Genomic DNA, 115,343 nt, shown 5'->3' with positions numbered 1-115,343 from the left:
TTGCGCGCTTTATACCGTATATTGCAGGTATATCTAACAAAAATGTTAGATGAGGTATTATTCCATTGAGTGCAATAGATTCTAAAACGGAAAGAGTAGAGGAATTTACTTGATCATTGAGGCCTTGATAAACACGTGTAGAATCAATGAAGCGATCACATAAAACAACTTTGCCTTTTTGTAACGCAGGTATAATAACTTCATTAACATGATCGATACGTGCTGCTGTAAACAAAATTGCTTCCATTAAAGGTCCATACTGTTGAGCCTGGCCAGACAGTAGAACATGGCGGATTGCTTCCGCACCTGCCGTTCCTCCTGGCTCTCGCGTTGTAACGATATCATAGCCTTTGCTAGAGAGATACTGAGCAAGTAAAGAAATTTGTGTTGTCTTTCCTGCTCCATCCCCTCCTTCAAATGTAATAAAATAACCTGACACGTATAAACCTTAACTTTATTTAGCGCATATATAAATATTTTCGTAACCATCCAATTGTTATTTCATAAAGTGCATTTTTTACTTTTGCAAAAAAATTTCCTTCTTGAACATCATTTCCAGCAAAAACCATTTTTTCGAGAAGAACTTTTTTATCCTCTAAAATTTGAAGAACACCAACTGGTTGACCTGAAACGATGGGTGCTTTTAAAGGACCGTGATATTTAATTTTTACTTTAACATTCATTTTTTTTTCATTCGAAAGCATAAAGCTCACCGGTTCTTTAGCAATAAGAGAAACAGAATTTTGTGTCCCGCCATAAACAGAAGCGCGGCCAATCGTTTCTCCTTTTGTGAAGATTGTTTTAAGCTCAAAAGCTGTCATTCCCCATTGAAGAATACGTTCCACTTCTTTTGTATGTCCTTTACTATTTTGCAAACCATTTATTGCTAAAAAAAGACGTCGGCTATTTCTGTTTACAGAAATAATCATTGAAAAACCTTCTTTTTCACTATAACCAAAACCGAAACCTTCTACACCAATTTCCTTGGAAATAAGAGGATTTTTGTTACGTTGAAAAATATTATTCCAAGTAAAACCAGGTTCACGGTAAAGCGTATAGTAGTCGGGATATTCATGAACAATGTGACGTGCCAATGTAATCATATCACGCAGGGATACAAATTGTCCCTCTTCAGGAAGTCCTGTTGCGTTAACAAAGTGACTATGCGACAATCCAAGTATTTTTGCCCTCTGATTCATGAGTTTTGCAAAATTAGCTTCATTTCCCGCTATTCCTTCAGCAAGAATAATGGCAGCATCATTACCATTAACAATAATTAAACCGCGCAAAAGATCAGAAATACCAATTTCTGTTTTTACTTTTGCAAACATGGTCGTTGTACCAGAAGGTGCTCCACCTTTACGCCAAGCATTTTCACTTACTTTGAATTTTTGTGTATTGCTCAACAAGCCTTCTTTTAATTGATGAAATATAACTTCAGCTGTCATCAATTTTGTTAATGAAGCCGGAAAAAAAGTAATATCACTTTGTTTTTCAAGAAGTACTGTACCTGTATTATTATCTATTAACAGCAATTGTGATGCAGAATTTTGAAAATTTTGTGTTCTCCCCCACCCGTTTAATATTAATATCCAAAATAAGGTGAATAAAAACCTTAATGCTATATGCATAGCAGCTTCTCCCCCATTAAAGATCTCAGCATAAAGAATCCCTTTATATAAGAAAGATTTGTTTTTTTGCAGATTAGAATCATCAAAAAATGAGAAAAGTTTTTTATTTCTTCTCATTAGAATCAAAATAAACCAGTATGCACACGTTCTTTTTTGTTTTTCGCATAGGATTTATTTTTATTAATGTCTTAAATGCATGTAAAGTATACTGACTCTCTTAGGAAAAATTATCTTATTCCATAATAATAATATGCAACTTCACATTTTGTTTAAAAAAAATCCCACTATAATTAACCATCTATAATTCGAAAATTATAGATAGTAAAAAACAAATATTATTTTCTTAAAATATGTATAATTAATTAATGTGTATCTTTTTGCTTAGCTTATTTATGAAAGCCACTTGATCAAACAATGTTGGTTTATCAATCAAAACAGGACCAACTTCTGGCAATTTTATGGAAAGAGTTTTATTGAGTTGGTTTTGTTCAATTACAGCTTCAGCTAATCGTTTTTGCTTATCTGTTCTGATTTTTTCTAGCACGATATTTTTTCTCTCTTTCGAAATATCCGCCAATGCGCCTGAAGATAGAACCTTATCCCCTGATATATAAGAAGCCATTAAATAAGCCCCATCATAATAGCCAATAGGTGCTTCAGAAATATATTCCACTTTAACATTTGTTACACCCGCACTTGCATATCCAAGTATTTCTGCAGCTTGCTTCGATAAATCAATGATTCTATCTTTCATAAAAGGACCGCGATCATTCACTCTAACAATAAGTGAAGATCCATTTTTCAGATTAGTAACACGAGCATAACTTGGCAAAGACATTGTGGGATGAGCAGCAGTTAAGAGGTACATGTTATAAGTCTCACCGTTTGCAGTTAAACGCCCGTGAAAATCCTCACCATACCATGATGCTTGTCCAACACGTTGATAAGTTGGATCCTTTTGGGGATAATACCACTTTCCGTTTACTTGATAAGGTTTACCGACAACAGCCCGCCCACTTCTCTTTTCTTTTGATTGATTTTGTACACTTGAATTTTTTTTAGGAAGAATGGCGGTCTTTATCTTCACATCGGTTTCTTTACCATTGTAAAAATTCTTTATTGGAAAATATGCTGTTTTGCTTGCACAGCAAGATGCCAATAACTGGGACACAACCACTACAGAAACAAATTGAAATATTGAATAAAGAATAGGGGTAAATTTTTCTTTGCTAATTAAAAGCATTTGTCAGTCCGCTTATTTTAAATTGAGTATTTACTACAAAAAACCACATTGCATCTTCTATATGCGATAAAGAAATTCATATTTTTGGATAGATCCCCTCGTGCATCTATGATAGCCCAAAAAACTACCTTTTATCAAGAAGTTAATATATTATTAATCTTTTTATGATTTTTCGCAAGGAATAAATGTCTTTATAAAAAATATGATTTCATAATACAGAGCGTAAATAAGTGTGTGAGATGATTCTGTGTAATGAGCGGTAAAATCATTCTAATTGATGCAAAAGAAACGTAAATTAATGGAATAATTCGATAATTACGTATTACTTTTCTATAGTTTTGAAATACCAATTTTAATAATATCTGAACATCATCCACTTTATGTATTGCTATCCATATTGCTGTCGCATTTGACTTGGCTACCCTTTCAATGTCTCAAAAAAGCACATATCCGATTAAATGGTTATATACAATAGCCCTATTCGTCTCTTCTGTTTAGCTGTCAAGATCTCTTTTTGATAATAAGCGCTCTGAACAGCGGTAAGATAATCTATTTCCCGGGTGTGCTTGTAGGTGTAGGTTTCAGGGTGGTTTTTCAGATCACACAACCGTGTTTCATTCAAGATCTTGGGAAACTTTGGAATGTCTGTTCAAAATATTGATTTATAATGATAATTTACCGTTTTGTATGTTGAGTGAGAAACTCGAATAACGTAGGATTCTCTCATTTCAAAGCTGTTTATCTTGAATCAATCAAAACCACTCATTTACACATAACAAGTGGGATGAGTGTGTGGATCAAATTTGTATAAGAAAGGATTAAAAAATGGCTCTTATGAACCGTCTTAATGCAAGATCTGTCGCAACATTGGAGGCTGGCAAATATAATGATGGCGCCGGCTTGCTTCTTCACAAGCGTAAAGATGGTGGTGCTCAATGGATTTTACGGTATACCCTTCACGGGCGCCGCCGTGAAATGGGTTTGGGAGCGTTGCGAGATGTCTCTTTAAAACAAGCCCGTGAATTGGCAACTGGGTGGCGTTCGGTTTTACGTGAGGGTCGTGACCCCATTAAAGAACGCAATAAACAAAAGCGTGAAGCAATAAGCAATCTCCATTATTTAAAAGATATTGCCGTGGATGCTTTTGAAAGTCGTAAAGCTGAACTCAAGAATGATGGTAAAGATGGAGATTGGTTTTTACCATTACGCCTTCATATTCTCCCTAAATTAGGCTGTTTACCCGTTTCAGAAATTACACAAACAGAGATACGCAACACTATTGCCCCTATCTGGCATACAAAAGCTGTTACAGCGCGTAGAGCTCTCATTCGTCTCAATCTTTGTCTCAAACATGCGGCTGCTTTGGGTTTGGATGTTGATTTACAAGCAGTAACAAAAGCACAAGCTCTCTTAGGTAAACAACGCCATAAAATCAAAAACTTACCTGCAATGGATTGGAAAGATGTTCCCGCTTTTTATAAAACGCTTTGCCAAACAACAAACCCCACACAACTGGCTTTGCGTTTGCTTATCCTTACAGGGGTTCGTACCAATCCCTTGCGTCATATTCGTGAAGATCAGATTGATGGAGATATATGGACAATCCCTGCTGAAAATATGAAAGGAAAGCGTGATGCTACAAAAGAGTTTCGTGTCCCCTTATCAACAGAAGCATTAAAAGTGATAGAACAAGCACGCCCTCTATCTCGCAATAGATTCCTTTTTTATACGCGCAGTCGTGGTCCTCTTGGAGACACTTGCATGACAAAATACATGAAAACAACCGGACTTGAAGCCTGCCCCCATGGCTTTCGCTCTAGTTTACGCAATTGGCTTGCTGAAACAACCGATGCCCCCTATGAGGTCACTGAAACTATTCTAAGTCATACGGTAGGAGGACAAGTAGAGCGTGCCTATCGTCGGACTGAGTATCTAGAGCAGCGCCGGGTCTATATGGATAAATGGGCGGCTTATGTCACTGGTCAATCTTAAGATATGGGGTGCATAACCCCATGATCTGTGGATAACTTTAGCTCTCTTCTCTCTCATTCGCTCTCAATGAGACTCATAATTTATCACATCAGAATTTATATGATAAAATATTGTTTTCTATAAATAAAATACCTTCAAAAATAAACTAAAATGTGTTTAATAAATAGGCATGATTTGGTTCTATTTTTTGAGAATGAAAGGATTTTAGAATGACAGAAAATGATATTCTTTTAACAGACCGTGAAAGTGCAAAATTGCTTCATATGAGTGTCTCAACTTTCCGCCGTCATGTCACCAATGGCTCTCTCCCAAAACCTTTAAAATTTGGTTTTTTATCCCGTTGGTTACAATCGGATCTTTTGAATGTAATCGAGCAAGCGAAACAGCAACGTCAAAATGACGCGGCATAAAAAAAACCTTGTCACGTAAGGACGGACAAGGCTTTCTCAAACTCATCAATCTAGAGATAGCATAATCCATCCTATGACGCAATGTTATAGGATTTAAAATGATGTGTTCTTTTAAGTTAGAGAATAATACTCCTTTAAATGATAATGATAACGGCTCTTTAAATGATAAGACTTGTTTAGAAGCCATTCCTTATGAAATCGCATTGTAACAAAATGGTTGGGGCGAAATAAAGCCTATCACGGCGGCTCTTTTACCCATCGAGCCTTTTTGATCCATTACAACTCCCAATGCCATTCATGGACTATGTTTATGACGTTTCACAGCGTCAACAAGCCCCTATGAATTTTATTGCTGTCTCTGCTCTCTGTGCTTTGGCTGCCGTCATTGGCAACGGTGTGCGTATCGCTCTAAAACAGCATGATGATTGGATTGTGGGGCCTAATCTCTGGGGTGCTCTTATTGGGCAATCGTCAACATTCAAAACACCAGCCATGAAAGCCGCTTTAGCGCCTATCTATCACTTGCCTTCAAAAGGAATGGTATAAAGACTGGTTAAAGCAGAAAGAAAAGCAAGAAATTGAAGAGAGACTTGAGACTTTAGACAAAAGAGAAAAGGAAAGACAAGCCAATAAAGCAATAAGAAAAGGAGAGTGTGAAAAAGCACGTGCTCTTTTGTATGAAACCCTCTCTAAAGACAAGGCGCATGATAATGATGTTTCTCGATTTATTGTCAATGATATGACCGTTGAAAAGCTTGGGGAACTCTTAAAAGAAAATCCCCGTGGTCTCTTAATGGTGCGTGATGAATTAGCTGGCTTTTTAGCCAATCTAGAAAGAAAGGAATACCAAACAGACCGTGCCTTTTATCTCACAGCTTTTAATGGAGATGATCAATTTACCTATGATCGTATCGAGCGTGGAACCATTTTTATCCCTCATGTCACTTTATCCATGATTGGAGGCATTCAACCTTCACGCATTATTCCCATTCTTCAAGCCATACACCTTGAAGGTATTTTGAGGGTGTGAGAAACCTTCAAAACCTCTCTATAAAGTGCCTCGTAAAACACTTCAAAATACTCATTCTGATAATTTAAAGCACACATCGAATTTGTCTTTTTTATCCATAAAACGAATAGAAGATTTTACTACTTTGCTAATCTTATCCCATATCATGGGCTGTGGATAAACAACCTTTAAAAAACCCCTTTTTAAAAAAATATCCGCTTTTTTAGCAGTTTTCTGCATTTTTTTCTCAATTCGTTCAAAATGGATTTAATAAGCTTCGTTTTTATTATTTTGATAAGAATTAAACCCCTCATACCAAAACGGAGCCCTGTTGTAATATGTCTCACCCTCTTTATTCTGATCATAAACACGTTTCTTTACGCTCTCTCTTACAATCTTATCGTCAACAAGCGATATCAGAGCAAGAAAAGCAAGCCGCTTTTGAAAAGTTTGACATTGCCTATCTGAGTGAAGATCCTCTTCAAAAGCAAGAATACGAAAAGGTTCAAACTTATAGAGAGGTTGCGGACGAAAAGGGTTGGAAAGGAAGCGATACAGACACTGATATTGATTTGGTGGCTAAAATTCGTGATCAAGACGATTACGTTGCTATTCGTTGTCAATTTTATGAGACCCAACATCAGATTACCCAAGATGATATTGAAAGCTTTATCGCCATTTCTGGTAAAAAGAGATTTAAATACCGTCTTCTCATTGATAGCACCGAAAAAGACTTAAGCGAAAATGCCAATACCATGATTGAAGGGCAAGCGGTTCCGGTTTATCGAATTAATCTGTTTGATATGGACAATAGTCAAATCGATTGGAGTCTCTTTGATAAGACTGGCAACATTGTTCTTTACGAGCAAACCAAGAAAAAGCTTTTAGATCATCAGAAAGAAGCGCTCAAAGCAGTTTGTGAAGGGTTAAAAGAAGCAGATCGTGGCAAGCTGATCATGGCATGTGGAACGGGGAAAACTTTCACCAGTTTGAAGATAGCAGAAACCATAGCAGGAACTGGCAAGCATGTATTGTTTTTGGTGCCCTCTCTTGCCCTGATGTCACAAAGCATTCGTGAATGGACAGCTGATGCACAAGTGCCCTTACGTTGCTTTGCGGTGTGTTCGGATAGGCAAATCGGCAAGCGTCGTAAAAACCAAGAGGATGATGGGGAAATATCGGCATCGGATTTAGCCCTCCCTGCGACAACCGATGTCTCTAGACTTGTCGAGAAAGTAGGCAACTCTTCTCCCCATGCTGATGGTGATGAGTGAAGAACAGAATTAATTAAAGGATAACCGAAAGATATTTGATGGCTATATTCTTAAATTTACATTAGCATATCACAATTTACAGGTGCTTTTAAGCTGGATAGAAGCCAACATGATGTCACTCTATACTAAAAGAATTGATAGAAAATACTTTAAAATAGAATCAACAAAAAATTTTAGAAAGATTCGAGATAAACAAAAAGATAAGTTAAAATAATCAGAGGATTCAAAATCTGCAAATTTTTTATAACTCACTGAAACGTGGTGAGCGCGCAGGGATTCGAACCCTGGACCTACTGATTAAAAGTCAGTTGCTCTACCAACTGAGCTACGCGCTCCCATACAAACTATTTTGCTCGTAGAAAGTGAGTGGAACATACGGTTGACTTTTCATTTGGTCAACACCTTTTAAAAAAAAATATTATTATTCGGTTTAGTTATCAATAATTTTCTGTCTTTTCTCCTTTTCTCATCACTATGTATACAATTTTTACCCATTTTGATTTTCAATAAAAGGAATAATTTCGATATAAAAATTCATCACAAATTTTGAAATATAGAAGAAAAACAGAGAATCCCTACAAATAATAAAATGTGTTGATAAATAGCCAAAGAGAACAAAACAATTGTATGCTTCGTTATTGAGTTTGACGGGTAGAACAAGTAAAAACATGTTTATCGAGAGTCATAGGCATTATATTATTTTCTTAAAAGTATAACTGTCTATTTTTATATCTGTAAATGTTTTTTCAAACTTTCAAATATTGAGTGCGACTTTGGTAATGCACGAAGGAAATATATCGAAGAAATGTGTTGTTATGTAAAAATAAGAATACATAAATAAAAATTCTAATTAAATTAAAATAATATTGAAAAATATCACTAATGACTATAGAAAATTACGTTCGATATTTTATATGCAGATAATTTACTGAAAATAAAAATCAGGAATATAATACGTGAAATGATCCAAGTGCGTATAATTAAGCTGCCATCTTTGCTGAATGGGTATAGAGTACTGTTTTTAATCGAGCTTTTTATGATAGATATTACAAGATAAACAGATCTATTCTTAAAAGAGATGGATGGCTCTTCCCCAAAATGTTTGTAGAATTTCGTTTAAGATAATTTGTCTCATTTAAAATAAGTAAATTATATTTAGAAAAGTATTATTTAATATATACATATAATATAGTAAATATATTTTACTATATATATGAAACTAAAATTTCATATTATAATATGTATTATTTATTAATATAAATATAAAAACATTAATTTATTAAAATTAATAAAGAAGTTTTTTAATTTATATTAAAAAAATATATAAATTTATATATACACATATTTTATTTTATATTTACTTTATTTTTGATTGGAATATTGAATGCTGACGTGTAAACAATATGAGCTACTCTTATTTATTCATAATCACATAAAGGAAACTGGCATTTCTCCTTCCTTTGATGAAATGAAAATTGCATTGGAGCTTTCTTCAAAGTCTGGTATTCATAAGCTCATGGTAGCCCTAGAACAACGAGGTTTTATACGCCGTTTACCAAATCGTGCCCGCGCAGTAGAGGTGATTCGACTTCCCGAGAAAATAACATTTAATCTTTCTCTAGCGCGTAAAATTTCTCCCAGTAAGATAGAAAAAAACAGAAGAGAAATATCAAAAAGTTTTGGTGATCTTGATGACTTTAAGGTAGAAGACAAAAAGAATATTACTATTCCTATTATGGGTCGTATTGCTGCAAGTGTGCCTGTCTCCGCTATACTGCAACAAACAAATACGCTTTCTTTACCACAAGATATGATTAATTCAGGTAAGCACTATGCTTTAGAAGTCAGAGATGATTCTATGATTGAAGCTGGTATTCTTGATAAAGATACTATAATTGTTAAATGTCAAAATACAGCAACATCAGGTGAAATTGTTGTAGCATTCATCGATAAAGAAGAGGCAACTTTAAAACGTTATCGACGCAAAGGGACCTCTATTACATTAGAAGCTGCAAATCCTCACTATGAAACACGTATATACGGTTCTGAGCGTGTCCAGATACAAGGTAAACTTATAGGCCTTATTCGCAAATATTAAAAAATGAAGAAATTTCCTTAGTATGTTCATATATCTAGCAAAAAATTGTTTGGTATTTTTTATATTGTGCCACACTTATTGACAATGACATACGCACCCATAAAACATTTTGGTAAGAAAACGAGTAACTTTGTAACAAGCCGCATTTGTACCAAGAATAAAGAGCATTCTTTTATTCTCAATAAATAAAAACAGCAAATAAAATTTAATCGGCATAAAGTTGCAGGGTATAGTTTATTATGGCAGCCCCTCGTATTAGTTTCATCTCCCTTGGTTGTCCAAAAGCGCTGGTAGATTCTAAGCGAATTATTACAAGATTCCAATCTAAAGTTATGAAATCTCACGTAAGCATCAAGGGGCTACTCTCGTGATTGTGAATATTTGTAGTTTTCTTGATTCTGCTCGAAATGAGTCATTAGACAATATTGATGAAGCCCTCAAAGAAAATGGAAAAGTTATCGTAACTAGGTGTCTTGGTGCGGATCTGATATTATTCATCAAATACATCTTCATGTAATAGCTATTTACAGGACCACAGGCTTATAAAAGTGTTATAGAAGCTGGTTCATACGGCAATTCCTACAGTTTTCATGATCCCTTTATTGATTTAGTTCCTTCACAAGGTGTTTGCTTAACACCGCGTATGTCTATTTAAAAATTTCTGAAGGATGCTATAAGCGCAGTTTTTGTATCATTCCTACTCTTCGTGGTAATCTTATTTCACGTCCTATTAATGATGTTCTTTGCAAAGCTGAAAAACTTGTACAAGCCAGTATAAAAGAGCTTTTGGTTATCTCGCAAGATACAAGCGCTTACGGCATTGATATTAGATATCTTAAGAGCCTTTAGAAAGAGCGCACAGCAAAAACCAAATTTTTCGACCTTTGTCGCGAATTAGGCGATATGGGCATTTGGGTGCGCATGCATTACGTTTATCCTTATCCCCATGCTGATGAGGTTATTGAACTTATGGCTGCAAAAAAATTCTTCCCTATCTGGATATTCCTTTTCAGCATGCCTCGTCAGCTGTTTTACGCAATACGAACCGTCTCCTGCTCTTATGGAAAAAACGAACCGTGGAATTGAAAAGTGGAGCACAGTTTATCCAAATCTCACTTTGCGTTCAACATTTATTGTTGGCTTTCCAGGTGAAACAAATAAGAATTTTAATATACTTCTTGAATGATTAGAAGAAGCAAAAATTGAATGTACAGGATGTTTTAAATACGAAAAAGCAAAAGGTACTTCCCAAATGATTTGGGATTAGAAAACATTGCCGAAGAAATAAAAAAAAGCCGCTTGCATCGCTTTATGGCAAAGTAATAACAAATCTCTACACGTATTTTAAAGGAAAAAATTGAAAAAAGACTTCAAGTTTTAATCGATGAGAGCCAAGGAAAAATTGCTAAAGGTCGTACTCAATATGATGCTTCAGAAGTAGATGGAGTGGTGCATATATCATCACACGACGACCACTACGTATTGGTGAATTTGTCACCGTAAAGATAGAAAAAGCGGATGCTTATGATCTTTATGGTATCGCAGTTTAAAAGTAAGAGGTTTAAACGTATCGTATTTAACCATTAGGATTTATAATAAGTTTTTAAAATCAAAAAATTTTTTGTCGAGCAAATGGCTTGGACGTACATTTGTTAAAGCGCGAATCATAGTCTCTTTACGTCCTGGCATTTTTCTTTCGATATCTTTTAGCATTTCTTTCATTACATTACGCTGTAACCCATCTTGGCTGCCACATAGATTGCAAGGAATGATAGGAAACTGCATTTCTTGAGAAAATTTTTCCATATCTTCTTCTGCAGCGTAAACAAGAGGGCGTAAAACAAAAAGATCTCCTTCATCGTTCATAAGTTTCCCAGGCATAGCTGCTAACCGCCCACCATGAAATAAATTCATAAAAAATGTTTCTAAAACATCATCACGATGATGTCCAAGAACTAATGCAGAGCATCCCTCTTCACGCGCAATACGATATAAATTACCACGTCGCAACCGAGAACAAAGGGAACAATATGTTTGTGTATGTGCCAATTTATCCGTAACAATAGAATAAGTATCTTGATATTCAATACGGTATGGAATTTGATAAGAGTTTAAAAAATCTGGAAGAATATGTTTTGGGAATCCTGGTTGTCCTTGATCAAGATTACAAGCGAGAATTTCAACAGGCAAAAGACCACGCCATTTTAAATCTAAAAGAAGCGCGAGTAAACCATAAGAATCCTTTCCACCCGATAAAGCAATGAGCCATTTTTTTCCTGAAGACAGCATAGAAAAATCATCAAATGCTTGCCGTATATGACGTAAAAGCCGTTTACGTAGTTTATTAAACTCCACAGTTGAAGGAGCAACCCGAAATATTGGGTGACAATTATCAGCTTCTCTTGCTAAAGGATCAAATTTCTCTACATTTTCTTTCATTGCTTGATATTTGACTGAAATATTAATCCATAATACCGTAATCTAACACAATAAAGAGTTTATTCTGCAAGAATAACAGAGATAACAATAGACATAACACAGCTTAAATTGATACTCTGTTGATCTATAGATGAGATATACAAAAAAGAAATAAAATTATACAAGTTTCTTATTATATTTTACAATAAGAAACTTGTATAACTTCGTTTATAAAAACACCTGTTAGCCTTAACGGCTATAAAAAACGGTACAGCATTTTCAATGCATACAAAAAATAAAAGAGGGCAACATCCCTCTATAGAAAATTAACGAGAATAAAACTCAACAACCAAATTGGGTTCCATTTGCACAGCATAAGGAACATCCGCAAAAGCAGGGACCCGTGTAAACGTTGCCTTCATTTGATTATGATCTGCTTCAATGTATTCAGGCACATCACGCTCTGCTAACTGTATAGATTCTAATACCAAAACAAGTTGTCTTGATTTTTCACGAACTTCAATAACATCACCTGGTTTACAACGATATGATTGAATATTCGTGCGCCGACCATTTACATTGATATGACCATGATTGATAAATTGACGAGAAGCGAAGATCGTAGGCACAAATTTTGCACGGTAGACGACAGCATCCAAACGCGATTCTAAAAGTCCGATAAGATTTTCACCAGTATCTCCACGTCGACGAGCAGCTTCTGCGTAAGTTTTACGGAATTGCTTTTCTGAAATATCACCATAAAAGCCTTTTAATTTCTGCTTAGCGCGCAATTGTACACCATAATCAGAAAGTTTTCCTTTGCGGCGTTGTCCATGCTGACCTGGACCATAATCACGGCGATTTACAGGAGATTTGGGACGTCCCCAAATATTTTCTCCCATACGACGGTCAATTTTGTACTTTGTTGTTTCGCGTTTACTCATCGCATTTCCTTCAAAAATAGAATACAAGGCCTCACATTAAGATCTTAAGGAAACGCGCCCTCCTCTGCCTTTAAATCAAAAGACCGACAGGATACTTTAACATATGATATGCAAAGACATCCACGGGACACGTCAATCAATACCCTTCTCCCAGGAGAGAAAGTTATGAGAAATTTTATTGATCTTGTACTCCAAAGTCAACTCCTTTCACGACATTTAAGTGAAATCCTTCTAATAAACACTTTGTTGAGGAAGTTATATTTTGCGATGTAAATAAAGCAAAATCTTTGTATTTTTTTAGTTTTTTTGAATGTACTTTTTCCTCTAATAATGATCTAGTGTGTTTGGCTACAGCTTTTGCTGGATCAATCCATTCAACGGGCCATAAAGCTTGTTCACGAAAAAAGTGAAGCAAAAAAGGATAATGTGTACAAGCTAAAACGATAATGTCAGTGTATTTGCCATTTTTCTCAACAAAACATGGAAGAATCTCGTGACGTAACTCTTTTAAATTTATAGGTTTTCCACGTAAATAATCTTCAGCAAATCTAGCAAGTTTATTACTTCCAACAAGCTTAACATCACACTGCGCAGCAAAAGAATTTATTAATTCATGTGTATAAGCCCGCTGAATTGTTCCAGGAGTGGCTAGGACTGAAATAAAACCAGATTTTGTTTGTTCAGCTGCTGATTTAATTGCGGGAACTGTTCCTACAAAAAGAATATGGGGAAACTTCTGTCGTAAGTCTGCCATCATCAATGTCGAAACGGTATTACAAGCAATCACACATAAGACAGGATTATAGAGTGCCAAAAGATTTGTAAAAATCTTTACAATTCGATTTTTCAGAATATTTTCTTTCCAATCCCCATAAGGAAATCCAGCGTCATCAGCAACATAAATAAATTGCATTTCAGGAAGAAGTACGCGCACTTCCCTCAACACTGTTAAACCGCCAATGCCACTATCAAAAAAAAGAACAGGTCGTTTATCCATCGGTTTTCACACTTGTTTTTAATTTTTTACGTTGACGTTCTGCAGGTGCACCACTTCCCCGTGGAAATTGAGGAGAAAAATGATCCAATGAAGAGATAATCCCCCTTAACAAGCGAACTTCAGATTCACTAAAATGAGCGCGTGTAAAAACAGAACGCAAATTTGCAAGCATTACCTCTTTGCGCTCTCTGGGTCTAAAATATCCACGAACATCCAAAGCTTCTTCTAATTGAGATAAAAAACCATGAAATGTTGCTTTATTTGCTGGTTCCATCTCTACTGCACGAAAAGCTGTATCGCTCCCATCTCCCAAACCTGATTTCATCCACTCGTAAGACATGAGCAAAACTGCTTGTGCAATGTTAAGTGATGCAAAAGCAGGATTAACTGGAAAAGTAATAATTTCATCAACAAGGCTGATTTCATTATTTTCTAGTCCCCACCGTTCTCTTCCAAATAAAATACCCGTTTTATGCCCAATATTTTCACGCTGACGTAACATATTCGCTGCTTCAACGGCACTTTTTACAGTTTTAAAACCACATCTCGCACGTGCTGTTGTAGCAAAAACATAATGCAAATCTGCAATCGCGTCACGCAGTGTATCAAAAACAACTGCATTGTTAATGACATGATCTGCTTTACTTGCAGCGGCCCTGGCTTTTTCACTTGGAAATGTTTCTCGAGGTTTGACTAAGCGGAGCTTAGAAAGTCCAAAATTTGCCATCGCCCTTGCTACCATACCAATATTCTCAGGCAATTGTGGTTCAACTAAAATAATAATTGGACCATCTGTTAAATTTTTACGATTCTTATTAGTTCCAGCCATCAATCCTACCTAATTCTATATATTATGCCCCTCATAGTTGATTTTTTTGAACGCAACCATTTTAAGAAGATATCCTCATAAATAGCCTTTTCACTAATAAATTGCGGTTATAATATTATTTTTTCATGCAGAGTCTATGTTGCAAAGGATTAACAATGAATTGTGAAAATTAAAACAAACTTTGGTTTTAAAGTTTTAGGGCAGTTATGTTGAGGTACCTTAACCTTAACGTTGCACCATTTAACATATTATAATATTTGTAAATCATAATCTGAGTTGAATTATAAAATCATGCATTATAAAAAAGGAAAATGCACTTCATTCCCAAACTTTTTCCTGCAAAACTTGTTCGTCGTTATAAACGTTTTCTTGCTGATGTTAAAGGGGACGATCAACAGATCTTTACCGTATCAGTTCCTAATACAGGATCGATGCTTGGATTGACAACTCCTAACTCTAATATTTGGCTTTCATATAACAACAATTCCAAACGAAAATATGCATACCGATTAGAAATTGTTGAGGTAAATAATACTTTGGTTGGAATCAATACGACTTTACCAAACAAACTTGCCTTAGAAGCGATTCAAAATGGACTATTACCAGAATTAAGCGTGTATAAAACAATCTTAAAGGAGCAATGCTATGGGACACAATCACGGATTGATTTTCTTCTGCGTGATGGTATCCTCCCTGACTGTTATCTAGAAGTCAAAAATGTCCATTTTATTCGCCAAAAAGGATTAGCAGAATTTCCTGATACCGAAACAAAACGCGGTACACGCCATCTTGAAGAGCTTATAAAAGTTGTGCAACAAGGAAAACGTGCCGCTACGCTTTATGTAATTCAACGAGAAGATTGCTCAGCTTTTACAATCTGCCATGATTTAGACCCAATATATGGACGCAAATTTAATTTGGCATTAAAATCAGGGGTAGAATTTTATGCTGTAAAATGTCACGTAAGTGTAGAAGGCATTTTTCCGATTCATCGAGTAAAAATAGAAAACAGAAAAAGCAATGACTGATTATATTGAATATAATAAAGTACCCTTAAAATTTAATGGGAAAATTCGCATTTTTGATGAGCACGCTTTTGCTAAAATGCGTGAAGTTGGTCGTATTGCTGCAGAATGTCTTGATGCACTTACGGAGATTATTAAGCCTGGTATTACTACGCAAGAAATTGATGATTTTGTGTTTATTTTTGGTGCCAAGCGAGATGCTCTTCCTGCTGACCTGAATTATCATGGATACGGTCATTCATGCTGTACATCCATTAATCACGTTGTTTGCCATGGCATCCCCAATAAAAGACTTTTACAAGAAGGCGATATTGTTAATGTTGATGTAACTTTTATTCTTGACGGTTGGCATGGAGATTCAAGCCGTATGTATCCTGTTGGAAGAATAAGGCGTGCTGCAGAACGTCTGCTAAAAATAACACATGAAAGTCTTATGAGAGGAATTTCCATGGTCAAACCCGGTGCTACCACGGGTGATATTGGTGCAGCTATTCAACACTATGCAGAATCCGAACGGTGCTCAGTTGTAAGAGATTTTTGTGGACATGGAATCGGACAGCTTTTTCATGATGCGCCCAATATCCTCCATTATGGAAATCCTGGAGAAGGCATAGAACTCAAACAAGGTATGATGTTTACAATTGAGCCAATGATCAATCTTGGAAAACCACAAGTTAAAATTTTGTCTGATGGCTGGACTGCTGTTACACGTGATAGATCTCTTACTGCACAGTATGAGCACACAATTGGTGTAACAAGTGAAGGATGTGAAATTTTTACGCGATCTCCTAAAAATATTTTTTATATTCCAAGCTCAAGTACCTAAACAAATGTAGAAATGCCATGGCTAAAAAAATAAATAAAAAGGGAGATATTCAAAGCAATCATTTTGCATTAACATCAGGTTTGTCACTTAATCCTACAACAGAAATAAAAAGTAAAAAGCTTCAGAAAAATTCACAGATACATAAACATTATCAAGGACATCGTGAACGTCTTCGTAAACGCTATTTAAAGTCAAAAGGAAATGCCCTTGAAGATTATGAATACCTTGAATTATTACTTTTTCGTACTATCCCCCGTGTGAATACAAAACCAATAGCTAAGAGCTTAATAGCACATTTTGGTTCATTGGCTGACGTGTTGGGTGCTGATATTCATCGGCTTCAAGAAGTTCAAGGATGTGGCCCGGTAACAGCGGTCGATTTAAAAATTATTTCAGATGTGGCTGGACGCCTTGCTCGTGCAGAATTGTATAAACGTGATATTTTTTCATCATGGGATAAAGTATTGGCTTATTGTAAAGCTGTCATGGCGCACGAAACACGTGAACAATTTCGTATTTTGTTTCTTGATAAGAAAAATGGTTTACTTGCTGATGAAGTACAACAAACTGGAACCATTGATCATACTCCTGTCTATCCGCGTGAAGTCATCTCTCGAGCTTTAGAATTATCTGCAGCAGGACTTATTTTAGTGCACAATCACCCTTCCGGTGATTCGACACCTTCTAAAGCAGATGTAACAATGACATACAGATTAAAAGACGCAGCGAACGCGTTAGGTATCACTATTCATGACCACCTTATTATCGCACGAAATGAATACACGAGTTTCAAAGCATTAAAACTCATATAAAACTCTTAAATAAAGAAGAATTCCGTTTAATGGTTCATAATGAATCAATTTTCTAAATCAATATCTAATATGGCCATCGAGAAATTGTATGATAGTTCATCTTCATCGTCATCTCGATAGATAATACCTAAAAATTCATCACCAATATAAACCTCACAAGAATCATCCTTTTTAGGCCGCGCTTTCACTTGCAATGCTGAATTTTGGAATATGTTTTTAAAATAACTATCAAGTTTTTTTATTTCATCAGCATTCACTATGCTCTCCTGTTTTTTGAGACTCCTAAATTAAATCCTGGACGGCGAATAAGGCACTCCTAAGATTCCGTAAAGATAGTGGGAAATTTTAGTTCCAATCTTTGTTTATATTACCTATGTTCAAAATAACACTCTCTTAACACACTATACTAAAGAACTTTGTTAAATGGTCTATCGTTGAAATATAACCGTATAGATCCAAAAGTAAAAAAACAGTTAGAAAACCATAAATTTTTAATAATTTTCATCTTATCCCCAATTTTAGCATCTGCATTTATAAGCGTACTCTGCTGAAACAGTGATCAACAATTTATATATTTTTCCTTTTCTATCACAAGCAGCATTCTATAAAATAAAGGTACATTCGTCTTTTTACAGCTGCTTTGTTTACGGAAAAAGATTATTGTACACATTAAAAAAATCCTCTTTAATTACTTCTAAAGTAAACGCCTTTAACCTATAAAAAATTATACTCTCTATAAATAAGCTAATGAAGACTTATTGTTATTTCTTCTATCCTTTTATAAAAATTCACATTGCCTTTACCTAAGAGAAAAAATATTAGATATTTGGTGAATTCTAAAATCTATGAATATCTCTCATATGATAGGGTAACGAGAAAGAAAATCGATAACGCCTTTTTTATAAACCTTATCTCCCACAGCAAGCATATGATCCCGATCAGGAATGGGTAACACTTCACCACAGGGTAACAAGGCTGCTAACGGTTCTGCTTCACCGCCGATTTCATCTAATGAACCGACAGCAACAAGTGCAGGTTGTTTAATTTTGTAAAGCTCAGTTGCTGTTAACTCCTGTTTTGATGTGATAATACAAGCAGCGAGAGCGCGTCTATCACTTTTAGTATAATCTACAAATTTACGAAACATCAAACCACGCGAATTAGTAATAGTAGAAATATCTTCTGCTAAAAGAGCCTCAGCAACAGGTTGCCAATCTCCTGCCCCTGTTACCATACCGATACCTAAGCCACCAAAAATAACGCTGTGTACGTATGTTGGATATAAAAGAGCCATAAATGCACTAATGCGAGCACCCATAGAATATCCCATGACATGCACTTTAGATAACTCTAAATGCTGCAACAATCTCATTGCATCTTCAGCCATAGCTTGAGGTGTATAAAAAGAAGGGTCGTAACTTTTAGCAGAATCTCCATGACCGCGATTATCAAGAGCAATAACACGATATCCTGCTTCAGTCAGGGTATGAAACCAACCTGTAGCATACCAATTCACACGTGCAGAAGACCCAAAACCATGGATCAACAAAATGGGCTCTCCCTGCCCTTCCTCTCGATAAGCAAATTGCAAACCGCCATATTCAAAAAAACAAATATCTTCCGCTGTCATTTTACATCACTTTCACACTTTCCACAAATAGTAGGATGCAGAACACGTTGCCCCTTCTGTATTTGTTTTTCAGCAACTTCACCAGCATTAACTTCAAGTGCGAAAGTTGCAGGTACTCCTGACGCAATAATATCCGTTGAAAATGGAGTTGTTTTTTCAACAATCGATACGATAACCCCTTCACTGTTTAAAAAAATCATATCTAAGGGCAAAGGTGTATTTGCCATCCACATAAAAAATTCCTGATTATCCTTTAATTGCTTACCTCCTTGCTGTTTAAAGAGCATTGCGTGATCACGTGGAAAATCAGTGCGATACATTAGGCCAGCTGCCGCCTGAGATTGTGTAAAAGCAATCTCTACCCTGTAAGAAACTACACCTTGTTTTGTCTGTATTTTTAAAGGAAACGGATGAACAGGAATCTCCATGGGCTTTTTAGCTGCAACCGTGCGCACCTCTAACATGAAAAATAGTGCCAATACAACGACACAGCCTCTTTTAAAAGACTTTAACATTTTTATCTCCACTACAGACAATTCCTTAAATTTGTTACATAAAAAGTACCAGAATTTAAAAAGTACAAAACAAAAGAATTATTTTCTTATTGTTTTCAATGCAATTATTGGCAATCAGCTTCATTTAATTTGCAGCTTTACGGATATACTTTCTCCTGAACTTGCGGGTTGATAGTCATTCCTAATCATACCTACACAACAATACTTTTCTGTTAAAAACACGAAGAGAGCATGTAACTTCAAGAGGAAATTCAGTGTGTAGAAAACGGAATCCCTATATCCGGATAAATTTCCGCTGTCATTAAGCCTTTTTCCCCTTTACCAAAACGCACAAGAACAACCTGACCAGAGCGAAGTTCTGCTAAACCAAAACGGCGCAATGTTTCCATATGAATAAAAATATCTTCTGTTCCCTGTCCGCGGCTGAGAAAACCGAATCCTTTATCACGATTAAACCATTTAACAATTGCGCGCTCTAAACCACTTTCTGGAGTAACAACAACATGTGTACGGGCTGGAATTTCTGATGGATGAATCGCTGAAGAACAATCTATGGATTTCACTTGAACGCACTTCAATCCTCGTTCAGTTTTTTCCACAACACAGATAACTTTAGCACCTTCTAAAGCCGTCTGAAAACCATCCCTGCGCATCACCGTAACATGCAATAATATATCGGGAAAATTAGGCAAATCAGGTACAATAAATCCGTACCCTTTACTACTATCAAACCACTTAATGATCCCACTAACTTCAATAATCTCACCACAAGCACTTATACTATCCTCAGATAGGGAACAATCTTTTAATGCATCCTTACTCGTCATAATAAAATGGATCCTGTAGCTTTAAATTGTACGATATTGATTCTCTACGATAAGTAAACATTGCTCTTGCATCAACACGCAAGCCCCAAGATAAGATTTCCCCATGTTGTCGTACCTCCTATGTTAATATCAACACAAATATTTATAGCTGAATTGTTCTCTCTTCAAACGGCCTAAAAAAGTGTTTGATCGTACACTTGATATATCTTACAACAAGCGGTTCATAAAAAAAGAGAATAAAATTTTTTACATAATAATATTTATGATATTTTCATGAATGTGAAACTTGCATGATGAAGAAGTTCAAGATAAGGTGCAGGAGCTACAACCAAATTAAGGAAAGTGCGCGATGAAATTGAAAAAAATCCTTACTACGTTCGCTTCTGTCATGGCATTTCTAACAAGTGTCTGTGCGAGCGAACCTATCAAAATTGGCGTTTACCTTCCGTTAAGTGGTCAAAATGCATTTGGAGGCCAGCTTGAAATTAGAGGCATAGAATTGGCGCATAAAAAAGTCCCAAAAATATTAGGACGTGAAGTAAAACTTGTTGTTATTGATAATAAATCTGATAAGGTAGAAGCCGCTAATGCTGTTGTACGTTTAACTGCGAGTGAAAATGTTCATGGAATCATTGGTAGCTACGGTTCTTCACTCTCCTTAGCTGGTGGGGAGATATCTGAAAAAGCAAAGACTCCAAGCATTGCAACTTCCTCAACAAGCCCGCTTGTTACACAGGGAAAAAGATATTATTTTCGCGCTTGCTTCATTGATTCCTACCAAGGCAGAGGAATTGCAACTTATGTAAGTCAAACTTTACATGCCAAAAAAGCAGCTATCCTCAAAGATATATCAAGTGATTACGCAATTGGTCTTACTAGTTATTTTGCGCGTGCTTTTAAGAAATTAGGTGGTGAAGTTGTTGCAGATTTAAACTACAATTCTGGAGATCAAGATTTTTCAGCTGTTCTTACACAGATTATAGCGCAAAAACCTGATATTCTATTTATTCCATCCTATTTTTCTGAAGGTGCCATTATCATGAAACAAGCGCGTGAGCTAGGCGCGACGTTTAAAATAATGGGTGGAGATGCTATGGATAATCCAGAAACTATTGCAATTGCAGGAAAGGCTGCAGAAGGTTTCTTACATACAACATTTCCCTACAGTGAAAATATGCCAAATATGTCAGCAGTTGCGCAAGAATTTACAAATGAATGGAGAGCAGCTTATCCTGATAAAGAACCAAATATCAATTCTGTTTTGGGATACACGAGTTATATGATGTTTATGAAAGCTATTGAAAAGGCTGGCAGTGCAGATCGTGAAAAGATTACTGAAGCACTTAGCCAATTAAAAGATTTTCAAACCCCCTTTGGTGATATGTCTATGGATGAAAATCATAATCCTAAAATTCCTATCGGTATAATTGAAATAAAGGGCGGAAAACGTGTCTATTTAGATGAAGTCAAACCTGCTTTTTAAAAAAATCAGGAATTTTCTAATAAAAATTTAAGAAGGAGCTGAGGATTTTTCCTCAACTGAGATCTGAGGGTTTCTTATTTATTCTATATGAATTAACAAATGTGGAAGGATGAGAGATGGGCACTGAAATGTTCATCCAGTATTTTTTTAATGCACTGGCATTGGGGTCTCTGTATGGACTTATCGCTATTGGTTACACTATGGTCTATGGTATATTGAGGCTTATTAATTTTGCTCATGGTGATATCTTTATGCTGGGAGCATATTTCGTTTTCTTTTCCACAATTAGCTTTATGCCTGCTTGGGCTGCACTTCTTCTTTTTTTGATAGCTGTTCTTATTTATTATTCGGTGTTTATAGGATTCAAAAGGCGCCCTTCAATTTTTTGGATTGCTGTTTTTTTAATCCTTACTTTAGGGTTCGTTTATTATTTTAAAATTGCTCCACAAGATTTTACACCGATTTGGGCATTGGCTCTCTGTTTTTCCATTTTTATTACAAGTGCAGTAGGGATTACTATCGATCAGTTTGCTTATAAGCCTTTACGCCACGCTCCACGTATCTCAGCACTTATCGGTGCAATAGGAGTTTCCTTTTTTATTGAAAATCTTTCTACTGTACTTTTTAGTGGTGTTCCAAAAGGTGTAAAACAGCCAGATTTTCTTGTAATACCGTTCCTATGGCATTTAAAATCAGGGGCAAATGGAATCATTAGAATTGCTCCCATGTCTCTGATCGTTCCCCTTGTTTCGTTTATTCTTATTATTTTATTGTTATGGGTTATCCATAAAACAAAACCTGGTCTTGCTATGCGTGCAATTTCTCATGATATTGAAACGACGCGTTTAATGGGTGTTTCTGTCAATAAAGTTATTGCATTTACATTTGGTATAGGCTCAGCACTTGCCGCTGTTGCGGGGATTATGTGGTCATTACGCTATCCTCAAATCCAACCTTATATGGGCGTTCTTCCTGGACTAAAAGCGTTTATCGCTGCTGTTATTGGAGGTATTGGCTCAATTCCAGGCGCAATGTTGGGGGGATTGTTACTAGGATTTATTGAAATTATGATTATCGCATTCTTTCCTGCTCTTTCTGGATATCGAGATGCTTTCGCTTTTGTTTTATTGATTCTGATTTTATTGGTAATGCCCACAGGGTTAATGGGCAAAAAAAGTCAGGAGAAAATCTAATGGCAAAATTAGCAACGACTTTTCTATCATGTATTAGCATTTTAATTCTTGTTGGTTTTTTATTTTATGCTGATAACCATTTTAATGATTATACACTCCGTATCATTAATCTTATTGCTATCAATGCAATATTAGCTATTTCACTTAATTTGATTTACGGCTTTACGGGGATGTTTTCTCTTGGTCATGCTGGCTTCATGGCTATTGGTGCGTATGTATGCGCAATTTTACTTCTTTCTCCTGAACAAAAAGAAATGATGTGGATTCTTGATCCTATCGCTGAACCGTTAAATCATCTACAGTTGCCTTTTTTTGTAGCTGTTGTTTTAAGTGGTCTGTGTGCTGCAATTGTAGGTTTATTGGTTGCTCTCCCTATTTTACGTCTTGGTGGTGATTATCTTGGAATTGCAACATTAGGGTTTGCAGAAATTATTCGCATTGTTATTACAAACGCTACACCCATAACAAATGGCTCTCTAGGAATCAAAGGAATACCTCAATATGCAACATTATGGTGGAACTATGGTTGGTTGGCATTTACGGTTACCTTTATTATCCTCTTGCTGCGAAGCAATACTGGTAATGTATTACGGGCTATTCGAGATGATGAAATTGCTGCAAAAACAATGGGGATTAACTCTTTTTTCTACCGTAGTTTTTCCTTTACCCTTGGTGCATTTTTTGCAGGTATAGGAGGAGCATTGACGGCTGCTCTTATTTCAACGATCGATCCCAAAATGTTTAATTTTCTTCTTACTTTTAATATTTTGATGATTGTCGTTGCGGGTGGTCTTGGTTCAATTACAGGGAGTATTATCGGAAGTATTATTATTACAGTCATGCTTGAGTGGCTTCGCATTATTGAAAGTCCATTTGACTTAGGTTTTATACATATTCCAGAGACACCAGGGCTCCGTATGGTTATTTTTTCCCTTTTATTGCTTGTAATTATCTTATTTTGGAGAAAAGGTTTGTTAGGACAACATGAGTTTTCATGGAATGGGATTTATAGCTTTTTGACACGCAAAAATCTCTCTAAGACTGAGGGAAAGCTATGAACGATACCATCCTTTCACTCAATGATATCGTGATGTGTTTTGGCGGATTGGTTGCTGTAAATAATATTAATATGGCAATAAAACGAGGAACAATTACTGGATTAATTGGTCCAAATGGCGCTGGAAAAACAACAGTTTTTAATATGATTTCAGGATTTTATGCCCCCACAAGTGGAACCATTCTTTTTGATGGGAAGAAAGTTTCTGGAGCCCCTCCTTACATTATTTGTCGGCGCCATATTGCACGAACATTCCAAAATATTCGCCTTTTTTCAGGATTGACAGTTTTGCAAAATGTTATGGTAGGAGCTCATGTTCGACAAAAACATCCATGGTTTTCTTCAGCTCTATTTTTTCCAAAAGCAATGAAAGAGAAAAGAGAAGTCTATAAGAATGCGATGGAACTTCTTGAGCGGCTACAACTTGATCACCTTGCCAATCAATCCGCAACGACACTGGCCTATGGTGTACAAAGGCGTCTAGAAATTGCACGCGCGTTAGCCACAAAGCCAAAATTACTTCTTCTCGATGAACCTGTTGCTGGTATGAACCCACAGGAGAGTGAGGACCTTAGACAATTTATAGCAAAAGTACAAAAAGACTTTGATCTTACGATTCTGCTTATCGAACATGATATGAAAGTTGTTATGGAACTTTGCCAATATATTTGGGTCATGGAGTATGGTTGTTGCATTGCCAATGGCACACCAGATGAAATTCGTAATAATCCTAAAGTTATTGAAGCTTATCTTGGCGGAGATGTTTATGGACATTCTTAAAATAAAAAATCTTCACGTTCATTATGGTGCCATTAAAGCTATTCAAAACTTGTCTATGTCTATAAAAAAGGGAAGTATAGTAACTTTAATAGGTGCCAATGGAGCAGGAAAAAGCAGCATTGTGCGTTCTATTACAGGACTGAATCGATCTGTCTATGGAGAGATTATCTATAAAGGCGAATCAATTATTAAAAAGTCCCCAGAAAAAATTTTGCGATTAGGGATTGCTCTTAGTCCTGAAGGACGCCGTATTATGCCTCATCTTACCGTTTTAGAAAATCTCCATCTAGGCGCTTATATCCGTCATGATAAATCAGGTATTGCTCGTGATATTGAATGGATATTTGATCTCTTTCCACGTCTGCGTGAAAGAGCAAAACAATTGGGGGGAACAATGTCAGGTGGGGAGCAACAAATGCTTGCTGTCGGTCGTGCACTTATGAGCAATCCTGACATGATAATATTAGATGAACCTTCTCTGGGTTTGGCACCACTTCTTGTAAAGGAACTTTTTTCGATTATCCAAAAAATTAATAATATGGGAAAAACTGTTCTCCTTATTGAACAAAACGCATTTGCAGCGCTTTCCATTGCTGATTATGCTTATATTTTAGAGGTAGGACATGTGCTATTTCATGGTAAAGGTAACGCTATGCTTTCTGATCCACGTGTTAAAGAAGCATATCTTGGTGGATAAAAACTATATTAAAAATAGGGGATTTCATTCTTCTTAAAAGCATTTCTTTGGTGTGAAAGAAATGCTTTTTGAAATACGTTTTTTATGATTACATCCACCATTTTTCAGTTCTGAATGTTCCAGCTGCTTGTTCTATAATGTAAGCTATTTGAAAAATAACTTCCTCAGCAAAAGGTTTACCAATCAATTGCAATCCTAATGGTAAACCATTTGATGAGAGACCAGCAGGAACAGAAATTCCTGGCAAACCTGCCATATTAACTGGTACAGTAAAAATATCATTGAGATACATTGCCACAGTATCATGTTTTATTTTTTCATCGGCGATGCCAAAAGCGGGTGTTGGTGTTGCGGGTGTAAGGATAGCATCGATGCCGGAGGCAAAACACTGATCAAAATCACGTTTCACGAGTGTTCGTACTTTCTGAGCTCTAAGATAATAGGCATCATAATATCCTGAGGAGAGAACATAAGTACCAACCAAAATACGCCGTTTTACTTCATCACCAAAACCAGCTGAGCGGGTATTTTCATACATTTCAATGACATCTTTTCCTGGTATGCGAAGACCAAAACGAACACCATCATAACGTGCTAAATTAGAAGACGCTTCTGCGGGAGCGACTATATAGTAAGCAGGCAAAGCATATTTTGTATGAGGCAATGAAATATCTCTTATTTCAACACCTGCTTCTTTGAGCCAATTCATTCCTTTTTGCCAAAGCTCGACAATTTCTGGAGACATCCCTTCTAGATGATATTCTTTAGGAATACCAATTTTCATTCCTTTTATTGATTGACCAAGATAACTTTCATAATCAGGAATGGGTACATTAACCGAAGTAGCATCTTTTTCGTCAAAGGAAGCCATTGATTGAAGTAAAATAGCGCAATCACGGACATCCCGTCCAATAGGCCCTGCTTGATCAAGTGATGAGGCAAAGGCAATAGTTCCCCACCGTGAACAACGCCCATAAGTTGGTTTAATCCCGACTGTTCCAGTAAATGCTGCTGGTTGACGTATTGAACCACCGGTATCTGTTGCTGTCGCGCCAGCACAAATCTGCGCGGCAACAGCAGCTGCAGAACCACCTGAAGAACCACCAGGTACAAGTTTTTCATGGGAACCTTTTTTTCTCCATGGACTAATAACAGGACCATAATAGGATGTCTCATTGGAAGAACCCATAGCAAACTCATCCATATTAAGCTTACCCAACATAACGGCTCCATCTTGCCATAAATTAGCAGTTACCGTTGATTCATAATGTGGCTGAAAACCATCAAGAATATGTGAACAGGCCTGCGTATGGACACCCTGTGTTGCAAAAAGATCTTTAATTCCCAACGGAATTCCTTCTAAAATTCCTCCCTGCCCTTTAGCCAAACGGTTATCTGATTCAGCAGCCATTTTTTTTGCTTGTTCTGCTGTTATTGCGACATAAGCGTTCAAAGTTGGATTAGCTACTTCAATCGCTTTTAAATAAGATTCTGTTAATTCGGTTGCTGTGAATTCTTTTTTAATAAGAGCATCACGGGCTTCTGCGATTGTGAAGGTTGTTAAATCGGTCATATTGGTTCTCAAGTTTTTAAAATATAAAAAAGCTACTCGACGGCTTTTGGGACAAGAAAAAAATTCTCTTCTATAGCAGGTGCGTTTGCTATGATATCTTCTGCTTTATCACCATCTGTGACATGATCTTCACGCATCCGTAAAGTCATTGGTATCACTGAGGTCAATGGTTCAACATGACTGACGTCGACTTCACGCAATTGTTCTACAAAACTTAAAATGACATTGAGTTCTTTTGTCATACGTTCGGCTTTATCGTCATGGATAGCAATACGTGCTAAATGTGCCACTCGCTTGACTGTTTCTTGATTAACAGACATATTATGCCTTTCTGCTTTTTTATTTTGATATTCATTTATCGGGTATACAAGGCTACGTTTGCAAGCACAAGAACATTGATAACGCGAATAAAAAATATAATATAAACCTGAAACATAAAAAGACCCAAATTATAAACTCCATGGCTATTATTAATATAAATGAAGTTATTACACATCTTTTACCTAAGCAAACAATAGCAGGTTTAGATTTGGGCACAAAAACCATCGGAATTGCAGTTTCTGATATAGGGCTCACTTTTTCAAATCCGCGTTCTGTAATCCAACGAAAAAAGTTTATGGAAGACGTCTACACGTTAATAAATTTTTTTAATCGTGAAAACGTAGGGGTTATTGTCATTGGCCTACCTCTTAACATGAATGGAAGCAGTGGTCCTCGCGCTCAAGCAACTAGAACTTTTGTAAGCAATATGGAAGCATATACAGAAATTCCATTTGTTTTTTGGGATGAACGTTTATCAACAATTGCTGCAGAACGCTCTCTTCTAGAAATGGATGTATCGCGTGCTAAGAGAGCAACCCGCATTGATTCGGCTTCTGCCGCTTTCATATTGCAAGGTGCTCTCAACAGAATTCAAAGCCTTCATCATATAGAGGGATAAAGAACATTTAACAAATGTCCTGCATTATATCGTGCAATAAGCATCCCATAGGAAGATCTCCATTGTCCTCCAAGTCGGCTCTCCATATAGGCATTTGCAACATGCTCTATATCTGTAGAACGTAATGATGCAGCTGCAGCCGCATACGCCACTTGTTCAACAAAAAATCTTCCTGCTCCCTCGTTTGCCGATGCCATTTCTACAGCAGACTTAATGATCTCGATAGTTCGTGGTCCTGCTGGCCCAATATCAAGAGCAATTTTTTCTAACAATTTCTGAAATAATCCTGGTGCTTTTTCAGCGATGAGAATTGCATCTTTTACCAATTGGTTAGCAGAAATATTTCTTACGATTCGTGCAGGACTATTACATAACATTTGTGATAATGGATTGCCTTCTATAAAACTTTTGATGCCAAGTTGTGCAATAATTTCACCAATAATAGGTATAACTAATTGGCTGACATGATAGGTAATAATAGGCGTCATGATGCGCGCAAAAGCTGCTTCAGAGCGATCACTTGCAGCATGGTCGAATGCCCGAGCTAAACGCAAAACTAATGCTTGTGCAGCAGCAACATCCAGTGCGATATCTGCAAAAATACGTTCTGTCAGTGGTGATAAAGGCTGATCTGGCATTTTTTGCCGAAAAAAATCTATGCCCAATTGAAGTGCAGCGCGCAAAATACCCGCTGATACGACAGATTGATCAAAACGCATCATCGTTTCAATATCTTTAATGATTTTAAATCCCTCCCCAATATTTCCCAAAAGCCAACCATAACACCCCTGAAAATCAACAACACCCTCTGGCGTTAAAGATTCTCCGGAACGCTGAAGCAAATGAAGAATTGATATGGCCCCATTTAACGAACCATTTTCTTGGATACGTGGGACTAAAAAGCAGCTTAAATGACCATCTAACTCTGCACTCACAAGATATCCATCCACTATAGGATTAATAACGTTGGTTTTTATAATATTTAAGCGATACAGATCACGTCCCATTTTTTCATCAAAAGAAATCTTCTTAACACTTGGAAAATTGAAGGAGTGTTTTTCGGGTTGTTCAACATCATCAAAAGCACAAGTAAGTGAAGCTGCCTTTTTGCTATTAACAGGCTTGGACGATAAATCATATTGACGTGATAAGAGTACATTTTGCCATTTTCTAAAAAGCTCAACATCACTGATTAAGACAGCAATAGCTGCACTTGCCGTAATAACCTCATTCAAATGCCCTGTTTCTAGATTAGCAGATAAAGCCAAGCGAATAGCACGTGCTTGATAGCGTACCCCGTTTTCTGAGGGGATATTTTCCCAAAGCGAGGTCACCAAACCAGCTTGTCTAGAATATTGTTGAAGCGTTTTATAAGAGGAATGTATCTCTAATTTTTCTGTTGGCTGTCCCCATTCATCGTTATAGCGTAATGCTGGTCGATAACGATTCGCCAAATAAGAAAGCTCCCATGCTTCACGACTCGCTACAAAATCTCCTATTTCTTCAAAACTTGCTAATAAAAACTTAGGCAAAGTAGAAGCAATACGAAACATAAGCGTATCACTAAGAAACGCATTTTTTCGGCGGATATTTTGCGTAGACACAGCATTCATAGGCATATTCCATTATTCAAATCATTCATATCATAGACTATTTGTCTTTTTGCAGTTAAAAAAACATTTATCATATTTAAACAAATGCTTGTTTAATCTGTTTAGAGAGAGATAAAAAAGAATGCTATGATTCAAAATACTTTTTTTCCCCTTTTCCCCTACCAACATCTTTTAGGTATTAAAGGTTTGAGTGTACAAGACCTGACTATATTGCTTGATCGTGCAGATGCAAATGTTACCCTTTCTAAAAAAATTGATAAAACAAAATCGATCTTATATGGGCGTACCCAAATAAATCTCTTCTTTGAAGCTTCCACGCGAACACGATCCTCTTTCGAATTAGCCGGTAAACGATTGGGAGCAGATGTGATGAGTATAGCTATTGACAATTCATCTGTAAAAAAAGGGGAAACATTGATTGATACAGTTACAACCCTTAACGCGATGAAACCAGATATACTCGTCATTCGCCATAGTAGCGCTGGAGCAGCTGCTTTGGTAGCACAAAAAGTTGATTGTTGTGTCATTAATGCAGGTGATGGTGTCCATGAACATCCAACACAAGCTTTATTAGATGCTCTGACCATTAAAAGAGCAAAAGGCCGTATTGAAGGATTAACTGTTGCAATTTGTGGAGATATTTTGCACTCACGTGTTGCGCGTTCCAATATCCTCAGTCTCAATGCTTTGGGAGCCCGGGTTCGTGCCGTTGCTCCTTCCACACTTTTGCCCACGGGAATTACCGAGATGGGGGTCGAGGTTTTTAAGACAATGAAAGAAGGCCTTAAGGATGCTGATGTTATCATGATGCTACGCTTACAATATGAACGTATGGCAGGTTCCTTTATTCCCTCTATTCGTGAATATTTTTATTATTTCGGTTTACATAAAAAAAATTTAGCTTATGCCAAAAAGGATTGCATTATTCTACATCCTGGCCCAATAAACCGTAGTATAGAAATCGCATCTGATATAGCAGATGGACCACAAAGTATGATTCATACACAAGTAGAAATGGGGATCGCTGTACGTATAGCTGTCATGGAGGCTTTATTAAATTCACGCCTTCAGTCAAGGGAAGAAAAAAAATGACAAAGCCAATTGTTTTTCAAAATGCTCGTATTGTTGATCCTTCGCGCAAAATCGACGAAATTGGCACAGTCATTGTTGAAAATAGACGGATTTCAGCTGCTGGAAAAGAGGCCTCAAATCAGGGTATTCCTGAAGGGGCAGAGATTATTAATGCACAAAACAAAACAATTTTACCCGGACTTGTTGATGCACGCGTTTTTGTTGGAGAACCAGGAAATGAGTGGCGTGAAACAATTGCATCAGCAAGCCAATCTGCAGCAGCAGGTGGTATTACTTCTTTCCTTATGATGCCAGACACAAATCCAGTCATAGATAATATAGCGCTTGTTGAATTTATTATGCATACAGCAAGGGAAATGTCATCAGTCAATATTTATCCCGTTGCTGCAATAACTCAAGGTTTTAACGGACAAGAAATAACCGAATTTGGCTTGCTAAAAGATGCAGGAGCAGTTGCTTTTAGTGAAGGCAAAAAAACACTTCAAAGTTCATCTGTTATGCGACGTGCAATGACTTATGCATGTGACTTCGACGTTCCCTTGATGCATGAGGTACAAGATAAGGACCTTATAGGAAAAGGTGTTATGAATGAAGGACTGCTCGCTAGTTGGCTTGGTCTTTCCGGAATACCTCGAGAAGCAGAAGTTATTCCACTTGAGAGAGATTTGCGCTTAGCTGCATTGACACAAACACGCTATCATGCTGCACAAATATCGACAGGATTGTCCGCTGATGCCCTTCGCTTAGGCAAACAACGTAGTGAGAAGATTTCAGCTGGTGTATCTATTAATCACCTGTCTTTTAATGAAAATGACATTGGTGAATATTGTACATCTTTCCGTTTTATGCCTCCATTACGTGGAGAAGAAGATCGTATGGCAATGATTGAAGCAATAAAAGATGGAACAGTGGATATTATTGTCTCTTCTCATGATCCTCAAAATATCGACACAAAACATTTACCATTTAATGATGCAACTGCAGGTGCCATTGGTATGGAAACTTTATTGAGTGCGGCTTTGCGTCTTTACCATGATGACACTATATCTCTTCTACGATTGACGGAACTTTTATCAACGGCACCTGCAAAACTCTTCGGCCTTAATGCAGGTACACTCAAAAAAGGTGTTCATGCAGACCTTATTTTGCTTGATCTTGAGGAACCATGGGTAGTCTCTGCAGAGAGGCTATATTCACGTTCAAAAAATACACCTTTTGAGAATGCGCACTTCCAAGGACGTGTTGTCCAAACTTTTGTTAAAGGACAATCAATTTTTAAACTTGATCAATAACTTAAATGAGATCTCTAATGAATGAAGGTGAAACACTTTTTCAATTTTGTACATGGTTTATCTTTCTGATGTCCTATCTCATGGGATCGATCCCATTTGGTTTGCTTTTTACGCGATTAGCCAAACTTGGCGATGTGAGAACAATTGGTTCTGGAAATATTGGAGCTACAAATGTTCTACGGACAGGAAATAAAAAAATTGCCGCTCTAACACTTCTTTGCGATATGTTGAAGGGCACTGTTGTTATTCTTGTTATAAAATTTTTAAAGGCCCCGATAGAAAATAGTATTCTTATTTCTCTAGCTGGTTTTCTTGCCTTTTTAGGACATCTTTTTCCCATATGGCTGAAATTTAAAGGTGGCAAAGGCGTTGCTACCTATCTTGGTATATGTTTAGGAGTTTATTGGCCAGCAGCAATTGTTTTTATTGTTGTGTGGATGGCAATTTTTCTCCTCACGCATTATTCTTCATTATCCGCACTCATTGCTGTGGTTATTACTCCAGTATTTGTTTATTTTTCCTATCCTTATCTCTATTTGCATTGTATGTTGATCACTATGAGCATATTGGTGATTACAAAACATTACGCAAATATCGGTAGATTATTAGGTGGGAGAGAAAACAAGATTGGCACTTAAAACGGGAAAAAACAAAGGAATTCTGCTCACGGATCGTCAACGTCTAAACTGGTTACGGTTATTGCGAAGCGAAAATATAGGAGCAGTGAGTTTTCGCAATCTCATTGACCATTATAAAACAGCAGAAAATGCTCTAGAAGCACTGCCTGAGCTTAGTAGAAAGGGTGGCCTTCCTACGTCTGTTCGGATAACAACGATAGAAGAAGCGGAAAAAGAAATGCAAAAAGCTGAAAGGTTAGGTATTCGCTTCATTGGTGTAGGAGAACCGGATTATCCAGCCTTTCTTAAAGTAATGGAAGCTTCACCGCCCCTTATTGCTATAAAAGGTAATGTTTCAATTTTTGAGAAACCTTCCGTTGGGATTGTGGGATCTCGAAATGCTTCAGCGGCTGGCAAAAAACTCGCCGCTCAATTTGCTCATTTTCTTGGAGATGCCGGTTTTACAACAATCTCTGGGCTTGCTCGTGGAATTGATAGTATTGTGCATCAAGCAAGTTTGTTAACAGGTACAGTAGCAGTGATGGCTGGTGGGATTGATTACATCTATCCCCCTGAAAACAAAAGACTTCACGAAGATATTATCAATAGCGGTGGAGCAATTATCAGTGAAATGCCCATTTCTTGGAGGCCACGCGCTATCGATTTTCCGAGAAGAAACCGCATTGTTGCAGGATTATCACTTGGTCTCTTGGTTGTAGAGGCTGCACTACGATCAGGATCCTTAATTACCGCACGTCAAGCTGCAGAAATGGGACGGTTAACTTTTGCCATTCCCGGTTCTCCACTTGATCCAAGATCCGTTGGTACAAACAACCTCATTAAGGATGGTGCTCTACTCACCACACATCCTTCTGACATTATAGAAATACTTACACCATTAACTCCAACCGCTACTCCGTCCCAACTCAATTTTTTTGAGGAAGAAAAACCAATCTCTTTACAACTTAAAAAAGACAATTTGAGTATAATTGATAAAAAAAACAACACCTCTTCTTGTGTTGGAGATGAAAGAGAGCGCGCAGCTATTCTTTCCGCTCTTTCCACAACGCCAATTGATTTAGATACACTCAGCACCCATTCAGGTGTTGCACTCTCAAACCTCTATCTCTTATTAATAGAGCTTGAGCTTGCTGGAAAGCTTATTCGACACTCTGGTGGTTATGTGTCATTGTCGAGTCTGGATCTTCCCCAAGAGCCTCAGCACTATTAATAATGCTTTGTCCTTCTTTGGCGACCATATCCAAAAGCAACGCTAGAAGCGGGCTATGCGCTTGACGTGCCATCTGATTCATTTGTTTTGACATATCTGTAATATATTGGATAACTTTTAAATGATTTATAAACATAATCCTCTATCCTTGAGCATTTTCCCTCCTACTTCTCAATAGATGTTATCTTAGTGTTTTGTCGTATCTTTTTGTATTAACAGTGAAAAATAAATCTTATAGTTCCATATAGGGTGTGTTTTAATAATAACAATCACAAGTTGTACAATATTAATGTTTTTTATATGGCTAATATTTTTTTTATGTGCTCTTAACGAATTGCTATTAGCTATTCGTATGAAAGGAGGTTATAAAAAAACTTTCATTTCAATATTCGGGTAAAATTATGAATATCGTTATCGTTGAATCTCCAGCAAAAGCAAAAACAATTAATAAATATCTTGGATCTCAATACAAAGTAGTCGCGTCATTTGGACATGTTCGTGATTTGTCTGCAAAAGATGGTTCTGTTCTGCCCGATCAAGATTTTTCTATGAAATGGGATATAGATTCCGCCGCCGCTAAGCGTTTAAATGAAATAGTAAAAGCGGTTAAAGAAGCCGATAGTCTGATCTTAGCAACGGACCCTGATCGGGAAGGAGAAGCAATTTCATGGCATATTCTTGATGTGCTTCGCCAAAAGAAAGTTTTAAAGGATAAACCTGTTAAACGGGTTGTGTTCAATGCCATTACTAAAAAATCTGTGCTTGATGCCATGAACAATCCGCGTGATATTGATACATCACTTGTAGATGCCTATCTTGCACGTCGCGCTCTTGATTATCTTGTTGGTTTTACACTCTCACCTGTTTTATGGCGTAAAATTCCTGGTGCACGTTCGGCTGGCCGTGTTCAATCCGTTGCCTTACGTATTATTTGTGATCGTGAATCAGAAATAGAACATTTTATTAAAGAAGATTATTGGTCTCTTACAACGAATTTAAAAACCATCCGAAATGATAGTTTCCAAGCAAAATTAACAATTTTTAATCAAAAAAAAATTGGCAAACTTGACATTCAATCTCAAGAAAAAGCAGACCAAATTCGTCTTATGTTAGAAGAAGCAAAATATCGTACACTCAGTGTTGAAGCAAAGCCTACAAAGAGAAATCCTTCTCCTCCGTTTACAACATCCACTTTACAGCAAGCGGCTTCTTCAAAATTAGGATTTTCAGCCTCTCGTACTATGCAAATTGCTCAAAAACTTTATGAAGGTGTTGAAATTAATGGTGAAATGGCTGGACTGATTACTTATATGCGTACCGATGGTGTGCAGATAGCTTCAGAGGCTATTGATTCAGCACGAAAAGTAATTCATGAATCTTTTGGCAGTGATTATATTCCTGAAAAACCACGTTTTTATTCAACAAAAGCAAAGAATGCACAAGAAGCGCACGAAGCTATTCGCCCAACAGATTTTCGACGAATCCCAACTCAAGTGCGCAATTTTCTCGACAGCGATCAAGCAAAGCTCTATGAATTGATATGGAAGCGTGCTATTGCCAGCCAAATGTCTTCTGCTGAAATTGAACGCACAACTGTTGAAATTGAAGCACAACAAGGGGAGAACCGCGCAAATTTGCGTGCAACGGGTTCTGTTGTTCGTTTTGATGGCTTTATTTCTGTCTATACTGATCAACGAGAAGAAGAAAACAATGACGAAAATGAAACAACACGTTTGCCACAAATAAACTCTGGTGAATCGCTTACAAAAGAAAAAGTTGCAGCTGTTCAACACACTACAGAACCACCTCCCCGTTATTCTGAAGCCTCTTTAATTAAAAAGCTTGAAGAGCTAGGAATCGGTCGTCCTTCAACCTATGCATCAACATTATCCACATTATGTGATCGCGGATATATTATAATTGATAAACGAAAGCTTGTTCCTGATGCTAAAGGACGCATCGTTACAGCCTTTCTTGAAAATTTCTTTAATCGCTATGTAGAATACGGTTTCACAGCAGATCTCGAGGAAAAACTGGATCTTATATCGGATGGAAAACTTTCTTGGAAAGATGTCATGCGTGATTTTTGGGATGGATTTAATGCGTCTATTACCAACATTAAAGAACTCCGTATAACAAATGTCCTTGACGTTTTAAATATAACATTAGCACCTCTCGCTTTTCCTGAACGCGAAGACGGAAGTGATGTACGTTCCTGTCCTCTCTGTAAAAATGGTCAATTATCATTAAAACTCGGTCGTTACGGTGCTTTTGTTGGCTGTTCCAATTATCCTGAATGCAAATATACACGCCAACTTGGAACAGACACTGGAGAAGAGAATGAAGCTGTACGCAATGACGAGCCTGTTATGCTTGGGATTGATCCTGAAACAAGAAAAGATATTTCTCTTCGCAATGGACGTTTTGGACCTTATATTCAACTTGGTGAAAGCAAAGAAGCCAAGCGTGCAGGGTTACCAAAAGAATGGCAAGCAGAAAATATGACTCTTGATAAAGCCTTGGCCTTACTATCCCTGCCCCGTGAAATTGGTGCACATCCTGAAACAGGCAAAATAATTACAGCAACAATCGGGCGCTACGGTCCTTATCTTACACACGATGGTAAATCCACCCCTCTTCTTCATGCAGATGAAGTTTTTGATATTGGCATAAATCGCGCTGTAACAGTGCTGGCTGAAAAACGAGAAAATAAAACAATGCGAAGTAGAACAGTATCTGCAGCACTTGCAACATTAGGAGAGCACCCTGATGGAGGAGCTGTTACAGTACGCAATGGGCGTTATGGTCCGTATGTTAATTGGGGCAAAATTAATGCAACAGTGCCAAAGGATAAAGAACCAATTAGTGTAACACTTTCAGAAGCATTAGAACTTATATCAGCTAAAGAATCTGGTAAAAAAACAACCGGTAAAGCTTCCAATAAAAAAGTAACAACAAAAAGAGCTCCTCCCAAAAGAAAAGAGACATAAATTTTGGCTACAAGAAAGAAAAAAACAAAATATTTTCAATCATTTAATATGAAAAATCTGCCCAAAAAGGCAGAAATTCTTTCCTTTATTAATGAGAATCCTGATCACTCAAGTAAAGGTGAAATCGCCAAAGCTTTTAATTTAAAAGATGATTCTCGTGTCTGGTTGAGAAGTATATTACGTGAATTGAAGGATGAAAACCTTATATCAAAACAGCGTAAAAGAGCAATAAAGAAGGAAAAGTTACCACCGGTTACTTTGGTGAAAATTAGTAGATGTGATGAAGACGGCGGTTTGATTGCACAACCTCTTGAATGGGAAAAGGGTCCAAAACCGAATATTGAAATACGTCCTTTTCATCGTATAAAAGGAGAAAGTGTTGGTGTAGGAGATCATCTTCTTGTAAAAATTCTTCGAAATAAAATACCTCAGAGTGCTTCCTATACAGGGCGAGTTATCCGTAAAATTGATGTGTCTCCAAAGAGTGCATTTGGTATTGTACGAAAATTAAAAACTAACCAATGGCGACTTGACCCTATAGAGCGCAAAACGAATGAAATCATCATTAATATCTCTGATATATCTTCAAAAATAAATATACAATCCGGCGATCTTGTTGAAGTTGAAATTAAAAAAAATACTGGTTATGGGCCAAAAAGCGCACAAATAAAGAATGTTTTAGGGCATATTGAGAATGAAAAAACATTGTCGATGATTGCTCTTCTCTCGAAAGGGATTCCTTATATTTTTCCTGAAGATGTTCTCGAGCAAGTAAAACATATAAAATCTGCCAATATAGAAAATCGTGAAGATTGGCGGCAATTGCCACTTATTACAATTGATCCACCAGATGCAAAAGATCATGATGATGCTGTTTATGCAACAAAGGATAAAGATCCTGCAAATCCTGGTGGTTGGGTTATTGTCGTCGCAATTGCAGATGTTTCTTACTATATAAAAACCGGAAGTGCTTTAGATAAAGAAGCATTAAAACGAGGCAATTCTGTTTATTTTCCTAATCATGTTGTGCCAATGCTACCAGAACGCATTTCTAATAACTTATGTTCTCTACGTGAAGGAAAAGAAAGACCCGCTTTAGCCGTTCGTATAATTTTTGATGCGAATGGGAACAAACAAAAACATAGTTTTCATCGTGTTGTAGTGCGTGTGTTAGCTAAGCTTTCTTATCAAGAAGTTCAATCAGCAATTGAAGGAAATATAAATAAAAAAATTACCCCCTTTTTTGAGAGTGTCTTGCAGCCATTATGGGAAGCTTATAAGTGTCTCAAAATTGCGCGGAATCGTCGACAACCGCTGGAACTAGAGATATCAGAAAAAAAGATCATTCTTGATCAGAATGGGTGCATCAAAGATATTGTGAGTGAACCACACTTAGAAGCTCATCGTTTGATTGAAGAATTCATGATACAAGCGAATATTGCAGCCTCTGAAATATTAAAAGAGCATCATCAGCCCCTCATCTATCGTATCCATGATAAACCCTCTCTTGCAAAACAAGAAGTACTGCGAACTTTTCTTCAAAGTTTGGGGATATCACTCTCTCGAGGTGCAGAGCTTACATCAGCACGTCTCAATGGCATTCTAGCAAAAGTTATGAATACTCAACAACAAGAATTGGTGAATCAGGTTATTTTGCGTGCCCAATCTCAAGCTGAATATAATCCTAAAAATATTGGCCATTTTGGTTTAAACTTACATAATTACACGCATTTTACATCACCTATTCGTCGTTATGCTGATCTTATTATTCATCGCGCACTCATTAAAGCCTTAAAATTAGGAAATGATCAGTTAACAGAAACACAAGAACAAAGTCTTGCAGAAATAGCCACGCAGATTTCTTTATATGAACGTCGTGCAATGATGGCTGAAAGAGAAACCATTGATCGGCTTGTCGCACACTATTTAACCAATAAAATAGGTCGTATCTTTACAGGCCGTGTTTCTGGAGTCACAAAAGCAGGCCTTTTTATCTCACTTGATAAACTCAATACAGAGGGTTTTGTGCATATTTCTACCTTGAAAGATGATTATTATTATTTTGATGAAATGCAACATATTCTTGTAGGAAAGCATAGTCATAAAGGTTATCAACTAAGTGATAGAGTGGAGGTAAAACTTGTAACAGTACAGCCCTTCGCTGGTGCTTTATACTTTGAGCTTTTAACAGAACCTCGTTTAATCACCTTTTCATGTACCTCTTACCATAAAAGCAAATTCATAACGAAGAAACGAAAACATACTTTTTATGGAAGAAGAAATATGAACTGAAAATTTTAAAATTTTACGGGGTAAATATAATTTTATTTCTCTCTCCTTCAATGAAATATGAATGATAAAAGTACAAAACAGCGATAATTTTAAAATAAAAAATGGTCTGTGGTATACTATCATTGTACTATTTTATATGTGTATAATTAATTTTTTAGCGTATAAGGTTATATTTTTTAATCGATAGTAAACATATAAAAAATCCGATGGTACTCTTTATACTATATGAATTAGAGAATTTACAAACGATAGATTCTAATTTTTTTGATTTCAAATCAACTATTTATTGATTAAATAAACAAAGGCGCAATTAAGCTACCCTCATGATAAAAAAGTTTTGATCCCTTAAAGTTATTTTTTGCGTGCCATCATTGTAGCTATATAGCTATTAGTACTGTTGAAATAGCATTAGGAATGGAAACACAGTTTGTTTCACTTCTCATGACCAAGCAAGGTATTTCAATAGTGCCATTGGCTATAGTAGAACAGTTTGTGGGATTGCTACGGTTATTGCGGCCACATTTACTGCTCGAATCACCTTATGCCTAGGTGTCTATCAAACGATATTACTTATGATGATCATAGGGTATTTGAGTTTTCTAGGATTCTATTTTTTTGGACCAATGTGGATTTGGTTTATTTTAAAATTTATATTACATTTATGTTTATCCTATCGGAGTTTTGGATCAACAGCTGTGCACTACCTAAAAACGTGATTTGGTACTTTCCATTTATGCTATTATATTAGTATTTGCAATAAGTCCCACACTCTTAGTAAAAGTAGAAACACAAGGATTGGCACCATTTGCTACGAACTGTGTTCTTATGATACTTGCTTCTATCCTAATTCTCGTGGCTTGGAAATTGAGTCCAGAATTTAAAAAGAGTCAATATACGTTATTTTTTTCTATCTTTTTCATGTCTCAAGCTCGATGATGTCAGTACTTGTTTATGGTGCTGTTCAAATGGAAGCATTAACCCTTATAACACCTTTTCTATCCATCGGATATAATGAGAATGTAGCTGCAAATTTTATGGCAACTCTCACATTTGGTAATATTTTCCTCTTAATTTCTATCAGCATTATAAGTGATTATGCAAAAAATCGACGTTATCTTTTTATGGGCTATGCTATCTTAGGTTTTATGGGAACTCTTGTGATATCATGGATAACAAAATATACCAATGGCTTTTGATGTTTGACCTCTTTCTCCTTGGTGGTGTATTATTTTTACAATTAGGTTTGTACATCTAGGTGCACGTCTCAAGAGGCATACACTTGTTAGTACAAATTCTGCTTTTATCTTCTGCTATGAAATTGGTATGCTCATTGGGTTGGCCATTATCAGACAGATCATGGGTATCTTTAAACCATTTGGTTTTTCAGTGGCAATGGCTTGTTTTTTTGCTTATATATGATTTTGGTATTTGTACAACTCACGGGGAAATTAATCAACTCTTGACTTTTCTTAGAACATCCGTAGTGTTGCGAAAAAATCTGATTACATCAAAAGTCGATTTTGATAGCGGAGTGGTATTATTTTCAGTGTAAATAGGAATCTTAAATCATGGCTAAGGCAGCAACAATTAAGATCAAGCTTTTGTCAACTGCAGATACTGGTTTTTTTTATGTGACAAAGAAAAACAGTCGTACAATGACAGATAAAATGAGCAAGCGTAAATATGATCCAATTGTAAAAAAACACGTCGAATTCAAAGAGACAAAAATCAAATAGTGGATTGGCTATTTTACGGGTAGGTTCTGTAAAAAGAATATAATTTCTTGCTCCTCAGAGTGATTTCCTGAAGGGTGGGTTTTTTTCCTTTACGTTAAAGAAAATAAATACATCTGTAATTTGTATGCTTTTTACAGGTATGGGTGGGTTGATTTATTTTTTTATTGCCTATCTACATTATAAGCGTAAATCTCACGTGATATTGTGCTTTATTTATAATGTAAAGTACATAAGTATAACAAAATTTCTTCAGGAGAAGGGAACAATATTTTTATAGAGGAAATAGGAATTTTTCAAAGATTATAAGCAATTCTCACTAAATTAAACATATTATAGTAGCAGTTTCTTTAATTTCATGAAAAAAAATTCTCATTTTAGTCTAAAGATTAGCAGTTTTAGTGTTCTTGTTGTTTCTCTCATTTTTTTTGTTATGATGATTTATTTTAAACAGACTCAAACACCCTCTTACAAAGCAAATTTTTCATCTGAAACATCCATTGAAGGTCATGCATTTATCATTGATGGCGATTCAATCACGATCTCTTCTAAGATAATCCGGCTTGCAGGAATTGATGCTCCTGAGCTTCACCAATTTTGTGGTAGAAAAAAGACTCACTATTCCTGTGGACTTGAAGCAAAAAAATATTTAGAACGACTCATAGCAAATCAATCTGTTACATGTTACTGGCGTAAAAAAGATAAATATCACCGCATTCTTGCAACATGTAAAACGAAAGAAGTCAGTAATATCAACGCAACACTTGTACGTAATGGTTGGGCTGTGAGTTATTATGATTACCCTGAAGAGGAGCAAGAAGCCAAAAAGAAAAAAAAAGGAATATGGCGATCATATTTTCAAAGACCGAGAGAATGGCGAAGAGCACACCCTCGAACAGAATAAGAAAAATACTCTTTAATCCCCTATTTGCCAATGAAGCAATCACCCTATAGCCCAATTATCGAGCTTGAGAAGAAGATTTATTCCTGTCGTGTTTGTGTCCAACAACCACTTTATCTTCCTCCTCTTCCTCATGAACCAAAACCCGTAGTTTATTTATCTGATACAGCGCTGATTGCGATTGCAGGTCAAGCACCAGGGTTACGTGTCCATGAAACTTCTATCCCTTTTAATGATCGTTCTGGCGAAAGATTACGTAATTGGCTCAATGTTACAAAAGAAGAATTTTATAATAGATCTCTCTTTGCTATCGTTCCTATGGGATTTTGTTTTCCAGGCTATGACAAAAATAAATCTGATTTACCACCAAGACGTGAATGTCATGAAATCTGGCACGAGAAAATATTTCAAGCGATGCCGCAGATAAAGCTTGTCCTCGCTATTGGAGGTTATGCACAAAAATGGCATATTGCAGAATTAAAGCATAAAACTGTTTCAGAAACCGTCAATGATTGGAAAAATATTCTTTCCATCCGTCAACCTCGGGGCTATAATGTTATGCCTTTGCCTCATCCCTCATGGCGAAACACTTCTTGGTTACAAAAAAATCCATGGTTTAACGATGAGCTTGTTGTGTATATGCGTAGTTTAATACGTAAATTTTTATAAACTGGATATTAAGAAAAAACATGGATCGTCTTGACCGAAAAATTTTACATCTTTTGCAAGAAAATGCGACACTCTCTGTTGCTGATATTGCGAAAAGAGTTGGGCTTTCAACCACTCCTTGCTGGCGTCGAATTCAAAGACTTGAAGAAGATGGCGTTATTCAGCGTCGTGTTGCTGTTCTTTCCCCAGAAAAAGTAAATGCACACGTTACTGTTTTTGTTTCCATTCGCACCAATACACACAGCCATGAATGGTTTAAGCGTTTTGCGAAAATTGTGCGAGAATTTCGTGAAGTCATTGAATTTTATCGCATGAGCGGAGATATTGACTATTTATTACGTGTTGTTGTGCCTAATATTGAAGCTTATGATCTTTTTTATAAGAAACTAATTGCTAAAATTGATATTCGTGACGTTTCATCTTCTTTTGCAATGGAACAGATTAAATATACAACAGAACTTCCGCTCAACTACATAAAATTGCAAGAAAAAACTAGTGAACAAAATTCTTAAAAGCTTTTTTAATATGTTGTTATTCTTTAGGCGATCAAATCCTCTTTTTCAAAAAACGCCATTTTTGTATGTGTTAAAACAGCAGCTTTGACAATACCAGCTGCCATGGCTGCCCCTGTTCCTTCACCAAGACGCATCTTTAGATCTAAAAGCGGTTCTTTGCCAATTTTTTTTAAAAGTTTACGATGTACCGACTCAGAAGAAACATGTCCAACAAGAGTATGATCAAGGGCTCTTGGATGCATTTTATAAAGTACCGCTGCTGCTGCGGTTGCTACAAAACCATCTAAAATCACTGGAACTTTTTCCATTCTTGCCGCTAAAATAGCGCCAACCATAGCTGCAATTTCTCGCCCTCCTAAGCGACACATGATTTCAAAAGGATCATCAAAATGGTCTTTATGTAAAGACACCGCCGCTTTGACTGCCGCTATTTTATTCTGATAGAATTCACCCTCAGATCCCATGCCACTTCCTGTCCATTCCTCAACCTCTCCACCAAATAAGGCTAAACACAAAGCTGAAGCTATTGTTGTATTTCCAATGCCCATTTCACCTATACACAGAAGATCTGTTCCATCCGCAATGGATTCCATTCCAAATGCCATTGTAGCAGCTGCACTACGCTCGTCCATTGCTGCATCTTTGGTAATATTCATTGTAGGATATTCTAGTGCTAAATCAAATATCTTCAATCCAAGATCATAAGCTATGCAAATTTGATTGATAGCAGCACCACCAGAAGCAAAATTTTGGACCATCTTTTGCGTCATAGATTGCGGAAATGGTGTAACATTTTCCTCTGTAACACCATGATTCCCAGAAAAAATAGCAACTAAGGGTCGTTTTACGACAGGCTTTTCTGTTCCCCTCCATCCTGCATACCAAACCGCGATCTCTCCCAATTTTCCTAAAGCTCCTTGAGCTTTCGTTAATTTTTCTTGCCGTTTTTTTGCTAAAGTTATAAAAAACGTATCAGCAATAGGTAAATTTGTGAGTAAAGCGCGAAAATCATCAAATGGACTAACAGTCATGAAGCTACCTTTTTAAATCTGCAATGTTTATTGAGAATCTCATCATATTATAGGATATGAATAATTTGTTGTTTTTTTCAAAGCAGTGGTTTAAAAACAATGAATATTATGAGAGAAATTATTATTGTACTCTATTATTGAATTAAAGAACCATTATTATAACTTATATATTATCAATTATTTATTTTATATTATTATATTATAATATTAATTATATTTTCATATGAAAAAGTATCGATCAACTTACTGTTTAATATGGAATATAAACATCTTCTTCACCATAAAGATGATAGCTTCTTAAAGTTTATGAATCTAAATTTTTAAAAATTTTTGCAAAGAATCAAGATTTTAGAAAATCTAAAATGGGACATAGGTTAATCTGTAAACTGTCGTTAAATGATAGCAGAAAAAGCTTCTTTCAAAACATGAACGTTCGCATCGTTTTTTGTTGCATCATTTGATAATATTTGCCGCCATCGACGAGCCCCATTCCGACCATGAAATAAACCAATCATGTGACGTGTCACATGAGAAAGTCGCCCTCCTAACGCGATATGTCGAGCAGCATAATCACACATAATTTCAATAAGATCACGATCACTCAGATCACTATACGATTTACCATATATTTCAAAATCAATGTATTTCAACAAAGCTGGATCATGATAAACTTGTCGACCGACCATGATAGCATCACACACAGTCAAATGCTCTTTAATTTCAATAATAGATTTAATTCCACCGTTTATCCCAATGAATTTATTTAGATATTTACGTTTTAATTTATAAACTCTTTCATAATTTAGTGGTGGAATATTGCGATTTTCTTTTGGGCTTAATCCTTTTAACCATGCTTTTCGTGCATGTACCCAGAGTGCATCACATCCAGCGTTCCAAACTTGATGTGCTAAAAGATCTAAAGCGAATTCTTCATCCTGCTCATCCACACCAATACGACATTTGACAGTGACAGGTACGCTTACTACTTTTTTCATCGCTTCCACAGCACTTGCCACAATGTCAGGATGCAACATCAAACAAGCACCAAATACACCTGCTTGGACACGATTTGACGGGCAACCAACATTGAGATTTATTTCATCATAACCAAATTCTTCAGCAATTCGCGCAGCTTCTGCCAATTTTTTCGGATCTGTTCCCCCTAATTGTAATGCAATTGGATGTTCTTTATCGTTCAAAGCTAACATTTGTTCGCGAACACCATAGATCACAGCATCGGCTACAATCATTTCGGTATAAAGGAGCGCTTTTTTTGTTAAAAGACGATAAAAAAATCTACAATGCTGATCTGTCCAGCCCAACATTGGCGCTACTGCAAATTTTACTGATGAAGGAGGACTATAAAATATCATAAGAAAATGACTCTCTTATCTCTGTTAAATGTTTTCCATTCATACATACAAAGTCTCCAACTTTTTTATACGCAGAAAAGTTTTATTCTTTTTACTGCCGCTTAAAGATGTAGAAATACACTCTCTATCCAATTGTTTTCCTCAGTTGACCTAGAATGGAGTTAATACCAATGGAAAAAAATATATACATCACTCCTAACGGAATGATTTCTAAAACTATGGCCAGGCAATTGGTGGTATACGACACGAAATTATAACCTTAAAAAATCTTTTTTAGTGGTTTTTCTCTGTACCCTTTAAAGCTACGACTATACTCTCTAAAACAGTATCTAAGATATTTGCATACTATAAAGAATAAACAAAAACACCACATCCCCCCGTATCATTATAACGCATTTTTCATCAATATTTTTCAATTGATTGCACGAATAGATGCTAGGGTATTCCTTTGAAGCTTAGAGATCATAAATCTTCTTCACTTTCTTTTTTGGTTTTCCATATAATCAGAAAGCCTATTAGTTTCTTTCTCATTAAACAAAAGCCCGAGCTTTGAACGGCGCCATAATACATCGTCACATGTTTTAGCCCATTCCTTTTCTATTAACCATTTGACTTCTATTTCATAGAGTCCATGTCCAAAATCTTTTCCTTTATCTGCTTTACCATTTGCAAACATTACTAATGCCTCAGAGCCATAAGACCGTGCAAGTCTGCGATATGTAAAAGCATCTAAATCTGGAATTAAAAGAGCAATTTTATTTTCGATTGTGTCTAGCCTATTATATGGAAAATCACCCCCAGGAAGTGTTGAATTTTCTGTCCACGGCGCTCCCTTTTTCCCAAGTGCTTCTTCAACAAATTTCATCGCATCTTCTGCTAATTTGCGATAAGTTGTAATCTTTCCACCATAAAGATTGAGAATTCGTGGCATACTTTCTGCCCCCATTTCTTTTAAAACGTAATCACGTGTGGTTTCTTGTGCTTTTGAAGTTCCATCATCATAGAGCGGGCGAACTCCAGAATAAGTCCAGACGATATTTTCACGCAATACGGGTTGTACGAAATACTCACTTGCTGCTGTACAGATATAATCAATTTCTGCATCTGTAATATGAACGTGAGCAGGATCTCCTTGATAGTCACAATCTGTTGTTCCAAGTAATGTAAACTCTTCTTGATACGGAATGGAAAATATAATACGCCCATCACCGTTTTGAAAAATATAAGCACGATTATGATCATATAGCTTGGGAACAAGAATGTGAGACCCTCTTACAAGTCGTACAGGTGAATTCTCTTTACAGTCTAACACGTTTGCTAGAATATTATTAATCCAAGGGCCCGTCATATTTGCAACATAAAAAGCCGTGACGCAATATTCTTTTCCGCTTAATTTATTTCGGAGCATTATAAGCCATTTTTTTTCTTTTCTCTTTAAAGAGAGAACTTCTGTTCGTACTTTTATATCAGCACCATATCTTTCTGCATCACGAGCATTAGCAATGACCAAACGCGCATCATCTACCCTTGTATCAGAATATTCAAAACCTTTCTGATACTCTTCCTTAAGTGTAGAACAAAAATTTTTTGAAAAATTAATTGTTCTACTACGCCACAGTTTTTGATTCCAGTTCCCTAGATAATCATACATAAAAAGTCCAAACCGTAATATCCACGCAGGACGTAATGCTTTATGATAAGGGAGAAGAAAACGTAAAGGACGCACAATATGGGGAGCCATACGCCAAATGATCTCGCGTTCTTTTAATGCTTCACGAACCAGTCTGAATTCATAGTGTTCAAGATAACGAAGACCACCATGAATAAGCTTTGTCGATGCACTTGATGTCCCCGAGGCAAGATCATTCATCTCTGCTAGCCCTACTTTAAACCCACGTCCAGCTGCATCTCTCGCCAATCCACATCCGTTTATCCCTCCACCAATGATAAACAGGTCATAATGCGTTGTGGTTTTTGTAATTTTACTTTTCATCATTCAATTTAGTTTGTTCTACTGTGCTCAATAAAGCAACAGTAAAAGTTAATAAAGATACTTTTAATTGGATTTTCAACGTGCTTTTTTCCACAATAAAAATGTGCATCAAAATATCTTTGTTATCATCATAGACTCAAATAAAATTTGAGAGAAAAATACAGCTATTAAAAAAATAGCCATAGCAAATGTATACTCTCTAGATTCTTCTGAGAGAAAAAAATTGATGTTTTTTCTGTAACTCACTAGATGTATACTGCAGCTAAATGCTTTATTGTAGATAAGCAAATAGTTTTCATATCGTTTACTCCACTTTATAATAGAAATATGAAGGCATATATAATGACCCACCAGTCTCAACATTCAAAAACAATGCTCATGGTAAAATTGTTAGCAACAGTTATGTTGAGTATTCTAACCTTTCCATCTTCTTTATCAAATGCAACATCAAATGATAAAACAGCGGATTATTTGAATTCAGAAAAATTTAAAACGCAACTTCTGGAAGATCCTACTTTTTTATCTAAGCTTAAAGAAAAAATTATACCACGTATTGATGACCAGGATATTCAAAAGATTGTAAGGGATTATTTACTCACTAATCCGGAAGTTATGATTGAAATGCAGCTTATCCTTCAAGCAAAATTGGAAAAGGAAGACGAAAAAAAAGCTCAAAAGCAGGCTTTAATCATCAATTTATTCAAAAAGGAAATTTTTCACTCCTCTCATGATGCTATTTTGGGAAATCCAAATGGTAAAAGAGTTCTGATTGATTTTTTTGATTACAATTGTGGATATTGTAAGATGTCCTATTCAGACATAGAAAACTTAATAAAAGAGTATCCAGACCTAAGAGTCATTATCAAAGATTTACCAGTTTTAGGATCTGATTCTATAGCAGCGCACACTGTTGGCTATGCTTTTCGAAAACAATTACCAGCAAAATATCCTCAGTTTTATAGAAAGCTTTTAACCGATGAGAGCCGTGCGAACGAAGCTAAAGCCATAAAAATAGCAATTTCACTAGGAGCAGATGAAAAAAAACTGCGTAGTGCAATAAAAGATCCTAATCTGAAAAATCTCTTCAAAAAAAATATTCAAATTGCCTCTCAACTCAATATTACAGGAACACCTTCTTACATCATTGGTGATAAAGTGTTCATTGGGTTCGTGAACCAAGATACGTTAAAAGAATCCATAAAAAATATACAGTAAATATCTTTTCTACCTCATTAACTTTATGAAGAATACTGCCAATAAAATGATTTTATGCTTTCTCTTTTTTGATAACAGGCTTATAAATGCAACTTCACATAGGCAGATACGAGTTTAAGATTGCAAAGTATAATTCTAAAAAAATAAAAGGCTTTTTTAAAAGAGCTTATAAAGGCCATCCGTAGTCTAGAGATATTAAGTCATAAGAGCTAAAAATAGTAACGATCTTCATTGATCAAGGAGTTAGAAATAAAATGGCGACAAAAAAAATAGACAAGGCAAAACATACCGCAATTGATACGAAAATTATCCGTGATCTTGCTGAAATTTTAAATGATACGAATTTAACGAATATCGAGCTTGAACAGGGTGGACTTCGGATTTGTGTATCACGTCAAAACATTACAGCCGCTTCTGAACAAACAATTTATACTCCTGTTTCCACTCCTACTGTCGCCGTAACTTCTCCTGCTGCTCCAACAAGTGCGAGTTCTATTCCTATACAAGAAGACAAATCTAAAGATGCAGTAACCTCTCCAATGGTTGGAACAGCCTATCTTGCACCTTCGCCGGGTGCACAACCTTTTGTAGAAGTAGGGCAAAATGTTTCTGAGGGACAAACGTTACTTATCATTGAAGCGATGAAAACGATGAATCAAATTCCATCACCACGTGCAGGCGTAGTGACCAATATTTTTGTTAAAGATGGCCAACCTGTTGAGTTTGGTGAACCACTGATTGTTGTTGAATAAAGCGAGGGGTAACTATGATTCGAAAAATCCTCATTGCGAATAGAGGAGAAATTGCTCTTCGCGTTCTGCGAGCTTGCAAAGAACTAGGTATAAAAACCGTAGCCATTCACTCCACTGCCGATGCTGATGCAATGCATGTTCGTCTTGCTGACGAAAGTGTCTGTATTGGTCCTCCCCCAGCACGTGATTCTTATTTGAGTATTCATCAAATTATTGCTGCGTGTGAGATTACAGGAGCCGATGCTGTTCATCCAGGCTATGGCTTTCTTTCTGAGAATGCAAAATTTGTAGATGTTCTAGAAGCTCATAATATTACATTCATTGGTCCGACGGCCGCACATATTCGAATCATGGGCGATAAAATCGAAGCAAAAAAAACCGCTAAAAAACTTGGAATTCCTGTAGTCCCCGGTTCAGATGGAGCGGTCACTGAAGAAACAGAAGCTTTACGCACTGCTCATGAAATTGGTTATCCTGTTATTATTAAGGCTTCTGCCGGTGGTGGTGGACGCGGTATGAAAGTCGTTCATTCTGAACAAGAATTTGCTATAGCTCTTAAAACAACCCGTTCAGAAGCAAAAGCAGCTTTTGGTGATGATGCAGTCTATATTGAAAAATATCTAGAAAAGCCCCGTCATATTGAAATTCAAATTATAGGTGATGGAACAGGAAATGCTATTCATTTAGGAGAACGTGATTGTTCACTTCAACGACGTCACCAAAAAATATGGGAAGAAGCCACATCTCCTGCACTTAATGAAACTGAGCGAAAAAAAATTGGTGATATTGTTGCGAATGCTTGTGCACAACTTGGATATCGTGGAGTGGGTACCATTGAATTTCTTTATGAAAATGGCGAATTCTACTTTATTGAGATGAATACGCGTTTACAAGTCGAACATCCTATAACTGAAGAAATTACAGGTATAGATTTAGTTCATGAACAAATTCATATTGCATCAGGTTGCAAACTTTCAGTTTCACAAGATAATATTTGCTTCTTTGGTCATGCTATTGAATGTCGTATTAACGCAGAAGATCCTCTTAATTTTACACCATCACCAGGAACCATTACACATTTTCATACACCTGGAGGTTTAGGAATTCGCGTTGATTCAGGTGCTTATTCAGGTTATCGTATCCCTCCTTATTATGATAGCATGATTGGAAAGCTGATTGTGCATGGGCGTACCCGTTTAGAATGCATGATGCGTTTACGACGTGCATTGGATGAATTTGTGGTCGATGGGATTAAAACCACATTGCCTCTTTTTCGTGATCTCATTAACAATAAAGATGTTACAGACGGTAACTATAATATCCACTGGCTGGAAAAATATCTTTCTAATCAGTCAACTTCTTCAGATTCATGATTCGATAACGAAATGATAGATTTTCATCAACTTTTCTTTATAAAGTTTAAAATGCATCTTTAACAGTTACACAGTGCGTTTCCAAGATTGTGGAGTCGTCCCTTTTGGAGCTCGTGATTCTGCTTGTTCTTTTTCCAAATATCTTTATTGGTTACTTTGAAGATCGCAATACACAATGCTATTATGGTCGAAAAAAATTTACGCAAAGCTGATCTTGTACGTCTTTTAAAACTACATCACATACAAATTAAACAATTATTAGACCTAAATCATGAAACAAAATTGGAAGCTTTAGAATTCACTCTTCATGTTCTTGAAAAAGGCAGTTACAATTGCTACTAATGATGCCGCTTAAAACTTAATTTATTTATAAATATTGAGCAATTATTATAGGAAGAAAAAGAAATGACAGGTCCAGAAATATTAGATGCCATGTATATTATATCAATGATCGTCATATCTCTCTTAACTGTAGCACTTTTTTTACCTGCCGTCTTTTGATTTTCATTAATATTTTGCAGATCATATGCAATTATACGCTTTCGAAAAAAGCTAGAGTGGGAAATTTTTCCATATTGATTGAGCTAAATATTTAGCTCGTGACAGGTTACTGCTGCCAAAAAAACAGATCTTGTTAAAGCTCTCTCTTGTGCACGATTATCAATTACACGGAAAAGTCCTCGTTCAATTGAGATATTTGTACGTATGACTTCTGAATCATTTTCAATAAAAGGAACTTGTATTAAAAAGGCTCCTTCTGACAAAGCTTTTTTAACAGCTTTCTGTTGTATCACTTCTTTAAATTTCAAAGGAACAGGCACTGTATCCATATCTTCACAGTAAAGTTGCAAAGCCTCGGTTGCATTTTCATCAGAAGCAGAGAATAGACCTTTAAAATCAGGAAATTGAACACCAAAAGCAGAATCTTTATCTTTATGAATAAGAGCAAAAAATCTTTTCATTCTTCTTCTCCTTTTTTAACTAGCCTGCTTGTAGTGTAATAGAACGCGTTGCACCAATTGGAAAATTTTTCTTAGAATGTGGAATAATAATAACTTTACCATCTTTCATAAATTTATGGTGAAAACCTTTCATTTTGACAAATCCAAAACCATTGCCCTTTAATTTCGCAATGATTTTTCTGCTATCTTTTTCCATTATCTAAGCTTTAAATGTGCAAATATATACACATTTTAATGATTTCTAAAATGTTTATAAAGTGCATTCAGAGCAATATACAGCGAACCGACAAGAGGTAGTCTAAAAGGTGGAGGTGGCCTGAAAATTAGTTTGAAGGAAAAATATATGTATTTCAATAACTTTAAAAAAAACGGTGCCCCCAGAGAGACTCGAACTCCCGACCCCCTGATTACAAATCAGGTGCTCTACCAACTGAGCTATAAGGGCATAACTATGTAGGAGGTAGCACAAACTTATAAAAAGGAAAACAGAAAATTATCAGTTTTGGAACATATTTTTAAAAACTTATATCATAAATTACAAAATAACCAGCTTCTTTATTTTTTCATCATCGTTTACAACAATGTTGAATGCTATTTCTGTGTATGACACATTGCCCAAAGCTTTTTTTCGTTGTTACCATAGGTAACAAATTCTTGAGAGTTTTTGGAAACGACAAGAAGAGTATCGTTGTATCTTTAATAAATTTAAACGCATATTTCATTTATATCTCCATATTCAGGCTTACTTTAGATTAAGATCTTTGGAAATTTTATTAACTTATCCTATTCCTAACTCTTTTCGCACACCGTGCATTGACATAACCGTTTTTTTATAATCAAGCCTTATAAATAAATAGCTGCCTTTCCCTGAAATAAAACTGCGACCATACTTTATAAAATACCAAGTTTTGATCAAAAAATAAAAAAACACAATATATTGATTTTTTTGTTGACAATATATGAAAAATTGTATCCAGTGGCGGTGTAATAGCGGTTGTGTTGTGTCTAAAGTTCAGAAATATCCCCTAAAATTTGGTAAAATTTAAGCTTTCAATAGGAGTTAAAGCACTGTTTTTCTTGATAAAACAGGCTAATCTATTTTGCACATATCAAAAACCATTAAGTGACCAATAATATCATTAATTCATTGCCTCAAAAGGAGCAAAGATGAAGTAATCATCACCAAGCCAATGTGTGTTTTCGGCGATAACAAGTCAACTCCCAATAATCATTTATTGAGCTTTCCAATCAAGTCTATGCACGCACGCCCCAAGCGTGCCAATACTGCTAAACCTTTTTTCATATCAAGATAAAAACAAAACTTGGCAAGACAATTGAATAAATTAATCAGCTAAAAAAAGAATGTGACCAAACATCACCTGAAACAATAAAAGAGGAAACATCTCGCGAAAAAACAAAAGCACCCAAGACTTCCAAGCCATCAACATCCACCCCAAAAAAGACTTAAAAGTTAAAATTAATCATCCACAAAAGGTTGTTTACATTTATAAATCCTCTTCACATGCAACTTGTTAAAACCTTTACGTTAGTAGAACAAAGCAAATATTATAAAGCGCTTATTAAAGAAGCAAAACAGGTTTTTAAAAAACTGTTGTTAAAGTGGCTTAAATTTAAATGAATACATCCCCCCCTTCCCTATCTTCAAAGGTAGGGAGATGGTAATATACTTAATCGTTCGCATACAAATCATCAAATAGTTCATTTACAGAACTAAACTTTTTAAGCTACCTTTATCTATTTTGGCAAATTCATCTGCTTCTTTGGCTTGTAAGATACTAAACATCATAAGCAGCTTGCATATTAAGCCAAAATTCAGCTGTTGTATCAAAAAAATAGGCCAATCGTAGTGCTGTATCAGGAGTTATCGGACTATTTTCCGCTACAATACGTTCTATCCTCATGCGTGGAACATTCAAGACTTTGTGGCAAGAGCATAACCAGAGAAAGCATATTCTTTTAAATATTTTTCCCGTAAAATTTCTCCAGGATGAATTGCTACATAATTTTTCATCTCGACCTCCTATAGATCAATGATAATCTATGATTTCAACCTCATAAGCGCCATTAGTACGCCATTCAAAACAAATACGGAACTGGTCATAAATACGAATAGAATATTGATCTTTACGCTCTCCCTTCAATGCTTCTAAACAATTTCCTTTGGCCTATACGTACTAGAGTTGTGGGAAAACCTTTAGGTAGATTGCCTTCTAAAAGGTCTTTACACCGCTTATCCGCAAAAGATTCAATCACCAAACTATCTCTTATACACGTTCCTTTATGTATAATACAAAGAAAAGAATAAATATTGGAAAATATTTAACAACAGAGATGAAAATGACTAAAAAATTTTGTAAGGGTCTATATCGCTTCGTGCGTTTACCAAAAAGATACATATTTCATGTCGTGGTTTCTCATTTTAAAACTAGCCAATTTGATAGACTGGAAAGGTTAAAAAGGTGGCGTGAACAAATTGAAGAAGCTCTTTATTCGGGTAAGCAATCAGTGCGTTACAGCGATAAGTAAATCAGCAACCGCTCTGTTGAGGAAAAGCTTTTAGGCTTATGGTGGCAATGAGTTGATGAAGCCGATTATGATGAAGATGCCAACTTTTATGGTTTGCAAGCAACCATTACACAAGAGATCTTTTTAACCGGCGAATGTTTTGTCAGGCTGCATTATGTTGACCTTTATGGACGCTTTGGTGTGCCTCTTCAATTGCGAATTTATCCCACTGAAATGCTCGCCTTACTTACAATGGATCTGCTGCGATTGAAGGCAATTACATTCGGGGGATTGAATTTAATGCAAGTGGCAAGTGTGTTGCTTATCACTTCTGGGAACATCATCCCTATGATGATTATCCTGCAAACATAGTATTTAAGAACCAATAACGCGTGTGCACACCCGCTGAAATAGTTATTCATATTAAAGAGCACCGTATTGCTGGACAGTTGCGCGATTCTCCCAAAATAACGCTCCCTATAATACTCCAATATTTCACGACTTAAAAGATCGAAGCTGTTATTGTAAAAAATTTGCAATAAACATCGAACTCTTTTCTAAAAAGGCTATGTTTTTTATATGAAGGTTTATCATTCTATCAATGAATATTGCACACGCACTTTCGTAACAATTATGTCAATCAATCAACATACTATACTTTTTTCTATAAAACCAACAACATTTTTATCATATAGTTTATTTTAATTTTTTTCTGAGCTTGAATATTCTTTTTCAAAGAGATGTGGGCTTTCAAGAATAAGCTTTTTTCGTGCTTTTTGTAACTGTCTAATAACTTCATCAATTTTTGACGGAGAACAAAAAGGAGCTTGGCTATCCAATAAATGCTGCTTTTCCCTCCCCTCATAAAAACATTGCATTTGAGATTGAAGCATTCTAATTTCTTGAAAAAAAAGACGGCCTGTTTCCTTGAAACCGTTATTAAGTGAAAAAAGTTGATCGGAAATTGAGAGCAAGATTTGTTTTAAAAAGCGCTCATTTTCTTGGCGTTTACGATATTCTAAAATAAGAGCATGACTTATCTCATCCAGGTGTTTTTTTGTGGAATCGATTTGACGTAATAAATTTGGTTTTTCCCCCATATTACCTTCTCTCGTTTTCAAAATATAATGTGAATATCTAATAACTTACCTGCGGAATAAGATAAATAGTTAACTAATGTAGGCGTATTAACATAGCGCTTTCGTGCAACCATCATGAACTTATCCTAATGACAGATCTTTACATTCATTCCGCTATTCATTTCTCATTTTACAAAACCATTCTAAAGAAAGTGCTAAATTAAAGACCTTCTTTTTAATTTGTTTATATTTGACGGAAAAACTCCACTATTTTCATACTTAACGTGGAGCTAGAGGAGATAATAAGCGTACAGGCGTATAAAAGATAAGATGCGTTGTTTTCTCCAACACACTACTACCATCAGCAAGAAGCGCCTGACTGGGTGATAATTCTGTACCCTGCATAATTGTTGAAGCCAAAGAGCCCTCTCGAGAAAGCGCCATCAATGTCGGTGAAGATGCAAAGACATTGTGTGCCCCACCATCAACACGAGAAAAATCGAGGACAGCTATCCCATTTTTACGCAATATTTCAATGTCTGTACCATCTCCTACACGATGATGCCCACCTGTAAGACGCCTTGAAACAGCGAGTGCTTTATCTGCACGAGATACTAAAATGGCCGTTGGTTGAGGTAATCTCTTAATGTCATTAAGTTGACGTTCAAACACATCAATATCAATGTCTGGTGCTGCCATTAAAAAGCTCGTAATACGGCGAATAGGTTTATATTTCCCCTGTAGTGCTAACGTTCTAAGTGACTCCATTATGACGAAATTACCCATAGAGTGTGCAACAACAGAAATCTGATCGGCATCAGTCTCACTAAGAAGTGTTAGAAGCTCTATCAGTCCATCGCGTGCAAAATTGGCACTATCACGGTCATAAATGTAAAGAGGTATTGATGCAGCAGAAGGCCACGAATAGTGTACAGCGACGACATTTAAAGAATAATCATATGTAAACTGAGCTGTACGAAATGTGCCATCTGCGAAATTATTATTATAGCCATGAATAAAAAGGAAAATCTCTCTTTTTCCCTTTGTTTTTTTTGCTAAAGCAGCATTTAATTGCTGTTTAAACTGTTCTCTATTATCGTATTTTTGTAATGCTACCGCTGCAAAATACTTATCATGAGTAGGTTTATACGCGTTTATTTCGACAACACCCTTCACATGTTGCTGAGGAATTCCTACGTCAACGCGATTATAATGCACTTTACTTGATCGCTCTGCTCCATAAGGCTGAGAATAGCTTTTTTGCATCATACGACTTGTTGCAACATACACAGGAACAATGGCTTTAGGAAGAATTTGTTTATCTTCCAATTTTTTTTGTACTAAAATCATAGAAGGTGTTGCATGTACTCCATGCCAAAGCACAGCACGTGATTGACTACACGCTGTTAATAAAGAAATGCAAATAAAGAATGCTAAATATTTTAAAAATATTATATTTCTCATTGCAACACCACTCAGCTCTCTTGAAAAAAACTACCATTTAAATCTACAGGAAAAAACACCTCCCACCGATTTGAAATAAGATTATTACCAGAGACATACCATAGATAATATATAAAAAAAAACTCTAGCTACAATCTATAAAACAGTATCTTCCTCAAAACATATATAAATACAGCTCACTTCCGCTACAAAGAACTTATATGGTGCGGTCGAGAAGACTCGAACTTCCACGGGTCACCCCACAGCGACCTCAACGCTGCGCGTCTACCAATTCCGCCACGACCGCACACGGTGAAGCAAAACATTTCGATTTTCTGGCTTTAACAAATCACAAAGCGAGGCACAAGCCTATTTTCGCTTTCTCATAATTTATTTTACTTGAATAGCTATAACCCAATACAAATCATGAGAATATAAGCTTTACTATGATTTTTGAACTATCATCATAAAGTTAGCCTGCACAGTTTGATCTTTTTCATAACAACCATGAAAGCATGTTGTAATCGTCGTAGAACCCTGTTTTTGGATCCCTCTCATAGCCATACACATGTGTTCAGCTTCAATCAATACTGCAACACCACGAGGCTTCAAATGCAAGTTCAAAGCATTTGCTATTTGAGCAGTCATAGCCTCTTGTGTTTGTAAACGACGAGAAAAAATATCCACAACACGCGCAATTTTTGAAAGACCAACAAATTTTGTATTCGGAAGATACCCAATATGCGCTTTTCCAACAATTGGAATCATATGATGCTCACAATGTGAATAAAAAGGGATATTTCTTACGATTATTGATTCATTATATCCTGAAACTTCCTCAAAAACCGTGTCCAAGATCTCTTCAACTGATTTGCTATAACCAATAAAAAGCTCACGATATGCTTTAGCTATACGTTTTGGAGTGTCTAAAAGCCCTTCTCGGTTTGGATTTTCCCCTATCCATAAAAGCAATGTACGAATAGCTGCTTCTACCTCTTCAAAGCTAGGACGCTTTTCTTCAGGTAAAAATGGACCTCTCATACCTTTTTTAACAACATCACGCATTTAAAAACTCCAAGCTCACCCTATAGAAAACGCATTTGCTACATATCTGTTTCGTTGTGTATAATCTCTATATAAGAGAATGAAAAGCTTAAACAATCACAGCTTTTGAAATTTTAGGTAATAACCCATGATGGATGACATCTATAGTGATAAAATACTTGAATGTGCTGCACATATAAGTAGAATTGGACGTCTTAAAGATCCGGATGCAACATCAAAAAGGTATGCACACCTTTGCGGTTCAACAGTCATTGTAGATCTAAAAGTAGAAAAGGGTATCATTATAGATTTTGCTCATGAAGTGCATGCATGTGTACTGGGGCAAGCTTCGGCTTCACTTTTAGCGTCTCATATTATAGGAGAAACGACACAAGATCTTAAAACGTTACGTGAGATTATCTACCATATGCTAACGAAAGACGGTCCCCCTCCTCAAGATCCTTTTAAAGCATTTTCTTGCCTGCAGCCTATTAAAGACTATAAAGTACGTCATACATCAACAATGCTTCCCTTTGATGCGATTGTAGATTGTATTAAACAGATTGAAGAAAAATAAATGCTCAAATTACAGCCTCAACAAAAAAAGAAACAAACTCGAAATTATATGGGCCCCTGGAAAAAAACACCTGGGCGATTACTTGGCATTTTTTTAATACGTTTTTATCAAATAACACTTTCCAGTTTTATAGGAAATCAGTGTCGCCACGCACCAACTTGTTCAGAATATACTTATGAAGCAATTGCACGCCATGGGTTGTGGGCTGGTGCATGGATGGGTTTTTTTCGTATCATACGATGCGGTCCATTTGGAACACATGGTTTTGATCCAGTCCCCACTTTTCTTGAAAACTCTTATTGTTTTTATAAACCTTGGTGTTATCGGAAAATTTCTAAAAAATACGATAAATAATTCTTTTCTTTTTTCATACGTATTGATAAAAAAATCAACTTATAGACCTTAATGGATAGTTACTGAATTTTTACGAAACCATCCGCAATCGTTAGCGGAATTGGATCAAAGGGGTGTTTTATGTCTTGCTCTGTTTCTCTTTCTTTTCCTGATGGTTCAAAACGTGATTACCCCACCGGAATGACTGGCTTGGAATTGGCAGGATCCATTTCTAAATCACTTGCAAAAAAAGCAGTCGCCTACAGTCTTAATGGAATCACTCGAGATCTATCAGATCCACTAGAACAATCCGGCCAAATAGAAATTATTACCCGAGAAGATCCTCGCGCTCTTGAACTCATACGTCATGATTGTGCGCATGTTCTAGCTGAAGCAGTACAGGAGCTCTTTCCTGAAACGCAAGTGACCATTGGCCCTGTTATTGAAAATGGTTTTTATTATGACTTTGCACGCCAACAACCTTTTACATTAGATGATCTTACCATCATTGAAAAGAAGATGCGCGAAATTATCCAACGCAATAAAGCTTTCAAAAAAGAGATTTGGTCTCGTAAAAAAGCAAAAGAAGTTTTTTCTGAAAAAGGCGAACTCTATAAAGTTGAGCTTATCGATAGCATTCCCGCAAATCAAGATTTAAAAATCTATTATCAAGGTGATTGGTTTGATCTTTGCCGCGGTCCACATATGCAGTCTACTGGACAAATTGGCAATGCTTTCAAACTAATGAAAGTTGCAGGTGCTTATTGGCGTGGTGATGCCAATAATCCAATGCTCACGAGAATTTATGGCACAGCGTTTGCGAATGAAAATGACTTAAAAGCCTATCTATACATGTTAGAAGAAGCTGAAAAACGTGATCACCGCCGTCTGGGGCGTGAAATGGACTTATTCCATTTTCAAGAAGAAGGACCAGGAATGATTTTTTGGCATAAAAAAGGCTGGAAAATGTTCCAAAATTTGATCAACTATATGCGTCGACGCCTTGATGATCATCAATACGCTGAGGTTAATGCACCGCAAGTTCTTGACAGATCACTTTGGGAAATATCTGGCCACTGGGGATGGTATAAGGAAAATATGTTCAAAGCAATTCCAGCAGCAGAGGATTGGGATAATGAAAATATTTACGCTCTTAAACCAATGAATTGCCCTGGTCATGTGCAAATTTTTAAACATGGTTTAAAATCTTACCGCGATTTGCCTATTAGGCTTGCTGAATTCGGTCTTGTTCATCGGTATGAACCTTCAGGCTCTCTACATGGTCTTATGCGTGTGCGGGGCTTTACACAAGATGATGCACATATTTTTTGTACTGATGAGCAATTAGCCGATGAATGTCTCAATATTAATGATTTAATCTTATCAACGTATGCTGATTTCGGTTTTAAAGAAATCAGTCTTAAGCTTTCAACACGCCCAGACAAACGAGTTGGATCTGACGCGTTATGGGATCATGCGGAAAATATTATGAAATCCGTTCTTAAAACGATTGAAACAAAATTTGCAGGACAAATTAAAACGAGTATCCTTCCAGGCGAAGGTGCATTTTATGGTCCCAAATTTGAATATACATTGAAGGATGCTATCGGCCGTGAATGGCAGTGTGGAACAACACAAATAGATTTTAATCTTCCTGAACGTTTTGGTGCATTCTATATTGATAAGGATTCTGAAAAGCGTCAACCCGTCATGATTCATCGTGCAATTTTTGGTTCAATGGAGCGTTTTCTTGGTATATTAATTGAAAATTTTTCTGGCCATATGCCGCTTTGGCTTGCGCCTGAACAAGTTGTGGTAGCAACAATTACATCCGAAGCAAATGATTATGCAAAAAAAATAACGGCAAGGCTTAAAGTTGCTGGGCTTTCCGCAATATCGGATTTTCGCAATGAAAAAATTAACTATAAAATACGTGAACATTCTTTACAAAAAGTTCCTATAATTTTGGTATGTGGTAAACGTGAAGCAGAGACAAATAACGTAAACATACGCCGTTTAGGAAGTACGGATCAAACCTTTTTGTCTGCAGAAGAAGCGATTAAGCAACTCACGGATGAAGCAACACCACCAGATTTGCGTCGTTTAATAAGCACTTAAAAGTGAGCAAAAAGATAAAAAGAACGATAAAGAAAAAAGAATCATCGCTATCGTGCTCTGTCAAGCACACGCTTACATTCAATGAGTTCAAACAGTATTTCTTGTAACAATGCTTTATCGGTTTTGTCTTTGTAAATATTAACAGAACCAACAGCTGTTTCTTCTTCATTTCTCATGAAATTCAAAAGTCCAAAAGAAGATCTTTTAGGTTTACTGTTGCCAGACTCAGAAGTTTGTCCTGCATGTTTTTTTTCTATTACGACATTCATAGCATCAAGATCGCCATTCCCAAATGCAGTAACAAAGGCAACACCATTCTCCTTTAAAAGGCGCTGCACACCTTTTATTGTATAGCCCTGATCGTATAACAGCTGCTTAATACCATTGAGTAAATCAACATCGGCTGGGCGATAATAACGCCTCCCTCCCCCACGTTTCATTGGTTTTATTTGCCGAAAACGTGTTTCCCAGAATCTCAAGACATGCTGCGGAAGCTCCAACAACTCGGCTACTTCGCTAATTGTGCGAAAAGCATCGGAGCTCTTATCCATTTTGCAACACCTTATCTAAAATACTACGAATGATTCTACAACGATTCATCAAGTTTTAATTTCTCAACAAGATTGGTCAAAAATAGGACCATGCTTGACTACATTTAAACTAAAATCTTCTACTTAAAACAAAATGCAGAATTTGATCTTATACAATTTTTTTTATAAATACCAAACATTCTAACAGTGTGTATTTATGTTGGATCATTTTTTTGTCTTGCGCGATGCGCATCTAAAATTCTTTGTTTAAGTATATTCGCAGCCTTAAATGTTACTACACGTCGCGGTGGAATAGGTGCTTCAACACCCGTTTTTGGATTCCGTCCAACGCGTTCATTTTTATTGCGAACTTGAAAAGATGCGAAGGAGGACAATTTAACTGCCTCACCTCTCACCAGTGAATTGCAAATTTCATCCAAAACCAATTCAACCAAAGCGGCTGATTCAGTGTGTGACAAGCCCACCCTTCTACAAACTACGCTCGCTAAATCTGCACGCGTTACTGTCTTACTTGTCATTATAATCACCTATTCAAATATTAAAAATTACAAAATGACTTATACGTTTTATTCAAATATGGTCAAGCGACTATAATCTACCAACGAACAAGAATTGCTCCCCATGTAAATCCACCTCCCATAGCTTCTAACATGATGAGATCTCCTTTTTTAATTCTTCCATCGTAGACAGCCGTGGTTAAAGCTAATGGCACCGACGCTGCAGATGTATTACCGTGCTGATCAACTGTGATCACAACCTTATTTATATCAATTCCCAATTTTTTAGCTGATGCTGCAATAATACGCTTATTAGCTTGATGAGGCACAAACCAATCTAATTGTGAAGAAACCATACCAGCAGCCGCAAAACAATCATCGACCACATCCGTTATCATACCAACTGCATATTTAAAAACTTCGCGTCCTTCCATACGTAAATAACCCGTTTTTTGTGTTGTTGAAGGACCACCATCAACATAGAGCTTATTCATATATGCACCATTAGAGCGTAATTTAGTAGACAATATGCCACGATCAATATTACCATCACCCTTACTTTCCTGTGCTTCCAAAATAGCAGCTCCCGCACCATCACCAAATAAAACACATGTTGTGCGATCTTTCCAATCTAAAATTCGAGAAAATGTATCAGACCCGATAACTAAAATTCTCTTGACAGCTCCGCAGCGTAAATAGGCATCTCCTGTTGTTAAAGCAAAAATAAAACCAGAGCAAACAGCTTGAATATCAAAAGCAAATCCATGACTCATTCCCAAAGCATGCTGAATTTCAACAGCAGAAGCAGGAAAAGTATGATTTGGGGTTGAGGTTGCTAAAATAATACAATCAATATCCTTTATTGTTAAACTAGCATTTATAAGTGCCGCTTGTGCCGCTTCAACTGCTAAAGAAACAGTTGTTTCATTTTCATTGGCAATATAACGTTGGCGTATTCCTGTACGCTGAACAATCCATGAATCTGACGTTTCAACAAATTTTGCAATCTCATCATTCGATAAGCTTTTTTCTGGTAAGGCACTTCCTACACCACGCATAACGGATCGAATCATTCGTCCCTAACCTTTTCTTCATATTTCTCAATTACACTATAAAAGCTTATCATCATCTCCTCCATTCACTGCAGCTTCATTTTCTTGATCAAAAAGTGTTGCTTTATTCTCATGAAACCGCCGTAAATCAGCAGTTATTTTTTTCAACAGCCCATTGCTAACCATTTCATAGCCAACGCGGATAGCAGAAGCAAAACCGTTAGCATTAGCGCTACCATGACTCTTTATGACAACACCATTCAAACCTAAAAGCACTCCACCATTCACTCTATCTGGATCCATTTTGTGTTTCAGTGTATGAAAAGCGCTTCGCGATAAAAAATACCCAAGAGATGTTAAAAAAGAACTCCGCAGTGCAGAATTTAAGATCTCCGCTATCTGCCGTGCAGTTCCCTCTGCAGTTTTTAAAGCAATATTACCAGAAAATCCTTCCGTTACAACAACATCCACTGTTCCCTTTCCAATGTCATTGCCTTCAACAAATCCCTTATACTCTAAACCTTCTAATTGGACTTCACGCAATATCATTCCGGCTTTTTTAATTTCATAAAGGCCCTTAACCTCTTCAACCCCCACATTTAAAAGTCCAACACTTGGTTTTTCAGTGTGATATAAAGTGCGAAACATACCTGCTCCCATAACCGCCAAATCAACCAACTGGTTAGCAGATGCACCAATTGTTGCCCCAATATCCAAAACGATACTCTCACTGCGAAGCGTTGGCCAAATACCCGCAATCCCAGGACGCTCGGCCTCTGCCATCATTTTTAAACAAAAATAAGACATTGTCATAAGTGCACCAGTATTGCCCGCAGAAATGCAAGCATCAGCTTTACCATTTTTTACTGCTTCAATCGCATACCACATTGATGATTTACCGCGTCCATTCCGAAGCGCTTGGCTTGGCTTTTCATCCATACGCGTATAACTTTCTGTGGGATAAAAATACGACACAGAATCCAAACAAGGATATTTTTTTAAAACCGGTTTAACAGCTTCCTCTATCCCATAAAACAGAAAATAAATATTTGGCAAATGTTTTTGTACGATTGCCGCTCCTGCAATAGTCGCTTCCGGACCATAGTCACCACCCATTACATCCACAGAAATTCTAATCACGCTTGCATATCCCATATCTTTTTATTTACGTTTTTAAATACACATTACGATTTTTTGCTATTGAACAACCACAGAATACCATCGTGCGAAAACAGCTCCGCAGAAAATACCGTTTTTATAATGGTATACAACAAATATTTTTTATTTTTTTACAGCCGCTTCCAACTTTTCAAAACAGAAAATGGCGATAATTTTTGTTGAGATTCTTCTAGGTTTTTAGTCATATACATTTTTACCCCCTCTTTGCGCGGATAATGGTTAATGGACAACTCAAAAAATTCTTCCATGATTGCACCGATATCGATTTTATTGCCATGAAATACCTCTGGCGTATCTAACCCTTCTATATCTAAAAACAATTCTCCTGTATTCTCTGATATTTTTGGCTTCATCAAATTTGAGTCTGCAGGGAGTAAGACAACCTCAATATTTTCGCGAAGAACATTTTCTAATGGCTCTAATGTGACAACACATAACTGTATTATACGTGCCCGCAATAGACCTTTTACACGTACCCCGCGTTTTTTCCACGGAAAAATATGAAATTTTCCCTCACAGGATTTTACTTCAACCAAATCATGATTCTTAGCTAGATGAGCACACTCTTGCTGATTTGCACAAATATGAACTTTTACACCTTTAGCAGGTAGGGAGCGTACTAATATTGGATAAGCCAACGCAAATGTTATCTGAGAAACATTTTGAACATTCATTGGCAACTCCCGAACACAAAAGAACGTAAGATACTGCATTTTTATTTAGTCAAAGTATATTTCGTTCATTTTTTTCTTTTCTAAAGAAATTCTATGTGGCATAATTCGTTATAACAGGGAAGCTCAATGTAAGCTACGGTAGATTAAACTAAAATGAGAAAAAACTTGAGGTTGCCTTCTGATCATACATCTAATAAAAAGGGAGATATTATTGTTTCAAATGCCCTACATAGTGGACTTAATCAAACGTGAGTTATTGAGTGGTCTGTCAATAGTAAGTATAATGGTGATTGCCGGTTGTAGTATTCTTGATTCTTCAGGCTCAAGTCAAACATATCAGGAAGGTTATGTTCTTGATAAAAGTGCTCTTGATTCTATCTCTGTTGGATCAAGTCAGGAGCAAGTTATTTTAAGTTTAGGGACTCCATCACTAAAAACAAATTATGATAATGAGGTCTTTTATTACATCTCACAAACACGCTATCGAGCAATGCAATTTATGAAAACAAAAATTGTTGATCGTAAAGTTTTGGCTATTTACTTTAATAAAAACAATCAAGTTGCTAAAATAGCTAACTATGGTTTACAGAATGGCCAGGTCTTCGATTTCATTACGCAAACAACACCAACTGCTACAAAAGAACAGCCTTTTTTGATTCAGATTATTAAAGGACCTGCAAATTTACCAACCCATAACTGAGAATTATAACAGTCCGTGTACGATTCTGATATTGTCCACCTGATTTGTGAGGTTTGATATTATCAGAATTGTAGCGGTACATTTAGAGACGAATTTTTTTTGCCATACTGTCAAGAACTGCATTGACAAGTTTTGGTTCGTCCCCTTCAAAAAAAGCGTTTGCTATATCTACATATTCATTCAAAATAACAGCAACAGGTACATCCTGGCGATTGATCAATTCCCATAAACCTGCACGCAAAATGGCACGCAGTATAGAATCAAGACGTGAAAGCGACCACTCTGTAGAAAGTTGTTGATGAAGCATAGGGTCAAGTTGTTTTTGATTCTTTACAACTCCAGTAATAATATCCAAAAACCATTGAAAATCTGCATCAAGATACTGATCTCCATCAATACTTTTTCCTAAACGGTAAGCTTCATATTCAGCTGCCGTTTCCATCACACCAGAACCGACTACATCCATTTGATAGAGCGCTTGTACTGCAGCGAGTCTCGCTGCTCCACGTTTATTGGCTGAACGCGGAGAATGCCTTCCTTTTATAACAGCCATATTTAATGATTATCTCCAAATCTCTTTTTTAGAGCGATCATACATAAAGCAGCTTCAGCAGCAAAACCACCTTTATTTTTTTCATCCTGTTTTGCACGCTCCCATGCTTGTTTTTTATCTTCAACAGTTAAAATACCATTTCCAATAGCCAAATTCTTATGAACAGTTAAATCCATCAATGCACGAGAAGAATCATTCGCAACAATCTCAAAATGATATGTTTCACCTCGAATAACACAGCCAAGTGCTACATAACCATCGTAAGATACCTTACTATTTTTTTCAGCAAAAGCTATTGCAGCTGGTATTTCTAATGCTCCCGGAACTGTCACAATATCATAGCTTGCTTCAGCTTTTTGCAAAGCATTCATTGCACCTATAAGAAGTGCATCAGAAATACCATCATAAAAACGCGCTTCAACAATCAATACGTGCGTTTTTTTACGTAGCTTTTTTATCATAACAGGATTCCATAAAAAATTGACTAAAGAATTTAAAGTTACAAATTACAAAATTTCAAAAACTATAATGAAAATTTCAACTTATTTATCGTTCACTTTAAAACCAGAAAACTTTACAGCATAACGAGCAAACTGATCAATTTCTAAGTTAACCTGATCGCCAATTTGAGCTTGTCCCCAAGTCGTCATTTCAAGTGTGTGACGGATAATAAGAACATCAAAAATATAATCTTCAATAGAATTAACAGTCAAAGATGTTCCATTAAGCGCAATAGACCCCTTATTTACAATAAATGGTGTAAACTGTGTTGGAACTTTTAGAAAAAAACGAACTGCATCTCCCTCATTTTTCTGATCAATGATCTCCGCTAAACCATCAACATGACCAAAAACAAAATGTCCTCCAAGTTCATCACCCAATTTGAGTGAACGTTCTAAATTAACATAAGTTCCTTTTTTCCATTGTGCAAGATTAGTCAAACGCAATGCTTCTTCCCACGCTTCCACAACAAACCAACTGGTATTTGCCTGTTTTAATCCTCGCTCAACGATTGTCAGACAAATTCCTGAACATGCAATTGACGCACCAATTTCTAAACTCTCCACAGCATAGCGCGTAGAAATATTTAAACATAGCCCTTGCTTTAAAGATTGAACATCTTCAACACATCCAATATCCGTTATAATTCCGGTGAACATAACGTCTTACGCCTCCATTTATAAAAACGGTCAGTTCCAAATATTCTTGACTCAACTTCATGAAATTGCGAGAGATAACTCCCAAAATGAGGAGCTTCAATACGGTTTTTTCCTAGAATAACGGGCGCATAAAAGCATATTAAATGATCCACACAACCAGCATTTAGAAACTTTTCTCCTGTCTTTACGCCTCCCTCAAGTAAAACACTATTGATTCCACGCTGATAAAGCAGCTGTAAAATAGCAAGGGGTTGCATATACCCATCGTTTATCTCCACCGAATACACAGATACACCATACCGCTCTAGTGCATTTTTCTTGTTTTCCTTTGAAAGATTTGCATCACAAATAACCCATGTAGGAATTTTTGTTGCTGTCTGAACAACTTTTGCGTCAAGGGGAATGCGTAAATCTGTATCTAGAATAACACGTGTTGGAGAACGCATCTCCATCCCTGGCAAACGACAACTCAATTGTGGATCATCTGCTAGTATAGTACCAATACCAACGAGAATAGCATTATTTTGAGCACGTAGAATATGGGTATGGGTATGAGAAATTATTCCACTGATTTTTATTCCACCCTGCCCTTTTTTTCCTACACCATTGTCAGCAGAAATCGCCATTTTTAAAGTAACTGCACAACGTTGTAATTTTCTTATACACAAATGCGTACACAATGTTTCAAAAGCTTCTTTAGCTAGAACCCCCTCAACAACTTCAATACCAGCTGCACGTAAAAGAGCAATACCACGACCATCAACGCGCTTATCTAAATCAGTAAGGGCAATAACAACCCGCGAAATACCTGAATCAATAAGTGCGTTCACACACGGTGAAGTTTTGCCATGATGTGAACAAGGCTCCAAAGTCACATAAGCAGTGGCACCACGAGCTAAACTACCAGCCATATGTAAGGCTTGGGCTTCAGCATGAGGTCGTCCATGGATGGCTGTTACACCATGACCAACAATGTATGCTCCTACACTGTCATCGTTTTGCACAATTAACGCACCAACTGAAGGATTTTCACCTGTAAGACCGACATGACGCTCTGCTAAACGGATAGCTGCAGCCATAAACCGTTCATCTTGCAATTTTTTATTCATCAAAACGAGATTCTGTATCCGTTACATCTTTTGACAATTCGTCTATAACATCGTGAAAATCGCTTGCACTGCGAAAATCTCGATAGACAGAAGCAAAGCGAATATAAGCAATATCATCAATACTTTTCAATGCTTCCATCACAAGATGTCCAATTTTTTCCGAAGAAATCTCTGGTTCTCCTAAACTTTCTAGTTGACGCACAATGCCAGAAATAGCCCGTTCAATATAGTCTGGATCAATATTACGTTTACGCACAGCTATATCAACTGACCGCATTAATTTATCACGATCAAAGATTTCACATCGACCACTTTTTTTAGAGACTAAGAGTTCACGCAACTGAACACGCTCAAAAGTTGTAAAACGACCACCACAAACGGAACATACACGCCGACGACGAATGACCGACCCCTCCTCCGCAGGACGTGAATCTTTAACCTGTGTATCCTCATATTGACAGTAAGGACAACGCATCTTTTTTGTGCCCTTAACAAGTACTAAGATAAGGATAAAGAGGAAATCTATTCGTTATCTCTTCCACCTTTTTCTTAACAGCCATTTCAACGGCATTATTGTCCTCATCGCTTTTTGCTATCCGAAGCCCCTCAAGAACTTCTGAAATCAGTTCACCAACTTGAATAAACTCTTTTTCTGCGAAACCACGTGTTGTCGCGGCAGGTGAACCCAAACGTATTCCTGATGTGATAGATGGTGTTTCAGGATCAAAGGGAATACCATTTTTATTACAGGTAATATGTGCCCGTCCCAAAGCCAATTCGGCACGTTTTCCTGTCACGTTTTTGGAACGCAAATCAACTAACAATAAATGATTATCTGTACCACCAGAAACAATATTAAAACCATTACTTTGTAATGTTTTTGCTAAAGTTTTGGCATTAGCAACAACATGCGCACTGTAACTTTTGAAAGAAGGTTGCAAAGCCTCCGCAAATGCAACAGCCTTAGCCGCAATCACGTGCATTAAAGGACCACCCTGCAGACCAGGGAAAATTGCTGAATTAATCTTTTTGGCTAAAACTTCATCATTTGTTAATATTAAGCCACCTCGAGGGCCGCGCAAAGATTTATGCGTTGTCGTTGCTACAATATGTGCGTATGGAACAGGCGAAGAATGAACACCACCAGCAACAAGACCCGCAATATGAGACATATCAACGAGGAAATAAGCACCGATTTCATCCGCAATTTCACGGAATCGTTTCCAATCCCATAGACGAGGATAAGCGGAACCACCTGCTATAATAAGCTTTGGCTTACGTTCTTTTGCAAGACGTTCGACTTCTTCCATATCAAGAATCTGATCTTCTTTACGCACACCATAGGAAACAACATTAAACCATTTTCCTGACATATTAACGGATGAACCATGTGTGAGATGACCACCAGCATTTAAATCCAATCCCATAAATGTATCACCAGGCTTGAGTAAAGCTAAAAAGACAGCTTGATTCATTTGGCTACCGGAATTAGGCTGGACGTTTGCAAAAGCAGCACCAAAAAGCCGTTTTGCGCGTTCAATTGCTAAATCTTCAACGACATCAACAAATTGACATCCCCCATAATAGCGCTTTCTTGGATAACCTTCTGCATATTTATTGGTTAAAACAGATCCTTGTGCTTCAAGAACCGCTCTTGAAACAATATTTTCTGAAGCAATTAGCTCAATTTCATTTTGCTGACGACCAAACTCTCCCCTAATTGCCTCAAAGATTGCATTATCAACGCTCTGTAAACTATCATCAAAAAAGCGCTTTTGTGTGTCATTTGCTTGCTGAGTCATAAAACGATGTTCCTAATGTTAAAAAATAAATCATCAAACGATAGCACAGCAGATCATGCAAACCAAATATTTTAAACCACTCTCATTTAAAAATAATGCTGCGAATATCTACCCTATTCCTTTGTGATATAAACAAAAAACCTTTTTCTCACAAAAAGAGTCAAAATAGTTATTAAGCTCCTCTTCAAGCATTTTTACCTATAGCATTCTTTACAAGCAAAATGCTCTATAATCTTAAGAAATTCAATAATTTAAGTTGGTAACAATTAAAATAACTTATAATGTGATAAGCTGAACATAGTAGAAAAAATGAATTTAAGGCAAAGAAAATGGCAACAAAAGTTTTCATTGATGGTGAACATGGAACAACCGGATTACAAATACAAAAACGACTAGGCAAACGTTTAGATTTTAAATTACTTTCTCTTCCTCATATAGATCGATATAATATTGATATTCGAAGAGATTATCTTAATCAAACCGATATTGCTATTTTATGTCTTCCAGATGACGCTGCACGCGAAACAGTTAACTGGCTTAAACATAATAAAAAAATTAGAATTATTGATAGTTCAACAGTTCACCGTGTTGCACCAAACTGGGTCTATGGTTTTCCTGAAATGACTGCAGGACAAAAAAAACGTATCCAAGCGGCACACTACGTAACAAATCCCGGATGTTACCCTACTGGTGCAATTAGCTTAATTAGACCACTCCGTGAAGCAGGTCTGCTAGATGCTTATTATCCAATATCAATTAATGCAATATCTGGATATACGGGTGGTGGTAAACAATTAATTGCACAAATGGAAAACCAATCTCGACAAAATGATGTTTTGGAGAATTATTTTATCTATGGTCTCAATCTTGAACATAAACATGTACCAGAAATTAAAATCTATGGACAAATCAAGCAAACACCCATTTTTGTACCAAGTGTTGGTCGTTTTCCTCAAGGAATGATTGTAAATATTCCACTCCATCGCCATTTGTTTACGAAATCAGCTAATTGTTCTGATCTACGTGGAATTCTTGAGAACCATTACGATGGACAAAACATCATATCAGTTGCATCACAGGAAGAAACGGATTCTCTCACTAAACTCAATCCAGAATGCTTAGCACATAAAGATGGAATGAAACTCTTCGTATTTGGTAATGAACGCGAAGGAATTTTTAATCTCTGTGCCTTATTCGACAATTTGGGGAAAGGTGCATCCGCAGCTGTTGTTCAAAATCTCGACTTAATGCTTTCAGGAAGCTAAACTTCTCTGAATATAAATTTTTTAAACAGCATGATATGCCCCTTTTGTTGCGCGCCAATGTGCAACCGAAAAACATAATGTCACTAACGCAACACTCTGATGAATAAGCCCCAAACTTATAGGGACCTCATGCAACAACGTGAGAATACCCAAGAGTGCTTGAACGGTTATCATAATACATATGAAAAATGCACGACGAGAATGGGTTGAGTGTGGAACATTCTTTCGTAGATATAAAGCATGCACAATCGCTGTAAAAAACAAAAAATAAGCAAAAAACCGGTGGATAAATTGAACAGTCAAGGGATTTTCGAATACATTGAGCCAAACAGGATTACGCTGCAACAATCCATCAGGAATAATCTGACCATCCATAAGTGGCCACGTATTATAAACTTTCCCGGCATGGAGTCCTGCAACTAAAGCACCCAAATAAATCTCAATCAAAATGAGCACAACAAGCCAACCTGCAAAGTATTGAATTCTTTGATTTGCTGGTTTTTCTGAATATTCTATGAGACCTCGAGATAAATAAGTAACAAAAATAATCACAAAACATGCTGTTATAAGGTGGAATGCCAAACGATATTGGCTGACGCTTGTTAAATTACTTTGACCAATACCTGAAGCAACCATCCACCAACCAATCGCTCCTTGAAGAGCGATAAGAACTGGTACAATACTAAGCTGAAGCAAAATATTTTTTTCAATACGTTTGGTCGCCCAAAACCAAATGAGACCCAATAAAGCCACAAGACCAACAAGGCGACCTAGAACGCGATGCGCCCATTCCCACCAGAAAATAACCTTAAATGCACTTAACGGCATATCGCTATTAAGCAGTTTATATTGTGCTATCTGTTGATATTTTAAAAATTCTTCCTGCCATTGCTCTAAACTAATTGGCGGAATGACACCATGAATTGGCTTCCATTCAGTTATCGATAACCCTGATCCCGTCAAGCGGGTAGCTCCCCCCACTAAAACAATGGCTAAACAAAGCAATAAAATAGAATTGAGCCACATACGGATTTGTTTTCGATTTTTTTTCTGCAATGGCGTCAATGGCGTCAAAACGCTATCATTCAATTTGTTCACTGTCATCTCTGATTGCCCCACGTCTCTCTCCAACCACAATACATTCCAAAATTTAAATATTATAAATCTTAGCTGTTTTAATATCTACTACAACTTCATTAGAAAACAAGCATGCCACTATAATATACAATAAGCATTCTATAATATTTATGATGTAACTACGCGATAAACAGTTTTTGGAAACCGACTTACCATTCGCATCATCCAATCTTGTTCGTTAAAAGCAATACTACAAATATAATAGTCTGTTAGACTTGCAAATTGTTCAAATCCATATTTTGGTTCACTTGCCATTTCTAAAATGATAAAATTATAATCCTTTTTAAACTCTTGTAATATATAGGGGATATCATTTGAAAAATCTTGTGCACCAACAGCACTTGTTAAACCTTGGGGCAGGATATCAATTCCCGTGTCATAATCACGATAAATAACATCCTGCAATTGGGCATTCCCCATTAAAATATCGCTTAACCCTCGATGTGGACCAATAACTTTTTCTATTTGTTGTCCAGAAATATCCACTAACAGAATTGTTTTATACTCTTTTATGAGATGTAAAGAGAGTTTTGCAGCCGTGCGCGCGGCCTCTGGCCCAATTATTGAAACAACTACTGAAGTTTGACATCTCAAAAAATCGGATAATCCTTCTATTGTAATAAAAGACTCAAGACTTTTTATTCCCTGAGATTCTAATGTATTCTCATCATTGTTAAAATTATCTTTTCTTTGTTTGTCTTCTCTAGCAAAGCATTGACGAAACAACAACACTCCTCCCAAAAAAACAACTAAGCTTACAAATATACTAATAATAATATTTTTTCCATAATGAGCCATAAAAGAAATTGGTTCTAACTTTTTTGGTAGAACCACATGAATTTTTGTATTTTGCAAGAGGGAAGAATCCTTATTCATTTCTTTATTTTGTGTATCCACCACTGCTCTTATTTTATTTTCGAGCTCATTAAACATTTGATTCAAAGATTGAGATTGATCTTTTACAAAAAAACTAATTCTTTTTTTGAGCTGTTTTTCAAGTTCTGTTGCAAAAACCTCATCTGAATGGACTTGATGAACGATCTGCAAAATTTTATTTTCTAATTGATGAGAAATTGTCTCTAATTCTGCAGTCATTGCCTTAATTTGAGGATGTGTCCAACCTAATTGGGCAACCATGTGCGCTCTTTGCATCTCTAAGAGATTACGCTTAAATTCTAATGCAGAAATCATTGAATTATTTGCAATAAATGATAAAGATAATAGTGATTGCCCCTTTTCACGCATCATGTTAATCGTTGAATTTAAGCTCGTTAAATGAAGACGCTTTAAAGTTGCTTCCGTTAGTTGCATAGAAAAATCATTAAGCTCCGTTTCTTTGATATTGTGGTAAAGAAAAGAATCGATAGATGAACGAAATCCCTGCACTATATTGAGCAATTCAGTCTTATCATATTGCTGATCAGTTTGCTGCTTTGTTGACAATAATTTTTGTTTTATGATTGGTTTTGAAAATGCCGAAAACCAGGTTTCCAATCCGTGTTGAGCGGCTTCAAGTGTTTCTGCTTCGAAAATAAGATCAATGAAATTACCATTGCGAGATAAACGGATATTCTCACGAAAATCTTTTATCTGAGAGGAATCTAAAGAAAAACCTTGTAAGTCTGAATCTTTTAAAAGCGTAGACTGCGACAGGAGAAAAGCAATAACATTATTTTGTTTATCAATTGGCAAAGGTTCTCCTACAGAATCAGATAACGAAAATGTTAAGGTTGCCCGATAAACCTGCGGTTGAATAAAATAGTAAAACAAAATCAAAAATGCACAGAGCACTGCCAATAGCAAAACGATAAAAACGTTTTGCAATACTTTGCGTATCGACAATTTTTTATTGCACTTAAGAATCATATTTATTTCAACCGGCAGAATACTTTATATTTTTTATTTAAGAGAAAGTGGTAACTATCATCTTAACTTGAAATCATATTCTTTTGAGATAAGAAAAACATAAAATTTAGGAAATAATGTTCAGAAATATCTCAGAAAAACTTTAACGCATGTTTTGTTTTATATGATCTAGTCGTTTTTTTGCTTCACAGGTAAGTACTGCTCTAATGGTAACAGAACCATCATCATGTCCTTCCTGTATTATTTCACCGGAATTTTCATAAAACCAATCAATAAGCGACATTTCATGAGGTCTTAAAAGACATTCAACATTTTGCATTTCTCCTAAAATTCGCTTTTCAATCGTTTTTAATAATTGATCTAACCCATCATTCATAAGTGCCGATACCATGACAGCAGGATTTAATCGTGTTTTTGCGCTTGTTTGCAAAAAATTTAATGCCTGCTCATCCAATAAATCAATTTTGTTCCAAACTTCTATGATATGCTCTGTATCATCAGTATCAATACCAAGACTTGAAAGCACTTCTAAAACATCTTGGGCATGTGCACGATGGTCAAAATCTGACATATCTCTCACATGAAGAATAAGATCAGCTTCAACCACCTCTTCAAGAGTCGCTCTAAAAGCTGCAATTAAATGCGTTGGTAAGTTAGAGATAAAACCTACAGTATCAGATAAAAGAATAGTTTTTCTATGGGGAAGAGTAACTTTGCGCAAAGTTGGATCAAGAGTTGCAAATAACATATCTTTTGCTAACACATCTGCACCACTCAAACGATTAAAAAGAGTTGACTTTCCCGTATTGGTATACCCTACTAAAGCAACAACAGGATAGGACGCTTTTTTTCTTTTAGCTCTATGAAGAGCACGTGTTTTAATAACTGTTTTCAATTCGTGACGGATACGAATAATTTTCTCTTGCAGAAGACGCCTGTCTGCCTCAATCTGAGTTTCACCAGGCCCTCCTAAAAAACCACGACCACCACGTTGCCTTTCTAAGTGTGTCCAACTACGCACAAGTCTGCTCTTTTGGTAAGTTAGATGTGCCAATTCGACTTGTAAAACTCCTTCTTTTGTTCGCGCGCGGTCTCCAAAAATCTCAAGAATCAAAGCGGTTCTATCGATAACTTTGCAATTCCATAATTTTTCTAAATTACGCTGTTGCACTGGCGTTAAAAAATAATCCACAATTGCAAGTTCGATACAAAATTCGCTTATATAATGTGCGAGTGCATCTACCTTGCCTTGTCCAAATAAAGTAGCAGGACGAGGAGTGGTAATATTAATCGTTTCATAATGGACAACTTCCAATCTTATTGCATGTGCTAACCCCAATGCTTCTTTAACTCGAGAAGATACTAAACATCTTCTTGAGACATTTTCACTTTCATTTTCTTGAAAAATCGGCACTAAAACAAGTGCACGTACCTGCTTTACAACCTGTGAAGAAAGTCGCACAAACCTCTTATTTTTATTTATCATGGTGGTTTAAACACTTTATAAACAGAAGATAAGAGCTCTAGAACAGAGTTGTCTATTCAGAATTTTCGCCTTCAAACATCTGCACAGGTTGTCCTGGCATAATTGTAGAAATAGCATGCTTATAGACCAACTGCGCATGTCCATCACGACGCAAAAGAACACAAAAATTATCAAATGAGGTTACGATACCCGTTAGTTTAACACCATTTACAAGGAAAATTGTAAGAGAAATTTTTTGCTTGCGCACCGTGTTGAGAAACACATCTTGCAGGTGTTGTGATCGTTCTGCCATTATTCTTACACCTTCATCTCGAATTGCATAAAATACCCGTACATGAATATCGACTGAAAAATATCCAATTGTCAACGTAGGAGCTCTAAAAATCAGCAAAAGATGATTTTATATCAAAAAAAAGGAAGCTTTAAGGCACTAAGTACTACAAGCCGTGAAAATTTGCTATCGAATACGAAAATTTCTCCACGTTCACTTTTTATGCATTACAGTTCAAAAATGGATCTTTTATCTTGTCCCCAAAGCACTGCATATGCTCCATTGCACATTTTGCGTATTTTAAGGGAATACATGGTTACCTAGAATAATAAATAAACACTATAATAACATGATTCGTTAATTTATCACTGAAAAAAGAAATGATAGGTCCCATAATACGAACACACCCACACATCATAATCCTTTTGAATACTGTACATAATTCTCATTAAAGTGTGCTTACCCACAATATACAGACCTTTAATTCTACCATAAAAAAGTTGTGAACAGTATTTTTATTTTTATTGCAATTAAATAAGATATTGTTTTTATTGTACTTTATGCAATTTTTAAACAGGTTAAAAGAACTGTGTTAACTTTATCCTGATAAGTTTTTAAAATTTTTCTCTGAGCATATTTCTTTCTAAATGATTAATGGCTAGTATACCAGAATATCTGGAGGAGGATGTATCCCTTTTCCATCTGTAAGAGTACGAGGCGAGTATGGCACGCAGAACTGAATTGCAAACATTTGAAATTGAAGTCGAAGAAGCTATGACAAAAGCTATGAATTTTGATTTTGATAAGACCACGATTGAAACGATATCATCCCATAATTCTGAAAATGTTGTTAATGTAGAAGATTTGATTCAAAAGATTGCAATGGCAGAAGAAGAAATTTGTGCTGAAAATGGTGCTTCAACTCTTATCTCAGATATCCATGACAATGCGGTGATTGACGAGTCCGTTGTTGAACAACTTTTCACTCCAAAATCTGAATCTGAACTTTCAGGTGGAACTGTTCATGATAGATTGTTGTCTACACAACCTCTTCCTGCTAATGACGATATAACAGTTCCTTTAAATTTTGAATTATTAAAGCAGCGTTCCACCTCTCGAATCTATTGGTGTACAACGGCGCTCAGTGCTTTATGGGCGATGGGGGGGGCTTTTATTGCTCATAAACTTGCTCCTGCTGGGCTCAATTCTTTATCGAATATCACCACTTTTGCAACGTCTTCAACAGGACTAACTGTAGTGGCCGGAACAGTGATTCCTATTCTTATATCTTGGGGATTTGCTCAGTTAACAAAACGTTCGAATGAATTGCATAACATTGCTCTTCTTATGACAAATGCCGCACAGCGTCTCAATAAACCACAATATGTATCTGAAAAACAAGCTATCGCTATAGGAAAGACTATTCGTGAAGAAGTATCGGCAATGAACGAGGGAATCGAGCGTACCCTTGGACGCGCTGTTGAACTCGAAGCAATCATACAAGGAGAAGTCCATAATCTGGAACAATCCTATGCTGAAAATGAATCGCGCATTCATACATTAATTAAAGAATTGAGTAATGAACGCATAGCCATTCTGAATCACGCTGAGCGCGTACAATCAACAATTAAAGGAACACAAGAACAACTAAGTGATGAATTTGGCTTGGTTACCTCCAAAGTTGTAACCAATGTTGAAAAGCTTGTACAGACTCTTTCCCAAACCTTACAGAAACAAGGAGAAGATCTTGTTGAAAAACTTTCCTATGTAGGTGATGGTGTAACGAACCAACTGATTGAAAAATTTAATGAAACCACAACACAAATTCAGCAACAAAATACGGAGTTTTTCCACAATTTAGGAAAAAATTTTGATGATTTCTCAAAACGTTTTAATAATAATGAAAAACAAATAGAAAAAACTTTTAATGAAACAGCTACTAAAGCTGAAATGCATATTGCTAAAATTGCAACGCATATACAAACAGCAACAGACCAGACTCTCTATAATGTTGATAAAAAGTTTAAAGCATTAGATGAATCCATTATTGACCGCAATAATCAATTTTTACAGAGTTTTGATGAAAAAGTTGCAAAACTCGATGAAAAGGCATACACACTCTCTTCCAAATTTGATAACGTAACTTCAGAAGCAATTGAGGCTTTTGAAAACCGTTTAGCAAGTGTTGACCTTTCTCTTAAAGAACACAGCAATTCCATCATCGAATCCTTTATTGCTCGCAGTCAGACTTTAGAAGATAATGCTGAAAAGCTTGGTAGTTTCTTAGAATCTCGTGTTTTGCAAATTAATACAGATCTTCAAGAAAGAACGGCTGATATTAGCAAAGTGTTTATAAATGGGCATGAAACTATTCTTTCTGCAATCGACAAAAGTAAAGAAAAATTAAGAGAAGAAGTTCAACATGTCGATAATGCTATTATTGATATCATACAAGAACGTTCGCAAGATTTTAAATTACAACTTTCTGATCAAAGAACTCTTATGGCAGACATGCTCGATAACGAAAAGGATAAAATTGCTGATACATTAAAAAACCAAATTGCTGCCCTGGTACAAAATACTTCAAATCTTGAAAAGATTTTGATTGATAATCTTCAAACCGTTGACGAGTGTACAGAAAATCATATTGCTAATATAGCTCAATGCACAGAAAAACTACAAGAAGTCATTACACACAGCTGTAATACAACAAAAGATGCTTTAGAAGCACAAGCTAGAAATATTGATATACGTGCCGATGCTCTACGTGATTCTTTAGCGATCAATAGTTTTTCTCTTAACGAAATTCTTGCAGATCAAACACGTACACTTGAACAACGGATGGAGACGATTCATAATCTCATCGCCAAAAGTGATATACATGTTGATGCGGCATTAAAGCAGCAAATAGGCCTTGTTGAAGATGCAATTGCTACCAATAGTAAAAACATTACGGAAACTGTTCAAAGCCATATTAGAGACCTAGAGGGGCACGCTGAGATTCTAAGAAATACCCTCTCTCAATCCAATGGGACATTCTTTGCAGCCCTTGAGACACGTATGGGATCGTTTGACGAGAATCTAGAAAATCGTGCGCGCCAAATTTTTGAGCGCGCCACCATGCTAGAAGGAGCATTTTCGGAAAAACTTGGCCAGGTATGTGAAACTATAGAGACGCAAACGTCTATTCTTGAAAAACGCTCTGATTCATTACAAACATCTATCATTCTTAATAATGAACAAAACCAAGCAATTCAACAAGCTTTGGAAACAAGTGTTGAGAATATACGAACTACGTTAGAAAATTCTGTTAACACCGTCACAGGTAACTTACGTGATAAGGTTGTAGAAGCCTCTGATATTCTTTCTTCTACGAGTGAACAAATTCTTTCATCTGTAACGAATGTTGCTACAAAAGCAGAAAATGTTCTCGCGGAGTCTGGCAATCGCATTGTATCAAATGTTAAACAAACAGTTTTTGATACCAGTGAAAAAGTTTTATCTGTTTTATCTGAACAAACAGCGCATACTCTTGAAGCTTTCACAACAGCTAGTCAAAATGCACAAGCATTGTTGAATGAAACGATTCACACTTCAACAACAGAAATTGAACAAGTCCTCAATGAACGCTGCAATGTTCTTTATCATTCCATACAGAATCTGAAAAGTAATCTAGGGTATCAACTTTCTGATGTAAGTAATCGTTTGGAAGAAGCGAAAAACCAAACAGCTACGCAAATTTCAGAACATGTTGGAAAAATTACAGAGCTGACAAACCACCTAAATCAAGCTGCACAAAGTACAACGGAATCAATTGGCTATTTAACACAGCATATCGGTGAACAACTCTCTCTCTCAACACAAGATGCTGAACAAAGAATCTATGCGTACAACGAATCTTTAATAAATAGCTTGGCACAAACCAGCTCTGAAACACTTCAAACAGTAACTACTATGAAGGACGATCTTGTTAATAATGTTTCATCTATCATTGCACAATTGAATCAATCGATTGGTAGCTTCCACGAAAATAGTAATGTTTTATTATCAGCAGTTCAAAATATTGATGGTCAATTTGGTGAGACTGCGAACAGTTTTTTCCACCACACAAACCAAGTAGCAGAGCATTTATCAGCTTCAAATCAAGTACTTAATAACAATATTGAGGTTCTGCAAGGACTCTCACAAAATACATTTGAACAGATTAATCATATAACAAGTAGTTTTGGTGAACATGCTAAAACACTTTTTGAAGCTATTCACGTTCTCGAACAATCCGAAAGTTCACTCAGTGCAACCCTTGAAGAAAAACATAACATGCTCTCTTCATTAAGTAATGCTCTTGTTTCAAAATCTCATGAAATCAATCAAATGATTGAACATTATGAAAATGTTCTAAACTTAGCATTGGAACGCACTGACGAAAATGCACGTAATTCTACATATTCACTCCAGCAATCAATTAATCAACTTATTAGTGAAGCTTCAACGCGTTTTTCAGGAGCTGCAAAAGATATACGTCGCTCAGCTGAAGAAGTCCGTTTCGAACTTTCAAAAATTAACAATGATATTCATGAAAATGTTCAAAAACTTCCAGAAAAGACAAAAGAAACAACACAAACAATTCGTACTGCTCTGAATGAACAAATTACAGCATTAAAGGACTTGGTAAGCATTATACAAAAAAATAATCAAATGGGTGCAAATGGGCAGTTAATATCGCCAACTCCTACATCATCAACGCTCAAAGGAAGTGGTAGTATTTCCCCCGAAGTCATTAAGAAAATAGTACCACCTAAGCCGATTTTGCAACAAGACCAAAGTAAAAAACGGCAAAATAAATGGGTATCGAATCTCCTGGAAAGAGCTTCACGTGAAGAAAATTGGTATGATGAGATACCTGATGAAGCTGTTTTTGCATCCGTACAAACAAAACCACATTCTGCAAATGAATCTCTTAATTCATTGGCAGCGGGTATAGTACAAGCTATTAACCACAATGCTATTGTTGGGCTATGGGATCATTATCGGCGTGGGCAAAAAAATATTGTGACAGAACGCCTTTATACTTTGAACGGGAAAACAATATTTGAAATGATTAAGAAAAAATATATGAGCGATATTGGTTTTAAACGCTCGGTTAATCAATATATTATAGATTTCGAAAAACTGTTACGTGATATATCCCGTAGTTCTAATTCTTCCAATGCAGTTCGGAAATATCTGATATCTGATACCGGAAAAGTCTATACTATGCTTGCTCATGCGAGTGGTCGCATCCAATAGACACAAATAGAAGTGGAAAAGATGTTTTTCCACTTTTCCCTATCATTGTGTAACATTCTAAGTGCGAGTTTAGTGTTATGTATAAAGGGTATAATGATTAAGCATGGAATTTTCTGTGATATTTTAGCAAAACCGCTATCTTTTGAATGCGTAGGATAAGCGTAAGACTTCCTACTTTCCTAACCTCTTCATTCCTTTACTTCTCTTATTATGATACACTCGCCTTATACTCATTTATAGAAATGTAAATAAAGCATATGTTGATAAAAATCAGGCTTAATAAATAAACGAGCTCCCTTCTTTCCTTTCCTACCAGCATTGCAAAAAAAATTACTGCTTGGTAATGTAACCACTAGTAATATTTTACTTGTTTTTTAAACTGACGGGCTTCTGTGGATTTTATTAAGGGGAGAAGATTAATTGCGCTAATACCACTGAAGTTGCTGATGAGCGCGAATATAAAGAAATATCAGACTGACTAAAGATCCAGGAAATTTTTTCCATGCTCACCTATTTTTATATTTAAATGAAGTGAGGATCTATCAGTGGAAACAATCTTATCGTAAATGGAACATCGCATATAAACATACACCAACCTGGATATCGTAAAAATGTCTACAGAACGAAATAGTGATTTCAGTTTACAAAAAGCTGAACTTGACAGTGCCGCACTTTTTTATCATCAGAATCCAAAGCCTGGAAAATTGGAAATACAAGCGACAACACCTCTTGATAATCAGCGTGATTTAGCTCTTGCTTACTCTCCAGGTGTTGCAGCGCCGTGTCTTGCAATTCATAAAGATCCCAATCTTGCTGCTCAATATACTTCTCGTTCTAACTTAGTCGCCGTCATATCAAACGGAACTGCTGTCCTTGGATTGGGAAATATTGGTCCTCTCGCCTCAAAACCAGTAATGGAAGGAAAAGCTGTTTTATTTAAAAAATTTGCCAATATTGATGTTTTTGATATTGAAATTGATGCTCCTAATATTGAAAAAATGGTAGAAGCTGTATCTGCCTTAGAGCCTACATTTGGTGGGATTAACCTTGAAGATATAAAAGCTCCAGAATGTTTCGAAATTGAAGAAAAGCTTCGCTCTCGAATGAATATTCCAGTTTTCCATGATGACCAACATGGAACGGCCATTATTGTCTCTGCAGCTGTATTAAATGCATTAAATCTTTCAGGAAAAAAAATTGAAAATGCAAAAATAGTTTCTTCGGGCGCGGGTGCTGCAGCTCTAGCTTGTATTAATCTTTTGGTGCGTCTTGGAGCAAAAGTTGAAAATATTTGGCTTAGCGATTTAGAGGGGGTTGTTTATAAAGGTCGCAAAAAACTTATGGATCGTTGGAAAATCAACTATGCACAAAAAACTGATGTACGAACTTTATCCGAGATTATTGATAATGCGGATATTTTTCTGGGTGTTTCAGCGGGTGGTGTTTTAAAAGCTGAATATCTAAGAAAAATGGCTCCAAATCCATTAATTTTAGCGCTTGCGAATCCCATACCAGAAATTATGCCAGAAGAAGCGCGTTCCGTACGACCAGATGCAATGATCTGTACAGGACGCTCTGACTATCCCAATCAAGTGAATAATGTTCTTTGTTTTCCTTATATCTTTCGTGGTGCATTAGATGTAGGTGCTACTGCAATCAATGAAGAAATGAAAATGGCTGCAGTTCATGCAATTGCTGCTCTTGCTCGTGAAGAGACTTCAGATATTGCAGCACGTGCGTATTCACAGAAACCACCTAGTTTTGGTCCGAACTATCTTATACCCTCCCCTTTCGATCCGCGCCTAATACTCCGCATTGCTCCTGCTGTTGCTAAAGCAGCCATGGAAACTGGTGTTGCGATTCGGCCAATCGAAAATATAGAAGCCTATCATGATATCCTTAATCGATTTATATTTCGTTCTGGATTAACAATGAAGCCTGTTTTTGCGGCAGCAAAAACAGCGAAACGTAAACGCGTCATTTATGCCAATGGTGAAGATGAACGAGTACTTCGAGCAGCACAAATTGTGCTTGAAGAGCAAACTGCAACTCCTCTTCTTATTGGCCGCCCACATGTCGTAGAGGCAAGATTAAAGCGCTTTGGTCTAAGAATTCGCCCCGGTATAGATTTTGAACTTATCAATCCAGAAAATGATCCACGTTTTCATGATTATGTTAATTTATTTCTTCATTATACAGGAAGACGTGGTGTTTCGCCAGAAGTCGCAAAAACAATCGTTAGAACATCAACAACAGCGATTGCAGCCCTCGCGGTAATGCGTGAAGAAGCCGATGCAATGATTTGTGGTTTAGAAGGGCGTTTTGAACGTCATCTTGAATTGATTGAACAAGTTATTGGGCTTGACTCAAACGTTCGTCATTTTTCTTCCGTGAGTTTACTTATTGCTCCACATCGCACTCTTTTTTTAACAGATACTTACGTCAATGAAGATCCTTCTGCAGAAGAAATAGCAGAAATGACAATATTGGCAGCGCAAGAAATTGAAGCATTTGGTATAACACCCAAAGCGGCATTATTATCACACTCAAATTTCGGTTCAAAAAATACAGAAAGTGCACGTAAAATGCGTCATGCCACTGAAATTCTTGCAAGATTATACCCAAATTTAGAAGCCGATGGAGAAATGCACGGTGATGCTGCGCTTTCTACAATTTTTCGTGATCGTGTTTTTCCAGATTCACGCCTCAAAGGTGAAGCTAATTTGCTTGTCTTTCCAACCCTCGATGCAGCGAATATAACACTGAATCTCGTGAAAAGTCTAACAAATGCGCTCCATGTAGGCCCTATTTTAATTGGAGCTTCACGTCCTGCACATATTTTGACACCTTCGGTAACTTCACGAGGAGTTGTTAATATGACAGCTCTTGCAGTTCTCGCTGCGAATAGAAAAAATTTTAGAACAAAGTAAGTAAAAATAAGTAAACGCACAATAAAATTTTAGAGTTTTTCAAATCTTTAAGTATAGTATTCATACATTGTGAACGGGTTTTTTCTATAGAAAAGGCAGTAATATTTTAGATCAAGTCTTTTTTTTGAAGGGAAAAAAGGCTAGAAGAATAGTAATAAGTATATTTTTTATTAACTCTATAATAAGGAAACGAACATTGCCCTCTACGTTTGATAAAGTTGCTGATATTATCGCAGAAATCAGTGAGATTGATCGCAGCATAATCACACCTGAAAGCCATACAATTGATGATTTGGGAATCGATAGCCTTGATTTTCTAGATATTGTTTTTGCTATTGATAAAGCTTTTGGAATCAAGGTACCCCTAGAAAAATGGACGCAGGAAGTCAACGAAGGTGCAGTTACAACAGAAGAATACTTTGTTCTTAAAAACCTTTGTGCAAAAATTGATGAACTTGTGGCCTTAAAACAGGCGGAGTAACTTTTTCACCATGCATGGTCAAGCTGTATTCATCACTGGCATAGGACTTATAAGCTCTTTGGGAGAAGGCGTTAATCATCATTGGGATCTCTTGAATAATCCTACAGTTGCACCAAACCTTGATTATACAACTTTTTCACCATACACTGTTCATAAGTTACCTGAGGTTGATTGGAATTTACAAATTCCTAAAAAAAGTGATCAACGGCAAATGGGCACGTGGCAACGTCTTGGTACCTATGCAGCTGGCCTTGCTCTTGATGATGCAGGCATGAAAGATAATGAACAATTCACTTCGACAATGGATATGATCGTCGCAGCAAGTGGAGGAGAACGTGATATTGTCGTTGATACACAAATTCTTTCACAAGCGCGTACAACAGTTGACCATGCTTCCATGTTAAATTCAGTCCTTACAACTGAGCTTCGTCCGACTTTGTTTTTGGCACAACTTTCAAATCTGTTGGCTGGAAATATTTCAATTGTTCACAAAGTAACTGGATCTTCTCGCACATTTATGGGAGAAGAAGGCAGTGGGCTTTCTGCACTTCAAATTGCTGTGTCTCGTATTCGATCAGGACAGAGTACACATGCACTGGTGGGAAGCTCCTATAATGCACAAAGTTATGATATGTTGTTGGCCCATGAACTTGGAGGCCTTTTAACACGAAGTGGATGGTCTCCGGTATGGGATCGTGAAAATTACCCCGGCGGTGGAGTTATAACAGGTTCTTGTGGTATCTTTCTGGTTCTTGAAAGTAGAGAACACGCAAGAAAACGTAATGCGCGTGCTTACGCTGAAATTAGTCAAATCATCACAGACCAAACAGATCGAACAAAAATTCCGCTTGAAGAATCAATTATATCAATGTTGAAAACAATGGAGGCTAGATCTACTTTAGCCATTTCAGCTGCCTCAGGATTTCATAAAGTGACCAAAGCAGAACAAAATGCTCTTGATACTGCTGATATGTTTTATCGCGGTATTACAACATTATTTGGTTATATGCGGGAAGCACAATTCCTTTTAGCACTTGCGCTTGCTGCACTTGCTGTTAAAAAAAAATGCAGCTTTCCAGCATTAAGTGCTCATGAAAAGTCTTTTTCTAAAGAAGTGCATGAAGCATTTGTTACAAGTGTTGGCATAAAAAGAGCTGAAGGTATAGTACGCCTAGCTACGGCTTGAGGAGAACTTCTACAGTGAAATACAATGATCATTTTGGGCGCCCACTTGTCGCAATCACTGGAACAGGAATTGTAACATCATTAGGACAAGGCAAGCAGGAAAATTGGCAAAAATTAATAAGTGGTGTTAGTGGCATTCATAAAATAACACGTTTTCCCGTTAAGGGGTTAAATACACGTATCGCTGGAACAGTTGACTTTCTTAAAGAAAGCACACTTGGTGCTTCAGCTCTCTCCGAAAAACTTGCTGATCTTGCAGCAGAAGAAGCTTTGGAACAAGCAGCTCTTAATAAAACGAATTTTAATGGACCATTATTTTTAGCAGCCCCTCCGGTTGAGTTGGAATGGGCAGCACGCTTTGCACTTGATCAAAAAGGAACATCCATTGGTGAGCCTTCTTACGCGCACCTTCTTGAAGTCTGCAGCCAAAACTTCCACGAAGCACTCTTTGAAACCACTCAATTTGGTGCAATTGCAGAAAAACTTCAAAAAAAATTTGGAACTAAGGGGCTTCCTATTACACTTTCAACCGCTTGTGCATCTGGTGCAACAGCAATTCAATTAGGTGTTGAAGCTATTCGACGTGGAGAGACAAATCGTGCACTCACAATTGCTACAGACGGTTCAGTTTCAGCCGAATCTCTCATTCGCTTTTCGTTATTATCGGCTCTTTCAACGCATAATGATCCTGCAGAAAAAGCAGCAAAACCCTTTAGTCGTGACCGAGATGGTTTTGTTATGGCAGAAGGATCAGGTGCCCTTGTTCTTGAATCTCTCAAAAGCGCATTAGACCGTAATGCAATAATTTTAGGAATTTTAGCTGGCTGTGGAGAAACAGCGGATGATTTCCATCGTACACGTTCAAAACCTGATGCATCTCCAGCAATTGGATCAGTTCGTAAAGCATTATATGATGCAAAAATAACCATCAATGAAATTGACTATATTAATGCACACGGTACCTCAACACCCGAAAACGAAAAGATGGAATATCTCGCATTATCAGCAGTTTTTGGTGATATTTTAGAATATATTCCAGTTTCTTCTAATAAATCAATGATCGGCCACACATTAACTGCTGCCGGCGCCATAGAAGCTGTTTTTTCACTTTTAACGATTCAATCCGGGATACTTCCCCCCACAATCAATTATGATGATCCTGATCCTTCTATTCCTTTAGATGTTGTCCCAAATTATAGCCGTAAAGCCCGTGTTAACGCTGTTTTGTCAAACTCCTTTGGCTTTGGAGGTCAAAATACCAGTCTTGTTATCACAGCATATAAAGAATAAGCCTTTCAATATTAATCAAACTTAGTCATACTTAATCCAATCGCTATATATCTAAGGGGATTATAATGCGTGCACTGCAACTATTAAATGAACGCCAGCTTGAACTCACCAATATTGCTACGCCCCCACCACCTCCCCCTGATGAAGTGACAGTACGTATAAAAACTGTTGCTCTTAATCATATTGACGTATGGGGTTGGCGTGGCATGGCTTTTGCTAAAAGAAAAATGCCACTCATCATTGGCGCAGAAGCTTCCGGTGAAGTGATTCAACTAGGGAGTAACGTTAGAAACTTACAATTTGGACAAATCGTCTCAATCTACGGTGCACAAACCTGCGGAATATGCCAAGCTTGTTGTGAAGGACGTGATAATCTTTGTAGTCATGTAAAAGGCGTCTATGGTTTTCATCTCGACGGATTTGCCCGTGAACTTGTCAATTTGCCGATGCGTCTATTAGTCCCTGCTCCTCCAGAATGTAATGAACTACAAGCAGCCGTTGCTCCCATTACTTTTGGCACTGTAGAACATATGCTTTTTGACAATGCAAAATTACAATCAGGAGAAACAATCCTGATACAAGCAGGTGGTTCTGGTATCGGCTCAGCAGCTATTCAACTCGCAAAACAGAAAGGATGTACAGTTATTACAACTGTAGGTTCCGATAAAAAAATTGCAAAAGCACAATCTCTTGGTGCAGATCACGTTATTAATTACCGGAAAGATCGTTTTGAAGGTGTCGTACGTAAATTAACCAAAAAACAAGGTGTTGATGTTGTTTTTGAACATGTAGGAGTAGACACATGGAGCGGTTCTTTGTTGTGTATGAAACGAGGAGCACGCCTAGTAACTTGTGGTTCTACCTCGGGAATTACAGCACCACTAAATCTTATGCAGCTTTTCCAACAACAACTTAAAATATTTGGTTCATTTGGCTGTCGTATAGAAAATATGCAAAATGCTATGCAGAAAATGGCACAAGGCATTGTACATCCTGTCATCGATACAATTGTTGAATTTGATGAAATTGCTACAGCTTTAAAACGAATGGAAAGTCGTGATGTTTTTGGTAAAATTATTCTTAAAATTAATTAAATTATCATGAAGTTTTATATTAAAAATTTTATGTATCATATTAAAATTATAGCAAAAAAATTACTTTATTTTTTGTGGGGATATCTGCTCATTGGTTCTTTAAATATCTTAAAATATTTTCCCACCAACATTGGTTTTTCTTTTTTTTCTTGGTTAGCAAAAACATTTGGTCCTCTCGTACACCGTCATCAAATCGCGCTTGCAAATCTTAGAGCTGCATATCCAGAAAAAACAGAAGAAGACTTGCATGCGATTGCAATAGAAATGTGGGAAAATATAGGAAAGTTTTTGGCTGAATACATTTTTCTTGATAAAATCTTTGACTTTGATCCTCATGCAGAGCAGCCAGGTCTGATTGAGGTTAAAGGTGTTGAAATATTTCAGCGATTAAAAGAAGAAAAAAAACCGCATATTTTTTTCACAGCGCATACCGGAAATTTTGAACTTCTCCCTATATGCGCCCAAAGTTTTGGTCTTGATGTCACAGTGTTATTTAGATCACCTAATAATCCCTATATCGCAAAACAAGTCCTTAAAGCTCGTCAAACTTCTATGGGACACCTCGTGCCATCTCAAGCCGGTGCAGCTTGGGCATTAGCAGCCAAGTTAGCAGAGGGTAAAAATGTTGGGATGCTAGTTGATCAAAAGTTTCACCGAGGTATTTTAGGAACATTTTTTAACAGACCACTTAAAACAAATCCCTTGATTATAAAACTTGCACGACAATACGATTGTGATATTTATCCAGCACGTTGTATTCGTCTAGCTGGAGGACGCCATCGTTTAGAATTATATGAACGTGTAAAGCTTCCACTTGATGAAAAAAATGAAATCGATATAGCTGCGTCCATACAAAAATTAAACGATATTGTTGAAAGTTGGGTACGTGAATACCCGGGACAATGGGCGTGGTTACACAGACGTTGGGATAACTAACACTTCTACAACATTATAGGAGAGGCAATAAATGATCGCCTCAAAAGATATTAATGATCTTATCACAATTATGGTAGCATTACGAAATCGTGATAGCGGATGTATCTGGAATATAAAACAAACATTTGAATCCCTCATACCTTATATGCTCGAAGAAGTTTACGAAGTCATCGATGCCATTGAACGGAGAAATAGAATGGATCTTTGTGATGAACTTGGTGATCTTCTATTACAAGTCGTCTATCATGCGATCATTGCACAAGAAGAAGGCAGCTTTACCTTTGAAGATGTTGTTTACACAATCACTGCAAAAATGATTCGCCGTCATCCCCATGTTTTTGGAGATGCAGAACAAAAAAAACGTGGTTTTGTACCAGAAGAATGGGAAAATATTAAAAAAATAGAACGGGCTGAACAGAAAAAATGGTGCAAAGAAGCAAGCTCCTCAAAAGATTCTACAACAAGCGTTCTTGCAAAAGTAAAAAAAATTCAACCTGCAGACCAGGAAGCACTTGCTTTACAAAAAGTAGCTGCTAAGATGGGATTTGGTTGGCATAAGAGTGACAAAATTTTTGCGAAAATTGAAGAAGAGCTCAATGAACTTAAAGAAGCAATCAAAGAAAATAGAACGTTAGATATAGAATCAGAATTTGGTGATCTTTATTTTATCCTACTTAGTCTTGCACGCCACTTCAATATTGATTCACAAAAAGCGTTAAAAAAAACAAATATAAAATTTCGAAATCGCTTTACCTATATTGAAGAAAGTCTCTCCACTCAATCTAAGACACTAGCTGACGCATCCTTGAATGAAATGGAAGATCTTTGGAATGAGGCTAAAACCAAAAAATAAAAGAAATTAAATTTCACCAACCCAAAAAATCACTAACCTTTCGAATCTAACGAAATCCCATTATAATGCTCAATTGATTTTAGATGTCTCATTTAACTGATTTTGTGCAGCAGGACGAAGTTCTACCGATTCACCGCACCCACATGCTGAAACTTGATTAGGATTTTTAAAAACAAACCCAGAACGAAGCGTTGTCACTTCATAATCTACCTGTGTTCCTAACAAAAATAATACCGCATCATGTGCTATAAAGACACGAGCACCATTCACTTCAACAATATCTGCCTCCAGATTCTCTTCCTTCACAAGAGTAATAGTATATTCCATTCCTGCACAGCCACCTTTCTTGATACCAATAAGAATACCATGTGCACCTTTTGCATCCATAATCGCTTTAACACGATTTACTGCGGCTTCCGTCAAACTTATTACCGAAAAACGGCTCATTATTTACCCTTTTCTGCTCACCAAAAACTTTGACAATGTTGCATTTTCGATATTTCAGCTATTTGGTATATTAAAAATAAAACAACAAGATATAAATTGAAATGTTTGAATCTTTTCTGATCGGAACAAAATTCTTATATCCAATAATTTTAGATCTATAATAATACAATTTGAAATTCTATTTTACTCTCCTCGTATTTTCTGTAGAGTACTTTTTTGCAAAAACCAAAAATGAAGAAAAAATGTTCAATAGTATCAATCTGCAACTATACCTATAAGCAGAAACCTTAAAAACGGAGAATTTTTCTCTTAATACCTAAAAAAATGAATAAGTTTAAAAATAAAATCTTTTACGAGTACAAGCTTTTTAAAAAGTGCAAGAGTATTTTAGATTTGATTCTCTTTATTTTTTCTCTTGCCTTTAAAGAGACAGTCGTTTAGTCGTTTTACGCAAGTTCGGAGCGTAGCGCAGCCTGGTAGCGCACTTGACTGGGGGTCAAGGGGTCGTGGGTTCGAATCCCGCCGCTCCGACCATTTTTCCAGGACATACATCAGTAAATACAGAATGTGCCTATTTTTTTGAATTAAATTATTTATTCCTGTATCTAGTTTCTCAATACACAACGGGATATGATGAAATAATATAAATTGAGAACAGAGGAACAACTTCATTCAAATTCCTCTTCTCTTTTAATAGCAAAGATAAAAAACGCGAGAAAAAGATCTCGCGTTATTGTGCTATTTCAAGAAATCGATAACCATTTAGTTCTCTTAGCTTCTAAATTTGCTTTACGCATATTATGAATTGTTATCATCTTTTATAGCAGATGATGATGTCTGCACAGTTATCTTTTTTGGTTTTAGTTCAGCTGGCATTTCTCTTTTAAGCTGAATATGAAGAAGTCCATCGCCAAGCTCTGCTCCAATAACTTTAACATGATCAGCCAAATGAAAACGCCGTTCAAAAGCACGAGAAGCAATGCCTCGATAAAGAAATTCCCGTTCTTTATCATCATTTTCAGACTTTCTTTCACCCTTAACAATCAGTTGATTGCAATGCGTTTCGATATCAATTTCATCTTGAGAAAAACCAGCAACAGCCATGGAAATTCTATAGGAATCTTCAGTTAAACGCTCAATGTTATAGGGTGGATAAGAAGAAACATCATCGGGCTGTGTCCTAGAATCAAACCGGTTAAAAAGATGATCAAAGCCTACTGTTGAACGATAAAATGGTGAAAAATCTATTTGACGCATAATATTGCCCTCCTTTAGAGCGACTATAATGAATTGACTCACGAAGCCCCCAAAATGGCAAGCTTGACCTGTGAACCAGCGATCCCAGAATGGCGACCGCATTACTTATTTGGTAATCGTTCTCTCCTATTTCAACTCTTTTATTCTTGAGCTTGTAACAATATAGAAAAGTAACATAACCGTTTCTTAACCCTTCTTCATCATTACATAAAGCCTGTCCTCTCATTATCTCACTTTGCACTTAATAGTTGCAAAATACACTGTAAAGGATGTCAATTGGAAATACCTCTTTATCTCACAGAATTGGGTTCCATTCCTCTCAATATCCGTAGTAGCTATCTTAAAACAGCTATGGATCGTGAAATTCGTTTTGCAATAACATATCCTGAAAAAGAAAAATCGAAAGGAACAATCGTTATTCTCGAAAGCGATACAAATGCTATAGAAGAATATTTGTTACCGATGAATGAAATATCTAAACGTGGTTTTCACTCAGCAATATTTGACTGGTTTGGTCGAGAAAAATCGCAATTCAATACAAAAAAACAGAACAGACACCACTATTTTGATATTAACAATGATATTAACGACTTAGATGAATTTCTAAAAAAAATCGTATACCTTGACTGCCCGCCACCTTATTATATGCTGACTTATGGCATAGGTGGCTTGATAGCACTTAGCGGATTGGATCTCATTAACCATCAGTTTAATAGAATGCTCTGTGTTTCTCCCCTTCTTGCTCCATTAGGGAATAAAACAAATAGCTTTCAACATAAATTAACACAACTTCTTTCTGATATAGGCCTTGGATTCTTACCAGTTAAAGGCGGAAAAAAATTCAAACAAATAAAACAAAAAAATATGCAATTTAAATACGCCCATAAAACACCTTTCCCCCCTATCCCCCTCCCAACATCACGATGGATGGCATCAGTGCTTAATGCAATTGATTCTATGAAAAAAAAGATACTTTACGGACATTTACAACTTCCAACACTATTTATCCTTGCTAGTCACAATAATATTGCAAATAACATTGAAGTGCGAAAATTATGCCAATACGTACAGCCAACAGATAGTATTACCATTACGGGTGCTGAACTTGATACGATCATGCATAAAGAAGATTATAAAAAACAATTTTGGGCCGCATTTGATGCATTTATTCCCGGTGATATACCTATACATTAAAATTTTTTAGTAAAATTATAATTTAATGTAATAAAGAAAGAGGGTATTTATTTTTAAAATAGCAAAATAGATACTTTTATTTAAGAATATCTCTTTCTTGCATGGAATTTTTTTCACGAAACTTCGGTATTGCAATTAAAAATGCAAAAGTGTCTAATTTTAATGCATAAACTAAAAAAGTTAATTACAGAATAAATATTTCTATAATTATTATAATTTGCAAAAATAAGAGTAATTTTCATATAAATATTATTAGAATATGAAAAAATATTAAAACTATATTTACAGTTTATTAATAAAAAATCCTTTTTTTAATTTGTAGCATAGAAAAATAAATAGCGATAAAAAATCTATCTTGTCATATAACTTCCCCAAAAAGCTATAATATAATATCTCTTTCATGTCTTAAATAAACATTCTCTAAAATAAAATGCCCGTATACGCTCTTCAATGGAGCTCTAACCAGAATGAAAAAAATTAAAAAGAAGAAAAAACTGCCATTAATCGTGCTTAAAATATTCAAACACTACTCTCTTCTTTTTATATCACATACGTTTCGAATTTAACCAACTCACAACTAATATGCTGTATTCTTGAAAATAATATAAGAATTAACCATTTTACCATTCATTCTAATTATGAGCATTTTATCATCTTTTTTATAAATACTCTGTATTATATAATTGATGTGACAAAGAACTCTGACGAATGGAGCCATTGGAACACAATCATGAAACGAATCCTACTCGCAGAAGATGATAATGATATGCGTCGCTTTCTAGCGAAAGCTTTAGAACGTGCAGGTTACGAAGTTGCCGATTTCGATAATGGTGCTAGCGCATATGAACGTTTGCAAGAAGAACCATTTTCTCTTCTCCTTACTGATATCGTGATGCCAGAAATGGATGGAATCGAATTGGCACGGCGCGCTACTGAAATTGATCCTGATTTACGTGTGATGTTTATTACAGGATTCGCAGCAGTAGCACTCAATTCAAATAGCGATGCTCCTACTGATGCAAAAGTACTTTCTAAACCGTTTCACTTACGAGAACTCGTGAGTGAAGTTGAAAAAATACTTATAGCTGCTTAAAAAGACATTTTTCTAAGTTATTCATGCCTAATTAAATAGAAAATTAAATTAAGCATTGACCTTTATAATGCTATGTGGTGTATGCAATATCATTAAATGGGCGTGTAGCTCAGCGGGAGAGCACTACGTTGACATCGTAGGGGTCACAGGTTCAATCCCTGTCACGCCCACCATTTAGTTTTATTATGTTATAAATAAGATTATTGAGTTTGTGTGCCTTTTCAAGATATGAGATTTTTGAGTGGCAATTAAGAAATGAAGTTTTTAAACATCCTTTTACAAAGGGTATTCTTTTTTTAATTTTCTCTAATAATTTTTTGAATCCTGCCAAATCCTTTTATGAAAGAATACTTCAAGTTTCTTGCATACATGTCAGTAATTTTACAGCGCATCAAATGAAAAATTTTATATAAACGACCTTACAACAAGTATCAGCTCCTTTTCTCAAGAATACTCTGTCGTTTTCTAATCTAACTCTTGCTCTATAATTCTTTTTTTCATTTCTATGAAAGTAAACTTTCTGCTAAAATATTTAGCTATAACAATGCGCTACAGAAACGTTACAAGAAATGTTAAAGGAATGGAAAATCATGGTAAAAATAAGTATCATCATGAGCACCACATAACTACTGAAATTTTAAAATAGGTAATAATCACTTTAAAGAACATGGGTGGAAGTACATCAGATCTTATTTGCATAACATTTTAGTGTATATTTCAGAAAGCATTTTTGTTTTTTTAATTTTTAAATAGGTATTTTTTTATTTTATCTGAACGAGTAGAAATCTTTAAAATTGGTTCTATTGAGGATAGAGTGTTTATTGTAGGAAAGGAAAAGCTAAGTACACTAAAAAATTCTGCAAGTAATCTGTTTCATGAAGCACATAATCAGATAGGAATAAAAATCACAACAGATGGCTTGAAAAGCGACAGCAACACGTGCCACCAATACAGATGCTACAGCATTGTAATTTATTACTTTTATTAGACAAAAGTTCCCTCTCCTTACAAAAATGGCTAAAAAGAAAAATTTCTAAACTTTTATAGATCTATTGATTCTACTGAAACATGGTGATCCCGACAGCTCTGCCATCCAAATTTTACTAGTGTGTAACTTATTGATTCTACATATCTTTTTTCAAGGTTCGGGATAATTAAATAAAGGTTCGGGAATAGGATTTTCAAACTTGCCTTTGCAAAGAGCGTTTTTTTTTGCCAACTTTCTCTAAAAATTGTTTGAGTAATTCTAAGTCTGCTTGTGAAACAGTGTTGATTATTCTAGAAAACATACCAACAGCTTCACGCTCAAATGAATCAGAAGGCTTTATTGTAAAACTCGTACGACAAGCATCCGATTCTCTTCTCAAACGTTCTGCTGCTTCTTGATCTAACGCATAGAGTTCAATGATCTTTTCCTCCATTCCTACAGGAACAGATTTTTTGCCAATTTCAACAGCAGACAAAAACGCTAAAGATATATCTAATTTTTTAGCCATATCTAAAAGGCGTTCTGAATGATCAATACGAAGTTTGCGTAAGGTTTTGCCAAAAGGTGTGATCATCTAAAAAATCCTATTAGAAGAATGACTGTGCATTGCAATTCTAGCAGAATCTAAAAACTATTTCTTTAAATAATTACGAATCAAGATTGCTTTTCGCAGTCACACAAGAAGCCAAAAATGTTTTCATTTTCTAGAAAATCAAAATCTTTGAATAAATTTCTTGACACCATTCAATGTGTAGTACATTGTAGTACAATAAAAGGAGATTTTAGAAATGGGAAAAATTCAAGCACGCATACCTGATGAAATTCAGGAAATTGCAAGTACAGTTATTAACTCAACGGGTTTGACTGTATCAGATGCGGTACGCATGTTTATGACCCGCATTGCTAGAGATAGAGCACTACCACTTGATCTATTTCAACCTAACCCAGAAACATTACAAGCTATTGAGGACGCTGATATGGGACGTGTTAAGCATACATCATTAGATGGCTTACGAACTATGATCCGCAATGACAAAGCTAGGGTATGTAAATCTGAAAAACGAACCTGAGCTTGCTATGCGTGAAATCGTCTATACTCGATCATTTAGACGTGATCTCAAACGTGAAAGTAAAGGCAGATACGCTAATTCACTAGAAGAGGATTTGCTGCTTGTGATTCAAGCATTAGCAGAGAATGCTCCACTAAAGGTGCATTGGCGAGATCATGCGCTAACAGGTCAATGGCGCAATTGCCGCGATTGTCATATCAAACCAGATTTGGTTTTGATCTATCGAAAACCAGATACCAAAACGTTAGAGCTTTTACGACTTGGTTCACACTCTGAACTACGTTTATGATTGAACCTATAATTTTTTGAGGTGGAGTCTTTGCAAAACCTTTCTCTCCACCATAAAAATTCTTCAATTTTTTGAAAACCACTGCTTTAAGTGTGCAATGACATTATCTATCGCATCTATGAAGCGGGCAAAATCGAGGATAAGCAAAAAAAGAAAAAAGGCTATCCACTTCATGAAACGAGACATCACTTTCACACTTTGATAGGTAATGATGATTTCTTGAAGCATTTCTTTTTCCGCTTCTGTAAGCTCTGTGTGTTTTTCAGCTTTTTTTCTTACCATGTTTCCACCCACATAAGCGTGCTCCCTGTTGATTATGTTTCAATATATCTCTTGCTAGGTTGGAACTGATAACCTTCACATCTCTCTTGTCTAAATAAATGGGCAACCAACCAACACAAGAAGAAGCATATTTATGGGTCACGCAACCAGTCAGAGAGAGCAGCACGCACATCAGCATCACTTTTTTTGTTAACTTCATTTTCCACCTCAAGTCGTGCTGTTGCTGTCTGTAAAATATTTTCTGTTTGCTTTTGCTGTTCCGCCTTTTTTCCAAGAGTGAAAGCTTTGGCTAAAACTATAAAAAAAGCGGCTAAAGCCGCACCTGTTAGCATCAGATTTTTTTTCATCCATAAGATCATAAACAGTGTTCCTTAAAGCGCTTAGCAACAAAGAAAATACCAGCGCCTGCTGCTAAAACCATAATAACAGCGAAAGCCCATTGAATGGGACCATTGCCAGCTAAAAAACCACCAAGACCTGAGAAAGAACCAATAATGGGTGCTAATGCTTCTGCTTTAAAAAAAACTGTTGAATCCTTTGTTTCTACCGTTTGATAGTTCGAGGAAACAAAAGCACCTTTTGCCCATAATCCTGCTTCTGCTGCACGCCGATGTACGAGACCTTGTAAACGCTTCCCACCCGCTTTGGTCCATTTTTGTAATTCGGCAGGTATTGCTTCATAATCGCCTTTGTTGAGTCTTTTAAGTAATGTAGAATTTTGAAAAGCTGAAATGCCTACATTATAACAAAAGGAAACAAGCGCACCAAACTGCTCGTCACTTAAAATCACATCAACTGCTTTTTCTACAGCTTGTTCATATTGCCGCAAATCTGCCAAAAGCATGTTTTCAGCTTTTTTTTCTGTAATCACCATCCCTTCAATAACTATTGGTTTGCCAGCCTTTCCTGTATGTCCATAACCAATCGTCCAAACACCAGAGACATCTTGATAAGCCTGCAAGCGCAAACCTTCCCACTTTTTCAAACAGTCTAAACAATCTTCACTTATTCTCCGTGCCATTGCTTTGTTCCATCCTATAAATATACCTTTATGAGTACTGCTCCGTCACCGCCATCACCACTTGATGAGTCTGTTGCATTTTTTCCGGGAAAATAACCACCACCACCACCGCCATAAAGTACCTTACTCTCTTTAGGACTTAAAGCGCCTTTACCTCCATGACCGCCCCACATGCTATGGCCACCATGACCGACTTGACCATTAGAATAACTACCGCCACCACCGCCACCACCGCCATAAACACTACTTCCACCATCACCACCTTTACCGCTCATGCCGACAGGTTTGTCAATGTCACCTCTACCGCCTTTACCGCCAGTGCCACCACCGCCTCCGCCGCCATAAACACTACTTCCACCATCGCCACCATCGCCACCTTTACCGCCTTTACCGCCAGTGCCACCATCGCCACCTTTACCGCCTCTACCACCTAAACCATAAACACTACTTCCACCATTACCACCTTTACCGCCTCTACCGCCTCTACCGCCTTTAAAATCAACACCATCGCCACCATAACCGCCCCAACCACCATCGGATAAAAAATTATCACCACCACGACCGCCAATGCCACCATTGCCAAGACCGTTGTCATAACCACCATAACCACCCCGGCCACCATGACCACCAAGAAAGCCATCTTTACCATTATAATCGCCATCTTTGCCTGTAGCGTCCTCACCTTTAAACACGCCTTTTTGATAAGGTTTAATTGAATTCTGTCCACCAAAAGCTATAATAAATTGACCAACTACTGTGCGGCCGCCTCCAGGATTATTAGGATTTTTTCCGCCTTTTCCAATACTGACCGAATTCTTTCCAAGAAATTTTTTCCTTGTTCTTACGTACGTACAACAACCACCAAAACCACCTTCGCCACCAGTGCCACCATAAACACTATCACTCCCAGCATCGCCGCCACCCCAAGCCCATATTTCAAGTTCTGTCTCATCAGTAACACCCTCTGGCCAAGGAATGTCTCCACTTTCTGTCATGAGAATTTCAACAGGTTTGCTAACCCCACCACCATTGTTGTCACCGCCATTGCTATTGCTACTATTGGCTTTGATTGAAGCCATCAGATTAGCTGGTGAAATAAGCGCGTTTATTGTTTTTGTGCCATCAATCCAGTCTTGTTCTGCAAGAGGTTGAATGAGATCAACTTTTTTCTGTACACTGCGCGCTATATCTTGCGCTTTATCGGCTTCTGTTTGTGCAATATTTGCCTCAGCTTTTGCACTGTCTCCCGTTTTTTGTGCTGTCTCAGCCGTTGTTTTCGCATCTACAGCATAAGCTTTTGTATCATTTGCTGTCCTTAATGCACTATCTGCAACGTTCTTTGCCTCACTTGCAACATGAATCCCTTGTTGTGCAATATCTTCAACTTGATCAATTTTTGCAATCTGTGCACGTTCTGGAGGGGTTAAGATAAGATGCTTTTGCCCCTCCTTCATATTCTCCATATCAAATACATCTTTTTCTATTTTATCTGGATCATAGACTGATTTTGACATACCAAAAGACTTTGAGCCTACAAAATAATTAATGGTATTTTTTAGTTCTACGGGAGAGATAGGATAATGAACACCTTCATCTCCAAGACGCCACTTTTCCATTGTTGGCTGAGTAGGACTCAACCATTGCAACTTCAATCTTTCCTCTGGAGTTAAGATCTTTTTGGTAGGACCTTCATGCATATTTTCCATGGAAAACACATTTGACCTCACATTATCGGGGTCATATGTAGCAGCCTTCATATCGCCAATTCCTAAAGGTGATATTTTTATCCAACCATCCCCTGATAAAATCGTATTTTCATGGGCTTTCCCACTTGCTTCAATATCATGAACAGTTACCTTATCTTTGTAAGCAAGGGCTCCAATATCTCTCTTTGCAACCGCATCATCAGCCTTTTTTCCCTGAGCAGCACTCGCAAAGTATTCTACCTCATAAGCCGCTGCACTCCCCACTGAAACCGGTGCAAGAACCTTACTATCTAAAACACCTTCTTTGACTTCTTCTTTTGTTGCTGGTTCAAGCTTAAATATATGCGTGTGATAGGGTAATGGCATCGCGTTTCATTCCTTAATCAGTTCGTTGTCTTGTTGTGTGTGAGATAGGATTGCAATTCATCAATAAGTTTTTGCATAGTCTCTATGCGTTTATCTGTCGCTTCTTTATATTCTGCCAAAGCGCTTAAAAGATCATGCTGTATGTCGCTTTTGACAAGATCAAGCACCTTATTTAAGGGTGCATGAACCATTCTATTGCTTGCATAAAAAAGGACGCGAATTTGCTCCGCGTCCGCAATATCATCAATAGCAGACGGATTATTGATCATTGGAAAACTTCATGATTTTATGGCATAGACAACCGGTACATTAACAGGGCGTGTTTCTGCCTCGCCTGTTGAAGAAATCGTTATCTTATGCGTGTGCACTCCAGCAGGTTGTGTTGTTCCTCCAAGAACGGCATAGTGATAAGAGGGATTTCTTCTACCAATATCATTGGCACTCCATCCCACTCCATTATACTGAAACCCGTGTGTATGCTGCCCTGCTTCTTCAATGGTGGCAACATGCGTATGCGATTTAAGGCAATCTTGCTGTATATCGGCAAATTGTCTATTCCTATCTAAACCGCGTCCATCATCAAAGCCCCGTAAAAACATTCCTCTAAAGTCTGGAACTTTAAATGTTGTATCGCTATCTTTTCCCCATTTATCCCCTATTGTCTTGAATAATTGCGGATAATCTTTTCGTTTATAGCTTGCACCATCACACAAGAGCCAACCATTTGGTACTTCTTGCATAGCAAAAGTTGCAATAAACCCGCAAGGAAAGGTTTCGACCTTTGGTGGTGGAATGGGGGTAGGATTTAAAAGATACCAACCATCAAGATCTTTTGTTGATACACCATCATTATAGACTATTTCATAAATACCCCCCGTTTGTAACTCACCGCCTATCAATGGCACTATCCCCGTATTGGTTGCTTTATAGAGTGACTTTGCTCCTATATTATTCACATTGATTGTCGCAGGTCCCACATTTGTACCACGCGCTTTAAAGCGTAGAATGATATCATTTTTATATTTTTCTAGAGGTGAAACCGTTGTTAACGTTATGAATGTTGTTTTATCTTCCCCATTCACCATAAATTTTGTATCAAGAGAACCACCATTATCGGCAAGATATTCACGTATACGCTGCATCATGACCCGCGCACTATCATTGACAGAACTAGGTGGTTGTCCCTCTGCCCAATTAATCATGCTATCTGAATGCGCATTTTTATCAGCTGTTAACGACCAATCATAAATATCAGACATGATAAGCCCCCGTTCTTCTTAATAATTCTTCCCGTAATTGTTGCTCTTTTTGCTGCCCATATGAGCGAACAGAATTTCTCCTTGAAGGATCAATAAGAGGCGTTAAATCTATCGGGTGTGCACTTGATTGTGAAAACCCCGCCATCATTGGTTGTTGCATCATTTGTTGATGTGCCATCTCTATTTGTTGATCTTGCGTATCTTTATTCCGTCTCATCAAATCAACCAGATTCATCACACCCTTTTTAAGCGCACCAGCATCAATCCCTTGCGCTTGCAATGATGTATTTTTCTGCAATGGCATATTTCCCATAGACCGTCCTATGAGAGTATCTCCACTTTCAGAGGCATGCATTCTGTTTGGTAATGTCGTGTCATATGCTATCAATGGCTCTCTTGCTTGATCACTTTGAATCGCCTTTTGAAATCTCTCAACGCCGCGCAATGGAACCACTTCATTTTGTGCATTTAGCCAATTGCCTTGGGGGGATTGTGTCATACCCTTCGAAGCATCTCCCGTTTTATTGTAAAGCCCATAAATATGATTCATAAAATCCCCTGCGGTTGCCTCCGCATTTCCTCCGTTAAGGACAACTGCTTGACGCCCCAAAAGCTGGCTTGCTGGCACATTGGGATTTTTGATAAGTTTTACAGCCCCTGCTGGTCCTTGTTGGTGTGCCAAATAAAGTTCTGCTTGGGATGGCTCTCGACCTAATGCTGTGGTTAAATAACGCGTATTGTCCTTCGTTAATCGCGCCATAGCATCGGTTGCTTGAAAGGGATCAAACTTATTATTCAGTTGATACTGCTTTGCTGTTGAATCGATAAATTGATACAGTCCCCCTGCACTACTGTTTTTATTTTTTGCATTTGGGTTACCCTTACTTTCTATCATAGCCACGCGTTCAAGAAAGCTTTCTGGCAAACCATATTTTTGTGCTGCCTGTGAAATAGCACGCTTCACATTGGGATGAAAATTGATCATTAGTTTATAACCGTTCTATCAATACTGCTATTCAAAAGAATGCCAACAAAATTGATGAATTTTGTGTGATCTTCTTTGGTTATTAAGCGTTTCTTTTCTGCTTCGTGAAACTTCTTAATTAATTCAACGGCTTTTTCTCTTGCTAACCCAAAATCTCCTTTTTCCCGCGCTGTTATGAGAGCCGCAATATCTCTTTCAGTCTCTTTATGAACGCCTAAGAGTTTGCGTCCAAATTTCCCTAAGAAATTTTTTACAACTGCCTTGATGAAAGCAATCTTTCCTATCCCCATAGTCTGTTGTGCCCCCCTCTCTTCCACTTCACCCATATGTTTTGGCAGTTGTGCAAAAAGCTTTGATCGCTCCACCTCTGGTCTCAACATTTTCATCAGCTGATCCGCTTGATCCTTACTATAAATATGCTGTAGTTTCTCTTGAGCATTTTGCGCATTAAATAAACTTAACAAACTATGCTCTGGATTATTGGCATTTTTTGATGCATATTCTATCTGTTCACGAACACCTTTTCTAAAGGCATCTCGTTCCAATGAACCCATTCCTGCAAGCTGACTTTTAATCATATCTAAATCAACTGTCTTCTCCAGTGCTTTTTTCCCAAGATCAAATGCATCACCAATTTCGAGTTCGCTTCGATAAAGGTTCCGCGCTTTAGCATACTCTGGAGAAGAGGTTTCCAAAACATCAAGAAGTTCTTGCTTAACATTCATCAACTCTCTAGAATATCCTCGTTCTCCTTTTATAGCAGCAGAATTAATCTTATCATCCAGCACTTCTTTCGCCTTGTGTAAAAGCCGCATATCCAACTGTGGACTGCTCTTGCTTGCTAAGATCTTTGGATCTACATCATTAAGCACTCTTTCCATTGCTTTGCCGGAGGATTTTTGAAATGCAGGTCTTTTTTGTAAAAGCGATAATTTCTCTTGAGCAGTCTTAGCAATTGGCATTGCCTTTGCTCTCTCATACAGAGGACCAGCCTTTTCTTGTGCTTTGTTAATAATCTCTTGCTTTAAATCATTTGTATTAACTTTCGGACCAAGCACTTTTGTTATTCCGTCGTTAACCCGTCGAGCAATTTCATCTTGCCGAGCTCCTAAACGGTTTTTTACGATTGAATAGGTATCATAATCTTTTTTGGCTGCATCAAAAGCTCGCGCAGAAAGCCCCTCATGAAGATCAATAATCATTGAATCAGGACCACGCTGTTTTAATGCCCTCTCAAGCTTATCAACGCCTTCATCCCCTAAAGTCCGGCTTACATACTTAAACGCTCTATCGCTTATTTGAAATGCTTCTTTTTCTGCCATTTGCGCGGCTTTTGCCGCCATTTCAGCTGAACTTATCGGTCCTCTCAATGCTGCTTTGAGTGATTTTGTCACAAAAGGTGTCACTTTTGACACACCACTGGCAACAAATGGCGTTGCACCACCTAGCCCTGCACCAAACCCAGCAGACATGAGAGTATCTTCAAACCCTTCTCCCTCACCACTGCCGGCTATTCCACCATAAATAGCTCCAGTTTTTGCTGCACGCCCCAAACTAAACTTTGCCGCCTCTTTACTTGCTGCGGCTTTTATTGCTGCTTCACCTGCCGCTTTTGCTGCTGTGCGTTCTGCACCTTCTGCCAAAGCAGATTGCACCGCCCTTTCTCCTGCTGCTAAAGCTTTACTGGTTATTTGTGCTCCTGCAACACCTGCTCTACCTCCCAACACAACATCAGCCCCCATTGCCGCACGAGCAGCAGCAGTAGCCCCTGCCGCGGGTGGAAAGAGGGCAGAAGCAATTATGGGGGCCGCAGCACCCGCTAAATTCCCCGCAAAAGACGCATAAAACTGATCTCTGTTCGCCGCCCTTTGATAGTCACGCCATCGCTTTGTCACTTCATTATATTTTTTAACCGCCTTTTCATCTCCCTTCCAATAATCCCAAAACCCTGCTTCTAATATTCCAGCTAGTTCATCATCATAGCCCATAGTTAACCCATGAAGAGCTCCCCATCCAAAAGCACCCGCAGCACTTGGATGTGGACCATCTTCTTCTGTTTCTTTTGTGGTACCTTTATTTTCTGTAAAAGAACCACTCAACTTTTCCTTATTTTTTGAAAAAAGCTCTTGAAGCTGTTCTGGTGTATAGTCACTTACATACCCAATGACTCTCGTATTTTTTCTATGAATGAGAGGAGGAATTAATTCAGCCATTGGTTTGTTTCTCCTTAATGCGTCCATCACTATCAATAAACAATACACCTTCCGGCAATGCTTCTATCTGTTTTTCTAGTGAAACATCTGACTGCGTATTATTTTTCTTATAAGCATCTTCCCCATAGGCTGCTCGGACGAGTTCGCTTGTTGCTTCTGCACCACCAAAAAGAATTGCGCGCGTTGCCGCATTCGATTTATTGAAAGTATCGATAACGGTTTTTAAAGATTTCTTCATTTGCTCTGCGGAAAGATTTTGATACAATGCCGCTACAGAGTTTTGCAAGGTTTGCAACTCCATATTAGACAAGTTCCCAAAGCCAGATGCGCCATTTGGTGAAAATGCTTTCGCTTTTCTCAAGGCATCAATCCCAATATTCGCCTTTAATGAATCAAGCATATGCCCAAAATCTTTTGCCTTAAAACCAGGTATTAACGACCCCCAATAACCAAGGAAACCAGTAACATGCGGGTGTTCCTCAACAGTTTTTAGCAATTCTTTAGATGCCGAGAGTATACGATTGGATCTCTCCTCTGAATCCAAAATTTGCATTTGTAATTGCTGTTCTTTACGCTTCTCCTCCTTCTGCTCTTGGATTAATTTATGTTCTGCAGCACTTCCTGCAATTGGCAACGCACGTATGCCATGAGGTGCATTTTTATCCTTAACAAACATATAACCCACTTCAGGCTTTGACAGCATGCTATCAGTATTTCCTCCTAATCCAGAAGCAGTAGAACGTTGTCCCCCTTGGACAGGTATAATTTTCCCTGTGCTTGTTGAAACTTGGAAAACCATATCCTCAGGCAATCCCTGCTCTGCTTTTTCTTCTACTGTGAGTGTTCTATAGCCTTCTTGAGGGCTTAATATGCTGCCTATGACTTTCTGAGCAAGATTTGGATATTGCGCAACTGCTTTTGCGTCTTCATCACTGTATCCTTTTGAACGCAAGAAGTCTAAAGTTTGTTGACTAGAGCCAGCTTGAGAGTTTAACGTGCTACCAATCACTTTCATGGCAAGATCTGGATATTGCATGATTGCTTGTGCATCTTTATCATCGTATCCTTTAGAGCGTAAAAACTCAAAAATTGGTCTATTTTGAGCACGTACATTATTGCCCTGCCGCATAACAAGCGCCGCATTTGAAAAGCTTTCTTGCGGTGTTTTTCCTGATGCTAACCCCGCAAAAAAATCCATGAGATGCTCGGAAAATTCTGATTTTCTAAAACGCTCCCATAAGCTGCTTGGATTTGCGTCTTTATGAATAAAGTTCCCAACGGCGTTTACATAATTTGTTGCCTGTTCTGGCATATCATTTGATTTTAAATGTTCCTCTTCTGGTAAGTGTGCATTCAAATGTTTTTCTTCTCCTATAGGTGCATCAAAAAGCTTTTCCTCATCATTTCCAGAATCGTTTTTCAAAGAGTTTTCCGCGATAGATTTCTCATTAAGTTGAGCAATATAATCCATCACATTTTTTTGCTGTCGCCCAGCTTCATCCCCACTAGACTGATCAATGTTCCCAACAAGTGGAGGTTGAGGAATCATTGATGCAATACCTCCCTGCTCTGAGAAGTCATGCTTTTGTTGCTCTGGCGCCTCTTGTATCTTAACAGTATCCTTTGAAGCATCCGGCAAAGGGGGCATTTGGCGCTTTAAATCATCCGTAGACATAATCAATTCTGCTGGCGTTTTTTTCCCAACTTCTCCTCCTCCCCCATAAGAGCCGCGAATAAGCTCTGTAGGACTTAATTTTTGTGGCGTATCAGCCCCATTGCTCGCATCAAAAGGGTTTGTGCTAAAAGCAGCCCGTTCTATAAAACTAGGCTTGTATCGTCCTTCAAACGGTGTGTTTGAAGGCGTGGAATGTTTTTGAAAAAAATATTTAGGTAACTGAAAAAGACCCTGATGTATTAAAGGACGCAAAACTTTTGGATTCATAAATAGTGATAAAGTATTAAAGCTGTTTTGTTCCATCACTGCACCCTTTCCATTTCAAAGCCAAGCTTGCTATAATCCACATGCAAAAAGCCTGTCGTCTTATGCAAGAAAACAGCTTTAGGATTTGTCTTCAAAACATCCTGCGCCATCACCCCGCGATAGCGCTCTGGATAACCTTTGTAGTTGTATTCATAGAGTGTATAGCCATTTCTCTGCCCAACTTCTCTAATGTTTTCTTTTGCTCTGATGTCACTAAGTCCAGCAAACGTACCAAGTATGGTTCCAACATTTCCAACAATTTCCCATGGATTTGGTTTTGCCCGCGGTGTAAACTGTGTCCCTTGTCCCGTTTGCATCCCGTAATTTCCAGCAGAAGCCGTACCAGCTGCAAGCAACTTACTTAACTGCTCCCAATCAAGATTATTCTGCTGTTCCCATTTCTGTCGTTCTGCATCTAATTGCTGTTGATGATTGGCATCAAGCAAACCGCCTCCCGCCAATGCATTGATATTCGCCTGACTTTGACCTTGAAAAAAGTTATTAGCGCCCGCCAACTGATTTTGATTAGCTTGATCAATCATTCCATTGGCTTGCATCATATTGTTGACGTCTTGGTTATATTGCTGTGAGAGAGCTTGGGTTGCTATGCCGCCCAATTCATCTGCTAAAACACCCGTATGTGCACCAGAACCATAACGCCCCGCCCCTGCCAATGAACTGTTAATCGTGTCTGAAGCTTTATTTAAGGTGTTTTGAAGTGCTTCATTAAAATAAGGATTATTGCCTATTTGCTTCCCTGAAGCCATATTCTTTAAATTCTGGCTGGTTGAATTTTGCCCTGTGGCTAATCCATTTAAAGTGTTGTTATCATAGTTATGCGTATTATTGGCAAGTCCATTAATTGCATTCTTTGTTTGATCACTTAAACCCGCAACACGCTGCCCATCATAGACAGCTTTTCCGCTGCCTTGATTATAAAAATTCATGGCATCTTTAGCAGCACGTTCAAAGATGCCTTTTGCCCATTCAGGTGGTGCATTTGTTTGCGTGGTATTTTGCGTCGTCTGAATTGGTTTTGAACTTTTTCCCATGTTAAAGCTGCTTTCTATATTCTAAAAGATTAACGAAATAGCCATGCGATTTAAGGGATTTTTCCCACCCACGCCGACCGATAATGATAAGTTCTTTCGCCCCTTTTTCTTTGTAATAGGCTTCAATTTGGGGAATAAGCTTCGTTAAGGGCGCTCCTCCTTTTCCCCCAAGCGTAATAATAACCGCTCGCAACACTCCAGTGACAAGTTTTTGTAACTCTGTTGTGACATGTGCCATAAAATTTTCCTGCTCATCCACAATAATCCAGAGAAGTTTTTCCCCTTTTAAAATATCCTTTAAAATAATCTCTGGAGTATAATCATCAGGGAATTTTTTATGAAAATAAGATATTGATTTTATAACCTTATCCAAATAGGGCGCCATTTGTTCAACACTCCATTTTTCGGTGTTATAAATTTTAAAACTCATCTTATGCCTGCGGGTTTTAGCGTCACATCAAAGCCTGTTATATGAGTCCATGGTGTGCCTTCTGGTATCCTAAGTCGCAAAGCGTGATAACGTGCCCTAGAGCGAATATTGTACATCCCGCTGCTATAGCCCGCATAACGTTCTTTCGCCCAATTTAATTGACTTCTATTATCAATGATAAAAGCAGCTCCAACGCTTAAAAGACCATTGGTCGTATCTGCTTGAACAAAAGCCTCACTCATCAGATTAATCTGTCTGCCTGTATCCCCTACAGTTTGTGAAGCAATGACAGCTTCCATAGGAGAACCAGCAAAAAAACCAAATCTATTGTCTTCTGTAAACGCTCCCAACATTGGCGCGCCATTTTGCCACATTTTACTATCAAGAGAAGCACGTAAATCTCTCAAGCATTCTTGTACTTCGTCTAAACCTTCTAATGTATAACCTGCCGCAAAGAGAGGAAATAAGAGAAGTCTCTGACCTTTGATGACGCTCCATATTTGCAAAAGCCAATCATAAACATAGATATTCATTCCCATCATATCGTCATTTATAGAAAAATAAACGCGTGAATAGACCGGATCAATACAGGCTCTCATCTCATCAATGGCAAAGTTATTGTAAAGCGTAAAGATTGTTTTATCGACTTTGCCAAAACCAATAGGCAACATCTCGCCGGTATTGTTGATTTGATAAAAACCATCATCAGAAACAAAGAAAGTATAGTCTCCACGACTTGTAATCGCCGTACTACTTTTTGCCCCTATTTTGTCTTTTATTTTGACAAAACTAAATATTATTTTAGATCCTGGAACGAAGGTTGCATGATAAATAGCAGAACGCATAAAAATAAGCGGATTGGTTGCTTGCGTTGCTCCTTGTATATATTCTCCATCTGGAAAATCCTGATAATCACAACTTTTCTCACCAACCTTCCAGTGTGTTGCATCATTGAGACCTGACCAATGAACACGATTTGGCTTATCTGTTAATTTCATTAAACAGACAAAATCTCCCCAAATACGAACAAGTCCAGCACGCGGGGGATTCCCCCCCAAATCTTCAAATCTCTCTGCTGTCTTTAAGGCAAATATTTGCGGTGTATCATTGTTATTAACGGCAATGATATAATCACCAAAGACCGCAAAAGACCAAGGTGCCGTTTCATTGGCGTGATATTGTTCCCCAAGCTTGCTAATATCTTTCCAACCGCGTGTGCTGTTATCATATTCATAAAGCTTTGTTGATGTCCCTACAATAATCCGCACACCACTCAATGACCTTACTGCATAGACCTCCAAAATAACATCCGGAAAAGGTTCTGAAACCGGTGCAACTTTGGGAACTGGAATATAGGAATTGGGTGCTGGTAAAACGTTCACAATCTCGCAAGAATAACCACTATTAATAAATGCAACATCTGGTCTAAACTCAGCAATAGGAATAAAGGTCATCAGAAATCCGTATGTTGAACTCTCAACAAATTCTTGCGCCGTGAAGTCTCAATTTGTAGCGCATCAAGTTGCTCTTGAAACATAGCAAAGGCTGCCGCAGCCATCTGTGGTTCTTTAATAATATTGGTATAAATTTCATATTTAGCGCGGGTTTTAATCAGTTCATAGGCTTCCAAAAACCATATTGAAGCTTCTTGCGCACTCTCAATGTCTTTTATTCTTATAGGATCAAGAATAAGCCTGATAGAATAAATTCGGTCTGGGATTGGATACAAAATAAGCTTTTGTTCAAAATAACTGTATCGCGTAGGCATGCTATGGTTACAATCATTCACAAGACTCTCAATAACAAGCGGATCTGTATGCAAAAGCTTTGATTTGCTGTGATTATCTTCATAAATGTAAGCATCAACAATGCGAACAGCAGCTGGAATAACTGGATTTTCCTCAGCTCCATAACGGCTTTTCCCCTTTAAAGTGGTCAAAACAACTTCGCGACTTTCATTAAAATAAAAGGGCAATCGTTCACAAAACCGAAGTGCCGAAAATATCGCCTTTTGAACTTGATCAACATATTCATCTGTTTGATCATCAATTTCATCCTGAATATCATTCACCATCTGAATGAAATTTTTATCATGAGGAACAATGGTCTGTTTGTCTCCAATCGGACCACTTGTCTGTACTATTATTGTCATATGACTCTCTTCCAAATGTCTTAGAATATCTTGAGAGAAGAGGGGACGCAAAAAAACAAACGCCCCCTTATGCCTTTAACGATTTGTGTAAAACTCAACAATCACCTCAACATCACCTTTGCTGCTTTTCTTGTTTCGTGTCACATAAATCGCATTTTCTGCTTCTAACGGAACATCTCGTTCCTCCATAGGAATGTCCACATTGCTATTGTAAGGTTGCGAAAAACTTAACTGTCCATAATCATTACCATGAGGCTCTTTTCCAAATGTAGCTGTTACATCTTCAAAAAACTCCACGGCGTAAATTTTAATGCTTTTGATAAAAGCCCCTCGGGGTAGAACACCAATTTTCGTTATCAACCCTTGATCTGTACACTTAATACGCGCCCGCAAAAAACTAACCTGCTGTGTACAATTGTTGCGTCCTTGCAAAGGAGGTGGCAATCCCTCATCTATCATGCCAACAGTTTCAATAGGTTCAATAGTTTCAACAGGTTTCTGTGTAATTGGCGGTTTTTCTGCCATAATTATCATCCTTTAATGAAGTTAAAATTATTAGCCTGCTTCAGCAAAAGAAGGGATAACAATCGTGCCAAAGTCTTGTCCCCCTTGATCAGAATGCGGCAAGGTATAGCGTGACTTTTTCATGCCGATAATGGTTTTTGCGGCAACCCCAAATTCACGTTGATAATCAAACAGTTCTTCAACAAGTTTATAGCGTGTTCCCCCTTTCCCATCGCCTCCTGTAGCTCCATTACCAACGCGCCCATAAGCCATGATAACGCTTTGCGCACCAAGCAACACAGCACGGCGAACAGATGTTATAGGCTCTTGTGTCTTTGAATTGATACCATTGGGAACATGTTCAGCTTCACGTAAGATGACACCGTTATACATCCCCAAAGAGCCATCAAAAATTGGGTTCTGAGACCGTGAACCATCATAAGCTGCTTTGGTAATGTCTAACCACTGCCCGCTCTTGGTATTGGTCCGTAATTGGGTCACTTGTGTTGGGTGGAGATACATCACATAAGCAGATTTTCCATCAACACGAACAGGGCGCAAACGTGGATTAGCAAGTTTAGCACGTTCAACAGCTTGATCTATAAGATCTAATGTAAAAACATCCTCTTTTGTAAGTTCTTCATCTGTCTTTTTCTTAGCTGGGCGAATAATGCGCAATTTGCTTGGCTCTAATGGAGCATTAAAACCATAATGTACGGGTTTAAGGGTTATGGTGCGTCCTTCAAAGTGAATCCATGGTGCTGTATAACCTGCTGCCTGAATGAAGAACATCAAACTTAAGCGATCTGCATACCAATCAACAAGTCCATCCTTTGCTTCTGTTCGTAAATTAAATAAGACACGTTGTTGATCAATGGTGCCTTCATATTTTACGCGTACAGCATGAGAAAGCTCGTTAATACGCACCGTTTCATTCATAAATTGGAGTGCTTCTTCATTCCCCTCCAGTGTTTGTCCCTCGCTAACGCCATCCCCCATAAGTTGGACTCTTAATCCGCTCGTCACAGAGTCACCAGCGGATTTTCCTAGCATATCCAATACTTGAATAATGCTGTTTTTGCCTTTTCCCATCAGCGGTGCAATGGGCAACGCTTTTGAAGTTTCTGTGTTTAGCATCTTAGCCCAAACGCCAACGGCTAATGGGTCATTGAGCTTTACTTCTGTTACTGCCATTTTAATTAATGCCTTTCTTGGTTTTTAAAACTCGCCTTGCGGCATAACCAAACGATAACAATCACTTGGTTATCTCTGTTGCGCCACCACGCACATCTCACGCTCTGCTCATAATTTGTTCAAATTTTTCGGGATTTTTCTCCACCCATACAGCAAATTCAGCTTCTGGCATGGAAAAGAGTGTTCTCACATCCATACCACCTGTTGGAACTTGTCCACTGCGCGCTGTAAGTGTCCGCGCTGCTTGAGAGCGCTCTTGAAGGGGTTCCACTTCATCCTTTATTGGTGCTCCACTATAGCCAAAAGCCTTTGCTTTTTGCACCAGCACCTCTATTGGGTTTATACCGGCTTTCTGACACTGCTGACATATTTGACGCAATTCAGCACCAATTTGCTGTTGCCGTGCTGCGGGATCTTTCCATTGTGGATAAAGATCTGCCTGCGCTTGTAAGACACTATCTGCCCTTTCATAGAGATAATCGGTGATACTGTCTAAATCGGGATATTTATCTTGTACCTGCGCTTTGGCTTCCTCAAAATAATCCCCTAATTTCTGCCGTTCATATTCCTCTTGGATCAAACGTTCTTGGCTTTCTCTTATGCGAGAAAACTCATCAAGCAATTTCTGTTGTTCCTGTACTTTATGACTAAGCCATGCAACATGTGCTTTTGGATCATCTTCTAGGGTAGGGATATTTTCATCGCGGCGTCTTACCGCTTCTTCTTGCATTTGTGCATATTTTTGCGCAAACTCAATGGCAAGTTCACGCGCTTCCATAGCCTTTTGCTCTGCCTTTTGGCGTGCTTGTCGTTCTTGCTCTATCACACCAGAATGGGGCTCTTCGCCAACCGGTTCGACAGGGGGCTGTTCAGAACTTTCTTCTGCTTCAAACACCTCTTCAACTTGCTCAGGCTCGACTAACTCAACAGCATGATCACTGGCAAAATGTTCGTCATAAATTGCTTGTTCTTCAGGTGTAAACTCTTCTTCCATATTCTCTTTTGCTCCTTTAATAGATTTGCGCTCTTGCTGTTGTTGCTCGATACTGTTCCAACTGCGCTCGATACGCCTTTCGCTCTAGGTCGCGCTGCGCTATCTCATTTTTTGCCTGTTGAAGTTCTAGCTGCATGCGGGCTTGTTCTTGTTTCAAGAAAAGTTCAATATTTTTCTGCTGCAACGCTACCTGCTTTTGTTGTGCATCAAGTTGATAAAGTGTGCCCTTTGCTTGTGCTTCTTGCTGGAGAGCAGCAATCTTTGCTTGTTGCTCTGGAGTTAATTGTGCTCCTTGGTTTTGTTGCATCATTTGCTGCTGCTGTTGTTCTTGTTGTGCCTGCTGTGCTTTTGCCGTTAAATTTGCCACCAATGTTGCCGGTAGTGGAGAAAGCTTTAAAAGATCTGGAATCATCTCCGGTGTTAAGAAACCACCAAGCAACGGCAACATTTGCGTAATTGCCGCAAAAGTTCTCTCTTTTTCATTGGGGCTTGTTGGTGAATCATCAACAATAATGTCGTATTCAAGCGTTGTGACAGCTTCACGTGTTAAGGGAACATACTGTGCATTTTCTGGTCCAGAAATCCGAACCAAACGCCCATCGGAAAGATAGTTTTGAATCAGATAAAGGATAATCTTTCCCTGTCGACATCGATAGAGCTTAAGATTATCAAATAAACCTGCAAGCAAATTAAGCGTTGATTGCCGGCGTGTATTTTCCAATACATTCGCTTGATTAACCTCTCTTGTGCCTATAAACTCTGCCGACAGTCCTGTGACATGTGTTATCGCTTCACGCGATTCATTAAACAACTGAAAGAAGCCATTAGGGAACTGTGCACTTGGCTTTGGTTGGATTTTTCCTCCTGTAAGCGCCCCATTTTTAACCCACGTAATCGTATCGGTTCGTGTCCAATTTTCTAATGCTTGGCGCTCATCATCAAAAGCGTCACGCTCTGCCATCAAACCACCTTTGGCTTGGCTGTTTAAAATATACATGACTTGGCTAAAATATTTATTCGACCATTTTTGCGGATCTTTTGCGGGGCGAACAATCCCGTAAAACTGGTTTTTAAGCTTATCCAGTGTGCCTGTGATACATTCCCAGCCAAGCTGTCCATCTGGTGCTAAGGGTTTATCGGGCTTTGCTAAAAGACGCCGTCCCAGAAAAGCGCGCTTGACCACCTTTTTATTAAAACGCACCCCTTGTAGTTGTGGTGAAACCCTTTGAAGCTGTTCAAACTCTTGTTTACTATAACTGCGCATCTGTCCAGTTTGAAGATCAGGTGCCTTGTAATAAGCTTCATATTCAAACCAACGGCATTCAACCAGCGTAACATAGCGTTTTTCAGAAGCCGACTGTGAGAAAGAATCTGCATTGGCATGATCATTATAAGCATCGAGTGAGACATGATATTCCTCACAAGCGGTTGTATTATCTGTTGCCCAATCAGCATGGAGATCTTCAACTGCTACATCAGGAAAAAGACTTTTAGCATCCTCAATGGGTTTACGATCAACATACCACATACGCTGCGCATCAATGAGATTGGGTCTTACAGCATTGGCATCCCAAACCATTTTCAGTGGATCTAAGCGTTGAATAGCAGGAATTCCTTCAGGATCTATTTCATAATCAAGCCGTGTATCTGTCCAGCCCATGCCGCAAATGACCATATCTTGAAAAGCATCGGAATCGGCATATTCCGCCTCTGCCTCATCACGAAACCATTCTGCTGCTCCAGTGAGCAATTCATTAGATATTGCGGCTCCTGCTTGCCTTGGTTGAAACTGCACTTCACGCTTGTTATTACGCTCTGCCCCAACAATTGCGTTGACAAGGGGTGCAATACGATTAAAGGTCATAACAGGGCGGCGTTGTGCCTTCAAAACCGCAAGATCTTCCTCAGCCCATTGACGACCATTATAAAAATCAAAATCTTCACGCGCTTGTTCACGCCATTCATTGACGTGTTCAACATCTTCCTTATACCAAGATTTTAAGCGCCTATAGAGTTCATCTTCATCAAAATCTGCCGTTTTTTTAGAATTATAACTTAGAATGCCATCCATGATGCCGCTTCTCTTTCTATAGCGCGATAACGTTCTTGTTGCGGTTTAATGCGTGGTGCTTCATAAACAATGCACATCAATCCAAAGGCATCCGCACCATGACTGGACCAATCATGTTCTGCTCCCAAACCAATACCCCGCTTCTCATCCCATTTCTCATGGTACCAATTCAGTGCCTTACGACCCGCTACGGTCGTCTCTTCATTAAACCATACTGAAGGCAAAATCCGTCGCACTGCCTCGATACGCATTTTGACAGCACCAGCCCCTTGATTAGGAATGACTTGCGTTTCAAAACCCGCATCATTTAAAGCGCTCTCAAAACTCACATTGTGCACACGGTCTCTGGTCGCACCATCATGAGGGAGAACCATTAGTGCCTTCTCATAGCCATTTTGACGCAACCAACCGATATGTTCGGATAACGGCTGCCCTTGCGCTTCGTAATAATCAAGCACTCTGATCTCTCTA

General features: G+C 37.3%; 104 protein-coding genes, 5 tRNA genes and 6 pseudogenes (2 of these 115 running past the window's edge). 50 read left to right on the top strand and 65 right to left on the bottom strand.

From position 1 onward, the window contains the following. From tmk to J7R07_RS05100, 3 genes are all read right to left on the bottom strand, one after another. A protein-coding gene (tmk, locus tag J7R07_RS05110) for a dTMP kinase (protein WP_208435822.1) crosses the window boundary here: on the bottom strand, nt 1-439 show its 5' portion. It extends 206 nt beyond the left edge of the window; only the first 439 of its 645 coding nucleotides appear in the window; it begins with the start codon at nt 437-439; its stop codon lies off the left edge, out of view. Between the two features lie 19 nt (nt 440-458). Beyond that, nucleotides 459-1,631: a D-alanyl-D-alanine carboxypeptidase family protein gene (locus J7R07_RS05105; protein WP_208435821.1), complete on the bottom strand. Its 1,173-nt coding sequence runs from the start codon at nt 1,629-1,631 to the stop codon at nt 459-461. 358 nt (nt 1,632-1,989) lie between these two features. Further along, nucleotides 1,990-2,874 carry a septal ring lytic transglycosylase RlpA family protein gene (locus J7R07_RS05100; protein ID WP_208435820.1) on the bottom strand — a complete coding sequence of 295 codons (885 nt, stop codon included), beginning with the start codon at nt 2,872-2,874 and terminating at the stop codon, nt 1,990-1,992. A gap of 825 nt (nt 2,875-3,699) precedes the next feature. Here J7R07_RS05100 and J7R07_RS05095 point away from each other — a divergent pair. The 4 genes and pseudogenes from J7R07_RS05095 to J7R07_RS05080 form a co-directional block, all read left to right on the top strand. After that, nucleotides 3,700-4,866, top strand: coding sequence for a tyrosine-type recombinase/integrase (locus tag J7R07_RS05095; protein WP_208435819.1), 1,167 nt, complete (start codon nt 3,700-3,702; stop codon nt 4,864-4,866). 209 nt (nt 4,867-5,075) lie between these two features. Next, a complete protein-coding gene (locus J7R07_RS05090; protein WP_007346825.1) occupies nt 5,076-5,276 on the top strand; it encodes a helix-turn-helix transcriptional regulator in 201 nt (66 codons plus the stop codon). Nucleotides 5,277-5,503: 227 nt separating this feature from the next. Further along, nucleotides 5,504-6,282: pseudogene (locus J7R07_RS05085) on the top strand (DUF3987 domain-containing protein); the annotation flags it as partial. A gap of 341 nt (nt 6,283-6,623) precedes the next feature. Then, nucleotides 6,624-7,544, top strand: a pseudogene (locus tag J7R07_RS05080) (restriction endonuclease); the annotation flags it as partial. Between the two features lie 274 nt (nt 7,545-7,818). Here the strand turns inward: J7R07_RS05080 and J7R07_RS05075 are convergent. Next, nucleotides 7,819-7,894 (bottom strand) — tRNA-Lys (locus J7R07_RS05075). Nucleotides 7,895-8,943: 1,049 nt separating this feature from the next. Here J7R07_RS05075 and lexA point away from each other — a divergent pair. Both lexA and rimO read left to right on the top strand, forming a co-directional pair. Next, nucleotides 8,944-9,657 (top strand): transcriptional repressor LexA, encoded by a 714-nt coding sequence (gene lexA / locus J7R07_RS05070; RefSeq protein ID WP_208435818.1) that lies wholly within the window; start codon nt 8,944-8,946, stop codon nt 9,655-9,657. Nucleotides 9,658-9,896: 239 nt separating this feature from the next. Then, nucleotides 9,897-11,207 (top strand): annotated as a pseudogene (gene rimO / locus J7R07_RS05065) (30S ribosomal protein S12 methylthiotransferase RimO). Between the two features lie 40 nt (nt 11,208-11,247). Here rimO and ttcA read toward each other — a convergent pair. The 4 genes from ttcA to J7R07_RS05045 all read right to left on the bottom strand — a co-directional run bounded on the left by ttcA (nt 11,248) and on the right by J7R07_RS05045 (nt 14,845). After that, a complete protein-coding gene (ttcA, locus tag J7R07_RS05060) occupies nt 11,248-12,096 on the bottom strand; it encodes a tRNA 2-thiocytidine(32) synthetase TtcA (protein WP_208435817.1) in 849 nt (282 codons plus the stop codon). Between the two features lie 305 nt (nt 12,097-12,401). Next, nucleotides 12,402-13,019, bottom strand: a complete 618-nt coding sequence (gene rpsD / locus J7R07_RS05055) for a 30S ribosomal protein S4 (RefSeq protein ID WP_208435816.1) — start codon at nt 13,017-13,019, stop codon at nt 12,402-12,404. 175 nt (nt 13,020-13,194) lie between these two features. After that, nucleotides 13,195-14,016: a glutamate racemase gene (gene murI, locus J7R07_RS05050; protein ID WP_208435815.1), complete on the bottom strand. Its 822-nt coding sequence runs from the start codon at nt 14,014-14,016 to the stop codon at nt 13,195-13,197. Then, nucleotides 14,009-14,845: an RNA methyltransferase gene (locus J7R07_RS05045; RefSeq protein WP_208435814.1), complete on the bottom strand. Its 837-nt coding sequence runs from the start codon at nt 14,843-14,845 to the stop codon at nt 14,009-14,011. Before J7R07_RS05045 ends, murI begins: the two co-directional genes overlap by 8 nt. 311 nt (nt 14,846-15,156) lie before the next feature. Between J7R07_RS05045 and sfsA the strand changes: the two genes are divergently transcribed. The 3 genes from sfsA to radC are packed head-to-tail and all read left to right on the top strand — an operon-like array spanning nt 15,157 to nt 17,508. Beyond that, nucleotides 15,157-15,873 (top strand): DNA/RNA nuclease SfsA, encoded by a 717-nt coding sequence (sfsA, locus tag J7R07_RS05040; protein WP_208435813.1) that lies wholly within the window; start codon nt 15,157-15,159, stop codon nt 15,871-15,873. Then, complete coding sequence (gene map, locus J7R07_RS05035; RefSeq protein WP_208435812.1) at nt 15,866-16,696, top strand: type I methionyl aminopeptidase; 831 nt, start codon at nt 15,866-15,868, stop codon at nt 16,694-16,696. Before sfsA ends, map begins: the two co-directional genes overlap by 8 nt. Nucleotides 16,697-16,713: 17 nt before the next feature. Then, nucleotides 16,714-17,508 (top strand): RadC family protein, encoded by a 795-nt coding sequence (radC, locus tag J7R07_RS05030; RefSeq protein WP_208435811.1) that lies wholly within the window; start codon nt 16,714-16,716, stop codon nt 17,506-17,508. A 44-nt stretch (nt 17,509-17,552) separates the two neighbouring features. Here the strand turns inward: radC and J7R07_RS05025 are convergent, their stop codons facing one another. The 4 genes from J7R07_RS05025 to J7R07_RS05010 form a co-directional block, all read right to left on the bottom strand. After that, nucleotides 17,553-17,765 (bottom strand): DUF3126 family protein, encoded by a 213-nt coding sequence (locus tag J7R07_RS05025; protein ID WP_208435810.1) that lies wholly within the window; start codon nt 17,763-17,765, stop codon nt 17,553-17,555. Nucleotides 17,766-18,364: 599 nt separating this feature from the next. Then, entirely contained in the window at nt 18,365-19,138 is a 774-nt protein-coding gene (locus J7R07_RS05020; protein WP_208435809.1) for an alpha/beta fold hydrolase, read from the bottom strand. Then, nucleotides 19,135-19,653: a DUF192 domain-containing protein gene (locus tag J7R07_RS05015; protein ID WP_208435808.1), complete on the bottom strand. Its 519-nt coding sequence runs from the start codon at nt 19,651-19,653 to the stop codon at nt 19,135-19,137. The genes J7R07_RS05020 and J7R07_RS05015 overlap by 4 nt, the downstream gene beginning before the upstream one ends. A 251-nt stretch (nt 19,654-19,904) precedes the next feature. Beyond that, complete coding sequence (locus tag J7R07_RS05010) at nt 19,905-20,480, bottom strand: cold-shock protein (RefSeq protein WP_208435807.1); 576 nt, start codon at nt 20,478-20,480, stop codon at nt 19,905-19,907. Nucleotides 20,481-20,829: 349 nt separating this feature from the next. Between J7R07_RS05010 and J7R07_RS05005 the strand changes: the two genes are divergently transcribed. From J7R07_RS05005 to J7R07_RS04985, 5 genes are all read left to right on the top strand, one after another. Further along, the gene (locus tag J7R07_RS05005; RefSeq protein ID WP_208435806.1) at nt 20,830-21,963 is read left to right on the top strand and encodes an ABC transporter substrate-binding protein; all 1,134 of its coding nucleotides are present in this window, start codon (nt 20,830-20,832) and stop codon (nt 21,961-21,963) included. 116 nt (nt 21,964-22,079) lie between these two features. After that, complete coding sequence (locus tag J7R07_RS05000; RefSeq protein WP_208435805.1) at nt 22,080-23,156, top strand: branched-chain amino acid ABC transporter permease; 1,077 nt, start codon at nt 22,080-22,082, stop codon at nt 23,154-23,156. Continuing rightward, nucleotides 23,156-24,214 carry a branched-chain amino acid ABC transporter permease gene (locus J7R07_RS04995; RefSeq protein ID WP_208435804.1) on the top strand — a complete coding sequence of 353 codons (1,059 nt, stop codon included), beginning with the start codon at nt 23,156-23,158 and terminating at the stop codon, nt 24,212-24,214. Before J7R07_RS05000 ends, J7R07_RS04995 begins: the two co-directional genes overlap by 1 nt. Further along, nucleotides 24,211-24,993, top strand: coding sequence for an ABC transporter ATP-binding protein (locus tag J7R07_RS04990; RefSeq protein WP_208435803.1), 783 nt, complete (start codon nt 24,211-24,213; stop codon nt 24,991-24,993). Before J7R07_RS04995 ends, J7R07_RS04990 begins: the two co-directional genes overlap by 4 nt. Further along, nucleotides 24,980-25,690 carry an ABC transporter ATP-binding protein gene (locus J7R07_RS04985; RefSeq protein ID WP_208435802.1) on the top strand — a complete coding sequence of 237 codons (711 nt, stop codon included), beginning with the start codon at nt 24,980-24,982 and terminating at the stop codon, nt 25,688-25,690. The genes J7R07_RS04990 and J7R07_RS04985 overlap by 14 nt, the downstream gene beginning before the upstream one ends. 88 nt (nt 25,691-25,778) lie before the next feature. Here J7R07_RS04985 and gatA read toward each other — a convergent pair whose 3' ends face one another. Both gatA and gatC read right to left on the bottom strand, forming a co-directional pair. Continuing rightward, nucleotides 25,779-27,263, bottom strand: a complete 1,485-nt coding sequence (gene gatA, locus J7R07_RS04980) for an Asp-tRNA(Asn)/Glu-tRNA(Gln) amidotransferase subunit GatA (protein ID WP_208435801.1) — start codon at nt 27,261-27,263, stop codon at nt 25,779-25,781. Nucleotides 27,264-27,295: 32 nt separating this feature from the next. Continuing rightward, nucleotides 27,296-27,583: an Asp-tRNA(Asn)/Glu-tRNA(Gln) amidotransferase subunit GatC gene (gene gatC / locus J7R07_RS04975; RefSeq protein WP_208435800.1), complete on the bottom strand. Its 288-nt coding sequence runs from the start codon at nt 27,581-27,583 to the stop codon at nt 27,296-27,298. 140 nt (nt 27,584-27,723) lie between these two features. Between gatC and ruvX the strand changes: the two genes are divergently transcribed. Next, nucleotides 27,724-28,203, top strand: a complete 480-nt coding sequence (ruvX, locus tag J7R07_RS04970) for a Holliday junction resolvase RuvX (RefSeq protein WP_208435799.1) — start codon at nt 27,724-27,726, stop codon at nt 28,201-28,203. On the opposite strand, the gene J7R07_RS04965 is transcribed toward ruvX, so the two are convergent. Next, nucleotides 28,188-29,816 (bottom strand): acyl-CoA dehydrogenase family protein, encoded by a 1,629-nt coding sequence (locus tag J7R07_RS04965; protein WP_208435798.1) that lies wholly within the window; start codon nt 29,814-29,816, stop codon nt 28,188-28,190. The two genes, ruvX and J7R07_RS04965, sit on opposite strands and share 16 nt — an antisense overlap. A 126-nt stretch (nt 29,817-29,942) precedes the next feature. Between J7R07_RS04965 and J7R07_RS04960 the strand changes: the two genes are divergently transcribed. From J7R07_RS04960 to dprA, 4 genes are read left to right on the top strand one after another with little or no spacing between them, the layout of a single operon-like run. After that, a complete protein-coding gene (locus tag J7R07_RS04960; RefSeq protein WP_208435797.1) occupies nt 29,943-30,908 on the top strand; it encodes an aspartate carbamoyltransferase catalytic subunit in 966 nt (321 codons plus the stop codon). After that, nucleotides 30,905-32,200, top strand: a complete 1,296-nt coding sequence (locus J7R07_RS04955) for a dihydroorotase (RefSeq protein WP_208435796.1) — start codon at nt 30,905-30,907, stop codon at nt 32,198-32,200. The genes J7R07_RS04960 and J7R07_RS04955 overlap by 4 nt, the downstream gene beginning before the upstream one ends. Nucleotides 32,201-32,217: 17 nt before the next feature. Further along, nucleotides 32,218-32,838: a glycerol-3-phosphate 1-O-acyltransferase PlsY gene (plsY, locus tag J7R07_RS04950; protein ID WP_208435795.1), complete on the top strand. Its 621-nt coding sequence runs from the start codon at nt 32,218-32,220 to the stop codon at nt 32,836-32,838. Further along, nucleotides 32,828-34,048: a DNA-processing protein DprA gene (gene dprA, locus J7R07_RS04945; RefSeq protein WP_208435794.1), complete on the top strand. Its 1,221-nt coding sequence runs from the start codon at nt 32,828-32,830 to the stop codon at nt 34,046-34,048. Before plsY ends, dprA begins: the two co-directional genes overlap by 11 nt. On the opposite strand, the gene J7R07_RS08375 is transcribed toward dprA, so the two are convergent. Next, entirely contained in the window at nt 33,978-34,184 is a 207-nt protein-coding gene (locus J7R07_RS08375) for a hypothetical protein (RefSeq protein ID WP_246464857.1), read from the bottom strand. The genes dprA and J7R07_RS08375 overlap by 71 nt on opposite strands. A 265-nt stretch (nt 34,185-34,449) precedes the next feature. Between J7R07_RS08375 and topA the strand changes: the two genes are divergently transcribed. From topA to J7R07_RS04910, 8 genes are all read left to right on the top strand, one after another. Beyond that, a complete protein-coding gene (gene topA / locus J7R07_RS04940) occupies nt 34,450-37,038 on the top strand; it encodes a type I DNA topoisomerase (RefSeq protein ID WP_208435793.1) in 2,589 nt (862 codons plus the stop codon). A gap of 3 nt (nt 37,039-37,041) precedes the next feature. Beyond that, the gene (gene rnr, locus J7R07_RS04935) at nt 37,042-39,330 is read left to right on the top strand and encodes a ribonuclease R (RefSeq protein ID WP_208435792.1); all 2,289 of its coding nucleotides are present in this window, start codon (nt 37,042-37,044) and stop codon (nt 39,328-39,330) included. A gap of 414 nt (nt 39,331-39,744) precedes the next feature. Then, entirely contained in the window at nt 39,745-39,879 is a 135-nt protein-coding gene (locus J7R07_RS08500) for a hypothetical protein (RefSeq protein WP_281384541.1), read from the top strand. A 383-nt stretch (nt 39,880-40,262) separates the two neighbouring features. Next, entirely contained in the window at nt 40,263-40,526 is a 264-nt protein-coding gene (locus J7R07_RS08370) for a hypothetical protein (protein WP_246464855.1), read from the top strand. 372 nt (nt 40,527-40,898) lie between these two features. Next, on the top strand, nt 40,899-41,066 hold the full coding sequence (gene rpmG, locus J7R07_RS04925; protein ID WP_005767215.1) for a 50S ribosomal protein L33: 168 nt from the start codon (nt 40,899-40,901) through the stop codon (nt 41,064-41,066). Nucleotides 41,067-41,421: 355 nt separating this feature from the next. Then, nucleotides 41,422-41,967, top strand: a complete 546-nt coding sequence (locus J7R07_RS04920; protein ID WP_208435791.1) for a thermonuclease family protein — start codon at nt 41,422-41,424, stop codon at nt 41,965-41,967. A gap of 30 nt (nt 41,968-41,997) precedes the next feature. Next, the gene (locus tag J7R07_RS04915; RefSeq protein ID WP_208435790.1) at nt 41,998-42,633 is read left to right on the top strand and encodes a uracil-DNA glycosylase family protein; all 636 of its coding nucleotides are present in this window, start codon (nt 41,998-42,000) and stop codon (nt 42,631-42,633) included. Between the two features lie 20 nt (nt 42,634-42,653). Then, entirely contained in the window at nt 42,654-43,145 is a 492-nt protein-coding gene (locus J7R07_RS04910; protein ID WP_208435789.1) for an Lrp/AsnC family transcriptional regulator, read from the top strand. 26 nt (nt 43,146-43,171) lie between these two features. On the opposite strand, the gene cobT is transcribed toward J7R07_RS04910, so the two are convergent. From cobT to glpD, 3 genes are all read right to left on the bottom strand, one after another. Next, the gene (gene cobT, locus J7R07_RS04905) at nt 43,172-44,179 is read right to left on the bottom strand and encodes a nicotinate-nucleotide--dimethylbenzimidazole phosphoribosyltransferase (protein ID WP_208435788.1); all 1,008 of its coding nucleotides are present in this window, start codon (nt 44,177-44,179) and stop codon (nt 43,172-43,174) included. A gap of 392 nt (nt 44,180-44,571) precedes the next feature. After that, nucleotides 44,572-45,552 (bottom strand): tRNA dihydrouridine(20/20a) synthase DusA, encoded by a 981-nt coding sequence (dusA, locus tag J7R07_RS04900; protein WP_208435787.1) that lies wholly within the window; start codon nt 45,550-45,552, stop codon nt 44,572-44,574. A gap of 475 nt (nt 45,553-46,027) precedes the next feature. Then, nucleotides 46,028-47,548, bottom strand: a complete 1,521-nt coding sequence (glpD, locus tag J7R07_RS04895; protein ID WP_208435786.1) for a glycerol-3-phosphate dehydrogenase — start codon at nt 47,546-47,548, stop codon at nt 46,028-46,030. Nucleotides 47,549-47,887: 339 nt separating this feature from the next. On the opposite strand from glpD, the gene J7R07_RS04890 reads away from it, so the two are divergent. The 3 genes from J7R07_RS04890 (at nt 47,888) to accC (ending at nt 50,885) form a co-directional block, all read left to right on the top strand. Further along, a complete protein-coding gene (locus J7R07_RS04890; RefSeq protein ID WP_208435880.1) occupies nt 47,888-48,760 on the top strand; it encodes a DsbA family protein in 873 nt (290 codons plus the stop codon). Between the two features lie 254 nt (nt 48,761-49,014). Then, entirely contained in the window at nt 49,015-49,512 is a 498-nt protein-coding gene (accB, locus tag J7R07_RS04885; protein ID WP_208435785.1) for an acetyl-CoA carboxylase biotin carboxyl carrier protein, read from the top strand. A gap of 14 nt (nt 49,513-49,526) precedes the next feature. Beyond that, nucleotides 49,527-50,885 (top strand): acetyl-CoA carboxylase biotin carboxylase subunit, encoded by a 1,359-nt coding sequence (accC, locus tag J7R07_RS04880; RefSeq protein WP_208435784.1) that lies wholly within the window; start codon nt 49,527-49,529, stop codon nt 50,883-50,885. Nucleotides 50,886-51,469: 584 nt separating this feature from the next. On the opposite strand, the gene J7R07_RS04875 is transcribed toward accC, so the two are convergent. From J7R07_RS04875 to J7R07_RS08595, 5 genes and pseudogenes are all read right to left on the bottom strand, one after another. Beyond that, nucleotides 51,470-51,847 (bottom strand): type II toxin-antitoxin system HicB family antitoxin, encoded by a 378-nt coding sequence (locus tag J7R07_RS04875; RefSeq protein WP_208435783.1) that lies wholly within the window; start codon nt 51,845-51,847, stop codon nt 51,470-51,472. A gap of 19 nt (nt 51,848-51,866) precedes the next feature. Then, nucleotides 51,867-52,043, bottom strand: coding sequence for a type II toxin-antitoxin system HicA family toxin (locus tag J7R07_RS04870; protein WP_208435782.1), 177 nt, complete (start codon nt 52,041-52,043; stop codon nt 51,867-51,869). A gap of 176 nt (nt 52,044-52,219) precedes the next feature. Continuing rightward, a tRNA-Thr gene (locus tag J7R07_RS04865) sits at nt 52,220-52,292 on the bottom strand. A 1,278-nt stretch (nt 52,293-53,570) separates the two neighbouring features. After that, nucleotides 53,571-53,879: pseudogene (locus J7R07_RS04860) on the bottom strand (HigA family addiction module antitoxin). A gap of 16 nt (nt 53,880-53,895) precedes the next feature. Beyond that, on the bottom strand, nt 53,896-54,009 hold the full coding sequence (locus tag J7R07_RS08595; RefSeq protein WP_425489184.1) for a type II toxin-antitoxin system RelE/ParE family toxin: 114 nt from the start codon (nt 54,007-54,009) through the stop codon (nt 53,896-53,898). A gap of 403 nt (nt 54,010-54,412) precedes the next feature. Between J7R07_RS08595 and J7R07_RS04850 the strand changes: the two are divergent. Beyond that, a pseudogene (locus tag J7R07_RS04850) lies at nt 54,413-54,846 on the top strand (phage portal protein); the annotation flags it as partial. Between the two features lie 228 nt (nt 54,847-55,074). Here the strand turns inward: J7R07_RS04850 and J7R07_RS04845 are convergent. From J7R07_RS04845 to folE, 4 genes and pseudogenes are all read right to left on the bottom strand, one after another. Further along, nucleotides 55,075-55,586: pseudogene (locus tag J7R07_RS04845) on the bottom strand (hypothetical protein). 145 nt (nt 55,587-55,731) lie between these two features. Next, a complete protein-coding gene (locus tag J7R07_RS04840; protein ID WP_208435781.1) occupies nt 55,732-56,916 on the bottom strand; it encodes an alpha/beta hydrolase in 1,185 nt (394 codons plus the stop codon). Nucleotides 56,917-57,117: 201 nt separating this feature from the next. After that, nucleotides 57,118-57,202 (bottom strand) — tRNA-Leu (locus J7R07_RS04835). Between the two features lie 137 nt (nt 57,203-57,339). Then, complete coding sequence (gene folE / locus J7R07_RS04830) at nt 57,340-57,960, bottom strand: GTP cyclohydrolase I FolE (protein WP_208435780.1); 621 nt, start codon at nt 57,958-57,960, stop codon at nt 57,340-57,342. Nucleotides 57,961-58,087: 127 nt separating this feature from the next. Here folE and J7R07_RS04825 point away from each other — a divergent pair, with 127 nt between their 5' ends. The 3 genes from J7R07_RS04825 (at nt 58,088) to thrS (ending at nt 60,967) form a co-directional block, all read left to right on the top strand. Continuing rightward, nucleotides 58,088-58,516, top strand: a complete 429-nt coding sequence (locus tag J7R07_RS04825; RefSeq protein WP_208435779.1) for an iron-sulfur cluster assembly scaffold protein — start codon at nt 58,088-58,090, stop codon at nt 58,514-58,516. Next, a complete protein-coding gene (gene yidD, locus J7R07_RS04820) occupies nt 58,517-58,870 on the top strand; it encodes a membrane protein insertion efficiency factor YidD (RefSeq protein ID WP_208435778.1) in 354 nt (117 codons plus the stop codon). It begins immediately after the preceding gene. Nucleotides 58,871-58,990: 120 nt separating this feature from the next. Then, nucleotides 58,991-60,967 carry a threonine--tRNA ligase gene (thrS, locus tag J7R07_RS04815; RefSeq protein WP_208435777.1) on the top strand — a complete coding sequence of 659 codons (1,977 nt, stop codon included), beginning with the start codon at nt 58,991-58,993 and terminating at the stop codon, nt 60,965-60,967. Between the two features lie 47 nt (nt 60,968-61,014). Here thrS and J7R07_RS04810 read toward each other — a convergent pair whose 3' ends face one another. The 5 genes from J7R07_RS04810 to J7R07_RS04790 all read right to left on the bottom strand — a co-directional run bounded on the left by J7R07_RS04810 (nt 61,015) and on the right by J7R07_RS04790 (nt 64,920). After that, entirely contained in the window at nt 61,015-61,518 is a 504-nt protein-coding gene (locus J7R07_RS04810; RefSeq protein WP_208435776.1) for a MerR family transcriptional regulator, read from the bottom strand. Nucleotides 61,519-61,712: 194 nt separating this feature from the next. Beyond that, nucleotides 61,713-62,036, bottom strand: a complete 324-nt coding sequence (locus J7R07_RS04805; RefSeq protein WP_208435775.1) for an integration host factor subunit alpha — start codon at nt 62,034-62,036, stop codon at nt 61,713-61,715. 77 nt (nt 62,037-62,113) lie between these two features. Beyond that, the gene (locus J7R07_RS04800) at nt 62,114-63,088 is read right to left on the bottom strand and encodes a beta-ketoacyl-ACP synthase III (RefSeq protein ID WP_208435774.1); all 975 of its coding nucleotides are present in this window, start codon (nt 63,086-63,088) and stop codon (nt 62,114-62,116) included. A 36-nt stretch (nt 63,089-63,124) separates the two neighbouring features. Next, a complete protein-coding gene (plsX, locus tag J7R07_RS04795) occupies nt 63,125-64,207 on the bottom strand; it encodes a phosphate acyltransferase PlsX (protein ID WP_208435773.1) in 1,083 nt (360 codons plus the stop codon). Between the two features lie 149 nt (nt 64,208-64,356). Next, complete coding sequence (locus J7R07_RS04790; RefSeq protein WP_208435772.1) at nt 64,357-64,920, bottom strand: YceD family protein; 564 nt, start codon at nt 64,918-64,920, stop codon at nt 64,357-64,359. Nucleotides 64,921-65,140: 220 nt separating this feature from the next. Here J7R07_RS04790 and J7R07_RS04785 point away from each other — a divergent pair, with 220 nt between their 5' ends. Continuing rightward, on the top strand, nt 65,141-65,620 hold the full coding sequence (locus tag J7R07_RS04785; RefSeq protein ID WP_208435879.1) for an outer membrane protein assembly factor BamE: 480 nt from the start codon (nt 65,141-65,143) through the stop codon (nt 65,618-65,620). A gap of 82 nt (nt 65,621-65,702) precedes the next feature. On the opposite strand, the gene nusB is transcribed toward J7R07_RS04785, so the two are convergent. The 6 genes from nusB to glyA form a co-directional block, all read right to left on the bottom strand. Further along, the gene (nusB, locus tag J7R07_RS04780) at nt 65,703-66,173 is read right to left on the bottom strand and encodes a transcription antitermination factor NusB (protein ID WP_208435771.1); all 471 of its coding nucleotides are present in this window, start codon (nt 66,171-66,173) and stop codon (nt 65,703-65,705) included. Between the two features lie 2 nt (nt 66,174-66,175). Then, entirely contained in the window at nt 66,176-66,634 is a 459-nt protein-coding gene (locus tag J7R07_RS04775; protein ID WP_208435770.1) for a 6,7-dimethyl-8-ribityllumazine synthase, read from the bottom strand. Between the two features lie 81 nt (nt 66,635-66,715). Then, nucleotides 66,716-67,333, bottom strand: a complete 618-nt coding sequence (locus J7R07_RS04770) for a riboflavin synthase (RefSeq protein ID WP_208435769.1) — start codon at nt 67,331-67,333, stop codon at nt 66,716-66,718. Beyond that, on the bottom strand, nt 67,315-68,442 hold the full coding sequence (ribD, locus tag J7R07_RS04765; protein WP_208435768.1) for a bifunctional diaminohydroxyphosphoribosylaminopyrimidine deaminase/5-amino-6-(5-phosphoribosylamino)uracil reductase RibD: 1,128 nt from the start codon (nt 68,440-68,442) through the stop codon (nt 67,315-67,317). Before ribD ends, J7R07_RS04770 begins: the two co-directional genes overlap by 19 nt. Continuing rightward, the gene (gene nrdR, locus J7R07_RS04760; RefSeq protein ID WP_208435767.1) at nt 68,435-68,917 is read right to left on the bottom strand and encodes a transcriptional regulator NrdR; all 483 of its coding nucleotides are present in this window, start codon (nt 68,915-68,917) and stop codon (nt 68,435-68,437) included. The genes ribD and nrdR overlap by 8 nt, the downstream gene beginning before the upstream one ends. 13 nt (nt 68,918-68,930) lie before the next feature. Continuing rightward, on the bottom strand, nt 68,931-70,244 hold the full coding sequence (glyA, locus tag J7R07_RS04755; protein ID WP_208435766.1) for a serine hydroxymethyltransferase: 1,314 nt from the start codon (nt 70,242-70,244) through the stop codon (nt 68,931-68,933). A gap of 329 nt (nt 70,245-70,573) precedes the next feature. Here glyA and argC point away from each other — a divergent pair, with 329 nt between their 5' ends. Continuing rightward, nucleotides 70,574-71,509 carry an N-acetyl-gamma-glutamyl-phosphate reductase gene (gene argC / locus J7R07_RS04750; protein ID WP_208435765.1) on the top strand — a complete coding sequence of 312 codons (936 nt, stop codon included), beginning with the start codon at nt 70,574-70,576 and terminating at the stop codon, nt 71,507-71,509. 21 nt (nt 71,510-71,530) lie between these two features. Here the strand turns inward: argC and J7R07_RS04745 are convergent, their stop codons facing one another. The 4 genes from J7R07_RS04745 to hfq form a co-directional block, all read right to left on the bottom strand. Next, complete coding sequence (locus J7R07_RS04745; RefSeq protein ID WP_425489183.1) at nt 71,531-72,613, bottom strand: COX15/CtaA family protein; 1,083 nt, start codon at nt 72,611-72,613, stop codon at nt 71,531-71,533. 141 nt (nt 72,614-72,754) lie between these two features. Next, a complete protein-coding gene (locus J7R07_RS04740) occupies nt 72,755-74,512 on the bottom strand; it encodes a hypothetical protein (protein ID WP_208435763.1) in 1,758 nt (585 codons plus the stop codon). A gap of 142 nt (nt 74,513-74,654) precedes the next feature. Beyond that, nucleotides 74,655-75,998: a GTPase HflX gene (gene hflX, locus J7R07_RS04735; RefSeq protein ID WP_208435762.1), complete on the bottom strand. Its 1,344-nt coding sequence runs from the start codon at nt 75,996-75,998 to the stop codon at nt 74,655-74,657. A 52-nt stretch (nt 75,999-76,050) separates the two neighbouring features. Beyond that, a complete protein-coding gene (hfq, locus tag J7R07_RS04730; protein ID WP_006589562.1) occupies nt 76,051-76,290 on the bottom strand; it encodes an RNA chaperone Hfq in 240 nt (79 codons plus the stop codon). A gap of 702 nt (nt 76,291-76,992) precedes the next feature. Between hfq and J7R07_RS04725 the strand changes: the two genes are divergently transcribed. The 8 genes from J7R07_RS04725 (at nt 76,993) to mazG (ending at nt 90,324) form a co-directional block, all read left to right on the top strand. Next, nucleotides 76,993-81,555, top strand: coding sequence for a hypothetical protein (locus J7R07_RS04725; protein ID WP_208435761.1), 4,563 nt, complete (start codon nt 76,993-76,995; stop codon nt 81,553-81,555). Nucleotides 81,556-82,166: 611 nt separating this feature from the next. After that, nucleotides 82,167-84,485 (top strand): NADP-dependent malic enzyme, encoded by a 2,319-nt coding sequence (locus J7R07_RS04720; RefSeq protein WP_208435760.1) that lies wholly within the window; start codon nt 82,167-82,169, stop codon nt 84,483-84,485. Between the two features lie 196 nt (nt 84,486-84,681). Then, nucleotides 84,682-84,966, top strand: a complete 285-nt coding sequence (locus tag J7R07_RS04715; RefSeq protein ID WP_208435759.1) for an acyl carrier protein — start codon at nt 84,682-84,684, stop codon at nt 84,964-84,966. Between the two features lie 10 nt (nt 84,967-84,976). Then, nucleotides 84,977-86,152 (top strand): beta-ketoacyl-ACP synthase, encoded by a 1,176-nt coding sequence (locus tag J7R07_RS04710; RefSeq protein ID WP_208435758.1) that lies wholly within the window; start codon nt 84,977-84,979, stop codon nt 86,150-86,152. Between the two features lie 14 nt (nt 86,153-86,166). Continuing rightward, entirely contained in the window at nt 86,167-87,441 is a 1,275-nt protein-coding gene (locus J7R07_RS04705) for a beta-ketoacyl-ACP synthase (protein ID WP_208435757.1), read from the top strand. A 65-nt stretch (nt 87,442-87,506) separates the two neighbouring features. Beyond that, entirely contained in the window at nt 87,507-88,535 is a 1,029-nt protein-coding gene (locus J7R07_RS04700) for a zinc-binding dehydrogenase (protein ID WP_208435756.1), read from the top strand. A 6-nt stretch (nt 88,536-88,541) separates the two neighbouring features. After that, nucleotides 88,542-89,471 carry a lipid A biosynthesis lauroyl acyltransferase gene (locus J7R07_RS04695; protein WP_208435755.1) on the top strand — a complete coding sequence of 310 codons (930 nt, stop codon included), beginning with the start codon at nt 88,542-88,544 and terminating at the stop codon, nt 89,469-89,471. Between the two features lie 31 nt (nt 89,472-89,502). Further along, nucleotides 89,503-90,324 (top strand): nucleoside triphosphate pyrophosphohydrolase, encoded by an 822-nt coding sequence (mazG, locus tag J7R07_RS04690; protein WP_208435754.1) that lies wholly within the window; start codon nt 89,503-89,505, stop codon nt 90,322-90,324. 69 nt (nt 90,325-90,393) lie between these two features. Here the strand turns inward: mazG and J7R07_RS04685 are convergent, their stop codons facing one another. Beyond that, on the bottom strand, nt 90,394-90,771 hold the full coding sequence (locus J7R07_RS04685) for an iron-sulfur cluster assembly accessory protein (RefSeq protein WP_208435753.1): 378 nt from the start codon (nt 90,769-90,771) through the stop codon (nt 90,394-90,396). 457 nt (nt 90,772-91,228) lie between these two features. Between J7R07_RS04685 and J7R07_RS04680 the strand changes: the two genes are divergently transcribed. Continuing rightward, a tRNA-Pro gene (locus J7R07_RS04680) sits at nt 91,229-91,305 on the top strand. A 264-nt stretch (nt 91,306-91,569) separates the two neighbouring features. Here the strand turns inward: J7R07_RS04680 and J7R07_RS04675 are convergent. Further along, on the bottom strand, nt 91,570-92,028 hold the full coding sequence (locus tag J7R07_RS04675) for an Hsp20 family protein (protein WP_208435752.1): 459 nt from the start codon (nt 92,026-92,028) through the stop codon (nt 91,570-91,572). Nucleotides 92,029-92,304: 276 nt separating this feature from the next. On the opposite strand from J7R07_RS04675, the gene J7R07_RS04670 reads away from it, so the two are divergent. From J7R07_RS04670 to J7R07_RS04660, 3 genes are all read left to right on the top strand, one after another. Beyond that, nucleotides 92,305-93,222, top strand: a complete 918-nt coding sequence (locus J7R07_RS04670; RefSeq protein ID WP_208435751.1) for a serine aminopeptidase domain-containing protein — start codon at nt 92,305-92,307, stop codon at nt 93,220-93,222. Between the two features lie 730 nt (nt 93,223-93,952). After that, nucleotides 93,953-94,315 (top strand): cell cycle two-component system response regulator CpdR, encoded by a 363-nt coding sequence (cpdR, locus tag J7R07_RS04665; RefSeq protein ID WP_208435750.1) that lies wholly within the window; start codon nt 93,953-93,955, stop codon nt 94,313-94,315. A 98-nt stretch (nt 94,316-94,413) separates the two neighbouring features. Next, nucleotides 94,414-94,488 (top strand) — tRNA-Val (locus J7R07_RS04660). A 1,008-nt stretch (nt 94,489-95,496) separates the two neighbouring features. Here J7R07_RS04660 and J7R07_RS04655 read toward each other — a convergent pair. Continuing rightward, the gene (locus J7R07_RS04655) at nt 95,497-95,877 is read right to left on the bottom strand and encodes a helix-turn-helix domain-containing protein (protein WP_007346739.1); all 381 of its coding nucleotides are present in this window, start codon (nt 95,875-95,877) and stop codon (nt 95,497-95,499) included. Nucleotides 95,878-96,091: 214 nt separating this feature from the next. On the opposite strand from J7R07_RS04655, the gene J7R07_RS04650 reads away from it, so the two are divergent. After that, nucleotides 96,092-96,373: a type II toxin-antitoxin system RelB/DinJ family antitoxin gene (locus tag J7R07_RS04650; RefSeq protein ID WP_007346740.1), complete on the top strand. Its 282-nt coding sequence runs from the start codon at nt 96,092-96,094 to the stop codon at nt 96,371-96,373. A gap of 7 nt (nt 96,374-96,380) precedes the next feature. Continuing rightward, nucleotides 96,381-96,662, top strand: a complete 282-nt coding sequence (locus tag J7R07_RS04645; protein WP_019224394.1) for a type II toxin-antitoxin system YafQ family toxin — start codon at nt 96,381-96,383, stop codon at nt 96,660-96,662. A 63-nt stretch (nt 96,663-96,725) separates the two neighbouring features. Here the strand turns inward: J7R07_RS04645 and J7R07_RS04640 are convergent, their stop codons facing one another. From J7R07_RS04640 to J7R07_RS04555, 19 genes are all read right to left on the bottom strand, one after another. After that, nucleotides 96,726-96,944, bottom strand: a complete 219-nt coding sequence (locus J7R07_RS04640) for a hypothetical protein (RefSeq protein ID WP_007346742.1) — start codon at nt 96,942-96,944, stop codon at nt 96,726-96,728. Further along, nucleotides 96,925-97,143, bottom strand: a complete 219-nt coding sequence (locus tag J7R07_RS08360; protein ID WP_026088024.1) for a hypothetical protein — start codon at nt 97,141-97,143, stop codon at nt 96,925-96,927. The genes J7R07_RS04640 and J7R07_RS08360 overlap by 20 nt, the downstream gene beginning before the upstream one ends. Continuing rightward, nucleotides 97,076-97,303 (bottom strand): hypothetical protein, encoded by a 228-nt coding sequence (locus J7R07_RS04635; protein ID WP_007346743.1) that lies wholly within the window; start codon nt 97,301-97,303, stop codon nt 97,076-97,078. The genes J7R07_RS08360 and J7R07_RS04635 overlap by 68 nt, the downstream gene beginning before the upstream one ends. Further along, nucleotides 97,300-97,965: a lysozyme gene (locus J7R07_RS04630; RefSeq protein WP_007346744.1), complete on the bottom strand. Its 666-nt coding sequence runs from the start codon at nt 97,963-97,965 to the stop codon at nt 97,300-97,302. Before J7R07_RS04630 ends, J7R07_RS04635 begins: the two co-directional genes overlap by 4 nt. A 14-nt stretch (nt 97,966-97,979) precedes the next feature. Further along, the gene (locus J7R07_RS04625; protein ID WP_208435749.1) at nt 97,980-100,037 is read right to left on the bottom strand and encodes a hypothetical protein; all 2,058 of its coding nucleotides are present in this window, start codon (nt 100,035-100,037) and stop codon (nt 97,980-97,982) included. A 17-nt stretch (nt 100,038-100,054) separates the two neighbouring features. After that, on the bottom strand, nt 100,055-100,306 hold the full coding sequence (locus tag J7R07_RS04620) for a hypothetical protein (RefSeq protein WP_007346746.1): 252 nt from the start codon (nt 100,304-100,306) through the stop codon (nt 100,055-100,057). Nucleotides 100,307-100,315: 9 nt separating this feature from the next. Further along, the gene (locus J7R07_RS04615) at nt 100,316-101,296 is read right to left on the bottom strand and encodes a tail fiber protein (RefSeq protein WP_007346747.1); all 981 of its coding nucleotides are present in this window, start codon (nt 101,294-101,296) and stop codon (nt 100,316-100,318) included. Beyond that, complete coding sequence (locus J7R07_RS04610; protein ID WP_007346748.1) at nt 101,289-102,281, bottom strand: transglycosylase SLT domain-containing protein; 993 nt, start codon at nt 102,279-102,281, stop codon at nt 101,289-101,291. The genes J7R07_RS04615 and J7R07_RS04610 overlap by 8 nt, the downstream gene beginning before the upstream one ends. Beyond that, nucleotides 102,281-104,494, bottom strand: coding sequence for a hypothetical protein (locus J7R07_RS04605; RefSeq protein ID WP_007346749.1), 2,214 nt, complete (start codon nt 104,492-104,494; stop codon nt 102,281-102,283). Before J7R07_RS04605 ends, J7R07_RS04610 begins: the two co-directional genes overlap by 1 nt. Continuing rightward, nucleotides 104,487-106,472: a hypothetical protein gene (locus J7R07_RS04600; protein WP_208435748.1), complete on the bottom strand. Its 1,986-nt coding sequence runs from the start codon at nt 106,470-106,472 to the stop codon at nt 104,487-104,489. The genes J7R07_RS04605 and J7R07_RS04600 overlap by 8 nt, the downstream gene beginning before the upstream one ends. Beyond that, entirely contained in the window at nt 106,472-107,527 is a 1,056-nt protein-coding gene (locus J7R07_RS04595; RefSeq protein WP_007346751.1) for a tail fiber domain-containing protein, read from the bottom strand. Before J7R07_RS04595 ends, J7R07_RS04600 begins: the two co-directional genes overlap by 1 nt. A 1-nt stretch (nt 107,528) precedes the next feature. Then, entirely contained in the window at nt 107,529-107,912 is a 384-nt protein-coding gene (locus J7R07_RS04590; RefSeq protein ID WP_019224396.1) for a hypothetical protein, read from the bottom strand. A gap of 41 nt (nt 107,913-107,953) precedes the next feature. Further along, the gene (locus J7R07_RS04585; RefSeq protein ID WP_208435747.1) at nt 107,954-109,411 is read right to left on the bottom strand and encodes a hypothetical protein; all 1,458 of its coding nucleotides are present in this window, start codon (nt 109,409-109,411) and stop codon (nt 107,954-107,956) included. Next, nucleotides 109,411-110,109, bottom strand: a complete 699-nt coding sequence (locus tag J7R07_RS04580; RefSeq protein WP_019224397.1) for a phage adaptor protein — start codon at nt 110,107-110,109, stop codon at nt 109,411-109,413. The genes J7R07_RS04585 and J7R07_RS04580 overlap by 1 nt, the downstream gene beginning before the upstream one ends. Nucleotides 110,110-110,184: 75 nt before the next feature. After that, entirely contained in the window at nt 110,185-110,634 is a 450-nt protein-coding gene (locus tag J7R07_RS04575) for a hypothetical protein (protein ID WP_007346755.1), read from the bottom strand. 30 nt (nt 110,635-110,664) lie between these two features. Next, the gene (locus J7R07_RS04570; protein ID WP_007346756.1) at nt 110,665-111,807 is read right to left on the bottom strand and encodes a N4-gp56 family major capsid protein; all 1,143 of its coding nucleotides are present in this window, start codon (nt 111,805-111,807) and stop codon (nt 110,665-110,667) included. Between the two features lie 97 nt (nt 111,808-111,904). Beyond that, nucleotides 111,905-112,801: a hypothetical protein gene (locus J7R07_RS04565; protein ID WP_007346757.1), complete on the bottom strand. Its 897-nt coding sequence runs from the start codon at nt 112,799-112,801 to the stop codon at nt 111,905-111,907. 16 nt (nt 112,802-112,817) lie between these two features. Continuing rightward, entirely contained in the window at nt 112,818-114,872 is a 2,055-nt protein-coding gene (locus J7R07_RS04560) for a portal protein (protein WP_007346758.1), read from the bottom strand. Next, nucleotides 114,857-115,343: the 3' end of a PBSX family phage terminase large subunit gene (locus J7R07_RS04555; protein ID WP_007346759.1), read on the bottom strand. The gene runs 839 nt beyond the window's last position; only the last 487 of its 1,326 coding nucleotides appear in the window; its start codon lies off the right edge, out of view — the gene reads right to left on this strand; it ends in the stop codon at nt 114,857-114,859. Before J7R07_RS04555 ends, J7R07_RS04560 begins: the two co-directional genes overlap by 16 nt.

The sequence above is a fragment of the Bartonella phoceensis genome (assembly GCF_902825145.1).
Taxonomy (GTDB): domain Bacteria; phylum Pseudomonadota; class Alphaproteobacteria; order Rhizobiales; family Rhizobiaceae; genus Bartonella; species Bartonella phoceensis.
The sequence above is the reverse complement of the archived record's forward strand: the minus strand, read 5'-3'. Positions and strand labels throughout refer to the sequence as shown.

Coding starts and splice junctions, on each gene's coding strand:
- gatA (WP_208435801.1), bottom strand. CDS start 27,263: ATGACCGATTTAACAACCTTCACAATCGCAGAAGCCCGTGATGCTCTT.
- J7R07_RS05105 (WP_208435821.1), bottom strand. CDS start 1,631: ATGCATATAGCATTAAGGTTTTTATTCACCTTATTTTGGATATTAATA.
- J7R07_RS04995 (WP_208435804.1), top strand. CDS start 23,156: ATGGCAAAATTAGCAACGACTTTTCTATCATGTATTAGCATTTTAATT.
- glpD (WP_208435786.1), bottom strand. CDS start 47,548: ATGATGAAAAGTAAAATTACAAAAACCACAACGCATTATGACCTGTTT.
- J7R07_RS08360 (WP_026088024.1), bottom strand. CDS start 97,143: ATGAAGTTAACAAAAAAAGTGATGCTGATGTGCGTGCTGCTCTCTCTG.
- J7R07_RS04770 (WP_208435769.1), bottom strand. CDS start 67,333: ATGTTCACCGGAATTATAACGGATATTGGATGTGTTGAAGATGTTCAA.
- J7R07_RS04610 (WP_007346748.1), bottom strand. CDS start 102,281: ATGATCAATTTTCATCCCAATGTGAAGCGTGCTATTTCACAGGCAGCA.
- plsY (WP_208435795.1), top strand. CDS start 32,218: ATGAATGAAGGTGAAACACTTTTTCAATTTTGTACATGGTTTATCTTT.
- J7R07_RS04915 (WP_208435790.1), top strand. CDS start 41,998: ATGAAGCAATCACCCTATAGCCCAATTATCGAGCTTGAGAAGAAGATT.
- J7R07_RS05010 (WP_208435807.1), bottom strand. CDS start 20,480: ATGACGAGTAAGGATGCATTAAAAGATTGTTCCCTATCTGAGGATAGT.
- J7R07_RS04875 (WP_208435783.1), bottom strand. CDS start 51,847: ATGAAAAGATTTTTTGCTCTTATTCATAAAGATAAAGATTCTGCTTTT.
- J7R07_RS08500 (WP_281384541.1), top strand. CDS start 39,745: ATGGAAACACAGTTTGTTTCACTTCTCATGACCAAGCAAGGTATTTCA.
- J7R07_RS04840 (WP_208435781.1), bottom strand. CDS start 56,916: ATGAGAAATATAATATTTTTAAAATATTTAGCATTCTTTATTTGCATT.
- J7R07_RS04910 (WP_208435789.1), top strand. CDS start 42,654: ATGGATCGTCTTGACCGAAAAATTTTACATCTTTTGCAAGAAAATGCG.
- J7R07_RS04650 (WP_007346740.1), top strand. CDS start 96,092: ATGGGAAAAATTCAAGCACGCATACCTGATGAAATTCAGGAAATTGCA.
- topA (WP_208435793.1), top strand. CDS start 34,450: ATGAATATCGTTATCGTTGAATCTCCAGCAAAAGCAAAAACAATTAAT.
- cobT (WP_208435788.1), bottom strand. CDS start 44,179: ATGACTGTTAGTCCATTTGATGATTTTCGCGCTTTACTCACAAATTTA.
- J7R07_RS04625 (WP_208435749.1), bottom strand. CDS start 100,037: ATGCCATTACCCTATCACACGCATATATTTAAGCTTGAACCAGCAACA.
- J7R07_RS04575 (WP_007346755.1), bottom strand. CDS start 110,634: ATGGCAGAAAAACCGCCAATTACACAGAAACCTGTTGAAACTATTGAA.
- rpsD (WP_208435816.1), bottom strand. CDS start 13,019: ATGAGTAAACGCGAAACAACAAAGTACAAAATTGACCGTCGTATGGGA.
- J7R07_RS04570 (WP_007346756.1), bottom strand. CDS start 111,807: ATGGCAGTAACAGAAGTAAAGCTCAATGACCCATTAGCCGTTGGCGTT.
- mazG (WP_208435754.1), top strand. CDS start 89,503: ATGATCGCCTCAAAAGATATTAATGATCTTATCACAATTATGGTAGCA.
- J7R07_RS04675 (WP_208435752.1), bottom strand. CDS start 92,028: ATGCGTCAAATAGATTTTTCACCATTTTATCGTTCAACAGTAGGCTTT.
- J7R07_RS05045 (WP_208435814.1), bottom strand. CDS start 14,845: ATGGCTGGAACTAATAAGAATCGTAAAAATTTAACAGATGGTCCAATT.
- map (WP_208435812.1), top strand. CDS start 15,866: ATGACTGATTATATTGAATATAATAAAGTACCCTTAAAATTTAATGGG.
- J7R07_RS04720 (WP_208435760.1), top strand. CDS start 82,167: ATGTCTACAGAACGAAATAGTGATTTCAGTTTACAAAAAGCTGAACTT.
- J7R07_RS04695 (WP_208435755.1), top strand. CDS start 88,542: ATGAAGTTTTATATTAAAAATTTTATGTATCATATTAAAATTATAGCA.
- rpmG (WP_005767215.1), top strand. CDS start 40,899: ATGGCTAAGGCAGCAACAATTAAGATCAAGCTTTTGTCAACTGCAGAT.
- J7R07_RS04620 (WP_007346746.1), bottom strand. CDS start 100,306: ATGATCAATAATCCGTCTGCTATTGATGATATTGCGGACGCGGAGCAA.
- J7R07_RS04825 (WP_208435779.1), top strand. CDS start 58,088: ATGATGGATGACATCTATAGTGATAAAATACTTGAATGTGCTGCACAT.
- hfq (WP_006589562.1), bottom strand. CDS start 76,290: ATGGCAGAACGATCACAACACCTGCAAGATGTGTTTCTCAACACGGTG.
- lexA (WP_208435818.1), top strand. CDS start 8,944: ATGCTGACGTGTAAACAATATGAGCTACTCTTATTTATTCATAATCAC.
- J7R07_RS04700 (WP_208435756.1), top strand. CDS start 87,507: ATGCGTGCACTGCAACTATTAAATGAACGCCAGCTTGAACTCACCAAT.
- J7R07_RS04600 (WP_208435748.1), bottom strand. CDS start 106,472: ATGGAACAAAACAGCTTTAATACTTTATCACTATTTATGAATCCAAAA.
- J7R07_RS04960 (WP_208435797.1), top strand. CDS start 29,943: ATGATTCAAAATACTTTTTTTCCCCTTTTCCCCTACCAACATCTTTTA.
- J7R07_RS04955 (WP_208435796.1), top strand. CDS start 30,905: ATGACAAAGCCAATTGTTTTTCAAAATGCTCGTATTGTTGATCCTTCG.
- folE (WP_208435780.1), bottom strand. CDS start 57,960: ATGCGTGATGTTGTTAAAAAAGGTATGAGAGGTCCATTTTTACCTGAA.
- dusA (WP_208435787.1), bottom strand. CDS start 45,552: ATGATATTTTATAGTCCTCCTTCATCAGTAAAATTTGCAGTAGCGCCA.
- J7R07_RS04605 (WP_007346749.1), bottom strand. CDS start 104,494: ATGGCTGAATTAATTCCTCCTCTCATTCATAGAAAAAATACGAGAGTC.
- J7R07_RS05005 (WP_208435806.1), top strand. CDS start 20,830: ATGAAATTGAAAAAAATCCTTACTACGTTCGCTTCTGTCATGGCATTT.
- J7R07_RS05000 (WP_208435805.1), top strand. CDS start 22,080: ATGGGCACTGAAATGTTCATCCAGTATTTTTTTAATGCACTGGCATTG.
- J7R07_RS04810 (WP_208435776.1), bottom strand. CDS start 61,518: ATGGATAAGAGCTCCGATGCTTTTCGCACAATTAGCGAAGTAGCCGAG.
- J7R07_RS04890 (WP_208435880.1), top strand. CDS start 47,888: ATGACCCACCAGTCTCAACATTCAAAAACAATGCTCATGGTAAAATTG.
- J7R07_RS04985 (WP_208435802.1), top strand. CDS start 24,980: ATGGACATTCTTAAAATAAAAAATCTTCACGTTCATTATGGTGCCATT.
- J7R07_RS04710 (WP_208435758.1), top strand. CDS start 84,977: ATGCATGGTCAAGCTGTATTCATCACTGGCATAGGACTTATAAGCTCT.
- nusB (WP_208435771.1), bottom strand. CDS start 66,173: ATGGCTGTTATAAAAGGAAGGCATTCTCCGCGTTCAGCCAATAAACGT.
- glyA (WP_208435766.1), bottom strand. CDS start 70,244: ATGACTCAGCAAGCAAATGACACACAAAAGCGCTTTTTTGATGATAGT.
- J7R07_RS04725 (WP_208435761.1), top strand. CDS start 76,993: ATGGCACGCAGAACTGAATTGCAAACATTTGAAATTGAAGTCGAAGAA.
- J7R07_RS04740 (WP_208435763.1), bottom strand. CDS start 74,512: ATGATTCTTAAGTGCAATAAAAAATTGTCGATACGCAAAGTATTGCAA.
- J7R07_RS08375 (WP_246464857.1), bottom strand. CDS start 34,184: ATGTTTATAAATCATTTAAAAGTTATCCAATATATTACAGATATGTCA.
- J7R07_RS04565 (WP_007346757.1), bottom strand. CDS start 112,801: ATGGAAGAAGAGTTTACACCTGAAGAACAAGCAATTTATGACGAACAT.
- J7R07_RS04775 (WP_208435770.1), bottom strand. CDS start 66,634: ATGATAAAAAAGCTACGTAAAAAAACGCACGTATTGATTGTTGAAGCG.
- thrS (WP_208435777.1), top strand. CDS start 58,991: ATGTCTTGCTCTGTTTCTCTTTCTTTTCCTGATGGTTCAAAACGTGAT.
- J7R07_RS04920 (WP_208435791.1), top strand. CDS start 41,422: ATGAAAAAAAATTCTCATTTTAGTCTAAAGATTAGCAGTTTTAGTGTT.
- J7R07_RS05100 (WP_208435820.1), bottom strand. CDS start 2,874: ATGCTTTTAATTAGCAAAGAAAAATTTACCCCTATTCTTTATTCAATA.
- J7R07_RS04965 (WP_208435798.1), bottom strand. CDS start 29,816: ATGAATGCTGTGTCTACGCAAAATATCCGCCGAAAAAATGCGTTTCTT.
- J7R07_RS04630 (WP_007346744.1), bottom strand. CDS start 97,965: ATGGCACGGAGAATAAGTGAAGATTGTTTAGACTGTTTGAAAAAGTGG.
- radC (WP_208435811.1), top strand. CDS start 16,714: ATGGCTAAAAAAATAAATAAAAAGGGAGATATTCAAAGCAATCATTTT.
- J7R07_RS04805 (WP_208435775.1), bottom strand. CDS start 62,036: ATGACAAGTAAGACAGTAACGCGTGCAGATTTAGCGAGCGTAGTTTGT.
- argC (WP_208435765.1), top strand. CDS start 70,574: ATGGCAACAAAAGTTTTCATTGATGGTGAACATGGAACAACCGGATTA.
- J7R07_RS05015 (WP_208435808.1), bottom strand. CDS start 19,653: ATGTTAAAGTCTTTTAAAAGAGGCTGTGTCGTTGTATTGGCACTATTT.
- J7R07_RS04790 (WP_208435772.1), bottom strand. CDS start 64,920: ATGAATGTTCAAAATGTTTCTCAGATAACATTTGCGTTGGCTTATCCA.
- J7R07_RS04685 (WP_208435753.1), bottom strand. CDS start 90,771: ATGAGCCGTTTTTCGGTAATAAGTTTGACGGAAGCCGCAGTAAATCGT.
- J7R07_RS04640 (WP_007346742.1), bottom strand. CDS start 96,944: ATGGTAAGAAAAAAAGCTGAAAAACACACAGAGCTTACAGAAGCGGAA.
- J7R07_RS04615 (WP_007346747.1), bottom strand. CDS start 101,296: ATGTCTGATATTTATGATTGGTCGTTAACAGCTGATAAAAATGCGCAT.
- gatC (WP_208435800.1), bottom strand. CDS start 27,583: ATGTCTGTTAATCAAGAAACAGTCAAGCGAGTGGCACATTTAGCACGT.
- J7R07_RS04785 (WP_208435879.1), top strand. CDS start 65,141: ATGCCCTACATAGTGGACTTAATCAAACGTGAGTTATTGAGTGGTCTG.
- cpdR (WP_208435750.1), top strand. CDS start 93,953: ATGAAACGAATCCTACTCGCAGAAGATGATAATGATATGCGTCGCTTT.
- sfsA (WP_208435813.1), top strand. CDS start 15,157: ATGCACTTCATTCCCAAACTTTTTCCTGCAAAACTTGTTCGTCGTTAT.
- murI (WP_208435815.1), bottom strand. CDS start 14,016: ATGGATAAACGACCTGTTCTTTTTTTTGATAGTGGCATTGGCGGTTTA.
- ruvX (WP_208435799.1), top strand. CDS start 27,724: ATGGCTATTATTAATATAAATGAAGTTATTACACATCTTTTACCTAAG.
- J7R07_RS04585 (WP_208435747.1), bottom strand. CDS start 109,411: ATGACCTTTATTCCTATTGCTGAGTTTAGACCAGATGTTGCATTTATT.
- J7R07_RS04595 (WP_007346751.1), bottom strand. CDS start 107,527: ATGGGAAAAAGTTCAAAACCAATTCAGACGACGCAAAATACCACGCAA.
- accB (WP_208435785.1), top strand. CDS start 49,015: ATGGCGACAAAAAAAATAGACAAGGCAAAACATACCGCAATTGATACG.
- yidD (WP_208435778.1), top strand. CDS start 58,517: ATGCTCAAATTACAGCCTCAACAAAAAAAGAAACAAACTCGAAATTAT.
- J7R07_RS04800 (WP_208435774.1), bottom strand. CDS start 63,088: ATGATTCGATCCGTTATGCGTGGTGTAGGAAGTGCCTTACCAGAAAAA.
- J7R07_RS04580 (WP_019224397.1), bottom strand. CDS start 110,109: ATGACAATAATAGTACAGACAAGTGGTCCGATTGGAGACAAACAGACC.
- J7R07_RS04560 (WP_007346758.1), bottom strand. CDS start 114,872: ATGGATGGCATTCTAAGTTATAATTCTAAAAAAACGGCAGATTTTGAT.
- J7R07_RS04645 (WP_019224394.1), top strand. CDS start 96,381: ATGCGTGAAATCGTCTATACTCGATCATTTAGACGTGATCTCAAACGT.
- hflX (WP_208435762.1), bottom strand. CDS start 75,998: ATGATAAATAAAAATAAGAGGTTTGTGCGACTTTCTTCACAGGTTGTA.
- J7R07_RS04745 (WP_425489183.1), bottom strand. CDS start 72,613: ATGACAGTGAACAAATTGAATGATAGCGTTTTGACGCCATTGACGCCA.
- ribD (WP_208435768.1), bottom strand. CDS start 68,442: ATGAATAAAAAATTGCAAGATGAACGGTTTATGGCTGCAGCTATCCGT.
- nrdR (WP_208435767.1), bottom strand. CDS start 68,917: ATGCGTTGTCCTTACTGTCAATATGAGGATACACAGGTTAAAGATTCA.
- J7R07_RS05090 (WP_007346825.1), top strand. CDS start 5,076: ATGACAGAAAATGATATTCTTTTAACAGACCGTGAAAGTGCAAAATTG.
- accC (WP_208435784.1), top strand. CDS start 49,527: ATGATTCGAAAAATCCTCATTGCGAATAGAGGAGAAATTGCTCTTCGC.
- J7R07_RS04870 (WP_208435782.1), bottom strand. CDS start 52,043: ATGGAAAAAGATAGCAGAAAAATCATTGCGAAATTAAAGGGCAATGGT.
- J7R07_RS04590 (WP_019224396.1), bottom strand. CDS start 107,912: ATGGCGCCCTATTTGGATAAGGTTATAAAATCAATATCTTATTTTCAT.
- J7R07_RS08370 (WP_246464855.1), top strand. CDS start 40,263: ATGATGTCAGTACTTGTTTATGGTGCTGTTCAAATGGAAGCATTAACC.
- J7R07_RS04990 (WP_208435803.1), top strand. CDS start 24,211: ATGAACGATACCATCCTTTCACTCAATGATATCGTGATGTGTTTTGGC.
- ttcA (WP_208435817.1), bottom strand. CDS start 12,096: ATGAAAGAAAATGTAGAGAAATTTGATCCTTTAGCAAGAGAAGCTGAT.
- J7R07_RS05095 (WP_208435819.1), top strand. CDS start 3,700: ATGGCTCTTATGAACCGTCTTAATGCAAGATCTGTCGCAACATTGGAG.
- J7R07_RS05020 (WP_208435809.1), bottom strand. CDS start 19,138: ATGACAGCGGAAGATATTTGTTTTTTTGAATATGGCGGTTTGCAATTT.
- J7R07_RS04635 (WP_007346743.1), bottom strand. CDS start 97,303: ATGATCTTATGGATGAAAAAAAATCTGATGCTAACAGGTGCGGCTTTA.
- J7R07_RS04655 (WP_007346739.1), bottom strand. CDS start 95,877: ATGATCACACCTTTTGGCAAAACCTTACGCAAACTTCGTATTGATCAT.